Annotated in this window: 101 protein-coding genes and 6 pseudogenes (2 of these 107 only partly in view); 59 read left to right on the forward strand and 48 right to left on the reverse strand. The window is 69.8% G+C overall.

From position 1 onward, the window contains the following. A protein-coding gene (locus tag MJQ72_RS32135) for a PH domain-containing protein (protein WP_026467493.1) crosses the window boundary here: on the forward strand, positions 1–48 show its 3' end. It extends 324 nt beyond the left edge of the window; only the last 48 of its 372 coding nucleotides appear in the window; the start codon falls outside the window, past its left edge; the stop codon is at positions 46–48. A 138-nt stretch (positions 49–186) separates the two neighbouring features. Here the strand turns inward: MJQ72_RS32135 and lpdA are convergent, their stop codons facing one another. From lpdA to pip, 3 genes are all read right to left on the reverse strand, one after another. Then, complete coding sequence (gene lpdA, locus MJQ72_RS32140; protein WP_240594744.1) at positions 187–1572, reverse strand: dihydrolipoyl dehydrogenase; 1386 nt, start codon at positions 1570–1572, stop codon at positions 187–189. 47 nt (positions 1573–1619) lie between these two features. After that, on the reverse strand, positions 1620–2390 hold the full coding sequence (locus MJQ72_RS32145) for a 1-acyl-sn-glycerol-3-phosphate acyltransferase (protein WP_240594745.1): 771 nt from the start codon (positions 2388–2390) through the stop codon (positions 1620–1622). A 63-nt stretch (positions 2391–2453) separates the two neighbouring features. Beyond that, positions 2454–3863, reverse strand: coding sequence for a prolyl aminopeptidase (pip, locus tag MJQ72_RS32150; protein ID WP_240594746.1), 1410 nt, complete (start codon positions 3861–3863; stop codon positions 2454–2456). 38 nt (positions 3864–3901) lie between these two features. On the opposite strand from pip, the gene MJQ72_RS32155 reads away from it, so the two are divergent. From MJQ72_RS32155 to MJQ72_RS32175, 5 genes are all read left to right on the forward strand, one after another. Continuing rightward, entirely contained in the window at positions 3902–4942 is a 1041-nt protein-coding gene (locus MJQ72_RS32155; protein WP_240594747.1) for a LacI family DNA-binding transcriptional regulator, read from the forward strand. Positions 4943–5020: 78 nt separating this feature from the next. After that, entirely contained in the window at positions 5021–6172 is a 1152-nt protein-coding gene (locus tag MJQ72_RS32160; RefSeq protein WP_240594748.1) for a dihydrodipicolinate synthase family protein, read from the forward strand. Next, entirely contained in the window at positions 6172–6978 is an 807-nt protein-coding gene (locus MJQ72_RS32165; protein WP_240594749.1) for a sugar phosphate isomerase/epimerase, read from the forward strand. The genes MJQ72_RS32160 and MJQ72_RS32165 overlap by 1 nt, the downstream gene beginning before the upstream one ends. 69 nt (positions 6979–7047) lie before the next feature. Beyond that, entirely contained in the window at positions 7048–8520 is a 1473-nt protein-coding gene (locus MJQ72_RS32170; protein WP_240594750.1) for a nitrilase-related carbon-nitrogen hydrolase, read from the forward strand. 76 nt (positions 8521–8596) lie between these two features. Then, the gene (locus tag MJQ72_RS32175; RefSeq protein WP_240594751.1) at positions 8597–9301 is read left to right on the forward strand and encodes a response regulator transcription factor; all 705 of its coding nucleotides are present in this window, start codon (positions 8597–8599) and stop codon (positions 9299–9301) included. Between the two features lie 162 nt (positions 9302–9463). Here the strand turns inward: MJQ72_RS32175 and MJQ72_RS32180 are convergent, their stop codons facing one another. The 3 genes from MJQ72_RS32180 to MJQ72_RS32190 are packed head-to-tail and all read right to left on the reverse strand — an operon-like array spanning position 9464 to position 11747. Beyond that, complete coding sequence (locus MJQ72_RS32180; protein ID WP_240594752.1) at positions 9464–10579, reverse strand: ABC transporter permease; 1116 nt, start codon at positions 10577–10579, stop codon at positions 9464–9466. Further along, positions 10576–11235 (reverse strand): ATP-binding cassette domain-containing protein, encoded by a 660-nt coding sequence (locus MJQ72_RS32185; protein ID WP_240594753.1) that lies wholly within the window; start codon positions 11233–11235, stop codon positions 10576–10578. Before MJQ72_RS32185 ends, MJQ72_RS32180 begins: the two co-directional genes overlap by 4 nt. Next, positions 11232–11747, reverse strand: coding sequence for a lipoprotein ABC transporter ATP-binding protein (locus tag MJQ72_RS32190; RefSeq protein WP_240594754.1), 516 nt, complete (start codon positions 11745–11747; stop codon positions 11232–11234). Before MJQ72_RS32190 ends, MJQ72_RS32185 begins: the two co-directional genes overlap by 4 nt. Positions 11748–11824: 77 nt before the next feature. On the opposite strand from MJQ72_RS32190, the gene MJQ72_RS32195 reads away from it, so the two are divergent. Continuing rightward, positions 11825–13189 (forward strand): HAMP domain-containing sensor histidine kinase, encoded by a 1365-nt coding sequence (locus MJQ72_RS32195; RefSeq protein ID WP_240594755.1) that lies wholly within the window; start codon positions 11825–11827, stop codon positions 13187–13189. A gap of 200 nt (positions 13190–13389) precedes the next feature. Next, entirely contained in the window at positions 13390–14010 is a 621-nt protein-coding gene (locus MJQ72_RS32200) for a TetR/AcrR family transcriptional regulator (protein WP_240594756.1), read from the forward strand. Positions 14011–14110: 100 nt separating this feature from the next. Here MJQ72_RS32200 and MJQ72_RS32205 read toward each other — a convergent pair whose 3' ends face one another. Further along, complete coding sequence (locus tag MJQ72_RS32205; protein ID WP_038517628.1) at positions 14111–14848, reverse strand: TetR/AcrR family transcriptional regulator; 738 nt, start codon at positions 14846–14848, stop codon at positions 14111–14113. A gap of 61 nt (positions 14849–14909) precedes the next feature. Here MJQ72_RS32205 and MJQ72_RS32210 point away from each other — a divergent pair, with 61 nt between their 5' ends. Together MJQ72_RS32210 and MJQ72_RS32215 are read left to right on the forward strand one after the other, a co-directional pair. Then, positions 14910–15779 (forward strand): alpha/beta fold hydrolase, encoded by an 870-nt coding sequence (locus MJQ72_RS32210; RefSeq protein ID WP_240594757.1) that lies wholly within the window; start codon positions 14910–14912, stop codon positions 15777–15779. 92 nt (positions 15780–15871) lie between these two features. Further along, on the forward strand, positions 15872–16345 hold the full coding sequence (locus tag MJQ72_RS32215; protein WP_240594758.1) for a hypothetical protein: 474 nt from the start codon (positions 15872–15874) through the stop codon (positions 16343–16345). On the opposite strand, the gene MJQ72_RS32220 is transcribed toward MJQ72_RS32215, so the two are convergent. Continuing rightward, complete coding sequence (locus MJQ72_RS32220; RefSeq protein WP_240594759.1) at positions 16294–17769, reverse strand: carotenoid oxygenase family protein; 1476 nt, start codon at positions 17767–17769, stop codon at positions 16294–16296. The two genes, MJQ72_RS32215 and MJQ72_RS32220, sit on opposite strands and share 52 nt — an antisense overlap. Before the next feature lie 130 nt (positions 17770–17899). On the opposite strand from MJQ72_RS32220, the gene MJQ72_RS32225 reads away from it, so the two are divergent. After that, on the forward strand, positions 17900–18865 hold the full coding sequence (locus MJQ72_RS32225) for a helix-turn-helix domain-containing protein (RefSeq protein WP_240594760.1): 966 nt from the start codon (positions 17900–17902) through the stop codon (positions 18863–18865). 74 nt (positions 18866–18939) lie between these two features. Continuing rightward, complete coding sequence (locus MJQ72_RS32230) at positions 18940–19128, forward strand: DUF5302 domain-containing protein (protein ID WP_016332157.1); 189 nt, start codon at positions 18940–18942, stop codon at positions 19126–19128. A 129-nt stretch (positions 19129–19257) separates the two neighbouring features. Here MJQ72_RS32230 and MJQ72_RS32235 read toward each other — a convergent pair whose 3' ends face one another. The 4 genes from MJQ72_RS32235 to MJQ72_RS32250 all read right to left on the reverse strand — a co-directional run bounded on the left by MJQ72_RS32235 (position 19258) and on the right by MJQ72_RS32250 (position 23451). Beyond that, positions 19258–20328, reverse strand: a complete 1071-nt coding sequence (locus tag MJQ72_RS32235) for a Glu/Leu/Phe/Val dehydrogenase (protein WP_240594761.1) — start codon at positions 20326–20328, stop codon at positions 19258–19260. 159 nt (positions 20329–20487) lie between these two features. Beyond that, on the reverse strand, positions 20488–21681 hold the full coding sequence (locus tag MJQ72_RS32240; RefSeq protein WP_240594762.1) for a kynureninase: 1194 nt from the start codon (positions 21679–21681) through the stop codon (positions 20488–20490). Next, positions 21678–22460, reverse strand: a complete 783-nt coding sequence (locus MJQ72_RS32245; RefSeq protein ID WP_240594763.1) for a tryptophan 2,3-dioxygenase — start codon at positions 22458–22460, stop codon at positions 21678–21680. Before MJQ72_RS32245 ends, MJQ72_RS32240 begins: the two co-directional genes overlap by 4 nt. Before the next feature lie 169 nt (positions 22461–22629). After that, positions 22630–23451, reverse strand: coding sequence for a PaaX family transcriptional regulator C-terminal domain-containing protein (locus tag MJQ72_RS32250; protein ID WP_240594764.1), 822 nt, complete (start codon positions 23449–23451; stop codon positions 22630–22632). 48 nt (positions 23452–23499) lie between these two features. Between MJQ72_RS32250 and MJQ72_RS32255 the strand changes: the two are divergent. From MJQ72_RS32255 to MJQ72_RS32270, 4 genes and pseudogenes are all read left to right on the forward strand, one after another. Next, a pseudogene (locus MJQ72_RS32255) lies at positions 23500–24224 on the forward strand (creatininase family protein). Then, complete coding sequence (locus tag MJQ72_RS32260) at positions 24221–25723, forward strand: benzoate-CoA ligase family protein (protein ID WP_240594765.1); 1503 nt, start codon at positions 24221–24223, stop codon at positions 25721–25723. Before MJQ72_RS32255 ends, MJQ72_RS32260 begins: the two are co-directional and overlap by 4 nt. Then, positions 25720–26412, forward strand: a complete 693-nt coding sequence (locus MJQ72_RS32265; protein ID WP_240594766.1) for an SDR family NAD(P)-dependent oxidoreductase — start codon at positions 25720–25722, stop codon at positions 26410–26412. Before MJQ72_RS32260 ends, MJQ72_RS32265 begins: the two co-directional genes overlap by 4 nt. Beyond that, positions 26409–27236 (forward strand): enoyl-CoA hydratase family protein, encoded by an 828-nt coding sequence (locus MJQ72_RS32270; protein ID WP_240594767.1) that lies wholly within the window; start codon positions 26409–26411, stop codon positions 27234–27236. Before MJQ72_RS32265 ends, MJQ72_RS32270 begins: the two co-directional genes overlap by 4 nt. 48 nt (positions 27237–27284) lie before the next feature. Here MJQ72_RS32270 and MJQ72_RS32275 read toward each other — a convergent pair whose 3' ends face one another. After that, complete coding sequence (locus MJQ72_RS32275) at positions 27285–28229, reverse strand: YafY family protein (protein WP_240594768.1); 945 nt, start codon at positions 28227–28229, stop codon at positions 27285–27287. A gap of 62 nt (positions 28230–28291) precedes the next feature. Here MJQ72_RS32275 and MJQ72_RS32280 point away from each other — a divergent pair, with 62 nt between their 5' ends. Further along, positions 28292–28762 (forward strand): VOC family protein, encoded by a 471-nt coding sequence (locus MJQ72_RS32280; RefSeq protein WP_240594769.1) that lies wholly within the window; start codon positions 28292–28294, stop codon positions 28760–28762. Here the strand turns inward: MJQ72_RS32280 and MJQ72_RS32285 are convergent. The 5 genes from MJQ72_RS32285 to MJQ72_RS32305 all read right to left on the reverse strand — a co-directional run bounded on the left by MJQ72_RS32285 (position 28754) and on the right by MJQ72_RS32305 (position 33666). Beyond that, the gene (locus tag MJQ72_RS32285) at positions 28754–29671 is read right to left on the reverse strand and encodes an SMP-30/gluconolactonase/LRE family protein (RefSeq protein WP_240594770.1); all 918 of its coding nucleotides are present in this window, start codon (positions 29669–29671) and stop codon (positions 28754–28756) included. The genes MJQ72_RS32280 and MJQ72_RS32285 overlap by 9 nt on opposite strands. Positions 29672–29844: 173 nt before the next feature. Next, on the reverse strand, positions 29845–30501 hold the full coding sequence (locus MJQ72_RS32290; RefSeq protein WP_240594771.1) for a histidine phosphatase family protein: 657 nt from the start codon (positions 30499–30501) through the stop codon (positions 29845–29847). Further along, positions 30501–31565 (reverse strand): phosphotransferase family protein, encoded by a 1065-nt coding sequence (locus tag MJQ72_RS32295; protein ID WP_240594772.1) that lies wholly within the window; start codon positions 31563–31565, stop codon positions 30501–30503. Before MJQ72_RS32295 ends, MJQ72_RS32290 begins: the two co-directional genes overlap by 1 nt. Continuing rightward, complete coding sequence (locus tag MJQ72_RS32300; protein ID WP_240594773.1) at positions 31562–32314, reverse strand: SDR family oxidoreductase; 753 nt, start codon at positions 32312–32314, stop codon at positions 31562–31564. The genes MJQ72_RS32295 and MJQ72_RS32300 overlap by 4 nt, the downstream gene beginning before the upstream one ends. 101 nt (positions 32315–32415) lie before the next feature. Beyond that, on the reverse strand, positions 32416–33666 hold the full coding sequence (locus MJQ72_RS32305) for a S8 family peptidase (protein WP_240594774.1): 1251 nt from the start codon (positions 33664–33666) through the stop codon (positions 32416–32418). A 261-nt stretch (positions 33667–33927) separates the two neighbouring features. Between MJQ72_RS32305 and MJQ72_RS32310 the strand changes: the two genes are divergently transcribed. Next, positions 33928–34878: a hypothetical protein gene (locus tag MJQ72_RS32310; protein ID WP_240594775.1), complete on the forward strand. Its 951-nt coding sequence runs from the start codon at positions 33928–33930 to the stop codon at positions 34876–34878. Here the strand turns inward: MJQ72_RS32310 and MJQ72_RS32315 are convergent. Next, complete coding sequence (locus MJQ72_RS32315) at positions 34875–36509, reverse strand: acyl-CoA synthetase (RefSeq protein ID WP_240594776.1); 1635 nt, start codon at positions 36507–36509, stop codon at positions 34875–34877. The genes MJQ72_RS32310 and MJQ72_RS32315 overlap by 4 nt on opposite strands. Positions 36510–36659: 150 nt before the next feature. On the opposite strand from MJQ72_RS32315, the gene MJQ72_RS32320 reads away from it, so the two are divergent. After that, positions 36660–38366, forward strand: a complete 1707-nt coding sequence (locus MJQ72_RS32320) for a bifunctional 3'-5' exonuclease/DNA polymerase (protein ID WP_240594777.1) — start codon at positions 36660–36662, stop codon at positions 38364–38366. A gap of 263 nt (positions 38367–38629) precedes the next feature. On the opposite strand, the pseudogene hrpA reads toward MJQ72_RS32320, so the two are convergent. The 3 genes and pseudogenes from hrpA to MJQ72_RS32335 all read right to left on the reverse strand — a co-directional run bounded on the left by hrpA (position 38630) and on the right by MJQ72_RS32335 (position 44967). Then, positions 38630–42456: pseudogene (gene hrpA, locus MJQ72_RS32325) on the reverse strand (ATP-dependent RNA helicase HrpA). A gap of 123 nt (positions 42457–42579) precedes the next feature. Beyond that, positions 42580–43742: pseudogene (locus tag MJQ72_RS32330) on the reverse strand (lactate 2-monooxygenase). Between the two features lie 13 nt (positions 43743–43755). Next, positions 43756–44967 carry a cation:proton antiporter gene (locus MJQ72_RS32335; RefSeq protein WP_240594778.1) on the reverse strand — a complete coding sequence of 404 codons (1212 nt, stop codon included), beginning with the start codon at positions 44965–44967 and terminating at the stop codon, positions 43756–43758. Between the two features lie 117 nt (positions 44968–45084). Between MJQ72_RS32335 and MJQ72_RS32340 the strand changes: the two genes are divergently transcribed. Then, positions 45085–45435, forward strand: coding sequence for a hypothetical protein (locus MJQ72_RS32340; RefSeq protein ID WP_240594779.1), 351 nt, complete (start codon positions 45085–45087; stop codon positions 45433–45435). On the opposite strand, the gene MJQ72_RS32345 is transcribed toward MJQ72_RS32340, so the two are convergent. Then, complete coding sequence (locus MJQ72_RS32345; RefSeq protein WP_240594780.1) at positions 45413–46885, reverse strand: APC family permease; 1473 nt, start codon at positions 46883–46885, stop codon at positions 45413–45415. The two genes, MJQ72_RS32340 and MJQ72_RS32345, sit on opposite strands and share 23 nt — an antisense overlap. Positions 46886–47073: 188 nt before the next feature. Here MJQ72_RS32345 and MJQ72_RS32350 point away from each other — a divergent pair, with 188 nt between their 5' ends. Continuing rightward, positions 47074–47715: a GPP34 family phosphoprotein gene (locus MJQ72_RS32350; protein WP_240594781.1), complete on the forward strand. Its 642-nt coding sequence runs from the start codon at positions 47074–47076 to the stop codon at positions 47713–47715. 111 nt (positions 47716–47826) lie between these two features. Here the strand turns inward: MJQ72_RS32350 and MJQ72_RS32355 are convergent, their stop codons facing one another. After that, a complete protein-coding gene (locus MJQ72_RS32355; protein ID WP_240594782.1) occupies positions 47827–48207 on the reverse strand; it encodes a hypothetical protein in 381 nt (126 codons plus the stop codon). 154 nt (positions 48208–48361) lie between these two features. Between MJQ72_RS32355 and MJQ72_RS32360 the strand changes: the two genes are divergently transcribed. From MJQ72_RS32360 to MJQ72_RS32370, 3 genes are all read left to right on the forward strand, one after another. Beyond that, positions 48362–49309, forward strand: coding sequence for a helix-turn-helix transcriptional regulator (locus tag MJQ72_RS32360; RefSeq protein WP_240594783.1), 948 nt, complete (start codon positions 48362–48364; stop codon positions 49307–49309). 107 nt (positions 49310–49416) lie between these two features. After that, positions 49417–50268: a chitosanase gene (locus MJQ72_RS32365; RefSeq protein WP_240594784.1), complete on the forward strand. Its 852-nt coding sequence runs from the start codon at positions 49417–49419 to the stop codon at positions 50266–50268. 175 nt (positions 50269–50443) lie between these two features. Then, positions 50444–51595: an IS481 family transposase gene (locus MJQ72_RS32370; RefSeq protein WP_240594785.1), complete on the forward strand. Its 1152-nt coding sequence runs from the start codon at positions 50444–50446 to the stop codon at positions 51593–51595. A gap of 58 nt (positions 51596–51653) precedes the next feature. Here the strand turns inward: MJQ72_RS32370 and MJQ72_RS32375 are convergent, their stop codons facing one another. Genes MJQ72_RS32375 through MJQ72_RS32385 form a run of 3 tightly spaced genes read right to left on the reverse strand, consistent with a single transcriptional unit; the run spans position 51654 to position 53827 of the window. Next, a complete protein-coding gene (locus MJQ72_RS32375; protein ID WP_240594786.1) occupies positions 51654–52646 on the reverse strand; it encodes a PHP domain-containing protein in 993 nt (330 codons plus the stop codon). An 18-nt stretch (positions 52647–52664) separates the two neighbouring features. Further along, positions 52665–53168, reverse strand: coding sequence for a metallophosphoesterase (locus tag MJQ72_RS32380; protein WP_240594787.1), 504 nt, complete (start codon positions 53166–53168; stop codon positions 52665–52667). Then, positions 53168–53827 (reverse strand): GntR family transcriptional regulator, encoded by a 660-nt coding sequence (locus MJQ72_RS32385; RefSeq protein ID WP_240594788.1) that lies wholly within the window; start codon positions 53825–53827, stop codon positions 53168–53170. Before MJQ72_RS32385 ends, MJQ72_RS32380 begins: the two co-directional genes overlap by 1 nt. Before the next feature lie 34 nt (positions 53828–53861). On the opposite strand from MJQ72_RS32385, the gene araD reads away from it, so the two are divergent. From araD to MJQ72_RS32405, 4 genes are all read left to right on the forward strand, one after another. After that, positions 53862–55580 carry an L-arabinonate dehydratase gene (gene araD / locus MJQ72_RS32390; RefSeq protein WP_240594789.1) on the forward strand — a complete coding sequence of 573 codons (1719 nt, stop codon included), beginning with the start codon at positions 53862–53864 and terminating at the stop codon, positions 55578–55580. A 150-nt stretch (positions 55581–55730) separates the two neighbouring features. Further along, positions 55731–57533, forward strand: coding sequence for a VanW family protein (locus MJQ72_RS32395; RefSeq protein ID WP_240594790.1), 1803 nt, complete (start codon positions 55731–55733; stop codon positions 57531–57533). Between the two features lie 161 nt (positions 57534–57694). Then, positions 57695–58906, forward strand: coding sequence for an MFS transporter (locus tag MJQ72_RS32400; RefSeq protein WP_240594791.1), 1212 nt, complete (start codon positions 57695–57697; stop codon positions 58904–58906). A gap of 141 nt (positions 58907–59047) precedes the next feature. Beyond that, complete coding sequence (locus tag MJQ72_RS32405) at positions 59048–60262, forward strand: GGDEF domain-containing protein (protein WP_240594792.1); 1215 nt, start codon at positions 59048–59050, stop codon at positions 60260–60262. A gap of 69 nt (positions 60263–60331) precedes the next feature. Here MJQ72_RS32405 and MJQ72_RS32410 read toward each other — a convergent pair whose 3' ends face one another. After that, positions 60332–61684: a TrpB-like pyridoxal phosphate-dependent enzyme gene (locus MJQ72_RS32410; RefSeq protein ID WP_240594793.1), complete on the reverse strand. Its 1353-nt coding sequence runs from the start codon at positions 61682–61684 to the stop codon at positions 60332–60334. A gap of 76 nt (positions 61685–61760) precedes the next feature. On the opposite strand from MJQ72_RS32410, the gene MJQ72_RS32415 reads away from it, so the two are divergent. From MJQ72_RS32415 to MJQ72_RS32425, 3 genes are read left to right on the forward strand one after another with little or no spacing between them, the layout of a single operon-like run. Next, positions 61761–62645 carry an arginase family protein gene (locus tag MJQ72_RS32415; protein ID WP_240594794.1) on the forward strand — a complete coding sequence of 295 codons (885 nt, stop codon included), beginning with the start codon at positions 61761–61763 and terminating at the stop codon, positions 62643–62645. After that, positions 62642–63331 carry a dienelactone hydrolase family protein gene (locus MJQ72_RS32420; protein ID WP_240594796.1) on the forward strand — a complete coding sequence of 230 codons (690 nt, stop codon included), beginning with the start codon at positions 62642–62644 and terminating at the stop codon, positions 63329–63331. The genes MJQ72_RS32415 and MJQ72_RS32420 overlap by 4 nt, the downstream gene beginning before the upstream one ends. 49 nt (positions 63332–63380) lie before the next feature. After that, positions 63381–64175 (forward strand): PIG-L family deacetylase, encoded by a 795-nt coding sequence (locus tag MJQ72_RS32425; RefSeq protein ID WP_240594797.1) that lies wholly within the window; start codon positions 63381–63383, stop codon positions 64173–64175. A gap of 69 nt (positions 64176–64244) precedes the next feature. Here the strand turns inward: MJQ72_RS32425 and MJQ72_RS32430 are convergent, their stop codons facing one another. After that, complete coding sequence (locus tag MJQ72_RS32430) at positions 64245–64643, reverse strand: RidA family protein (RefSeq protein WP_063272729.1); 399 nt, start codon at positions 64641–64643, stop codon at positions 64245–64247. Between the two features lie 57 nt (positions 64644–64700). On the opposite strand from MJQ72_RS32430, the gene mtnA reads away from it, so the two are divergent. Continuing rightward, entirely contained in the window at positions 64701–65666 is a 966-nt protein-coding gene (gene mtnA / locus MJQ72_RS32435; RefSeq protein ID WP_240594798.1) for an S-methyl-5-thioribose-1-phosphate isomerase, read from the forward strand. Here the strand turns inward: mtnA and MJQ72_RS32440 are convergent. The 3 genes from MJQ72_RS32440 to MJQ72_RS32450 are packed head-to-tail and all read right to left on the reverse strand — an operon-like array spanning position 65663 to position 68346. Next, a complete protein-coding gene (locus MJQ72_RS32440; RefSeq protein ID WP_240594799.1) occupies positions 65663–66883 on the reverse strand; it encodes a GNAT family N-acetyltransferase in 1221 nt (406 codons plus the stop codon). The genes mtnA and MJQ72_RS32440 overlap by 4 nt on opposite strands. 54 nt (positions 66884–66937) lie before the next feature. After that, positions 66938–67153, reverse strand: coding sequence for a ferredoxin (locus MJQ72_RS32445; RefSeq protein WP_240594800.1), 216 nt, complete (start codon positions 67151–67153; stop codon positions 66938–66940). Positions 67154–67155: 2 nt separating this feature from the next. Further along, positions 67156–68346 (reverse strand): cytochrome P450, encoded by a 1191-nt coding sequence (locus MJQ72_RS32450; protein WP_240594801.1) that lies wholly within the window; start codon positions 68344–68346, stop codon positions 67156–67158. Positions 68347–68458: 112 nt separating this feature from the next. Here MJQ72_RS32450 and MJQ72_RS32455 point away from each other — a divergent pair, with 112 nt between their 5' ends. Both MJQ72_RS32455 and MJQ72_RS32460 read left to right on the forward strand, forming a co-directional pair. Continuing rightward, on the forward strand, positions 68459–69025 hold the full coding sequence (locus tag MJQ72_RS32455) for a TetR/AcrR family transcriptional regulator (RefSeq protein ID WP_240594802.1): 567 nt from the start codon (positions 68459–68461) through the stop codon (positions 69023–69025). A gap of 40 nt (positions 69026–69065) precedes the next feature. Next, complete coding sequence (locus tag MJQ72_RS32460) at positions 69066–69968, forward strand: phosphotransferase (protein ID WP_240594803.1); 903 nt, start codon at positions 69066–69068, stop codon at positions 69966–69968. Here the strand turns inward: MJQ72_RS32460 and MJQ72_RS32465 are convergent. Together MJQ72_RS32465 and MJQ72_RS32470 are read right to left on the reverse strand one after the other, a co-directional pair. Beyond that, positions 69949–71151 carry a cytochrome P450 gene (locus MJQ72_RS32465; RefSeq protein WP_240594804.1) on the reverse strand — a complete coding sequence of 401 codons (1203 nt, stop codon included), beginning with the start codon at positions 71149–71151 and terminating at the stop codon, positions 69949–69951. The two genes, MJQ72_RS32460 and MJQ72_RS32465, sit on opposite strands and share 20 nt — an antisense overlap. A 45-nt stretch (positions 71152–71196) precedes the next feature. Beyond that, positions 71197–71751: a TetR/AcrR family transcriptional regulator gene (locus MJQ72_RS32470; RefSeq protein ID WP_240594806.1), complete on the reverse strand. Its 555-nt coding sequence runs from the start codon at positions 71749–71751 to the stop codon at positions 71197–71199. Positions 71752–71803: 52 nt separating this feature from the next. Between MJQ72_RS32470 and MJQ72_RS32475 the strand changes: the two genes are divergently transcribed. Continuing rightward, positions 71804–72349, forward strand: a complete 546-nt coding sequence (locus tag MJQ72_RS32475; protein ID WP_240594808.1) for a hypothetical protein — start codon at positions 71804–71806, stop codon at positions 72347–72349. A gap of 42 nt (positions 72350–72391) precedes the next feature. Here the strand turns inward: MJQ72_RS32475 and MJQ72_RS32480 are convergent, their stop codons facing one another. Continuing rightward, a complete protein-coding gene (locus MJQ72_RS32480) occupies positions 72392–75157 on the reverse strand; it encodes an FAD-binding and (Fe-S)-binding domain-containing protein (protein WP_240601473.1) in 2766 nt (921 codons plus the stop codon). A gap of 95 nt (positions 75158–75252) precedes the next feature. On the opposite strand from MJQ72_RS32480, the gene MJQ72_RS32485 reads away from it, so the two are divergent. The 7 genes and pseudogenes from MJQ72_RS32485 to MJQ72_RS32515 all read left to right on the forward strand — a co-directional run bounded on the left by MJQ72_RS32485 (position 75253) and on the right by MJQ72_RS32515 (position 82097). After that, positions 75253–76431, forward strand: a complete 1179-nt coding sequence (locus MJQ72_RS32485) for a GAF domain-containing protein (RefSeq protein WP_240594810.1) — start codon at positions 75253–75255, stop codon at positions 76429–76431. Next, the gene (locus MJQ72_RS32490) at positions 76386–77042 is read left to right on the forward strand and encodes a response regulator transcription factor (RefSeq protein WP_240594811.1); all 657 of its coding nucleotides are present in this window, start codon (positions 76386–76388) and stop codon (positions 77040–77042) included. The genes MJQ72_RS32485 and MJQ72_RS32490 overlap by 46 nt, the downstream gene beginning before the upstream one ends. Positions 77043–77244: 202 nt before the next feature. Beyond that, entirely contained in the window at positions 77245–78054 is an 810-nt protein-coding gene (locus tag MJQ72_RS32495) for an ABC transporter ATP-binding protein (RefSeq protein ID WP_043848629.1), read from the forward strand. After that, a pseudogene (locus MJQ72_RS32500) lies at positions 78051–78826 on the forward strand (ABC transporter ATP-binding protein). Before MJQ72_RS32495 ends, MJQ72_RS32500 begins: the two are co-directional and overlap by 4 nt. Continuing rightward, positions 78823–79701 carry a branched-chain amino acid ABC transporter permease gene (locus MJQ72_RS32505; RefSeq protein ID WP_240594813.1) on the forward strand — a complete coding sequence of 293 codons (879 nt, stop codon included), beginning with the start codon at positions 78823–78825 and terminating at the stop codon, positions 79699–79701. Before MJQ72_RS32500 ends, MJQ72_RS32505 begins: the two are co-directional and overlap by 4 nt. After that, a pseudogene (locus MJQ72_RS32510) lies at positions 79694–80850 on the forward strand (branched-chain amino acid ABC transporter permease). Before MJQ72_RS32505 ends, MJQ72_RS32510 begins: the two are co-directional and overlap by 8 nt. Further along, a complete protein-coding gene (locus MJQ72_RS32515; RefSeq protein ID WP_240594815.1) occupies positions 80847–82097 on the forward strand; it encodes an ABC transporter substrate-binding protein in 1251 nt (416 codons plus the stop codon). Before MJQ72_RS32510 ends, MJQ72_RS32515 begins: the two are co-directional and overlap by 4 nt. Here the strand turns inward: MJQ72_RS32515 and MJQ72_RS32520 are convergent. Further along, positions 82039–83097, reverse strand: coding sequence for a Glu/Leu/Phe/Val dehydrogenase dimerization domain-containing protein (locus MJQ72_RS32520; protein ID WP_240594817.1), 1059 nt, complete (start codon positions 83095–83097; stop codon positions 82039–82041). The genes MJQ72_RS32515 and MJQ72_RS32520 overlap by 59 nt on opposite strands. 112 nt (positions 83098–83209) lie before the next feature. Between MJQ72_RS32520 and MJQ72_RS32525 the strand changes: the two genes are divergently transcribed. From MJQ72_RS32525 to MJQ72_RS32535, 3 genes are all read left to right on the forward strand, one after another. After that, a complete protein-coding gene (locus tag MJQ72_RS32525; protein ID WP_240594818.1) occupies positions 83210–83689 on the forward strand; it encodes an Lrp/AsnC family transcriptional regulator in 480 nt (159 codons plus the stop codon). A 132-nt stretch (positions 83690–83821) separates the two neighbouring features. Next, a complete protein-coding gene (locus tag MJQ72_RS32530) occupies positions 83822–84091 on the forward strand; it encodes a hypothetical protein (protein ID WP_037346685.1) in 270 nt (89 codons plus the stop codon). A 41-nt stretch (positions 84092–84132) separates the two neighbouring features. Continuing rightward, a complete protein-coding gene (locus MJQ72_RS32535; RefSeq protein WP_240594819.1) occupies positions 84133–84717 on the forward strand; it encodes a GNAT family N-acetyltransferase in 585 nt (194 codons plus the stop codon). Between the two features lie 41 nt (positions 84718–84758). On the opposite strand, the gene MJQ72_RS32540 is transcribed toward MJQ72_RS32535, so the two are convergent. Both MJQ72_RS32540 and MJQ72_RS32545 read right to left on the reverse strand, forming a co-directional pair. Further along, positions 84759–85910: an IS481 family transposase gene (locus MJQ72_RS32540; protein WP_240594785.1), complete on the reverse strand. Its 1152-nt coding sequence runs from the start codon at positions 85908–85910 to the stop codon at positions 84759–84761. 149 nt (positions 85911–86059) lie between these two features. Then, positions 86060–86689: a YigZ family protein gene (locus MJQ72_RS32545; protein ID WP_240594820.1), complete on the reverse strand. Its 630-nt coding sequence runs from the start codon at positions 86687–86689 to the stop codon at positions 86060–86062. Positions 86690–87240: 551 nt separating this feature from the next. On the opposite strand from MJQ72_RS32545, the gene gltB reads away from it, so the two are divergent. From gltB to MJQ72_RS32565, 4 genes are all read left to right on the forward strand, one after another. Next, complete coding sequence (gene gltB, locus MJQ72_RS32550; protein WP_240594822.1) at positions 87241–91779, forward strand: glutamate synthase large subunit; 4539 nt, start codon at positions 87241–87243, stop codon at positions 91777–91779. Beyond that, on the forward strand, positions 91772–93223 hold the full coding sequence (locus MJQ72_RS32555) for a glutamate synthase subunit beta (protein WP_240594823.1): 1452 nt from the start codon (positions 91772–91774) through the stop codon (positions 93221–93223). The genes gltB and MJQ72_RS32555 overlap by 8 nt, the downstream gene beginning before the upstream one ends. 411 nt (positions 93224–93634) lie before the next feature. Next, on the forward strand, positions 93635–95047 hold the full coding sequence (locus tag MJQ72_RS32560; RefSeq protein ID WP_240594825.1) for a Dyp-type peroxidase: 1413 nt from the start codon (positions 93635–93637) through the stop codon (positions 95045–95047). Between the two features lie 128 nt (positions 95048–95175). After that, the gene (locus MJQ72_RS32565) at positions 95176–95961 is read left to right on the forward strand and encodes a DeoR/GlpR family DNA-binding transcription regulator (RefSeq protein WP_240594826.1); all 786 of its coding nucleotides are present in this window, start codon (positions 95176–95178) and stop codon (positions 95959–95961) included. On the opposite strand, the gene MJQ72_RS32570 is transcribed toward MJQ72_RS32565, so the two are convergent. After that, complete coding sequence (locus MJQ72_RS32570; protein WP_240601474.1) at positions 95951–96844, reverse strand: ROK family protein; 894 nt, start codon at positions 96842–96844, stop codon at positions 95951–95953. The genes MJQ72_RS32565 and MJQ72_RS32570 overlap by 11 nt on opposite strands. Positions 96845–96904: 60 nt before the next feature. Continuing rightward, positions 96905–97078, reverse strand: a pseudogene (locus MJQ72_RS45235) (LuxR C-terminal-related transcriptional regulator); the annotation flags it as partial. A gap of 305 nt (positions 97079–97383) precedes the next feature. On the opposite strand from MJQ72_RS45235, the gene MJQ72_RS32575 reads away from it, so the two are divergent. Both MJQ72_RS32575 and MJQ72_RS32580 read left to right on the forward strand, forming a co-directional pair. Then, positions 97384–97590 carry a CbtB-domain containing protein gene (locus MJQ72_RS32575; protein WP_034312940.1) on the forward strand — a complete coding sequence of 69 codons (207 nt, stop codon included), beginning with the start codon at positions 97384–97386 and terminating at the stop codon, positions 97588–97590. Positions 97591–97605: 15 nt separating this feature from the next. After that, positions 97606–98364 (forward strand): CbtA family protein, encoded by a 759-nt coding sequence (locus MJQ72_RS32580; RefSeq protein ID WP_240594827.1) that lies wholly within the window; start codon positions 97606–97608, stop codon positions 98362–98364. Positions 98365–98426: 62 nt separating this feature from the next. On the opposite strand, the gene MJQ72_RS32585 is transcribed toward MJQ72_RS32580, so the two are convergent. Both MJQ72_RS32585 and MJQ72_RS32590 read right to left on the reverse strand, forming a co-directional pair. Continuing rightward, positions 98427–99887 carry a cobyric acid synthase gene (locus MJQ72_RS32585; RefSeq protein WP_240594828.1) on the reverse strand — a complete coding sequence of 487 codons (1461 nt, stop codon included), beginning with the start codon at positions 99885–99887 and terminating at the stop codon, positions 98427–98429. Further along, positions 99884–100816 (reverse strand): cobalamin biosynthesis protein, encoded by a 933-nt coding sequence (locus MJQ72_RS32590; RefSeq protein WP_240594829.1) that lies wholly within the window; start codon positions 100814–100816, stop codon positions 99884–99886. Before MJQ72_RS32590 ends, MJQ72_RS32585 begins: the two co-directional genes overlap by 4 nt. A 36-nt stretch (positions 100817–100852) precedes the next feature. Here MJQ72_RS32590 and MJQ72_RS32595 point away from each other — a divergent pair, with 36 nt between their 5' ends. From MJQ72_RS32595 to MJQ72_RS32605, 3 genes are read left to right on the forward strand one after another with little or no spacing between them, the layout of a single operon-like run. Next, positions 100853–101458 carry a bifunctional adenosylcobinamide kinase/adenosylcobinamide-phosphate guanylyltransferase gene (locus MJQ72_RS32595; protein ID WP_240594830.1) on the forward strand — a complete coding sequence of 202 codons (606 nt, stop codon included), beginning with the start codon at positions 100853–100855 and terminating at the stop codon, positions 101456–101458. Positions 101459–101469: 11 nt separating this feature from the next. Next, positions 101470–102489 (forward strand): nicotinate-nucleotide--dimethylbenzimidazole phosphoribosyltransferase, encoded by a 1020-nt coding sequence (gene cobT, locus MJQ72_RS32600; RefSeq protein WP_240594831.1) that lies wholly within the window; start codon positions 101470–101472, stop codon positions 102487–102489. After that, positions 102486–103232, forward strand: a complete 747-nt coding sequence (locus tag MJQ72_RS32605; RefSeq protein WP_240594832.1) for an adenosylcobinamide-GDP ribazoletransferase — start codon at positions 102486–102488, stop codon at positions 103230–103232. The genes cobT and MJQ72_RS32605 overlap by 4 nt, the downstream gene beginning before the upstream one ends. On the opposite strand, the gene MJQ72_RS32610 is transcribed toward MJQ72_RS32605, so the two are convergent. From MJQ72_RS32610 to MJQ72_RS32635, 6 genes are all read right to left on the reverse strand, one after another. Further along, positions 103145–103840 (reverse strand): hypothetical protein, encoded by a 696-nt coding sequence (locus MJQ72_RS32610; RefSeq protein ID WP_240594833.1) that lies wholly within the window; start codon positions 103838–103840, stop codon positions 103145–103147. The genes MJQ72_RS32605 and MJQ72_RS32610 overlap by 88 nt on opposite strands. 115 nt (positions 103841–103955) lie before the next feature. Continuing rightward, entirely contained in the window at positions 103956–104384 is a 429-nt protein-coding gene (locus tag MJQ72_RS32615; protein WP_240594834.1) for a hypothetical protein, read from the reverse strand. A 42-nt stretch (positions 104385–104426) separates the two neighbouring features. Further along, complete coding sequence (gene cobC, locus MJQ72_RS32620; RefSeq protein ID WP_240594836.1) at positions 104427–105473, reverse strand: Rv2231c family pyridoxal phosphate-dependent protein CobC; 1047 nt, start codon at positions 105471–105473, stop codon at positions 104427–104429. Beyond that, complete coding sequence (locus MJQ72_RS32625) at positions 105466–106800, reverse strand: cobyrinate a,c-diamide synthase (RefSeq protein ID WP_240594837.1); 1335 nt, start codon at positions 106798–106800, stop codon at positions 105466–105468. Before MJQ72_RS32625 ends, cobC begins: the two co-directional genes overlap by 8 nt. Further along, the gene (gene cobO / locus MJQ72_RS32630; protein WP_240594838.1) at positions 106794–107408 is read right to left on the reverse strand and encodes a cob(I)yrinic acid a,c-diamide adenosyltransferase; all 615 of its coding nucleotides are present in this window, start codon (positions 107406–107408) and stop codon (positions 106794–106796) included. The genes MJQ72_RS32625 and cobO overlap by 7 nt, the downstream gene beginning before the upstream one ends. After that, complete coding sequence (locus MJQ72_RS32635) at positions 107408–109375, reverse strand: putative cobaltochelatase (protein ID WP_240594839.1); 1968 nt, start codon at positions 109373–109375, stop codon at positions 107408–107410. Before MJQ72_RS32635 ends, cobO begins: the two co-directional genes overlap by 1 nt. A 61-nt stretch (positions 109376–109436) precedes the next feature. On the opposite strand from MJQ72_RS32635, the gene cbiE reads away from it, so the two are divergent. The 5 genes in view from cbiE to MJQ72_RS32660 are tightly spaced (at most 33 nt apart) and all read left to right on the forward strand, a layout consistent with a single transcriptional unit that may run on beyond the window. Next, positions 109437–110576 (forward strand): precorrin-6y C5,15-methyltransferase (decarboxylating) subunit CbiE, encoded by a 1140-nt coding sequence (gene cbiE / locus MJQ72_RS32640; RefSeq protein ID WP_240594840.1) that lies wholly within the window; start codon positions 109437–109439, stop codon positions 110574–110576. Beyond that, positions 110573–111334 carry a precorrin-4 C(11)-methyltransferase gene (cobM, locus tag MJQ72_RS32645; RefSeq protein WP_240594841.1) on the forward strand — a complete coding sequence of 254 codons (762 nt, stop codon included), beginning with the start codon at positions 110573–110575 and terminating at the stop codon, positions 111332–111334. Before cbiE ends, cobM begins: the two co-directional genes overlap by 4 nt. Beyond that, positions 111331–112326, forward strand: a complete 996-nt coding sequence (locus tag MJQ72_RS32650) for a Gfo/Idh/MocA family protein (RefSeq protein WP_240594843.1) — start codon at positions 111331–111333, stop codon at positions 112324–112326. The genes cobM and MJQ72_RS32650 overlap by 4 nt, the downstream gene beginning before the upstream one ends. Next, positions 112323–113066 (forward strand): cobalt-precorrin-6A reductase, encoded by a 744-nt coding sequence (locus MJQ72_RS32655; protein ID WP_240594844.1) that lies wholly within the window; start codon positions 112323–112325, stop codon positions 113064–113066. Before MJQ72_RS32650 ends, MJQ72_RS32655 begins: the two co-directional genes overlap by 4 nt. A 33-nt stretch (positions 113067–113099) precedes the next feature. Next, positions 113100–114124, forward strand: partial view of an arabinosyltransferase domain-containing protein gene (locus MJQ72_RS32660; protein WP_240594846.1) — the 5' portion only. It continues 2080 nt past the right edge of the window; the window shows 1025 of its 3105 coding nt (coding positions 1–1025); the start codon lies at positions 113100–113102; its stop codon lies off the right edge, out of view.

Below are 114124 nucleotides of genomic sequence, written 5' to 3' on the forward strand. Positions count from 1 at the left end.
TCGGACATCCGGGCCATCGGGCAACTGATCGCCACGCACACGCTTTAGCCAGCCTGCTGCACTGGATCTTGGCGACGATGTAGAAATTGGGACGTTGAGTGTCCAGATTCCTACATCGGCGCCCGCTCTGCCGCTGAGCGTGGAGGATTTGGGACGTTGAACGTCCCAAATCCTCCACGCTCACGCTTACATGTTGATCATGTGGCCCGCGAGCCCGTGCACGGCTTCCTTCACCGCTTCCCCCAAAGTCGGGTGAGCGTGCACGTTCCGCGAGATTTCGTGCACCGTGAGGTCCCACTGCTGCGCCAAAGTCAGCTCCGGCAGCAGTTCGGTGACCTCCGGGCCGATCAGGTGCGCGCCCAAAAGCTCGCCGTGCGTCGCGTCGCTGAGGATCTTCACGAAACCGACGGCCTCGCCGAGGCCGTGCGCCTTTCCGTTGGCGGTGAAGGGGAACTTCGCCACCTGGACGTCGAAGCCCTTTTCGCGGGCCTGTTCTTCGGTCCAGCCGAAGCTGGCGATCTGCGGCTGGCAGTAGGTCGCGCGCGGGATCATGACGAAGTCGAGTTCCATGGTCTCGGCGCCCGCGATGGTTTCGGCGGCGACGACGCCCATGGATTCGGAAGCGTGGGCGAGCATCAGTTTCGCGGTGACGTCGCCGATCGCGAAGATGTGCGGGACGTTGGTGCGGCCCCGCGCGTCGACGGCGATGGCGCCGCGGTCGGTCAGCTCGACACCGGTCTTGTCCAGGCCGTAGCCCTCGACCCGCGGCTGGAAACCGATGGCCTGCAACACCTTGTCCGCTTCCAGCACCCGGGATTCGCCGTTCTTCGACACGGTCACGCGCACGCTGGAGCCGGTGTCGTCGATGGACTCGACCTTGGTGGAGGTCAGCACCTCGATGCCGAGCTTCCGGTAGCGGCGCGCGAGCTCCGCGGAGACCTCGGCGTCTTCGAGCGGGACCATCCGGTCGAGGTATTCGACGATGGTCACCTTCACGCCGTAGTTGTGCAGCACGTAGGCGAATTCGACGCCGATCGCGCCCGCGCCGGCGATGACGATGCTCTCCGGCAGCTCGTTTTCCATGATCTGCTGTTCGTAGGTGACCACGCGGTCGCTGCGCGTGGTGCCCGGCAGCAGGCGCGCGGTCGCGCCGGTGGCGATCACGCAGTGGTCGAAGGTGATCCGCTCGCCGTTGACCTCGATGGTGTTCGCGTCGAGGAAGGTGCCGTGCCCGTCGTATTCGGTGATCTTGTTCTTCTTCATCAGGAAGTGCACGCCCTTGACGCGCCCGTCCGCGACCTTGCGGCTGCGGTCGAAGGCGGCCTGGTAGTCGAAGCTGACCTTCCCTTCGACCTGGATCCCGAACGACTTCGCCTCTTTGGTCACGATGTGCGCGAGTTCGGCGTTGCGCAGCAGTGCCTTCGACGGGATGCAGCCGACGTTGAGGCAGACACCGCCCCAGTATTTCTCCTCCACGACCGCCGCGGTCAGCCCCAGTTGCGACGCCCGGATCGCCGCCACGTAACCGCCGACTCCGGCCCCCAGGACAACGACGTCATAGTGTGCACTCATACCCCGAAACCTACCCCTCACCGGGACGGTCCGAAGGGTGAGACTGCCTACTCGGGACGGGAGCCGCGGATCTCGATCAGCAGCTCGGTCACCGCGGTCATGATGCGCTTCGTGGCCTCCTCCAGCACCTCGCGAGACGGCGACGGCGTCATGAGGTCCGAGAGGTCCACCGGCGGGCCGGCGATCAGGTTCACCGTCTTGCGCGGGAAGGCACGCGGCAGCACGGCGTCCGACGGCAGCAGGTGGTGCGTGCCCCAGTTCGCCAGCGGGATCACCGGGACACCGGTCTCCAGCGCGATCCGCGCGATCCCGGTCTTGCCGCGCATGGGCCACCCGTCCGGGTGATCCGTGAAGGTGGCTTCCGGGAAGATCACGACGCATTCACCCTCACGGACGGCGCTGACGGCGTCGCGGTACGCGTCCGACGCCGTGGCCGCCCCGCGGTAGACCGGGATGTGCCTGCCGGAGCGCATCACCGAGCCGATGACGGGCGCATCCCACAGGCTCGCCTTCGCCAGGTAACGCGGCACGCGCCCATGGGCAAGGCAGTACGCCGTCACCGTCGTCGGATCGGCGAACGACAGGTGGTTCGACGCGACCAGGAAGCCGCCGGACGAGGGCAGGTGCTCCCCGCCGCGCACCCGGAACCGGGTGAACAGCACCAGGAACGGCCACACGACGTTGATCGCGAAGGCGAACCAGGCGCCCCGGCCGGCGCGGGCGAAGCGCCGGCCGAAGGCGATCATCTGGCGGAACGTCAGCAAGTCCCCCGAAGCGGGGCTCAGCGCGGTCCAGCGTTCACGGGGTCTCAGCACCATGGACGTAATTCGTAGCCGAACCCGCTCCGGTTCGGCTACGACCACGCGCGAACGCGGCGCGGATCACACGCGTTCGAGCACCACCACGGGGATCTCGCGGTCGGTCTTCTTCGCGTACTCGTTGTAGTCCGGCCACACCGCGGCGAGCTTCTCCCACAGCTTCGCGCGCTCCTCGCCTTCGAGGGTCCGGGCGCGCGCGGTGAACTTGTCCGCCTTCACCTGGGCCTTGACCTCGGGGTTGGCCTGCAGGTTCTTGTACCAGCCCGGGTCCTCCGGCGCGCCGCCCTTCGAGGCCACGATCACCGGGTTGTTCTGCTCGTCGAACTGGTAGATCAGCGCGAACTTGCGGTCCTCGCCGGTCTTGCGGCCCTTGGTGGTGAGGATGAGGCAAGGCGCGCCCTTCTCCCAGTCGTGGCCCACCTCGCCGTCGGTCTCTTCGTAGCGACGGACGTGCTCGTCACCGAAAAGCATGTCTGTGTTCCTCTCGTCCTGGCGTGTACCGGCGCCCACCCAGTCTGACGCGAACCGGTCGGTCGCGCTGATCAACTCGTGCAGGGTGCCGGGTTCGTCGAACGCGTGACCCGAGTCGCCGACCATCACCAGTTCGGCGGAGGGCAGCACCTGGCTGAGCTCCCACGCGGTGATGGCCGGGGTGACCACGTCGTAGCGTCCCTGGACGAGAACACACGGGATGTCGCGGATCTTCCCGGCGTCGCGCAGCAGCTGATCTTCGGCCAGCCAGCCGCCGTGCCGGAAGTAGTGGTTCTCGATCCTCGCGATCGCGAGGGCGAACGCGGGATCGCTGAACGCGTCGATCACTTCGGCCCGCGGACGCAGCTTGACCGTCTCCCCCTCCCACCGGCTCCACGCGATCGCGGCGGGGCCGTGCACGCTGGGATCCGGATGGCTCAGCAGTTCGTGATAGACCTCGATCAGGTTCTCCTGGCGGCGCGAGAACGGCACCGGGGCCAGGAACCGCGACCACGCTTCGGGGAAGAGGAAGGCCGCTCCCCCGCCGTAGAGCCATTGCAGTTCCTTCACCCGCAAGGTGGCCACGCCGCGGAGGACGAGTTCGGTGACCCGGTCCGGATGCGTTTCCGCGTAGGTCAGCCCGAGCACACTCCCCCACGAGCCGCCGAAGACCATCCAGTGTTCGATGTCCAGATGCTCGCGCAAGCGCTCGATGTCGGCGACGAGGTGCCACGTCGTGTTGACGGAAAGATCCGCCTCCGGGGTGGCGCAGTTCGGCGTGCTGCGCCCGCAGCCGCGCTGATCGAAAAGGACGATCCGGTATCGCTCCGGATCGAACAGTCTGCGATGTCTCGGACTCGACCCGCCCCCGGGGCCGCCGTGCAGGAAAATCACCGGCTTGCCCTCGGGATCGCCGCATTCCTCCCAATAGATCTCGTTGCCGTCACCGACGGGCAACATCCCTTGGACGTAAGGTTCGATTTCCGGATAAAGGCCGAGCATGTCCGCCACTATGCCCCAAACGCCAGCTTGGAGGATCGATGAAGGCCCGCCCCCACGTGACGCTGGAAGATGTGGCGCGCACCGCGGACGTGTCGCTCGCGACCGCGTCCCGCGTTCTCAACGGCACCGCCACCGTCCGGGGGGATCTCCGCGAACGAGTGATCGCCGCGGCGGCCGAGCTCTCGTATACCCCCAATGCTCACGCTCAGGCATTGGCCGGTGGCTCACAGCCGACCGTCGGAGTGATCTGCCACGACGTCGGCGACCCGTATTTCGCCGCGATCGCCGGCGGGATCATGCGCGCGGCGAGTGAAAACGATCTTCTGGTGATGCTCGCGAGCACGTTCCGCGATCCGGCCAAGGAGGTCGCCTACGTTTCGACGCTGCGCGCCCAGCGCGCCTCGGCCATTCTGCTGATCGGTTCCGCGTTCGAGGACAAGGCGTGGGAAAAGGCGATGGCCGCCGAACTCGAGCCGTACCGCCGCGGCGGCGGGCATGTCGCCGCGGTCAGCAGGCACCGGGGGCTCAAAGTGGACACCGTCCAGCCCGACAACCGGGGTGGCGGCGCCGCGCTGGCGAAGGCCCTGCTGGACTTGGGGCACCGGCGTTTCGCCGTGCTCGCCGGGCCGAAGAGCCTGACCACCGTCGTCGACCGCCTCGACGGGTTCGCCGCGGAACTGCTGGAGCACGGCGTCGAACTGGCCGAGGACGACGTCTCCGAGGCGGCGTTCACCCGCGACGGCGGCTACGAGGCGATGGAGAAGGTCCTCGCGCGGCCGCGGAAGCAGTGGCCGACGTGTGTGTTCGCGGTGACCGACGTGATGGCGATCGGCGCGATGTCCGCGCTCCGTGACGCGGGTGTCTCCGTGCCCGGCGAGATGTCGATCGCCGGTTTCGACGACATCCCGGTAGTGCGCGATCTCACGCCCGCCCTGACCACGGTCGCGCTGCCGCTGGAGAAGCTGGGCGAACGGGCCATGGACCTGGCACTCAAGGCCTCACCCGGCACCCGGCCGCGTGTGGTGCGGATGTCCGGCGAGGTCGTCCTGCGCCGCAGCACCGCCGCCCCCGCTCGCTGAAACCCTTGTGTGCGGCCCGCCGGGTGACTTAACGTGGTCCGAGAAAGCGCTTTCTCGCACCCGTGCCACGGAGACCCGATGACCTTGATCGACCTTCCCACCGTCGACGGCGGACTGGTGGAGTGGACGCCGCGAGGGGCGGCGACGCCCGCGAAACCGGCCTCGCCGCCGACCTCCCGGATCGCCTACGCGGCCGCGCACGTGGTCGCCGACCCGCTCGCCGCCGCGGACCCCGAAGAGGGCGCCGTGCTGGACTGGGACACCACACTCGCCTTCCGTGAGCACCTGTGGTCCTGCGGCCTCGGCGTCGCCGAAGCCATGGACACCGCGCAGCGCGGGATGGGCCTGGACTGGGCCACCACCAAGGACCTGATCCGCCGCACCGGGGCGCTCGCCGCCGGGCGGCCGTGGGTGGCGGGCGTCGGCACCGATCAGCTCCCCGCCGGCGCGGCCACCGCCGAGTCCATTGTGGACGCTTGGCGCGAACAGCTGGAGCTGGTCGGCGAGGCGGGCGCGATCCCGGTCGTGATGGCCAGCCGCGCGCTCGCCGCGTCGGCCTCCGGGCCCGAGGATTACCATGCCGCGTACGGAAAACTGCTCTCGGTCGCGGACCGTCCGGTCCTGCTGCACTGGCTGGGCGAGCAGTTCGACCCGGCGCTGGCCGGCTACTGGGGCCACGGTGACGTCCGCAAGGCGGCCGAGGAACTGGGCAGGCTCTGCGCCGAGCACGCGGGCGTGATCGCCGGGGTCAAGGTTTCCGTGCTCGACGCGTCGATCGAGACCGAATTCCGCCGGGCACTGCCCGAAGGCGTCAGGTGCTACACCGGCGACGACTTCAACTATCCGGAGCTCATCGCCGGGGACGACCAGGGCCACAGCGAAGCCCTGCTGGGCATTTTCGACGCCGTCGCGCAGGTCGCCGGTGCCGCGCTCGCCCGGCTCGACGAAGGCGACAAGGCCGGTTTCCACGGCTTGCTCGACCCGACGGTCGCGCTGAGCCGGGCCATCTTCCGGGCACCGACCAGGAACTACAAAACCGGCGTCGTCTTCCTCGCCTACCTCAACGGGCATCAGGACCATTTCCGCATGGTCGCCGGCCGCGAGTCGGCCAGGTCCATCACACATCTGGCCGAACTGCTGCGCCTGGCCGACGCCGCGGGCGCGCTCGCCGACCCGGATCTCGCCGTCGCGCGGATGCGGCCGCTGCTGGCCGCGGCGGGGGTGGCCTGATGGACCGGTTGAGCCTGAACCAGATCACCACAAAGGCGTGGTCGCTGCCGGAGGCCGTCGCGGGCTGCGCCGAGGCGGGCGTCCGCTGGATCGGCCTGTGGCGGGACAAGGTCGCCGAGACCGGCGTCGAGGAGACCGCGCGGCTGCTCAAGGAGTACGACGTCGGTGTGTCGTCGTTGTGCCGTGGCGGTTTCTTCACCGGGGTCACCCCGGAAGGATCCCCTGTGGACGGTGTCGCGCAGACCAGGGAGGCGATCGACGAAGCCGCTGCGCTCGGTGCGGACGTCCTCGTACTGGTCGTCGGCGGGGTGAACGGCGACCTCGCCTCGTCGCGGCAGCGCGTCGCGGACGCGGTCGGCGAGCTGGCGCCGTACGCCGGTGAGCGCGGGGTCCGGCTCGGCCTGGAACCGTTGCACCCCATGCAGTGCGCCGAACGCTCGGTCCTGTCCACTGTGGACCAGGCGCTGGCGATCGCGCGGGAGCATCCGGCGGACCAGGTCGGCGTGATCGTCGACGAGTTCCACGTGTGGTGGGACCCGCGGATCGAGGAGTCGATCGCCGCGGCGGCGGGCCGCATCGCCGGATTCCACGTCTGCGACCAGAAAGTGCCCCTGACCGACACCTTGCTGGGCCGCGCGCTGCCCGGCGACGGCCCGATCGACCACCGGCACCTGAAGGCGTGCGTCGAGGCCGCCGGCTACACCGGCCCGATCGAGGTCGAGGTGTTCGACGCCGACCTCTGGCGCGCCCCCGGCGGCGAGGTGCTCGCGGAAACCATCCAGGCCTACCGCGACCACGTTTCCTGACGAAAGTAAGGGTCGCCCGCTGCCCTAGGTCCGCTGTCCGGGCGGCCGTGGTTCCCTACCGTTCGCGGCATGAAACCACGGCTGCTCTGGTGGCTGGGCACAGCGTTGCTGTTGCTCGCCGTCCACACCGACTGGAACGTGCCGCTCGCGGCCTGGGTGTTCCCGGTCTTCCTCCTCCGCTACGCCCGCCTGGTACCCACGCGCCGCGCGATCCTGTTCGTGGGCCTGTCCCTGCTGATCGGGCAGCTGTTCTGGCTCGGTGTCACGAGTCTGCTCTTCGTGCTGTCCGCTCTGCTCGCCTTCACCTTGCTCGCGGTTCTGCAGACGACGGCCTTCCTGGCCGATCGCCTGTTCGCCGACCGCGCCGGTCCGGTGAGGACACTGGTGTTCCCGGTGACGCTCGTCGCCGGTGAATACCTCTTCACGGTGATCACCGGGTTCGGCGACTTCGGCGCGCTCGGCAGCACCCAGTCCACGAACCTGCCGCTGCTCCAGACGGCGTCCGTGACCGGCGTGTACGGCCTCACGTTCGTCCTGGCGTGGTTCGCCTCGGTGGCGAACACCGTTTGGGCGGAAGGGTGGCGGCCGGTCAAGCGCACGGTCGTCGTCCACCTTTGCCTGCTCGGCGTGGTGTTCGCGGCGGGAGGCGCGCGGTTGCTGTTCGACGCCCCCACGACGAAGACGGTGCGGGTCGCGGGGATCAGCCCGTCGGCCGAGGCGGACCGGTCGAGCTCCGAGGCGCTGGAGCGGATCGGCGTGAAGTATTGGCGTGCCGGGGAAGTCGCCTCCGCCGACCCGGTCGCGGTCGGCGCGGCGTTCGCGCCGGTCACCGACGATCTCGTGACGAGGACCCGGCAGCAGGCGTCCGCTGGGGCGAAGATCGTGCTCTGGCCGGAAACACACGCGAGTGTGCTGGAACGCGACCAGGCGGCACTGCTCGCCCGCGTCGGCACCGAAGCGAAGCAGGCGGGGATCCACGTCGGTCTCGCGTACGCGCTCTACACCGCACAGGCTCCGTACATCCGCAACGTGGCCGTGCTCGTCGGGCCGTCCGGCGAGGTGCTGTGGACCTACGACAAGACGCATCCGACCCCGATGGAGCCGATGACACCCGGCCCGGGCGTCGTCCCGACCGCGGATTCGCCGTACGGCCGGATCGCGTCGGTCATCTGCTACGACGCGGATTTCCCCGGCCTGATGCGCCAAGCCGCGGACAAGGGGACCTCGCTGATGCTCGTGCCTGCCAACGACTGGCCGGGATTCGGCTCGTTGCACGCGGAAAAGGCCGTCTTCCGCGCGGTGGAGAACGGATACTCGCTCTTCCGGCACTCCACCCACGGGAATTCCACAGCTGTGGACGGTCAAGGCCGGGTGCTCGGGCACGCCGGCTACTACCGCACCGATCAGCAGACGCTCGTCGCCGATCTGCCGGTGCAGCCGAGAACACAGACCGTGTACGGCCGTGTCGGTGACGTGTTCGCCTGGCTGTGCCTCGCCGCGGCCGCGCTCTGTCCTTTATGGACATACCGAAGGAAACGTTAGCGCCCCGTTACGTCAGGCGTGGTGTTCCTAACGTCTCAGCCGAAAAGAACAGTGTTCAACGGTTAAGCTGCCCCGCATGCCGAAACTGCTGGTGGTGGAAGACGACGACGCGATCGGCGGCGTCCTCGAATCGACCCTCCGTCTGCACGGCTACGAGGTTTCCTGGCAGCGCGACGGCCGCACCGCGCTCGCGGCCGCGGCGGACGGCGACATCGACTTCGTCCTGCTCGACCTCGGGCTGCCGGATCTGGACGGGGTCGAGGTCTGCCGTCGGCTGCGGGCGGAGCTGCCCGGCGCCGTCCTGGTCATCCTCACCGCGCGGCAGGAGGAGATGGACGTCGTCGTGGGCCTGGAGGCCGGCGCCGACGACTACCTCACCAAACCCATCCGGCTCGGCGAACTGCTCGCCAGGGTGCGGGCGCATCTGCGGCGCGGGACCGCTCCGCCGGAGAGCAGGCCCGCGATCGCCATCGGCTACCTGCGGGTGGACACCGCCGGCCGCCGGGTCAGCGTCGGCGGACGGGAGATCGCGTTGCGGGCCAAGGAGTTCGACCTGCTCGCCCGGCTGGCCGAGCAGCCGGGCGTCGCGGTCAGCCGCGACACCCTGATGTCCGAGGTGTGGGACGCGCACTGGTACGGCTCCACGAAGACGCTCGACGTCCACATCGCGGCGCTGCGCCGGAAGCTGACCGAATCGGCGCCCACGCCCGAGCAGGCACCCAGGATCTCGACCCTGCGGGGCCACGGCTACCGCCTCGAACAACCCTTCGAGAGTCAGTAGTCGCGCGATACGCGTGACTGGATGAACGACACTCGTGATCAGACGGACGACACGCGTGACTGAAGGGACGACACGCGAGCGGCCGGTTCCCCGTCCGTCCAGTCACGCGTGTCGTCCTGCTGGACACGCGTGTCGTCCATCTGATCACGCGGATCACCGTCGCTAGTAGTCGCGCAGGTCGGACACCTCGTCGCGGGCGGCGAGCTGCGCGATCCGCGCCGACGCCGCCACGCACGACACGATCACCACCACCGCCAGCAGCCCGAAGTAGCCGTGCGGCGAAGGCACCCTTTCCACCTTCGAGACGAAGACGAACAGCACGCCCAGCAGATGCCCGGCGATCAGGCCGCCGCCGCCGACCACCAGCGCGTCGCCCGCGATGAACGCCGCCACCTGCCGCCGTTTCCCGCCGAGCGTGCTCACGATCAGCAGATCGCGGCGACGTTCGTTGAGCGCCGCCCCGAACGACGGCCCGGCCGCGGCGGCCGCGAGGATCAGCGAGGCGATCAGGTCCACCTCGGCCTCGCCGCAGCCGTCCCTGGTGAGGGCGGTCGCCATGGCGAACGCCACCGCCAGCGCGACCAGCACCACCGACCGCGCCAGTAGCGCGCTCCGCCACGAAATGGACAGCGCGATCACGCCCGCCAGCCCCGAAACGAGCGGCCGGAGTATCCCGCCGATCGCCCGCTTCCCCTTCCGCAGCCCCAGCTCCACCAGCCGCCACAGCAGCATCGTGCCGCCCGCCCAGCCGAACAGCGGCCAGACGAAGGCGAGCGCGAGCAGGATGACGTCGAGGCCGTAGGGCGACCACCAGGGCGGCCCGCCGTCGGCCGGGACGAAATACCACTCACGCAGCACCGGGGGCAGGATGGCGAGTGCCGCGACGAGCAGCCCCGCGAGCAGCAAGAGAACGATTTCCCGGACGATCGCCAAACCCGTGCCGGTCGAGTAACCACAGACCAGGGACAGGGTCACCCCGGCCACGCCGCCGGCCAGCCCGGCCGCCGCGGCCTCGGCGGCGGCCAGGCCGAACACCTGCCCGCCGGTGGCGCCGCGGGCACGCAGCAGGTCCTGATCCGCCCGCAGCACCCTCGCCGAGGGGGTGGCCAGCAGCACCACGAGCACCATCGCGGGGATCCAGCGCGGTGCCGGGGCCCAGGTCCAGTCGTGCACCGCGAGCAGCGTGGTGACGATCGCGACCCCGGCCGCGGGCACGCCGAGCCTGGCGGGGCGCACCCGCGCGATCCCGCCGACCCACAAGGTCATCGCCGCGATCACGGGTCCAGCACCAGCTTCCCGTCGACCATGGCCCAATGTTCGCCGAAGAGTCCGGCGGGGGCAGGCTCGGCCGTGGCCACCAGCAGCCCGGCGGCCAGCTGGTCCGCGGCGCGTACCAGCCTGCCGAGGAGCCGCTCGCCCTCGCGCCGGTCGAGCCAGCCCGCCGGGTCGTCGGCGAGGATCAGTTTCGGCGCGGGCGCGAGCGCCCTGGCCAGGACGGCGAGCCGGATCTGCTCGCCGGTCAGGTCGCGGGGCGCCTTCTTGGCGAAGCCGTCGAGGCCGACGAGCTCCAGAGCGCCGTCGACGGCGTCACGGACCGCCGTGCCGGTCCGCCCGGCGAGCACGAGCGGCAGCGCGACGTTGAGCCGGACGTCGAGGTCGCGCAGCAGCCCGCCGTCCTGCAGCACCAGGCCGATCAGGTCGGGCCCCGGCGGCGACGGCTCGAAGGCGGGCCAGTCGACGGTGCCCGCGGTCGGCTTCTTCATCCCGGCGAGCAGATGCAGCAGCGTGGTCTTCCCGGCGCCCGCCCTGCCGGTCACCACCGCGCGGGTCTCCGCGGCGATCACGCAGGTGACGCCGTGCACGGCGACCACGGCGGTCAGCCCGGAACCGTAGGTGTGCGCCAGCTCGTCGGCGCGGACGAGTGGCGCCGTCACGCCACTCTCACGATCCGCTGCGCGGCCGCCGCGATCTCGGGGTCGCGGGTCGCCACGACGACGGCCGTCCCGCGGGCCGCGACGGCGCACAGCAGATCCATGAGTTCGAGCGCGGCGAGCCCGTCGAGTTCACCGGTCGGTTCGTCGGCCAGTACCACCTCGGGCGCCCCGGCCAGTGCGACGGCGACGCCGGCCCGCGCGCTCTCCAGCGCCGACAGCGTGTCCGGGTAGTCGCCTCCCCGCCCGGCCAAGCCGACCAGTTCGAGCAGGTCGTCGGCCGTGCGGAGGGCACGGCGACCGGCGAGCCTGCCCGCCAAGACGACGTTCCGCCCGACGGTGAGGTGATCGAAGAGGTTCCCGCGCCGGAGCAGCACGCCGACCCCGGGAACGCCGATGGAGGCCTCGCCACCTCCGGCGGGCAGCACGGCCACACACTCGCCCGGGACGGCGAACCGGACGAGGGGGACGGATCCGGGCCCCGGGCCTGCCATGACGGCGGCACGTCGGCGCATGGCCCCAAGGTAGAGCGAAGGGGGTCAACATCGCCTTGATCTCAGGTCAACGGACGGCAAAATATCGCGTCGGGCGGGTGATCCTCGCGCTCTTCGGCCACACTCTGAGCGTGCGCCGCCGGATCGTCACCCTCACCGTGCTGGCCGCGGTGCTGGCGATCACCCTGTTCGGGGCGCCGCTGGCCGTCGCGGTCGCCCGGTTCCACGAGGGCAACTCGACCCACGACCTCGAACGGGTCGCCGACACCGTCGTCCTCGGCGTGGCCGGCGACCTGGCCAACGGCCGGATCCCGGAGGTGAGACCGGTCAAGGCGGAGGAAGGCCGGATCCGCGGGATCAGGGTCGCGGTCTACACCCCGACCGGCAGACTCCTGGCGGGCAACGGCCCGGCCAGCGAAGACCGGTTCGTCCGCGAAGCGCACTACACCGACATGGCGACCGGAACCCGCGAGGACGAGGTCGTCCTGGCCGTTCCGGTGCTCAGCGGACCGTCGCTGGTCGGGGTGGTCCGCGCCGCCCATCCCCGGGCGGAACTGGATGCCAAGATCCGCCTGACCTGGCTGAAGATGATCGCGCTCGGCGGGATCGCGATCGGCGCGAGCTGGTTGATCGGGCGCCGGATCGCCACCCGGCTGGCGCGGCCGCTGGAGGATCTGGCCGCCACCGCCGAGCGGCTCGGCGAGGGCGACTTCACCGTCCGCGCCGCCCGGACCGGGGTCCGCGAGATCGATCAGGTCGCCGAAGCCCTCGACGTGACGTCCGAGCGGATCGGCGAGACGCTGGACCGCGAGCGGACCTTCTCCGCCGACGCCTCCCACCAGCTGCGGACGCCCTTGACCGGGCTGCGCCTGCAACTGGAGGCGGCGCTGGAAAGCCCTGACCGCGACCCCTACGCGACGATCCGCGACGGCATCGCCTCGGCCGACCGGCTCGAACGCACCATCGACGATCTGCTGACCCTTGCCAAGCAGACGAGGGCGCCGCGCGCCCGGCTCGACCTGGGCAAACTCTTCGAGGAGATCCGCCAGACCTGGCACGGCCTGCTCGCCGGACGCGGCCGCGCGCTGCGGATCAGCGGCCGTGACGCGCTGCCGGCTCGGGCGGCGGACGCGGCCGTACGGCAGGTGCTCGCCGTGCTGCTGGACAACGCGGCGACCCACGGACGCGGCACGGTGTCCGTGCTGGCGCGCGACGCCGGGGACGCGCTGGCCATCGACGTGAGCGACGAGGGCGCCATCGCGGACGGGCACGATCCGTTCGTGACCGGGGAGCGGTCCGAGGACCACGAAGGCAACGGGATCGGGCTGCGGCTGGCGCGGAGCCTGGCCGAGGCGGAAGGCGGACGGCTGCGGCTGACCAGCCCGGCGCCGACGACGTTCACGCTGCTCCTGCCCGCCGAACGCCCCTCGCCGAAAGAAGAAGGCCCGGGCCTGGCGAGCTAGGGGGGTTACTCGCCAGGCCGGGCCGGTAGGAGACAAACGCGCCCCGACAGCGCGCACGGCATGCCACCTGACTGAAGACGGTAAAGACCAGCGGGCCAACAGACGGTACACGCCGGATTAACTGACACTTTGCTTTTGCGTGTCACAGTGATTCGGCCATCGTCCGGCCGGGCTGAATCGATCGTGGGAAGATTGACCGCATGACCACCGAGCCGGCGCCGAGATGGCGGAGACTGGAACCGGACGAACGCAAGGAGCAGATCTTCGCCTGCGCGGCCCGCCTTTTCGCCGACCGCCCGTACTCGGAAGTGTCCACTTCGGACATCGCGGCGGAGGCCGGGGTCGCCAGGGGGCTGATCAACCATTACTTCGGCACCAAACGCGAGCTCTATCTGGAGATCATCCGGCGGGCGCTGACCGTGCCGCGGCTCGCCGTCGAAATCCTGCCGGAGGGGCCGCTCGAACTGCGTGCCGACGTCGCCATCGACTGGTTCCTCGACATGGTCACCAGCCAGGAGAAGATGTGGCTGGCCGCGATCGCGCCGGAGGGTATCGGCCGCGACCTCGAGGTCGAGCGGATCCTGGAAGAAGCCGATCGCGAATCGGCGGACCGGGTGCTCGAAGCCGTCGGCCTCTCCCGCGAAAGCGAGCACGGGCCGGAGCTGAACGCGCTGGTCCGCGCGTTCGGCGGGATGGTCAAGGCGGCGGGCCGCGAATGGCTCGTGCGCGGTTCGCTCGATCGCGCGCAGGTGCACACCTTGCTCAGCAAATCGCTGGTCACCCTGGTCGGCGACGTCTTCCCCGAGATTCAGCGAGGCTGAACGGGGAGAAGCCCCCGGCACCTCGAGGGGGAGGTTGGTGCCAGGGGCTTCGGGACCGGTGACGAGCACCGGTATTCCTCCACACTACGCCGATTCGCTGTCACGGCTCTGTCAAACGTCCGATTGCGTTCAGCTGGGTGAGCCGGAGTTCGAGTCCGTCCAGGCAGCGCTGCACGGCGTAATGGTAAAGCCGCTCGTAGTAACCGGCCGCGAGGTCGGGGTCCGCGACCAGCTCGGAGATCGACTCGCCCAGCGCCGCCATCCCGGGCAGGTCCTCGCGCGTGCGGTACGCCGCGTAGCCCTCGCATCGGTCGAGCTGGAGCGCCATCGCGCTCTCGCGGTCGTCCTCCATCGCGACGAACTGGCAGGCGGTGGCGAGCAGCAGGTTGTAGGCGAACGGCGCCTCGCCGCCGAAACCCGCCGCGAGCAGGCGGCCGATCCCGGTGTTCATGGTCGGCACGGCGGCGGCGACCGACGGACCGAACAGGGCCAGGCGTCGCGCCGAACCGGGATAGCGGCGCAGCACGGTCCGCACGGTCGGCAGGAATTCGTCGAACCAGTCCCGCCACGACAAGGTCTCGTCGGGCAGCGTCAGTTCGCCGACCACCCGGTCCAGCACCGCGACGACGACCGTGTCCCGGTCGCCGACGTGGTGGTAGACCACCGCGGGATAGGCGTCGACAGCGGCCGCGAGCTGCCGCAGCGTCCAGTTCTCCAGGCCCGACTCGGCCGACAGCTCCAGCGCGGCGTCGACGATCCGGTCCCTGGTGACGGCCGGCCGTCCGGAAGCCGCGCGGGACCTCGGCCGGGAACCCGCGTCTTCGGAGAAAGTCGGCATGCGGGCTACCGTATCCGCATTCGGCTGGTCGGACGGCGGGGGCTTCCGGCAGGATCAGGCCATGCCCCGCGCGCGTGTGAACGGTCTCGAACTCGAGTACGACACCTTCGGCTCCCCCGCGGATCCGCCACTGGTCCTGGTGATGGGACTCGGCGCCCAGATGGTGACGTGGGAGGCCGGCTTCTGCGAACTGCTCGCCGAGGGCGGGTTCCACGTCGTCCGCTTCGACAACCGCGACATCGGTCTCTCGTCCTATCTGGACGATCTGCCCGCGCCCGATCTGGCCGCGCTCGCCGCGGGCGACCTCGCCTCCGCACCGTATCTGCTGTCCGATCTCGCCGCCGACATCACCGGGCTGTTCGACGCGCTCGGATTCGAGCGCGCACACGTCGTCGGCGCGTCGATGGGCGGGATGATCGTGCAGCAGCTCGCGATCGACTCGCCCGAGCGGCTGCTCAGCCTCACGTCGATCATGTCGACCACCGGGGATCCCTCGGTCGGGCATCCGGAGCCCGCCGCGCTCGCCGGACTGACGCGGCCGCCCGCCGCCACCCGGGAGCAGGCGATCGAAGACGGGATCGCGTGGTTCAGGCTCGTGGGTTCGCCCGGTCACCCGTCCGACGAAGAGTTCCTGCGTATGAAGGCCACTCGCAATTACGACCGCGCGAATCACCCCGAGGGCGCGCTGCGGCAGGCCGCCGCCGTCGTCGCTTCGGGTGACCGCACGGCGAAGCTGCGCGACGTCCACGTCCCCACGCTCGTCATCCACGGCGAAAGCGATCCGCTGATCAACGTCAGCGGCGGGAAAGCGACCGCGGAAGCGATCCCGGACGCGGAACTGCTGCTGTTCCCCGGAATGGGGCACGAACTGCCGCGGCAGTTGTGGCCCGCGATCGCCGACGCGATCATCGCGCACGCCCGAAAAGCCTGAGCGGGTCAGGATTCCGTCAAGGTTCCCGGTGGAGGCGTAGGGAACGCGTTCACGCGCGCGGCACGGCCCGTGACGCGGAGTTGACTGGGCGGATGAGGAAACCCGAGTGCTTCGGCTTCCCGTTCGGTTGTGTCGCCGTCGTCGCCGCCGCGTCGGTGGCCGGCCTGCTCGGCTCGGCGCGACATCACGTCTTTTCCTTACTGGCCTTGGGTTTCGTAGTACTCGTCACCGGCGTCGTGACGAGCTTGACCGCGACCGCCGGGACGGCGCTGATCGCCTGGGGTGTCCATTCGGGATTCACCGCCGGGACACTGGGCGCGCTCCAGTTCACCACCGAAACGGGCGTCGCCGCCCTCGTGTTCACCGCCGCGACCGCGTTCGGCGCGCTCGCACGGCGGTTCGTCCGCGACGCCGGGTCCGAGTCGCCCCACCCCCTGGAAGGGGCGACTCGGACACGGCTTTCCGGCCCGGACACACCTGCCCACACCCCTCCGGTGGGCGAATGCGACGGGGATCATCGATCACGGGAAGGTTCCAGCTGGTCCGCCCGGACCCAGGTCGCGTGAAAACCGAGCGGGACACGCTGGGGCAACAGGACCCTGGCCACGGGTCCGGCAGCGAGATCGGCGGCGTCGAAGACGTCCAGCTCCGAGCGCCCCTCACGCTCGTCCTGGACGAAGGTCACCAGATAGCCGTCGGCGGAACCGGCGGCCGCGCCGTCGCGGGGTGCGAACGGCGCCTCACTGCCCCACCGGCCCGGACCGAAACGGTGTTCGGTCTTGACGCCGGCACGATTGTCGTAGCACACCAGGCCGTCGAACTTGAGCGTCGACTCCGGCGAGATGTGCACCGCGTAGGAGAAGCGATTCCGGCCGCCGACCACCCTCGAATCGACGGACGGAAATTCGGTGTTGTCGTCGTCGAGCTGGTTCTCCAGGCACTGGCCGGTCCGGAGGTTGAACCGGTACCGGTGCAGTGAGGCGTCCAGCCGCAGATACGACAGCATCTTGGCGAGCGGGGTGCGCGCGTCTGCCCGCGGTTGCGGGCGCTGGACGCGGCAGACGTCGAGGACGATTTCCTCGCCCTGCTCCCAGGAATTGACGACGTGGTAGATGTAGCACGGGCTGGCTTCGAACCAGCGGATCTGGCTACCGTTACCGTAGCGAGGCAGCACCCCGAAACGGCTCGGCAGCGACCGGTCGAACGACAACCTGTGACGGCCGTTCCGGGCCGCCTCCCTGTCTTGGACCAGCGGTAAGTCCATCAAGACGGCGTGGTTCTCGGTGATCGCCATGTCGTGCGGCAGGCGCGGGCCGGGGAGTTCGATGTCGGTCGTGCTCGCGACCCTGCCGTCCGCGCTGATCACGCCGTAGCGCAGGTACGGCGGCCGCGGCCCGTAGTCGAACCAGAACATCTCGCCGGTGCGCTCGTCGACCTTCGGATGGGCCATCATGTCGCCGACCAGTGTGCCGAGGAAGTCTTCGGCGCCCAGCGTCTCCAGCGAAAGCGGGTCGACCGCGTACGGCGTGCCGCACAGGTACCAGGTGGAGAGCACCTTGCCGCGATGGAAGATCAGGTCGGTATTGGCGCTGTCCTTGATGTTCAGGCCGTGCGTGTTGCCGGACGGGTTGCCCTTGGGCGACTCCATGACGCCCTTCCACAGCGCCTTGCCCGCTTCGGATTCGGCCTCGAAGGCCTTGGTGCGGATCCAGCGGTTGCGGTAACGGGCCTTGCCGTTCTCCAGGTGGACGGCGTGGATCATGCCGTCGCCGTCGAACCAGTGGTAGCGGCCCTCCGGCTCGAACCGGGGGTTCGGCCCGTTGCGCAGGTACACGCCGTTGAGGTCTGCGGGGATCTTGCCGACGACTTCGAGATCGCTCGCGTCGATCTCTTCGCCGACCGGGGCGTACACGCCCATCAGGTACGGGTTGACCTCGGGTTCGCCGGTGGCGGCCGCCACCAGGACCGGTTGCTCGGAGGTGCTCGTCATCGGTACTCCCCGGCTGGTTCGTGTTGACCGATGGCTGAGACACTACGATTGCTGTAGTCAGGTGTCAATAGGCTTCTACTGCTGTAGTCAGTAGTACGCTGACAGCGACACCACCCGCGGAAGGAACCACGTGACAGAGGCGACGGCGCACCGCGTCCGGCCGGCGGGCGATCCGCTGCGCCGGGCGCTCGAACTGCTCGGCGATCAGTGGACCTTGCTGATCCTGCAGAGCCTTTTCCTGCGCTTCCGCCGTTACGAGGAGCTCCGGCTGCGGCTCGGCATCTCCCCCACCGCGTTGTCCGGGCGGCTGCGCGACATGGTCGACGCGGGCGTGCTCGTCCGCACGCCGTACCGGGACGCGCGCCGCACCCGGCACGAGTACCGGCTCACCGGACGAGGCCTCGATCTGTGGCCGCTGCTGATCTCGATCTGGGCGTGGGAACGGGAATGGGTCGAGGGACGGCGTGCCGTACTGCCGACGCTGATCCATCTCGACTGCGAACTGGCCACCTCGGCGCCGCTCGGCTGCGCCTCCTGTGAACGCCGGGTCGACGCCCGCGACGTCCGCGCGCGGCGGCTCGACGACACCGGCGTCGTCGAAGCGACGGCCTCGAAACGCTTCCGCCGCAAGGACGCCGAGTCGCTGGCGGGCGATCCGCTGATGTTCTTCCCGGACACCATGGAACTCCTCGGCGACCGGTGGTCGACCGGGGTCGTGGTGAGCGCCCTGCTCGGGGCACGGCATTTCTCGGAGTTCGAACGCGAACTGGGCATCGGGCCGAGCGTGCTTTCGGGGCGGCTGACGAGACTCGTGGACGCCGGCGTGCTGCGGACCGGGATCGCGAAGACCCGCACCGACGCGCACGACTACCGGCTGACGGCGAAAGGGCTCGCGTTCTTCCCCGCGCTGGCCTTCATCGCCGAATGGTCGCGGGGCTTCGAAGTCCCCGGACAGGAGCCGGACATCACGCTGGAGCACGTGGACTGCGGCCACCGGCTGAAGCCGATCCTGCTGTGCGATCACTGCTGGCGCCCGCTGCTGCGGGACCGGGTCCGGTTCGGCGGCACGGTCCAGCTGCCCGCCCCGCCCAGGTGACGTAAATCGACTCGCCAAGCCGGTCGGTTCCTGACAGGCTGGCGTGGTCACACGTCGTCACCTCGGAGGTAAGAATGACTGAACCCGCACCGTCCCCGGCGGATGGCGAAGAGGACGACACGAAGCGCAAGTTCCGCGAGGCCCTGGAGCGCAAGCAGGCTCAGGCCCGCTCCGGCTCGTCGCACGAGAACGGCGGCGGGAAGAACCTGCACGCGCACGGTCCGGCCGCGAACAAGCGCACCTTCCGTCGCAAGAGCGGCTGAGTCCCCGGCACTGCCCGCTTGTCCGTCCCTCTGGACGAACATGACGCGAAAGCCACTTTCGAGACATCTGGTGTCCCGAAAGTGGCTTTCGCGTCATGTGGGGGCCCGCCGTGCCGAGGGGCGCCCCGGTTACACCGTCAGGATCGACCGCAGCCCGCCGACCTCGGCCATCCGCCGCTCGGCCAGCCGGTCCGCCGCCGTCGCCGGCGGGACCCCGTCGGCCTTCGCCAGCGCGAACACCGCCTTCGTGGTGTCGAAGATGGCCGTCGTCTTGCGCTTGGCGCGCGCGAAGTCGAAGCCGTGCCGCTCGTCGTCGACCTGGATCACGCCACCGGCGTTGACCAGGTAGTCCGGCGCGAAGAGGATGCCGCGGTCGTCGAGCTGCTTGCCGACGCCCGGGTGCGCGAGCTGGTTGTTGGCCGCGCCGCAGACGATCTTGGACCGGAGCTCGCCGACGGTCGCGTCGGTGAGCACCCCGCCCAGCGCGCACGGCGCGAAGACGTCGAGTTCGGTGCGGATCAGCGCGTCGATGTCGTCGACGACCTCGACGCCGGGGTATGCCGCGCGGGTGCGCTCGATCGCCGCGGGCGAGACGTCGGTGATGACCACCTGCGCGCCCGCCTCGATCAGATGTCCGACCAGGATGTGCCCGACCTTGCCGACCCCGGCGACGCCGACCTTGCGGCCCGCGAGTTCCGGGACTCCCCAGACGGCGTCCGCGGAGGCGCGCATGCCCTGGTAGGTGCCGAAAGCGGTGAGCACCGAGGAGTCGCCGGCGCCGCCGTTCTCCGGCGAGCGGCCCGTGACGAACTCCGATTCGCGGGCGACGATGTCCATGTCCTGCACGTAGGTGCCCACGTCGCAGGCGGTGATGTAGCGGCCGCCCAGCGTCTGGACGAACCGGCCGAAGGCGCGAAGCAGCGCTTCGGTCTTGTGCTTCCGGGGGTCGCCGATGATGACGGCCTTGCCGCCGCCGAGGTCGAGCCCGGCGAGCGCGTTCTTGTACGCCATCCCCTTCGACAGCGCGAGGACGTCCGCGAGGGCGGCGTCTTCGGATTCGTAGGGGTAGAACCGGGTCCCGCCCAGTGACGGCCCGAGCGCCGTCGAGTAGATCCCGATGATGGCCTTCAGGCCGGTGGCCTGGTCTTGACAGAAGACGACCTGTTCATGGCCGGTACCTTGGCCGAACACTTCGGTCACTGTGGTGACTCCTTGTCCTGGAGTGCACGCTGCTTGTGGCTCACGTGCGAAGTTCCTGCAACAAGGCACAGTCCCCGACGAAGGTCGTCCGGCGGCGACGGTGCCACATCGCAAACCTAGATCGCCCCGGTCCGTTCGCCAAGCCGGGGGCGAGCAGTCTCAGCCGGTGACGACCTCTCGAAGGACGCGGAGCGCGGAATCGAGCTGACGGTCGGACAGATACGGCGCCGGCCCGAACCTCAGGTACGCGCCGCGGCTGTCGGTCCGGACGCCGCGTTCGGCGAGGGCGGCCTGCAGCGCGCCGGCGTCGGCGCACTTCAGCGACAGGAAACCGCCGACACGGTCCAGCGGCGTCTCCCGGTCACGGGTGACGACGTCCTCGGGCAGCCCGAGCTGGTCGAAGCCCTCGGCGAGGAAACCCACCTGGTGCCGCGACACCTCCCGCAGGAACTCGGGCGTGAGCCCGTGCTCGGCGAAGAACCGGAAGACGCGAGCGCCCCGGTAGTGGCTCGTCGGGTCGTAGGTCGCTCCGGCGAACCTGTCCGATCCGGCGGCGTAGGCGGTCTGGCCGGGACGGCGCTCGTCCGCGAGCGCGCCGAACTCGGCGTACCAGCCGGTGACGACCGGCCGCAGTTCCTGCGCGTGCGCGGGCATCCGCAGGAAGCAGTTGCCCTCGCCGAGCTGGAGGTACTTGTACCCGCCGCCGAGCACCCAGGCGTTGGTGAGCCCGAGGTCGTGCAGCGAGAACGGGACGACGCCGAGCGCGTGGTAGGCGTCGACGACGAGGTTCACCGACTTCGAAAGGCAGACGTCGGCGAGGTGCGCGAGGCCCGGCACGAGCCGGGAGGTCTCGAACAGCACGGCCGAGACGAGCACGGCGCCGGTGTCTTCGGTGACCTCGGCCGCGACGCGTTCGGCCAGCGTGGCGACCGGCGCCGCGGGGACGCGGACCACCTCGACGCCTTCCTCCGCCAGCCTGCCCAGCTGACGGCGCAGGGTGTGGAACTCGCCGTCGGTGGTGACCAGGCGCGGACGGCGAGGCAGGTCCATCGCCGAAAGGAACCGGATCACCAGATCGTGGGTGCTGGCGCCGAGCGCGATGGCGCCGTGCGGGTCGCCGAGCAGGGCCCGGAACCCGGCCCGCATCTCGTCGGCCTTCGCGAAGGCACGGTCCCACTTCGTGTCGACCTCTTCGGCCGCATCGGCGAAGGCTTCGAGAAGGCCTTCCCGCGCGACGTCCGGCCAGGCCTGATGCGAGTGGCCGGTCAGCAGGATCCGGTCCGCCACACCGAACGCCTTGTAGTGCTCCGCGAGCGCGTTGGGATCGCGGCGGAGTTCGTCGAGGTTCGTCAAAGCCTGCTCCGCACGGCCCAGAGATCCGGGAACATCGGGGAGAAAAGCGTCGTACGCAGATAGTGCGCGCCCGACGAACCCCCCGTCCCGGTCTTGTCTCCGATGGTGCGCTCGACCATCTTCACGTGCCGATACCGCCACTCCTGCATCCCTTCGTCCAGATCGACCAGGTGCTCCGCCACGACGGACGGCCCGGTGTCGTCGCGGTAGACCCGCAACAGAACCTCTTGGAGCGCCGGAGAGGGTTCGAGTGGCTTGGTGACATCGCGCCCGGTCGGGACGTCGTACTCCTTCACCGCGAGGTAGGTGACGAAGGAGTCGAAGAGCGACGGCCGTGACATCGCGTCCGCGATTTGGGCACGTTGTTCACCGCCTTCGGGGTAATGCGCGAACACCCGCTCGTCCCGGCGGCCGAGGACGGCCTCCAGGACACGGAACTGAGCAGACTGGAACCCGCTCGACGCGTCGAGTCGCGCACGGAAACTGGTGAACTGGCTCGGAGTCATCGTCTCGAGCACATCGATCTGCGCGACCACCACCTTGAAGATAGTCAGGATTCGCCGCAAAGTGCGGATGGCGTGAGCGGTGTTACCCGCCTCGAGTTGCTCCTGCAGGTAAAGCGCCTCGTGAAGAACTTGTTTGAACCAAAGTTCATACACTTGGTGGATCACGATGAAGAGCAATTCGTCGTGCTCGTCGGACCGCGGATGCTGTGCGTCCAGCAATTCGTCCAGTGAAAGGTAGGATGTGTAACTCAATGCGGCCTGAGTGTCGTTCATTTTTCTGTCACTCCATCGATATCGCGCCGACCGTGATCGCGCTGCCAGGGCGCACCCTTCCCGATCAGCGCACGTTGCCCGCGACGGCGCCCTGCCATCGCGATCACGAGGCCTGCCGGCCGAAAACGGCGCGACCCCGAAAAGATCAAGAGCCCCTCCCGGTCGCCAGTCATTTTTCTGTCACCTCGTCGAAATGGCGTTGCGCCGCCGTGGCCAGCGCCTGATAGAGATCGTGGAACAACTCGACCGCGGCCGCCCGGCTCGGCGGAGCGGGCACCAGCCCGACCGGGAGCTCCGGATCGAGGGACGGGAAGGCGCGGAACGTGTGCGTCAGCCAGGTTCGGACCCGGAACGCCTCGGCGTCGGGCAGGTCGGCTGAATAGCCCCCGAAATCCCGGACGAACGCGTCGTAACGCGCGGCGAGACCGTCGAGGTTCCAGGCCCGCGCGGCGAAGCGCCGGACGTCGAGGCCGGCCGAGGGTTTTCCGAGCATCAGCCCGGCGTGTTCGGCGACGTCCAGGTCGGCCAGCAGGGCGAGCACCTCGGCCTCGCGGTCGTGCGGGGCGATCCAGGTGCCGTCCTGGACCGGGCCGAACCCGAGGAAGCGCAGCCGCCGCACCAACCGCTCCCTGGCCTGGCGGCGGCTCTCCGGGATGCTCTGCCACAGCACGGTCCACTCCCCCACCTCGCGTTCACGCCTGCCGAGGGAGAAGATCCGGCGGTCGCCGTCCTCCAGCAGCGCGATCGTGCGGCGGGTCAGCGAGTAGTGGACGAGCCTGCCCGCCTTGTGCCTCGCGAGCAGGTCGCGGCGGGCGAGCCTGGCCAGCGCGATCCGCGCGGCGCCGTCGGAGAAGCCGAGCCCGGCGAGCACGCCGACCAGGCCGCCGGACCAGACACGGCGGGTCTCGCGCGGCGACACGTAGGTGCCGAGCAGGGTCATCACCAGCTCCTGGGGACCTGGGTCGCCGTGGGGCGTGGCCGATTCGGGCATGCGCGCAACTCTATACACCTCAGGCCGCTGCGGTGTAGCTTGATTCGAGTGACGTACTTCGCGGAGTTGAGCTCGCGTCAGGTGGCCGCGCTCGCGTCCGACGCGCGCGTTCCCGTGCTGCTGCTCCCGGTGGGCGCCGTCGAGCCGCACGGACCGCACGCGCCGCTGGGCACCGATCCCCTGATCTCCCGGGGATGTGCGAGCGGGCCGCCGCGCGGCTGGCAGGCGATCCCGGCCTGCGCGTGCTGATCCTGCCCGAGGTGCCGTACGGGGTGACGCGGTTCGCCGCCGGGTTCGCGGGCGGCGTCTCGATCGGCGAGGAGACCCTGTACGCGCTGCTGACCGAGATCTGCGGCGCGCTCACCGAGCAGGGGCTCACCAGGATCCTGCTGGTCAACAACCATTTCGAACCGGCGCATCTCGCCGTGCTGCGGCGGGTTGCGGAGACGGCGGGCGTCGGTTTCGTCGACCTCGTCCGCCGCCGGTACGCCGCGCGCCTCACCGACGAGTTCCGCTCGGGCGAATGCCATGCCGGGCAGTACGAGACGTCGCTGGTGCTCGCCGACCGGCCGGATCTCGTCGACGCCGCCGTCCAGCGCGCGCTGCCCGCGGTCCACGTCGACCTGGCGCGCGGCGGGGTCACGGACTTCGCCTCGGCCGGGATGACCGAGGCCTACTGCGGAACCCCCGCCCAGGCGACCGCCGAGGAAGGCGAGAAGACCTTCTCGGTACTCACCGACATCCTGATCGAAGCGATCCGGGAGCTCGTATGACCTTCAATCTGGCGACCCATTTCGTGGACCGCCTCCCCGGCGAGCGGACGGCGTTGCTGTGCGGCGACGAGGAAGTCACGTACGCGGAGCTCGCGGCGCTGGTGAACCGGGCCGGGAACGTGCTGCGCGAGCTCGGTGTCCGAAGTGGACAGCGGGTCCTGCTGGCGCTGAACGACGGCGTCGAGTTCGTGGCCGTGTGGTACGCGGCGCAGAAGATCGGCGCGGTCACCGCCGAGGTCTATTCCTTCCTGCAGCCCAAGGATTACGCGTACTACCTCGGCTACACCGAGGCCGCGGTCGTCATCGCGGACGCCTCGACGTTGCCGGCGCTGCGCGAAGCCGGCGCGCGGAACCTGCTGGTCGTCGGCGATGTGGAGTTGCTCCCCGGCGAGCATTCGTTCTCCACGCTGATCGCCTCGGCATCGGCCGAGCTGGAGGCCGCGCCGACCACGCTGGACGACGTCGCGATCTGGAAGTTCACCACCGGCAGCACCGGTGCGCCCAAGGCGTGCGTGCACCCGGCGCGCAGTGCGCTGGAAAGCTTCGACCGGTACGCGCTCGGCGTGCTGGGACTCCGCGAGGACGACCGCGTGCTCGCCGTGCCGAAGCTGTTCTTCGGCTACGCACGGGATCTGACCGCGCTGTTCCCGTTCGGCGTGGGGGCCTCCGGGATCGTGTTCCCCCAGCGCAGCACCGCCGACCTCCTGTTCTCGCTGATCGAGCGCTACCGGCCGACGATCCTGGTCAACGTGCCGACCATGATGAGCGCGATGATCGCCCATCCAGCCGCGTCTACTGTGGACATGAGTTCGCTTCGGCTCGCGACGTCGGCGGGCGAGGCGTTGCCGTCGGAGCTGCATCGCAAGTGGGACAACCTGTTCGGGGTTCCGGTGATCGACGGGATCGGCTCGTCGGAGGCGTACCACATCTATCTGTCCAATGTGCCCGGAGCGCAGCGGGTCGGCAGCCTCGGCCGCGAGGTCCCCGGCTACATCGCTCGCGTGCTGGACGAAAGCGGCGATCCCTTGCCGGACGGGGAGATCGGCACCCTGGAGGTGACCGGGCCGACCATCGCCCGCGAGTACCACGGCGACACGGAGAAGACCGCGCGGACGTTCCACGGCGACACCCTGCGCACCGGCGATCTGTTCAGCCGCGACGCCGACGGGTACTTCCACCACCACGGCCGCGCCGACGACCTGCTGAAGGTGTCCGGTGTCTTCGTCGCGCCGAGCGAGATCGAAGACTGTCTCATCGGTCATCCCGCCGTCGTCGACTGCGCAGTGCTGGGCGTGACCGTCGACGGCCTGGTCGTCCCGCGGGCGTGCGTCGTCCTGGCCGAGGGCGCTTCCGTCACGCCCGAGGAACTCAAGGATCACGCGCGGGCCCAGCTGGCGAAGCACAAATACCCGCGCGAGGTGGTGTTCGTGACCGAACTCCCCCGCACCGCCAACGGAAAACTCGATCGGCGCGCGTTGCGCCGGGTGGAGGCAGAGTGAGCAGGATCGTCGTCGTCACCGGCGGGACCCGCGGGATCGGCGCGGCCATCGCCGCCCGCTTCCAGGCCGCCGGCGACAAGGTGCACGCCCCCGGCCGGGCCGACTGCGACGTCACCGACGAAGACGCCGTCGCCCGGTACTTCGACGGCCTCGGGCCGGTGGACGTGCTGGTGAACAACGCCGGGATCTCGGCGAGCGCCCCGCTGGCGAAGACCTCGCTGGAGCAGTGGCGCACGCAGATCGAGGTCAACGCGACCGGCGCTTTCCTCTGCACCCGGGCGGTCCTGCCCGGCATGCGTTCGCGCGACACCGGGCGGATCGTCACCGTCGCCTCGACGGCGTCGCATATCGGCTACCGCTACACGGCCGGGTACACCGCGTCGAAGCACGCCGCCGTCGGCCTGATGCGGGCGACCGCCGCGGAACTGGCGGGCACCGGCGTCACCGCGAACGCCGTCTGCCCGGCCTTCGTCCGCACGGACATGACGGCCGCGTCGGTGGCCCGCATCCAGGAACGGACCGGCCGCGGCGAAGCCGACGCGGAAGCCGCCCTCGCCGCCGCGTCGCCGCTCGGCCGCCTGCTCGAACCCGACGAGGTCGCCCACGCGGTGACCTTCTTCGCGGCGCCCGAAGCCGCCGCGATCAACGGACAGACACTCGTCCTCGATGGAGGTGGGATCCAGTCATGAGCCCGTTCCGCGCCACGCCGCCGATCACGACGGACTGGGAGCACTTCGACTTCACCGTGGACGACGGCGTCGCCACGGTCACCTTGAACCGCCCCGACAAACTGAACGCGCTCACCTTCGACAGCTACGCCGACCTGCGCGATCTGCTTGCCGAGCTGCCGCACCGCGGCGACGTCAGGGTGCTGATCATCACCGGCGAGGGACGCGGTTTCTGCTCCGGCGGCGACGTCGAAGAGATCATCGGCGAACTGCAGAAAATGGAGTCCGCGGAACTGCTGGAGTTCACGCGCATGACCGGCGCGGTGGTGAAGGCGCTGCGGGAATGCCCCATCCCGGTGATCGCCGCGGTGAACGGTGTCGCCGCGGGCGCGGGCTCGGTGATCGCGCTGGCGAGTGACTTCCGGCTTTTGGCGTCGTCGGCGAAGTTCGCCTTCCTGTTCACGAAGGTCGGCCTGGCAGGCGCGGACATGGGCTCGGCGTACCTGCTGCCGCGGCTGGTCGGACTCGGCCGCGCGACGGAACTGCTGATGCTGGGCGACAAGATCGACGCCGCCCGGGCCGAGGCCATCGGGCTGGCTTCTCAGGTCGTCCCCGACTCCGACCTGGCTTCTGCCGCCTCTGCTTTGGCGCGGCGTTTGGCCGACGGGCCGGCTTTGGCGTACAGCACGACGAAGGTGCTGCTGACGCGTGAACTCGACATGGATTTGGGGAGTTCCATCGAGCTGGAGGCGATCACGCAGGCCCTGCTGATGACGGCGAAGGACCATGGGGAGTTCTATGCGGCCTGGACGGCCGGGCGTTCGCCTCAGTGGACCGGCCGGTGAGCCTCACGTCTCGTGAGTGGTAAGGACGGTTAGAACCGTCCTTACCACTCACGAGACGTGACCGGCCGCACCGAGCAACCGCTCGGCCAGCACCCGGCACCGCTCCCCCAATTCCGCCGGCTCGATCACCTTGAAAGCATGACCCAGCACCACCACGTGCATCAGCAGGAAATCGAGGTCCCCCGCCCCGCTCAACACCTCGCACCGCGAACGCCCGAGATCCCGCACTACCGCCGCCGACGCCGGGATCTGCGAACGCACCACCGGAGCGGGCGCGTGCACGAGGAAACGCGCCTGGTGCCGGTAGACCCGGCTGGCGATGTTCTCCTGCACATACGCCGCCGCGTCGGGCGCCGGGCGCGGGCGGAAACGCCACGAACGCGCGGAAACCTCGGTCATCTTGTCGACGCGGAAGGTGCGCCAGTCGTCGCGGTCGAGGTCGTAGGCGAGCAGGTACCAGCGCCGTCCCGAGGCCACCAAGCGGTACGGCTCGACCCGCCGCGGCGCGGAACCCGAAGACGGATACTCGAAGCCCACCTCGACCTCGTCGCGGCACGCACGGGCGAGGGTCATGAGCACGTCGGGGTCGATCGGCGCGCGGCTTCCGTCGAAGGCGACCACCGAGCCGGACAGCGCGCTCACCTCGTGCCGCAGCCTGGTCGGCAGCACCCGGTCGAGTTTCGTCAGCGCCCGCAGCGCGGCTTCCCCGTTGCCCGCGCCGGCGAGCAGCGACACCGCGGTGGCGATCGCCTCCTCGTCGTCCAGCAGCAACGGCGGCATGTCGTGGCCTGGCCCCAGCTGGTAGCCGCCGCCGACGCCGTTGCTGGCCTGCACCGGATACCCGAGCGCGCGCAGGCGCTCGACGTCGCGCCGGATCGTGCGAGGGGTGACGCCGAGCCGTTCGCCGAGCTCCGGGCCGGTCCACACCGCGCGCTGCTGCAACAGCCCGAGCAGCGTGAGCACCCGCTCGGTGGTCCCGCGCTCGTCCTCCATGTCACCCACTCTGCCAGAGATAGCGGACCGATCCTGTCCGCTAGGCATGTCAGAGTGATCCCATGAACCGCAAGAGCCGCGAATTCCAGGTCAGCTTCGACGCCCTCGACCCGAAGGCCCTGTCCACCTTCTGGCGTGACGCCCTGGGCTACGTCCACCCCGGCCCTCCTGGGGTCGAGGTGCCCGAGGGCACCGACCCGCTGGACGCGTGGGACGAGTTCCTCGAACGGGTCGGCGTGCCCGTGGATCAGCGCAACACCCGCTCGGCCCTCGAAGACCCGGACGGCGAAGGGCCCAGGATCTTCTTCCAGCAGGTCCCGGAGGACAAGATCGCGAAGAACCGCGTACACCTCGACATCCGCGCCGCTCCCGGCCTGCAGGGCGACGAGCGCATGGCGGCGCTCGAAGCCGAATGCGACCGTCTCGTCGCCCTCGGGGCGAAGCGGGTTCAGCGCTTCGAGCCCGAGCAGCCGTTGAGCCTCGGCTTCATCGTGATGAACGACCCGGAGGGCAACGAATTCTGCCTAGACTGAGGTGACGGCGATCGCGTTGTCCTCCAGGGAGCCGAAGTAGAGCTTCCCGGCCCGCTCGCGAACGCCGACGAGCACATGGAACCCGTCGATCGCCCCGCGTAGTTCGTGGACCTGCTTCCCGTCCGGAGCCACCGCGCGCACCCCGCATTCCCGCGCGGGAGCGGGCTGCAGCGCGGTCGGCAACGCCCGGACACCGGCCCGCAGCGGCGCGGGGAGCTTCTGCACCAAGGAAAGCGCGGGCACCTTCGGGCTCGCCACGGTGATCCAGATCAGCCCGTCGCTGCCGGTCGAGATGTTGTCGGGATAGCCCCACAGATCGTCGACGAGGTAGTCCCGCGTGCCCGCCTTGTCGCCCGTGAGCCACACGCGCGCGACCCGGCAGGCACCGGTCTCGGCGACGGCCACAAAGGACTCGTCGGGCGGGAGCGCGACGCCGTTGGCGAACTGGAAACCGTCCGCGAGCTGCTCGATCTTCCCGTCCGGCGTCCGCCGCAGCAGCCGTCCGCCGCCGGTCTGCTCGATCAGGTCGTCCCGCCATTTCTCGATGCCGAAGCGGCGCGACGAGTCGGTGAAGTACACCGTGCCGTCGGAGGCGACGGCGGCGTTGTTGCAGAACACGAAGTCGAGGCCCACCGCCGAAGTCGCCAAGGTGGTCACGGGGCCGCCCGCGAGCGGCATGGTGAGCAGACCGGCCTTGGCGTCGCAGATCAGGAGGTCTTCGCCGTAGAACTCCAGTCCCAGGGGGCGGCCGCCGGTGTCGCCGAGGACGTCGATCCGCTTGCCGTCCGGCGTGACGCGCAGGATCCGCCCGTCGTCGACGCCGGTGTAGATCCGCCCCTGGTCGTCGACCACGACGTCCTCGGGACCGTGCCCGTTGACCGGGATGACCGTGACCTCGCCGAACGCCATCGCGTGTCTCCTAGTGTCGCGCACCGGAATGCGGTGCATGAGTCGGTGGATTCAGGTTTCCGCTGGCGGTGTTGCCGGTTCGTCCTCGTACCGGGTTGTACTCGGGCGGACCGGCAACGCCGCCAGCGGGAAGCTGGGCCGCCGAATCATGTGCCGCATTCCGGTGCGGGACACTAGCGATAAGTGAGTAGTTCCGCGGCTTCCGCCTCGAAATGCGGATGTTCGTTGAACGACAACAAGGTCACCCCGCCGCGGCCGGACACCAGTTTGGTGATGCCCGCGTTCACGGTGACCCGGTTCAATTTCAGCAGCCCCGCCTCCGGCGTGCCCATGAGCGCGCCGCAGACCGTCGCGATCACGCCACCGGAGCTGAAGACGACGGCGTGTTCGCCCTTGGCCAGCGACGCCACGACATCGGCCAGCGCGCCCTTGACCCGGTCCAGGAACTGCGGCCAGGTCTCGGCGCACGGACCCGAAGCACCCGCCGTGACCCAAGCGTTGAGCGCACCGTCCAGCGCGGCCTGATACGCCCGCGAATCGGTCTGCTGGACACCGGCGGCGTGATGCTTCGCGATGTCGACGTGGTCGTACTCGTTCCAGCGCTCGTCCTCGACGACGGCTATCCCGGAGCCGAGCACCTTCAACGCCGTCGCGGCCGTGTCCCGTTGGCGGGCAAGGGAACCCGCCCGCGCCTGGGTGAACTCGACGCCCCGCCGGAGCAGTTCCTCACCGACCACAGTGGACTGTTCGAAGCCGCGCGGCGAGAGCTGGTCGTAGTTCTCCGCGCCGAACGACGCCTGCCCGTGCCGGACCAGGTAGATCGCGCCCATCACGCGTGCCCTTTCGCGATGATCCGGCGGCAGCGGCCGTCGAGGTACCCGACGAACTGCCAGAGGTCCTTCAGCGCCGGATTGGCCGTCTGCCCCGCGTGGTAGCGGTAGTAGATCTGCTGGATCACCACCGCGAGCCGGAACAGGCCGTACACCTCGTAGAACGTCCAGTCCCCGATTTCGAGACCGGACCGCTCCGCGTACCGCCGCACGAATTCCTCGCGCGTGTACATCCCCGGCAGGTGCGTCGGCTGACGGCGGCTGAGCTTCATGACGTCGTCATCGTCGTCCTGCACCCAGTACGCCAGGGTGCTGCCCAGTTCCATCAGCGGATCGCCGAGGGTGGCCATCTCCCAGTCGAGGACTCCGACGATCCGCAGCTCGTCGTCGAGCACCAGGTTGTCGAGCCGGTAGTCGTTGTGGATCAGGCAGATCTTGACCTCGGACGGCTGATTGTCCTTCAGCCACGCCATCACCTCGGCGCAGTCCGGGACGTTCTCCGTACGCGCCTTGAGGAATCGCTCCGACCAGCCGCGCACCTGGCGTTCGACGTAGCCGGCGCCCTTGCCGAGATCGGCCAGCCCGGCGGCCTCGACGTCGACGGCGTGCAGCTCGACCAGCCGGTCGACGACCTTGCCGCACAGTTCGCGCGCGCCCGCCGGCGACAGGTCGAAACCGGCGGGCAGATCTCCGCGCAGGATCAGGCCTTCGAGCCGCTCCATCACGTAGAAGTCGCCGCCGAGCACGCCTTCGTCGTCGCAGAAGGCGAGAACCTCGGGTACGTAAGGGAAGACCGGCCGTAACCCTTGCTGCACCCGGAACTCGCGGCGCATGTCGTGCGCGGACGCGGCCTTGTGCCCCAGCGGCGGGCGCCGCAGGATCAGCTCGCGATCCGGATAGGTCAGCAGATACGTGAGATTCGAGGCGCCGCCGGGGAACTGGCGGACCCCGGGCGGCGCGTCGCCGAGCCCGGGCACCCGTGCGGCCAGCCAGGCGTGCACCGCGGCGGGGTCGAACGAGTCCTCACCGCGTACCTCGACGGTCTTGTCCGCGGCGACCGTCATCCGAACTTCTTCAGCAACGGCGCCGGGACGAACGGGAAGAGCTTCGAAAGCACGCTCCACGGCCACGTCGGCACGAACGCCTTCGCCGTCTCGGATTCGATCGCCTTCACCAGCGCCTGCGCGCCGGGCTCCGCCCTGACCGCGCCCGGGAGCTTCGAGATGTCTTCGTTCATCTCCGATTCGATGAACCCGGGGTGCAGCGTGGTGACCTTGATCGGGGTCTTCAGCAGCTCGATCCGGGTGCCCTCGGCGAACGACGAGATACCCGCCTTCGAGGCGGCGTACGCGGTGGCGTTGCCGGGCACACCGCGAAGCGCGAGGAACGAGGACACGACCACGAGGTGGCCGTCCTTCTGCTTGCGGAAGATGCCGACGGCGGCCTCGATCTGGGCGGCCGCGGCGAGGAAGTTCGTCTGGAGGGTCTCGCGGTTGGCGTCGAAGCGGCCGGTGCCGATCTTCTGGCCTTTGCCGAGCCCCGCGTTCACGATCACACGATCGAGGGAGCCCAGCTCCTCGCGGAACTCCTCGAAGACGGCGAAGACCTGGTCGTGGTCGTTCACGTCGAGCTTCCGGGTGACCACGGTGATGCCGGGGTACGCCTTCTTGAGCTCCGCGGCGAGGGCTTCGAGCCGGTCGACACGGCGGGCGGCCAACGCCAGGTTGCGGCCTCTCGCGGCGTACTGCCTGGCCATTCCTTCGCCGAGTCCGGAGCTCGCCCCGGTGATCAGGATGTTCTTCCGCAGGACCATGGGCAGGAGCTTACCCGTTGGTAACAAGTCTGGGATCCCCTTGGACACGGCGCTGCCCCCGGCGCCTGGAGTTCGCCGGGGGCAGCTTGTCCGCAAGGGTCTTACTTGACCTGGAGCAGCTTGTTCGCCGTTCCACCGGTCGGGTTGCTGATCTTGCCGTCCGCGGCGGCACCGACCAGGCCTTCGGCGACCTGGGCCGGGGTGGCGTCAGGGTGCGCCGAGAGGTACAGCGCGGCGGCACCGGCGACGTGCGGCGCGGCCATCGAGGTACCGCTGATGGTGTTGGTGGCGTCGTCACCGGTCGCCCACGACGAGGTGATGTCGACACCCGGCGCGTACAGGTCGACCACCGAACCGTAGTTCGAGAAGCTGGCCTGCTTGTCGGTCTTGTCGCTGGCGGCCACCGTGATGGCCTCCTTCACCCGGGCGGGCGAAGTGGTGCCGGCGTCGGAGGACTCGTTGCCCGCCGCGAGCGCGAAGGTCACGCCCTTGTCGATGGCGCCCTTGACCGCCGCGTCCAGCGCGTCGTCCGCGCCGCCGCCCAGGCTCATGTTGGCGACCGACGGGCCCTTGGCGTTTGCCGCGACCCAGTCGACACCGGCGACGACACCCTCGGTGGTGCCGCTGCCGTTGGCGTCCAGCACGCGGACGCCGACGATCTTGACGCCCTTGGCCAGGCCGTGGTCCGTGCCGCCGATGGTGCCGGCGACGTGCGTGCCGTGGCCGTGCTCGTCGTTGGGGGTGTCGTCGTTGTCGACGAAGTCCTTGCCGCCGGCCGCGCGGTCACCGAAGTCCTTGTGCGAGCCGCGGACACCGGTGTCGATGACGTAGGCGGTGACGTTGTCGGCCTTCGTCGGGTAGGTGTACTTGTTGTCGAGCGGAAGGTCCGCCTGGTCGACCCGGTCCAGGCCCCACGACGGCGGGTTGTCCTGGGTCTCGCTGATCTTGAACGTCTTGTTCTGGACGACGTACGCGACCTGCGGGTCGGCGGCGAGACGCTTCGCGGCGGCCTCGTCGGCCTTGATCGAGAAGCCGTTCAGCGCCGAGCCGAAGGTGCGGGACAGCGTGGTGCCGTACTGACCGGTGAGGCCCTGCGCCTTGGCGGCCACGTTCGCGGTGATCTCGCTCGCCGCGGCGACGCCCTGGCCGACCGCGGTGGGCTTGAGGACGACGATGTAGCTGCCGCCGACCGCGTTGGCCGCACCGGCGCCGCGGATCTCGCCCTGCTGCTCGGCGTTGGCCGCACCCGCGCCGAACGTGGCGACCGCCGCGGTCACACCGGCGAGGGCGACTCCCGCCACGAGGCCGCTACGGGTCTTTCGGGACTTCAGGTTCTTCCGGGACTTGCTCACTGGTTCCCTTCCTGCCGCGCCGTGCGGATCACCCGGGAGGATGATCGTTGTTAAGGGCCATGCAAGCCGGTGCGCAGGTGGCCGGGCAATGATTCACAGTTACCAGTACTAGGCCATCCGGAGTAACGACGCTCGTCCGGAAAGTCGTTTTCGCCTGGCAGAAGGCGCCCCTGAAGCGTTACCTCAGACTGTTAAAGTTATTCGTGTTGTTATCAACCGGGCGGTGTCAGGGAACGGCAGACGGGGGCGGTCGGGCAGCATATGGTGGCGGGGAGCGCGGCGGACCGAGTGACCACGGACGATGAGGATCAACCGCGTACCGCGTTCGCCACCGCGTTGCGATCGGCCATCGCCACGAGCGGCCTGAGTCTCGACCGTATCCAAGCCCGGCTGCTCGCGCGCGGCGCGTCGGTGAGCGTGACCGCGCTGAGTTACTGGCAATCGGGCAAACGTCAGCCGGAACGGCAGAGTTCGCTGTCCGCGGTCCGCGTGCTCGAAGAGGTGCTGGCGATCCCCGCCGGTTCCCTGCTCGGCCTGCTGCCGCCGCCACGGCCGCGCGGGGCGTCGTCACGCCGCAGCCGGGCCACCACCGAGCAGCCGCTGACCTTCCCGCTCGAAGCGCTCCAGGCGCTGCTGGAGAAGGTCGGCGCGCCCAACGCGCTCGAACAACACCATCAGCTGAAACTCGTCGGCCTGCACGACCTGTGCGAGATCGCCGAGGACGGCGGGCAACGCGCGGTGACCGCGCGGGCGGTGTTCCAGGCCGGCGCGGACGGACAGGACCGCTGGCTGCTGGTCTACGCCCAGGGCGACCCGGAGGCCGGGCCGCCGGTGCTGAACACACTGCGCAACTGCCACGTCGGCCGCGCCGAGGTCGACGACGAACACGGGCTCACGGTGGCCGAACTGCTCTTCGACCGGCCCATCGACCGCGGCGAGACCCACCTGATCGAGTACTCGCTGACCAACCCCGGGCCGCCGTATCCGGAATGCCGGAACACGCATTACCGCGAGTTCCGGCGTCCCGTGCGCGAGTACCTGCTGGAGGTCCGGTTCGACCCGGAGTCCAGCCCGGCGAAGTGCTGGCAATATTCGCGCCAAGGCACCTCGCCGATGGACCGCAAGGAACTCAAACCGGACCAGGGCAACGGCGTCCACGCCGTCGCGCTCGACTTCGGCCCCGGCGTGTTCGGCATCGACTGGGAGTACTAGTGCAACTTGTTGCGCAGCACCTTCCCGGTCGCGTTGCGCGGTAGCTCGTCGAGGAACTCCACATCGCGCGGCACCTTGTACCGGGCGAGGTTCGCCTTGACGTACTCGCGTACGCCGTCGACGTCCAGCTCCGATTTCTCGGCCCGCACCACGAACGCCTTCAGCCGCTGCCCGAACTCGGGATCCTCGACCCCGACGACCGCGGCCTCGATCACGTCCTCGCGTTCGACCAGGAGGTTCTCCACCTCGATCGGGAAGACGTTCTCGCCGCCCGAGACGATCATCTCGTCGTCGCGGCCGTCGATGAACAGCAGACCGTCTTCGTCGAAATGGCCGACGTCGCCGCTGGAGAGGAGACCGTCGATGATCTCCTTGTTCCGCCCGTCGGTGTAGCCCTGGAAGCTCAGCCCGCTGCCGACGAACACCCGGCCGGTGACATGCGGCTCGGTGATCTTGCCGCCCTTTTCGTCGTACAGCGCCACCTTGCAGCCCACCGGCGCGCGGCCGACGGTGCCCGGCGCCTTGCGCCAGTCCTCGGGCGTCGCGACCGTCGCGACCGCGACCTCGGTGGAGCCGTAGAGGTTGTGCACGACGTCGCCGAACGCGGCGGTCGCCCGGTTCCCCAGATCCGGTGACAGCGCGGAGCCGGCGACGAAGATGATCCGCAGGGACGAGGTGTCGTACTTGGCGCGGATCTCCTCGGGCAGGTCGACGATGCGCTGCAGCATCGTCGGCACGAGGACCAGCGTGGTGCAGCGGTTCTCCGCGACCCCGCGCAACGTCTCCTCCGGCACGAACTTGCGCCGCATGACGACCTTCGAGCCGAGCGCGAAGGACAGGATGAACTGCGACAACCCGGTGCCGTGGAACAGCGGCGCGCCCATGTAGGTCGCCTCGCCGGTGCGCAGCGGGATGCGGTCGAGGAACTGCGCCGAGGCGAGCGCGGAGGTGTGCGGCCGTGGCGCGCCCTTTGGCGTCCCGGTGGTGCCGCTGGTCAGCAGGATGAACCCGCCGGGTTTGGCCGGCGCGGGCCACGGTCGGTCGTCGGTGCTGGCGACCAGTTCGGCGACGACCGGGATATCGGCCGGGCGAGCCGTGTCCGAATCGACCCACGCGAGATAGTGCTCGACGTCGCCTTCGACGGCGTCCAGCAGGTCGGTGAACTCCTGGTCGTACACGAGCGCCGTGACGCCTTCACGCTTCGCGACGTCCGCGAGCTGGGGTTTGGCGAACCCGGTGTTCATCAGCAGCAGTTTGGCGCCGAGTTTGCCCGAGGCGAGCATCGTCAGCACGAGACCACGGTGGTCGCGGCAGAGCGCGGCGATCACCGAACCCGGGCCGAGGCCGCGTTCGGACCATGCCCTGGCCAGCGCGTTCGACTGGGTGTCGAGCTGTTTGAAGGTCAGCGGCCCCAGCTCGTCGATGATGCCGGTCGCGGTCGGGTCCCGGCGGGCGGCGATCATGTTCGCGCCGGCGAACGGGCCCCACTTCCGCACCATGACCAGCGAACGCAGGCCCTCGTCCACCCGCGGGATGGGGAGCAGGCCCGCTTGGCGCATCACGTCGATGCTGCGCACGGTCTCGGTCACCTTGCCCGCCACCAGGGTGGCGAGGCCGGTGGGGTTTCTCATCCGGGCACCTCCGTTGCTGCTGCGGCGAGACACCATGCCCCCGGCGGTTCGCGTACCGGCGGTATGGGGTTGCTACTCGACAGTAGCCGACCGATAGCGCAGGCGCACTAGCCGTCTGGTGACAGAAATGTCGGGGGGAACCACCACAATGTGAGTGTGCAGGCGATCGCAGGTCAAGAGGAAGATGGCGACTTCGCGATCGCTCTTTCCGGGCAGCCGCCGCTGCGGGGCCTGAAGCTCCCGGAGTTCGTCGGCGAAGTGCGGCGTTTGGAGGCGGAGCACTCACCCCGTTGGGTGTTCCCGTCGGTCGAAGGGACGTATCCGGCGCTGATCAAGGCGGGCGTCCGGGTGCGGCGCTGCCACGATCTGACGCTGATCGAGGGCTTGCTCCTCGCCCACGAAGGCCGCCCACAGGAGTCGCGAAGCCTGCGCGCGGCGTTGGCCAGGGCGAACGGCCAGGAGGCACCCGCCGACGAGCCGCCGCTCTGGGCCGAGGACGACCAGCCGACGCTGTTCGAGACGCGCGGCCCTCGGCTGCCCGCCGGCGTCACGGTGATCGACGCGGCGCGCCGGGTGCTGGCCGAGCAGGAGAAACGAGTCGCGCCGACCGATCATCCGGAACGGCTGCGGCTGCTCTTCGCGGCGGAGTCGGCGAGCGCGCTGGCGGCGGCCGAGATGTCGGCCGACGGTTTGCCCTGGCGGGCGGACCTGCACTCGGCGTTGCTCGCCGAACAGCTCGGTCCCCGTGTCCCGGCAGGGCAGCGGCCGAAACGCCTGGTCGAGCTGGCGGCGAAGATCAGCGACGCGTTCGGCGGGCGCCCGGTCAATCCGGACGCCCCGGCCAGCGTCGTGCGGGCGCTCGGGCGGGAGGGCATCGAGGTCTCGTCGGCCAGGAAGTACCTGCTGCGCGACATCGACCATCCCGCCGTCCCGCCGCTGCTGGAGTACAAGGAGCTCGCGCGGCTGCATTCGGCCAACGGCTGGACCTGGCTCGACGAGTGGGTGCGCGACGGCCGGTTCCGCCCGCATTACGTCGTCGGCGGGGTCGTCTCGGGCCGGTGGGCGAGCCGGGGCGGGGGCGCGCTGCAGATCCCGAAGGTCCTGCGGACCTGCGTCCGGGCCGATCCGGGCTGGAAGCTGGTCGTCGCCGACGCCGCGCAGCTGGAGCCGCGAGTGCTGACTGCGTTGTCCGGAGACCGCAAGCTGGCCGACGTCGCCGCGGCCACGGATCTGTACGCGAGCCTCGCCGAGGCGATGTTCTCCGGCGTGCGCCGCGTGCCGGTGCCCGCGTGGGACGACAGGGACGATCGGGACCGCGCGAAGATCGCGATGCTGTCGGCGATGTACGGCGGCACGTCCGGCGAGGCCGGGCCGCTGCTGGCGTTGCTGCGCACCAGGTTCCCGGACGCGGTGTCCTATGTGGAGCGTGCCGCGCAGGCCGGGGAACGCGGCGAGCGCGTCCGCTCCCGGCTGGGCCGGACGTCGCCCGCGCCGTCGGAGGCGTGGCGCGCGCTGACCGGCGGGGTCGCGGCGGACGAGGCCGGCGAGCTGAAGGCGCGGCAGGCGTCCCGCAACTGGGGCCGGTTCACCCGCAACTTCGTCGTGCAGGCGAGTGCGGCGGATATGACCGCGGTCCTGCTGGCGACCCTGCGGAGCAGGCTCCCCTCCCCCGCGCACCTGGTGTTCTTCCAGCACGACGAGGTCCTGGTGCACACCCCGGCCGAGTTCGCCGACGAGGTCTCGCAGTCCATTGTGGACAGCATGTCCGAAGCGGCGCGGCTGCTGTTCGGGGCCGCTTGCCCGGTCCGGTTCCCGTTGCACATCGCCGCCGTGGACACCTACGCCGACGCGAAATGAGTCCCGCCCCCAGTCACGCGTGTCGTCCATCTGATCACGCGAGTTCGCCCTCCAATCACGTGAGTTACGCCTTCAAGCACGTGAGTTCCGTCTTCGAGCACGCGAGTTCCGCGTTCCATCCCGCGGCTCGCGCGTGCTCAGGCGGCGAACTCGCGTGACCGGACGGACGACACACGTGATCAGATGGACGACACACGTGATTGGGGGCGTAACTCGCGTGCTTGGGGACGTAACTCGCGTGTTTGGGGGCGTAACTCGCGGGATCAGGTGGCGGCGTCGTCCAGGGCCTTGATGACTCGCTTGAGGGAGACGGGGTGGGCGGTACCGAGGGTCTGGGCGAAGAAGCTCACTCGCAGCTCCTCGATCATCCACCGGATCTCCCGCAGCGCGGGGACGAAGTCCCCGGCGGAAGCGCGTCCAGTGCGGCCTGGTACTCGTTGCGGAGCCAGGCGATGTCGCCGGTGCGCTGGATGTCCCGGGTCGGCTCGGTCGGGAGCTTCTCCAGCCGCCGTTCGATGCCCCGCAGGTACCGGACGACGTGCTTCAGCCGGTCCTGCCCGGTCTCGGTGACGAAACCCTTGTGCACCAGCCCGTCCAGCTGCGCGCGGATGTCGGCGAGCGAATCCTTCGGGCCGCGCGTGTCGGCCAGCCGGGTTTCGACGTCGTTGGCCGCGCGCAGGATCTTCTCGACGTTGGTCAGCACGTCGAGCACCCCCGCGTTCAGGCCCGCGCGCACCTTTTCCAGCAGGACGGCGAAACCGGCCTCGTCCCAGCGCGGTCCGCCGTTGTCGGCCACGAGCTTGTCGACCGCGCAATCCACACAGTCTTCGAGCAGCGCCGCCACCGAGCCGTGCGGATTCCGGTTCAGCACGAGTTTCGACGAGTTGCCGAGGCTGCGGGTGATGAACTTCATCGGCGACGGGATGTTCAGCCGCAGCATCCGCCGCGTGCCCGCCCACATCGACTGCTCCTGCTGGCCCGGCGTGTCCAGCAGCCGCACCGCCACGGAACCGCCTTCGTCGACCAGCGCCGGATACGCCTTGACGTCGTGCCCGCGCTGCTTGCTGGCGAACACCTTCGGCAGTTCGCCGAACGCGGGCGTCGTCAGGCCCTCGCGCTCGATGCTGTCGGCGGCCTTGGAGATCGTCGCGCGCACCTGGCCGCTCAGGTCCCGTTTGAGCGCCTCGATGTCCTTGCCTTCGGACACCTTCTTGCCGCGGACGTCGACGACGCGGAAGGTCATCTTCAGATGTTCGGGGACCGCCGGCAGCTGCCAGGCGTCGTCGGGGATCACCACCCCGCGCAACGCTTCCAGCTCGTCGGCGACGGCGTGCAGCAGCGGCCCGTCGGCCGGGCCGACCCGCGACAACACCAGCTTCGCGTGGTCGGGCGCCGGCACGAAGTTCCGCCGAAGAGCCTTCGGCAGCGACTTGATCAGCTGCGTCACCAGTTCTTCGCGCAGGCCGGGGACCTGCCAGTCGAAGCCGTCCGGGGTCACCTGGTTCAGCACGGGCAGCGGGATGTGCACGGTGACACCGTCCGCGTCGGCGCCCGGCTCGAACTGGTACGTGAGCTTGAAGGTCTGCGTGCCCTGCGTCCAGAAGTCGGGGTAGTCGGCCTCGCGCACGCCGCCCGCGGTCTCGTTGATGAGCATCGTCTTCTCGAAGCTCAGCAGGTCGGGCTGGGTGTGCCGCGCCTTCTTCCACCAGCTGTCGAAATGCCGCGCGGAGACGACATCGGCCGGGACACGCTGGTCGTAGAACTCGAACAGCGTCTCGTCGTCGACCAGGATGTCGCGACGGCGGGCCCGGTTCTCCAGGTCTTCGACCTCGTCGAGCAGCGCGCGGTTCTCGCGGAAGAAGTGGTGCCTGGTCTCCCAGTCGCCCTCGACCAGCGCGTGCCGGATGAACAGCTCGCGACTGACCTCCGGATCGATGCGGCCGTAGTTGACGCGGCGGTCGGCGACGAGCGGGACGCCGTACAGCGTCACCTTCTCCTTCGCCATCACCGCGCCCTGCTTGCGTTCCCAGTGTGGCTCGGAATAGTTCCGCTTCACCACGTGCCCGGCGAGCGGCTCGACCCATTCCGGCTCGATCCGCGCGTTGACCCGCCCCCACAGGCGCGAGGTCTCGACGAGTTCGGCCGACATGACGAATCGCGGCTGCTTCTTGAACAACGCCGAACCCGGGAACACCGAGAACCGTGCCCCGCGCGCGCCGAGATAGTCGCCCTTGGCCGGATCCTTGAGGCCCACGTGCGACAACAGCCCGGCGATCAGCGACGTGTGCACCCGTTGCGGATCGGCCGGGCCGTCCGTGTTGAGGGTGATGCCGAGCGGTTTGGCCAGCTGGCGCAGCTGGCTGAAGATGTCCTGCCATTCGCGGATGCGCAGGTAGTTCAGGTATTCGTTGCGGCACATCCGGCGGAACTGGTTGCTGGACAACGCCTTCTGCTGCTCGGTGACGTACTCCCACAGGTTCAGGTACGCCAGGAAGTCCGACGTCTTGTCCGCGAACCGCGCGTGCTGCTCGTCCGCCGCCTGCTGCTTCTCCGCCGGCCGCTCGCGCGGGTCCTGAATGGACAGTGCGGCGGCGATGATCATCACTTCGCGGACGCAGCCGTTGCGGGAGGCCTCCAGCACCATCCGCGCCATCCGCGGGTCGACCGGGAGCTGCGCGAGTTTGCGGCCGGTCTCGGTGAGCTTCTTGCCGTCCGACATCTCGAACGCGCCGAGTTCCTGCAGCAGCTGGACACCGTCGGTGACCTGACGGCGATCCGGCGGCTCGACGAAGGGGAACGCCGCGATGTCGCCGAGGCCGAGCGAGGTCATCTGCAGGATGACCGACGCGAGGTTGGTCCGCAGGATCTCCGGATCGGTGAACTCGGGGCGGGCGTCGAAGTCGTCCTCGGAGTACAGCCGGATGCAGATACCGTCCGACGTCCGGCCGCAGCGGCCCTTGCGCTGGTTCGCTGACGCCTGCGAGACCGGCTCGATCGGCAGCCGCTGCACCTTGGTGCGGTGGCTGTACCGCGAGATCCGCGCGGTGCCGGGGTCGACGACGTACTTGATGCCGGGCACGGTCAGCGACGTCTCGGCGACGTTGGTGGCGAGCACCACGCGGCGCCCGGTGTGGCGCTGGAACACCCGATGCTGGTCCGACGACGAGAGCCGGGCGTACAGCGGCAGGATTTCGGTGTTCCTCAGGTCCTGTTTGGACAGTGCGTCGGCGGCGTCGCGGATCTCCCGCTCACCGGAGAGGAACACCAGGATGTCGCCGGGGCCCTCGTGCTGCAGTTCGTCGACGGCGTCGCAGATGGCCTGCGTCTGGTCCCGATCCTGATCGGCGTCCGGATCGTCCGGGTCGATGATCGGCCGGTAGCGGACCTCGACCGGATACGTCCGGCCCGAGACCTCCACGATCGGCGCGTCGTCGAAATGCTTGGAGAACCGCTCCGGGTCGATCGTCGCCGACGTGATGATCACCTTGAGATCGGGGCGGCGCGGCAGGAGCTGCTTGACGTAACCGAGGATGAAGTCGATGTTGAGGCTGCGCTCGTGTGCCTCGTCGATGATCAGCGTGTCGTACTGGCGCAGCATCCGGTCGGTCTGGATCTCGGCGAGCAGGATGCCGTCGGTCATCAGCTTGACCAGCGTGTCCTGCCCGGAGTGGTCGGTGAACCGGACCTTGTAGCCGACGGCCTCGCCGAGCTCGGTGTTCAGCTCGGAGGCGATGCGATCGGCGACCGTGCGCGCGGCCAGCCGCCGCGGCTGTGTGTGCCCGATCTGGCCCCGGATGCCCCGGCCGAGTTCGAGGCAGATCTTGGGCAGCTGCGTCGTCTTCCCCGACCCGGTCTCCCCGGCGACGATCACGACCTGGTGGTCGCGGATGGCCTCGGCGATCTCGTCCTTGCGCTGGCTGACGGGCAGCTCTTCGGGGAACGAGATCTTCGGGACGCCGTCGCGCCTGCGGGTGACCCGTAGCTCGGCGGCCTCGATGTCGGCCTCGATCTGGGCGGCGATCGACTCGGCGTTACGCGCTTTGCGGGCACCGTCGAGCCGGCGCCGGAGGCGGTGCTCGTCGCGCGACATCAATTCGGGCAGGCGAGCGCGCAGGGCGCCGAGCGGGGAAGGTTGAGAAGCCATGACCGGCACCAGGATAGCCGTGCGTGACGATCCGGGCCTCCGAATATGCCGGAGGCGACACCGCGCTGGTCAGGAGCGGGTGAGCGACCCGGGCGTGAGATCGGCGAGGGTGCGGTGCCCGGACAGGCCCATGGTCAGGTCGAGGTCGGCGAGCAGGCTCCGCAGCACGTGCCGCACGCCCTCCTCTCCCGCGTGCGCCAGCCCGTACACCCAGGGCCGCCCCACCAGCACGGCCTTGGCCCGAGCGCGAGCGCCTTGGCGATGTCGGCGCCGGTGCGGATCCCGGAGTCGAACAGGATCTCGAGCCGGTCGCCGACCGCGGCCACGATCTCCGGGAGCGCGTCGAGCGACGCGACCGCGCCGTCGACCTGGCGGCCGCCGTGGTTGGACACGACGATCCCGTCCATCCCGGCCTCGACGGCACGGCGCGCGTCGTCGGGGTGCTGGATGCCCTTGAGCACGATCGGCCCGTCCCAGTGCTCGCGCAGGAACGGCAGCCGGTCCCAGGTGCTGTCGGTGCCGGTGATCATCGAGATCCAGCGCAGGATCGCCGTCGGCGCGTCCTCTTCGGGCGTCTTCTCCAGGAGACCGCGGAACACCGGGTCGCTCAGCGGGACACCGAGCCCGACGCCCTTGATGAACGGCAGGTACGCGTGGTCGAGGTCGTTCGGGCGCCACGCGAGGGTCCAGGTGTCGAGCGTGACGACGAGCGTCGTGAAGCCCGCCGCCTTCGCCCGCGCCAGGATGCTCGCGCAGACGTCGTTGTCGGTCGGCCAGTACAGCTGGAACCAGCGCGGCCCCTCGCCACTGGCCTCGGCGACGTCTTCGATGCTCGTGGACGACGCCGTCGACATGACGTAGGGCAGGCCGACCGACGCCGCGGCACGCGCGGCCGCCGGTTCGGCGCCCTCGTGCACGATCGACTGGACGCCGACCGGCGCCAGCAGCACCGGCGCCGGAACGGGCGTGCCCAGGACGGTCGTGGACAGGTCGCGCTCGGTGGCGCCGGTGAGCATCCGGGGCACCAGGCGCCAGCGGTCGAACGCCTCGCGGTTCGCCCGGGCGGTGGCGCCGGACCCGGCCGAGCCGGCGACGTACCAGAACGGTCCGGGCTCCAGGATCTCCCGCGCCGACTCCTCCAGCTTCGTGGCGTCGGTGGAGCACGGCGGGAAGACACCGCCGAGTCCTTGCAGGTAGATCTCGTTCTGGTAGCCGCCGAACCGCTCCGTCACCCGGGCCTCCTAGTCACGTCGCCCTGGCCGGCTCGTCGCGGCGGGTCGAAGTCCCCCGGACAATACTCGCCGGTAGCAACCAGGTGAGTTTCTCGGAACGGATGACCGCGACTGGACCGATCACGGCCAGCAGGAGAACGTAGCCCGCGACGAACGGCGCGACCCGCGAGTCGAGCCCGGCCGCGGTCGCCATCGCCGCGAGCACCAGCGAGAACTCGCCCCTGGTGAGCACGGTCAGCCCGATGTTCACCCCGGCCTGGCGATCGAAGCCGTTCACCCGCGCGGCCAGCGCGCCCGCGCCCAGGTTCAGCACGATCGTCAGCGCCACCGCGATCAGCACCGGCACGACCACCGAACCGACCGCGTTCGGGTCGATGCTGAGCCCGAAGATGAAGAAGAACAGCGCGCCGAACGCGTCCCGCAGCGGAAGCACCAGCTTGTGGATACGCGGCGCGACCTTCGAGCCGCCGAGCATCATGCCGACCATGAACGCGCCGATGGCGTCGGACACCCCGACCTCCTCGGCGACGGCGGCACCCATGACCGCGACACCGACGAAGCAGACGGTCAGCAGTTCGTCGTCCGCCGAGCCGAACAGCTTCGACACGACCCGGCCACCCCAGCGGGCGAGCGCGGCCATGACGATCAGGAACGCGAAGGCCTTGCCGAAGTCGGCGAGCGCCGAGCCGAAGCTCCCGGCGCCGGACAGCACCGGCTGCAGCAACGCCAGGTACAGCGCGAGGAAGATGTCCTCGATCACGATGATGCCCATGATCAGCCGGGATTCGGGGTTGTCCATCCGGCGGGATTCGAGCAGGAGTTTGGTGACGATCGCCGACGACGAGATCCCGATGGCACCGGCGATGACCAGCGCTTCCCTGGTCCCCCAGCCCAGCAGGAAGCCGAAGGCGAGCCCGCCGCCGATGTTCAGGATCAGGTAGATCAGGCCGGACCAGACGAGTTTGCGCCCGCCCTTGGCCAGATCGTCGAGGGAGAACTCGAGACCGAGGTAGAACAGGAGGAAGACGAGGCCGAGCCCGGCGAGCACACCGAGTTCGGCCGGATCGTCCACAAGGGACAGTCCGGGGGTGTTGGGGCCGAAGACGAAACCGGCCAGCATGAACAGGGGGATGGTGGGCAGCCCGATCCGGGCGCCGGCTCTGGCGATGACACCGGCGGCGAGGAACGCCCCGCCGACGGCCAGCAAAGCATGACCGGAACTCATGGAGACCTCCGATGGATGGCTGATGCGGGAAGAAGACGCCGATCAGCGCGGAGGTGCCCGCGCGGGCGCCTGGGGCACCGCACGGGTGATGACGACGGGTTCGCCCTGCTCAGGGACGTGACCCGCGTCGGGGAGGTCGACGGTCTCCGCTTCGGCGGGAGCGTCGGCGAGGGGAACGGCCTGTCCGCCGTGGAAGGCGGGCAGCGGATGGGTCGCGAAGACGGCGACGGGATCTTCCTTCGCGGCCCGGCCGTGCCCATGGGGACGGTCGGCGTGACGAAGGCGAAGACGAGCAAGATCAGCAGGAAGAAGACGGAACGGTGCCGTGTCGCGGGGGCACGGTTCGTCGTCATCTGCCCACCACTTTACCAGTCCTTTATAGAGTCACGGCTCGCGCCGCCGAAGTGGCATCCGGATCACACTGTCCTCTTCGGACGGACGGTGATCATCGCCCCGCCCGCAGCTTGACCGGTTCGTCGTCCTCTTCGAGCGGCCCGCCGATGGCGGCATACGTCTCCGGATCCTTCGTCCGCAACACTTCCGCGCGCAGAAAACCCGCAAGGGCGGCGACGAGCACGAGACCGGGCAGCCCCCAGCGCAACAGGAACGTCCCGGCCGGGCCGAGCAGCAGATCGAAGTTGAGCAGGATCAGCGCGAGCACGGCCGACAGCGCGAGAATCGCCAGCGAGGGCGCGATCCAGCGGCGCCAGGCGTTTTCGGCTTGGCGGCGCCGTTTGAAGAAGCCGATCACCGAAAGCGAGACCGCGATCATGATCACCACGACGCCGGTGGACGCAGTCGTGCCGAGCCAGGTGAACAGTTCGGTCACCGGGTCGCGGCCCGCGATCGCGAACAGCGACACGACCACCAGCGCGAGCGCGGTCTGCGTGAGCGAACCGGCCACCGGCGCGCCGGTGCGTTTGCTGGTCTTGGCCAGCGAGCGCGGCAGCAGCCCTTCCCTGCCGAGGGCGAAGAAATACCGCGCGACGGCGTTGTGGAAGCTCAGCAGCGCCGCGCATTGGCCGGTCACGAACAGCGTGTACGCCACATCGGAGAACGTGTCGCCGAGATGTTCGCCCGCCAGGTTGAACAGCAGATCCGGCCCCTGGGCGGCCGCGGTCGTCACGATGACGTCCGGCCCGGCGCCCACGGCCAGCGCGAGCGACGAGACGACGTAGAGCACCGCGGTGAGCACGATCGCGGCGAACGTCGCCCGGCCGACCGTGCGGCTGGGTTCCCTGGTCTCCTCGCCGTAGGTCGCCGCGCCCTCGAAACCGATGAACGCGGCCGCGGAGAACGCGAACACCGCGCCCACACCCGTGGTGAACAGGCTCGACGGCTCCAGCGGGGCCCAGGAAACGCTGCCGCCGGCCGGATTCGAGAACAACGCGATGTCGACGACCGCGACCACGGCCACTTCGAGGCACAGCGCCACCCCGAGCACCTTGGCGTTGAGATCCACCCGCAGGACGCCGAGCGCGCCGACGAGAAGCACCATCACCAGCGCGCACAACCACCACGGCGGCGGGGAACCGGTGAGCGTGCCCAGCCAGGTCGACACCGACCAGCCGAACAGGCCGTAGATGCTGATCTGGATGGCGTTGTAGGAGACCAGCGTGACGAACGCGATCCCGGCGCCGGTGGATTTGCCGACCCCGTTGGCGACGTACGGGTAGAAGGCGCCCGCGTTGGTGATGTAACGGCTCATCGCCGCGTACCCGACGGCGAACAGCCCCAGGATCGGGGCGAGCAGGAGGAACGACAGCGGCACCCCGATACTGCCGGTGACCGCGTAGTTCGTCGGGACCCCGCCCGCGATGGCGAAGAGCGGGCCTGCCGCGGCCACCACGAAGAACACGATCTGGGCGGCCCCGAGCCGCCGATGACCGAGGCCGCGCCGCGGTCTTTGCGTACCCATGAACCCGTTCCCCCGGACGCCGGTTCGGCGATAGACGGTCTTGATCTTGCGAAGCCATCCCACCCTAGGGCCGGGCACCCCGGGCAGGTACGTCCGTTCAGGCTAAAAACGGACCTCGGGTCGCAGTGGTCCGCGCGCTACCGCTACTTTGGCCGTCCCGCACTACAACGCCGGAGGGCGTGCCATTCATGCGTCGGCTGACCTTGGTCGATTCCCTGTTCTTTCTCGCCCACGACGAGTTCACCGGAAAACCCGCGCTGCGCCGCACGGGACTCGGCATCGGAATGGCCGGTTCCGCCCTCTGCGATCTCCTCCTCGCCGAGCGGATCACCGTGGAACGCAAGCGAATCCGCCCGCTGTCACGACGCGGCCTCGCCCATCCCCCGCTCGACGCGGTGTTCTCGGAAATCCTCCGCGAACGCGAACGGCACACCGTCCGGGAATGGGTCACCCATCTGCGGCACGACCTCAGGGAAACGGTCGCGGACAATCTGCTCGCCGCCGGGGTGATCGACCGCGAGACCGACCGGATGCTCATGCGGAAGAATCACCGGTACCCGCCACGGGATCTGCTGATGTCGACGGCCGCGCGCAGCAAGGTGCGGGCGGCCGTCCTCGGCACCGAACAGCCGGATCCGCATTCGGTCTGCCTGGCCCTGCTGGCCTGGACCATCGGGCTCGACGACTTCTGCGAACCGGAACTCGACCGGGCGGGCCTGCGCGCCTGGGCCGAGTCCACCCATCGGGAACTTCCGAAGGCGCTCGCCGAGCTGATCTCGGGGGTCGACGCGGTATGCGCCGCCGTCGTCTACACCGGCGACAGGCGGTAACCTCGCCGGTTTCCCCTCCCTCGCAAGGAAAACCGAGCAGTCCGCCCGGTGCCTCCTGCCGGCGACCGCGATGGGGCGTTTCGCGACTCCGCCCCACCGCGCGACCGAGGACTAGCCCGCCGGCACCGAGGACAGGTGCGCCCACGGGTTCGCGGCCTTGAGCCCGGTGAAGGTGAAACTCTGATTCGTGTTCTTGGGGCAGGCCTTGCGGCTGGTGTCCCAGCGCTTCTCGCTCGGCCAGTAGATCTTGAGCACGATGCAGCGGTTGTCGGCCGCGCTGTCGTAGACCTTGCCCTTGATCGTGACGGTGTTACCACTGCAGGACGCCCAGAACTCGGTCCACCCGCCAGAGACGACCTCGTTGAACTGGAACTGCCTGCACTTCACTTCCCAGCTGTTGGTCGTCGCCGCCTGGGCGGGTGCGGCCGCGAACAACGTCCCGAACGCCATCGCCGCACCCACGGCGGCGATGCCGAGCTTCCTGATGTTCATTCTTCATCCCCTCAGTAGTGGATCTGACCCGGCGAACCGTGTCAGGCGCCCCCGGCCGCCCGGCGCCGTTTTAGTTCTGGCTGAAACATCGCCAAGACGGACGTTTCGTGCGTTAATTCCTGCGGGGACCTGGGGAGGGGGAGCTGTGCTGCGCGTGCATTTTTCCGGGGAGGACCTTGGCCGCGTCAGGGTCGCGACGAGGCCGGATCCGCTGTGGGAGACGACGCTGAGCCTGCACCGGCTGCAGCGGGGGGACGGTGGCCTGGCGGTGCGGAAGTGGCGCGGCACCGTCCGTAGCCGCCTCCCGAAGGCGGCCGGGCCGCTGCTGACGCTTGTCCCGCCCAGCGGGTACTTCCCGGACTTCCTCACCCCGTCCGGCGAAGACCTCGAAGAGCAGCTGGACCTGTTGTGCGGCACCAAACGCTGCGAGCTGCGCCGGGATCTGGCGATACTGGCGCGCTCCCGGCGGCCGACGCCGTGGGCACGGGATCTGGGTGACGCCAACCCGGCGGCGCTCGGGGCGCTGACCCGCGCGATCCGGTCCTACCACCATGCGGCGATCGAGCCCGTCTGGAACGACATCCTCGCGTGCTTCGACCGTCAGCGCGCGAGACAAGCGCGGATTCTGCTCGCGGACGGTGTCGAAGGACTGCTGCGCGGGCTTTCCCCGGCGATGCGGTGGAAAGCACCGGTGCTCGAAGCCGACTACCCGGTGCACCAGGACCTCCACCTCGACGGGCGGGGGCTGTTGCTCGTCCCGTCGTACTTCTGCTGGCGGACCGGGGTGACGCTGGTCGAGAACGACCAGGTGCCGGTGCTCGTCCACCCCATCGAAGGGCACGTTCCCGCGACCGTGCACCCCGACCACGCAACCGCCTTGTCCGTGCTGCTGGGACACACCCGTGCCGCCGTACTGGAGACGATCGAAGGCGGCGGCCGGACCAGCGATGTCGCTCGCCGCGCGGGGATCTCCATCTCGTCGGCGAGCCAGCACGCCACGGTGCTGCGTGAAGCGGGTCTCGTGCTCAGCACGCGTGAGGGCAACACCGTGCGACATCACCTCACGCAACTGGGGTCGGCCCTGCTGCGCAAGAATCTTTAACCGGATCTCCCCCTTGCCGGAAACTGTCACCCGTGGTTATCGTATGCGCACGCCGCAGCACCACCCTGACAGAAAATGACAATTTCCTGTGGAAAGGGACACCTTTCATGAGTGACACCCTGCGGCCCGCGATGCGTCGTGCTCTCGGCGCGGTCTCCGTTCTCGCCCTCGCCGTTTCCGGCCCCGTCGCGATCTCCTCGCTCGCGTCCGCGGCGCCCGTCCCGGCGTCGGCGTCGATCTTCGCTTCCGGTGGCGATCTCGCCTCGCCGGAGAAGAAGGAGATCGCGATGCAGATCGTCTCCAGTGCGGAAAACTCTTCCCTGGACTGGAAAGCGCAGTACTCCTACATCGAGGACATCGGCGACGGGCGCGGGTACACCGCCGGCATCATCGGGTTCTGCTCCGGTACCGGGGACATGCTGGAGCTCGTCGAGCGCTATACGAACTCGGTCCCGGACAACCCGCTCGCGGAATACCTCCCGGCGCTGCGCAAGGTCGACGGCACCGATTCGCACGAAGGGCTCGGCAGCGGTTTCGAAAACGCGTGGCGGGAGGCCGCCGGTCGCGAGGACTTCCAGGCCGCGCAGAACAGCGAACGCGATCGCGTCTATTTCGACCCGTCGGTGAATCAGGCGAAATCGGACGGTTTGGGCGCACTGGGACAATTCATCTACTACGACGCCATCGTGATGCACGGCCCGGGCACCAGCCAGGACAGCTTCGGCGGGATCCGCTCGGCCGCGCTCCAGCAGGCGAAGCCGCCCGCGCAGGGTGGCGACGAGACGGCGTACCTCAAGGCGTTCCTCGACGCGCGGCGCGTGGTCATGAAGCAGGAAGAGGCGCACGCGGACACCTCGCGGATCGACACCGCCCAGCTGGTGTGGCTCAACGACGGCAATCTCGACCTGCACACCCCGCTGAAGTGGGCGGTCTACGGGGACCCGTACGAGATCGGCTAGCGCACCACACGCTTCCGGCCTCGTGAGTGGCAAGGACGGTTCTAACCGTCTGTCTGAGTTCAGGACATGTCGGACAGTTGATGTTTCAGGACCTCACGGACACTGACCGGCCTGTCGGTGTGGTGACCAGGGCTTTCGTGGTGATCATGCGACGATGGGCAGTACAGGGTTTTCGATGGATCCTGAGTTCGTCGCCGCGGTCGCTCGGGCGGCCGCGGGCGAGAAGGTCAACGTGGCGCAGTTCTGCCGCGAGCACGGGGTGTCCCGGGACACGTTCTATCGGTATGTGACCCGGGTCCGGAACGAGGCGGCGAACGGGTTCATCCGCCGCAGCACCGCCCCGCACCACCGTCCCACCGCGTTCGGGGCGGAGGTGGTCGAGGCGGTGCTGCGGGCCCGCAAGGAACTCGCGGACGAGGGCTGGGACAACGGGCCGATCTCGATCCGCTGGCGGCTGGAGAAGGCCGGGTTCATACCGTTGCCGTCGAAGTCGGCGATCTACCGGATCCTGCGCGAGCACGGCCAGATCGAACCGGAGCCCCGCAAGAGACCCCGCACGAGACGCCGGTTCGAGTACTCCGACCCGAACGGGTGCTGGCAGATCGACGGCATGGAGTACTACCTGGCCGACGGCCAGAAGGTCTGCATCATCCAGATCCTCGACGACCACTCCCGCCTCGACGTCGGCTCCTACGCCGCGAGCAGTGAGAACGGCACCGACACCTGGGCCGCGCTGCAACAGGCCTTCGCCGGCCACGGTCTACCGGTCAAAGTGTTGTCCGACAACGGATTGGCTTTCTCCGGAAAACACCGTGGGCAGATGGTCGAACTCGAACGCCACCTCGCCGAACACGGCGTCACCGCCATCGCCTCCAGGCCCTATCGCCCGCAAACCTGCGGCAAGAACGAACGCGTCCACCGAACCCTGCGGAAATGGCTCGCCGCCCGCCCACCGGCCGAGAACCTTGCCGTCCTGCAACAGCTTCTCGAGGACTACCGCCACATCTACAACAACCACCGGCGCCACCAAAGCCTCGACGGCCACACCCCACGGCAACGCTACGACGCCAGCCCCAAAGCCACCCCCGCCACCGGCCGCGAAGCCCCCAGCGGCCGCACTCAACGCACCGTCTCAGCCACCGGCGTCATCGCCTTCTCTGGCTGCTCCATCGTCCTGGGCCGAAACTGGACCGGACACACAGCCACCGTGTTCTGGCAAGGCGACCGCGTCACCATCATGATCGGCGACACCATCGCCCGCCAGCTCACCCTCAACCGAGCAGTACGCTACCAACCACTCAACAACAAACTGTCCGACAAGTCCTGAAACACATCTGTCCGTGAGGTCCTGAAACAGCACAGACGGTTCTAACCGTCCTCACCACTCACGAGGCCAGCAGCTCCTTGGCGGTCCGCGTGTTGATCACCCGGTCCGGCCCGATCCCCAGCTCGTTGGCCCGCGCGCAGCCGAAGACCAGCCAGTCCAGCTGGCCGGGGGCGTGCGCGTCGCTGTCGATCGCGAAGTCGCAGCCCAGGTCCACGGCCAGGTTCAGCAGCCGCGTCGGCGGATCCCGGCGCTCGGGGCGCGAGTTGATCTCGACGGCGACGCCGTTGTCGCGGCACGCGGTGAACACCGCCTCCGCGTCGAACTCCGACTCGGGCCGCTTCCCTCGGCCGCCCATCACCAGCCGCCCGGTGCAATGTCCGAGCACGCGGACCAGCGGATGCTGCACGGCGGCGATCATCCGCGGCGTCATCTCCTTCGCGGGCATCCGCAGTTTCGAGTGGACGCTCGCGACGACGAAGTCCAGCCGCTCCAGCAGCTCTTCCTCTTGGTCGAGCGTGCCGTCCAGGTGGATGTCGACCTCGATACCGTGCAGGATCCGGAACGGCGCCATGGTCTCGTTCAGTTCCGCGACGACGTCCATCTGACGGCGCAGCCGCTCGGGTGAGAGTCCGTTCGCGACGGTCAGCCGCGGCGAGTGGTCGGTCAGCACCATCCATTCGTGGCCGAGCGCACGGGCGGCCTCGGCCATCTCCTCGATCGGGCTCCCGCCGTCGGACCAGTCCGAATGGGTGTGGCAGTCGCCGCGCAGGGCCGCCCGCATCGCGCCGCCGTCGGGCAGCTTCGGCTCACCGATCTTCTCGAAGTACGCGGGGCGACGGCCGGCGAGGACGTCTTCGACGACGGCCGCGGTCGCCTTGCCGATATTCGGCAACGCGGTCAAGGTGCCCGCCGCGGCGCGTTTGCGCAGGTCGTCCGGCTCGACCTTGGCGATCACCGAGGCCGCCTGCCGGAACGCCCGCACCCGGTAGGTCGGCTCGCCCGCGCGCTCCAGCCGGAACGCGATCTCCCTCAACGCCTGCGCCGGTTCCATGCCTACCTGTCTACCCCGTCAGCGGCGAAGAGGCAGCTCATGCAGCGTGACGTCGCGCAACTCGCCGTCGCGGATCTCGGCGGTCTGATAGGTGCAGAACGGCTGCCGCCGCCGGTCGGTCGGCGAGCCGGGGTTCAGCAGCCGCAGCCCGTTCGGCGTGACGGTGTCCCAGGGGATGTGGCTGTGCCCGAACACGAGGACGTCGAGGTCCGGGAACTGTTCGTCGCAGCGCCGCTCGCGTCCTTGTTTGCCGCCGGTTTCGTGGATGACCGCCAGGCGGACGCCGTCGAGGTCCGCCCGCGCGATCTCGGGGAGCCGCGCCCGCAGGTCCGCGTCGTCGTTGTTGCCGTAGACCCCGATGAGCCGCCCGCTCCGAGCCTCGAGTTCGTCCAGCAGGGCCACCTCGACCCAGTCGCCGGCGTGGACGACGACGTCCGCCTCGCCGACCTCGCGCCAGACCTGATCCGGCAGCGCCTTCGCGCGCAGCGGCAGATGGGTGTCGGCGATCAGCAGAAGCCGCATCAAGCGTCTCCGATGGTCTCGAGCGTCCGCTCCAGGAAGTCACCGATGTGGGCGCGCAGCAACCCGGCCGCACCGTCGGCGTCGCCCTTCTTCGCCGCCGCCAGCACCGCCTTGTGCTCGGTCCATTCCTTGCGCCAGCTGGGATTCGCCTCCCAGCCGACCACGCTGATCAGCGCGGCGCGGTCCCTCAGGTCGTCCAGTATCGACACCATCAGCGGATTGCCGCAGCCGCTGTACAGCGCGCGGTGGAACCGGCGGTTGAGCAGGCTGAGCGCGGCGTGATCCTTGTCCGAGAGCGCCGCCGACGCCTCTTTCAACGCTTCCGCGGCGTCTTCGAGCAGGTCCGGGGAGCGGCGTTCGACCGAGCGGCGCACGGCCTCGGGCTCCAGCACCATGCGGACGTCGTACACGGACTTCGCCAGTTCCGCGTCCACCACGCACACCGAAGCACCCTTGTACGGGCTGAACGTGACGAGTCCCGTGTTCGACAGCACCTTGAGCGCCTCGCGGACCGGCGTCTTCGAGACGCCGAGCCTGGCCGCGAGCTCGGCTTCGACCAGCGGCTGGCCGGGCTTCAACTCCCGGGTGAGGATGCCGCGGCGGATCTCGTCGAGCACCACTTCGGTCCGGGAAGCGGGCAGGCTGAAGGTCGAAGACATGGGCCGATCATATATGAGATGCCATACTCGCCCCATGAGGAACCCTGAGGAACTCCGGAGCCATCGCTGGTTCGGCGGCGACGAACTGCGCGGCTTCAGCCATCGGGCCAGGAGCAGGCAACTCGGCTACAACCCGGAGGAACACCTCGGGAAACCCGTCATCGCGATCCTCAACACCTGGAGCGACATCAACCCCTGCCACATGCATCTGCGCGAGCGGGCCCAACAGGTCAAACGCGGGGTGTGGCAGGCGGGCGGATTCCCGCTGGAGTTCCCGGTCGCCACTCTGTCGGAGACGTTCCAGAAGCCGACGCCGATGCTCTACCGCAACCTGCTTTCCCTGGAGACCGAAGAGATCCTGCGGTCCTATCCGATCGACGGCACGGTGCTCATGGGCGGCTGCGACAAGACGACACCGGCGTTGCTGATGGGCGCGGCGAGCGCGGGGCTGCCCGCCATCTTCGTCCCCGCGGGGCCGATGCTGCGCGGGCATTGGCGGAACGAGGTGCTCGGCAGCGGCACCGACATGTGGAAGTACTGGGACGACAAGCGGGCCGGGCTGATCGGCGACGAGGAACTGTCCGAATTGGAGCGTGGGCTGGCCCGCTCCCCCGGAACCTGTATGACGATGGGCACCGCGTCCACGATGATGTCGGTCGCCGAAGTGCTTGGGCTGACCTTGCCCGGCGCCGCGTCGATCCCCGCCGTCGACTCGGCGCACCACCGGATGGCCTCGGCGAGCGGCGCCCGTGCCGTCGAGATGGTGTGGGAAGACCTCACGATCACGAAGATCCTCGACGAGCGCGCGTACGCCGACGCGATCACCACCGTGCTGGCGCTGGGCGGCTCCACCAACGCCGTCATCCACCTGATCGCGATGGCCGGGCGCGGACGGATCCCGTTGTCCGTCGGCGATTTCGACGCGATCGCCCGCCGGGTTCCCGTACTGGCGAACATCAGGCCGGGCGGCGACTGGCTGATGGAGGACTTCTACTACGCCGGCGGGCTCCCCGGCCTGCTCTCCCGGCTGACCGACCTGCTGCATACCGATCGCGTCACGGTCACCGGCCGGACCCTCGGTGAGAACCTGGCTTCGGCGCGGGTGCACGACGACGACGTCATCCGCACGCGTGACGACCCGGTCGCCGCGGAAGGCGGAGTCGCGGTGCTGCGCGGCAATCTCGCGCCGTCCGGCGCGGTGATCAAGCACCTCGCCGCCGAGCCCCGGCTCCTCGTCCACACTGGACCCGCGGTGGTCTTCGACGACTACCGGGACTTGAAGAAGCGCATCAACGACCCCGCGCTCGGCATCACCGAGGACTCCGTGCTGGTACTGCGGGGATCCGGCCCGCTCGGCGGCCCCGGCATGCCCGAATACGGGATGCTGCCGCTGCCGGATCACCTGCTGGCCAAGGGGGTCCGCGACATGGTCCGCGTTTCCGACGCCCGGATGAGCGGCACCAGCTACGGGGCCTGCGTGCTGCACGTCGCGCCGGAGTCCCATGTGGGCGGTCCGCTGGCGCTGGTCCGCGATGGCGACCCGATCACCTTGGACGTCCCTTCGCGACGGCTGAGCCTCGACGTCGATGATGCGGAATTGCAACGCCGCCGGGCGGCCTGGAACCCGCCCGCGCCGCGGTACGAACGTGGTTACGGCGCGTTGTACTCCGAACACATCACGCAAGCCGATGAAGGCTGTGACTTCGATTTTCTCGCGCGGGTGGGCGAAAACCCGGAACCTGACGCCCAGTGACCACCCGACGGAGTGACCCGCTCACCCAACCGGGCGAGTTGCAGGCCCACAAAACGCGCCCCGTATCTTGAAGCCACGTCCGGAACGTGTGGAAGGCCCGGATGTTCGATCACGAAGCCCGGCTGTCGCCGGACCGTGGAGGGTGGAGAGTTGCCGCAGGAACCGCGCTGGCCCGAGTCCCACGCTGAGCAGACGGACATTCTCCCGGTCGTCACGCCCGGGTTCGCGGAGTCTGCCACGCCGCAGGAGCCCGCGCCACCGAAGCGCCGTCGCAGCTACCGCAAGGCCGCCTTCATCGGCGGCGGCGTGTTCGGCCTCCTGGTCGTCGCGTACGCCCTCGACGTGCTGGTCTCCCAGGGCAGCGTCCCCCGCGGCGTCACCGTCGCCGGGGTCGACGTCGGCGGGATGGACCGCATCGCGGCCGAGAAGGAGCTCCGGGGCGGCATCGAACCGCGGCTGACCCGGCCGGTGAAGATCGTCGCGGGCGACGCCGAGGAGTCGCTGGCGCCGAACAACGCGGGCCTGCGCCTCGACTGGCCCGCCACCCTGGACCAGGCCGGCGACCAGCCGCTGAACCCGTTCACGCGGATCGCGTCGTTCTTCTCGACCACCGAGGTCGGCGTCGTCACCCAGACCGACGACGCCAAGCTCACCGGCGCGCTGGAGAACCTGCGCGACAAGGTCGACCGCGACCCCGTCGAAGGCACCGTGCGCTTCGAAGAGGCCAAGCCGATCGCCGTCGAGCCGAAGACCGGGCAGAAGCTCGACCTCGAAGCCGCCAAGAAGACCATCCTGGAGCGCTGGGCCAGTGGCGAGCCGCTGAACCTCGCGGTCACCCAGACCCCGGTCAAGGTCTCGCCGGAGGCCGTCCACGCCGCCCTCGAGCAGATCGCGAAGCCCGCCGTGGGGGCGCCGATGGTCATCAAGGGCGAGGGCAAGGACGCCGTCGTCAAACCCGAGCAGATCGCGGGCGCGCTGACCTTCGAGCCCGTCGACGGCGGCGTGCTGAACCCGAAGGTGGACAACAACAAGATCATCGAGGCCGCGGGCCCGCAGCTGAAGTCCACCGAGAAGGAGGGCAAGGACGCGCAGATCGTCTTCGAAGGCGGCAAGCCGACCGTCCAGCCTTCCGAGGACGCCAACGTCGTCGACTGGGAGCCGAGCCTCAAGCCGGTGCTCGACGTGCTCAAACGCGCAGCGCCGCGCGAGCTGCCGGTGACCTACAAGAAGACCCCGGCCAAGGTGACCACCGAGCAGGCGAACCAGCTCGGCATCAAGGAGGTCGTCAGCGAGTTCAAGACCGGCGGGTTCGCCCCGGACTCGGGGACGAACATCCGCGTCGTCGCGCAGAAGGTGAACGGCGCCATCGTGAAGCCGAACGAGACGTTCAGCCTCAACGGGTTCACCGGGCCGCGGGGTGCCGCACAGGGTTACGTCGAAGCCGGTGTCATCAAGGACGGCGCACCCGGCCGCGAGGTCGGCGGCGGGATCTCGCAGTTCGCGACCACGCTGTACAACGCCTCGTACTTCGCCGGTATGAAGGACACCGAGCACAAGGAACACAGCTACTACATCAGCCGCTACCCGGCCGCGCGCGAGGCGACCGTGTTCCAGAACCACAACGGCGGCAGCGTGATCGACCTGAAGTTCACCAACGACGGGGACACCGGTGTCGCGATCCAGACCATCTGGACGCCGTCGGACATCACGATCCGGCTGTGGGGCACCAAGAAGTACACCGTCGAGTCGATCCCGGGCGGCCGCACCAACCCGTCCGAGCCGCCGACGAAGCCCGGCCCCGCCGAGAACTGCAAGCCCAGCAACGGCGCGCCCGGTTTCACCACGTCGGACACCCGGGTCATCAAGGACGCCGCGACCGGCCGCGAGATCCGGCGCCACACCCGGAACGTGCACTACAACCCGCAGCCGAAGATCACCTGCGGCACGGAGTAGCCCGGGGGCTGAAGGGGACTTTCCCCGCATCTCACGCGACGAAGGGCGCTTTCCCCGCATCACATGCGGGGAAAGCGCCCTTCAGCCTCTAGACGGTTCACCACCCGCGCCCGGAGCGGTACGCTCAGTGACTCACTCGATCGGGCGGGGGTGGTCACCTCGTGGAATCCCAGGCGACCTTCCGGCAGATCCTCGCGGTCGGTGAACTGCGGGCGATCTGGTTCGCGGAACTCCAGTCCATCCTCGGTGACCAGGTGGCCAGGGTCGCCCTGTCGGTGCTGGTGTTCCAGCGCACCGGTTCGGCGACGTGGCCCGCGCTGACGTACGCGCTCACCTACCTCCCCGATCTGGTCGGCGGACCGTTGCTCGGCGGTCTGGCCGACCGGTACCCGCGCCGCGCGGTGATGGTCTGCTCCGACGTCGTCCGCGCGCTCCTGGTCGCAGTGCTCGCCGTCCCCGGCATCCCGTTGCCCGTGCTCGCCGCCGTGCTGGTGGTGGTGCAGCTGGCCAACGCGCCGTTCACCGCCGCGCAGGCCGCGGTCCTCCCGTCGGTGCTCAGCGGGGACTCCTACGTGCTCGGCCAGTCCCTGCTGAAGATCACCAACCAGATCGGCCAGCTCGCCGGGTTCGCGCTGGGCGGCGCGGTGATCGCCGCGATCGGGCCGGGCCGCGGGCTGACGCTGGACGCGGTGACGTTCGCCGTCTCGGCGATCGTCCTGCGGCTGGGTGTCCGCGCGAGGCCCGCGACGGGGGCGGAAGGCCCCGCGAAGTCGACCCTGCGGCGGCTTTCGGCCGGCGCCAGGACGATCTGGCGTGACCGCCGATTGCGCGCGCTGGTCGGCCTGGCCTGGCTGGCGGGTTTCGTGATCGTGCCGGAAGGGCTCGCCGTGCCGTACGCCGCGGAGATCGGCGGCGGGCCGGTGACCGCGGGGCTGCTGCTCGCGGCGCATCCCGCGGGGATCGTGCTCGGGGCGTTCGCGCTGGGCCGCCTGGTGCGGCCCGAGGTCCGGTTGCGCCTGGTCGGCGCGCTGGCGCTCGGCGCGATCGTGCCGCTCGCGGCGTTCTGGTTCCGGCCATCGCTCCCCTACGCCGCCGGACTGCTCGTGCTGTCCGGGATGTGCGCGGCCTACCAGGTCACCGCGAGCACCACGTTCATGCGGTTGGTACCCGACACCGAACGAGGCCAGGCCTTCGGCCTCGCCGGGTCGGGACTCATCGCCGTGCAGGGAATCGGGCTGATCGCCGGCGGCCTGCTCGTCGGCGTGCTCGGTTCACCGGCGACGACGGTCTCGGTCATCGCACTCGCCGGTCTCGTAGTGGCTGTTCCGGCCACCCGGGCTTGGCGCCACGTGGCCCCACCGCACCCCCTTTAGACCGGAACCCGGTACTCACCAGTTCTGCCCGCGCATAGGGCTCACCCCCTCCGCATTCCCGCTCCCGGTCACGCGTGGTGCACCCACGCCTACCCATACAGCGTAGTGACACCTAGTATCCAACCGATTACGTTCGTCTCCGTGGCGCTAACGAATTGGGCGCTGTGGCGGCTACCCAACCGTGGTTTGATCGGCTTCGTCCTCCTGGTGGACGTCGCGGCGATCGCCGGATCCGCCTGGTCTTTTGTCCGGGTGCCGTTCACCGAGGGCGACGCCCTCCCCTTCGCGATCCTGATCCTCAGCGCCGTGCTGTACACGGAATTGTCGCGTCCGGTGGAGCGAGTCCGCGAACGGTTCGCCGGGACGCCGCACATCTCGCTCGACAGCGTGTGGACCTTCGCCGCCGTGCTGCTGGTGCATCCGGCGCTCGCCGCGCTGGTCATCGCCGTGTCGTTCTTCTACCGCTGGTTCCGCGGGCAGCCGAACCCGTTGTTCCGGCGGATGTTCTCCACCTCGGCGACCGTGCTCTCGGGGTTCGCGGCGGCCGCCTACCTTTCCCGCTACGCGGTCCCGTTCGACGTGCTCCCCCGCGACGCCTCGTCGTTCGGTGCGGTGGTCGCGGCGGGCGGGGTGTTCCTGCTGGTCAACACCGCGCTGATGACCGTCGCGGTGTACTACGGCACCCCGCACGAACGCCTGCGCGACGCGCTGGCGAAGCCGTTCGAGTACGCGCTCGAAGCGGCGACGATCGCGCTCGGCGTCATCGTCGCGTGGGCGCTGCGGGACTGGCCGGTGGTGCTGCTGCTGGTCGTCGGGATCACGCTGGTGCTGCATCGCGGTGTCCTGCTGCGGCAACTGAAACGGCAGGCGCGCAGCGACGCCAAGACCGGGCTGCTCAACGCCAAGGCGTGGCGTGAGGCCGCGGCCGACGAACTCGACCGCGCGCGGCGCGCGGGGCGGCACACGAGCCTGCTGATGGTCGACGTCGACCGGTTCAAACTGATCAACGACCGGCACGGGCATCTGGTCGGCGACCGGTATCTGGCGGCGATCGCGGAAACGCTGCGCACCGAGGTGCGGGGCACGGATCTGGTCGGGCGTTTCGGCGGCGAGGAGTTCGTCGTCCTGCTGCCCGGCACACCCGCCGTGCACGCCCACGCGATCGCGGAACGGATCCGGTCGAGTGTGGCTTCGCGCGCCGGCGACCTGCCCGAACACGTCACCGTGTCGATCGGCCTCGCCGACCGGCCGGGCGTCGCCGATCTGGACACGGTGCTCGCCGTCGCGGACCGGGCGCTGTACGAGGCCAAGAACACCGGGCGGAACCGGACTTCGGGCTACCAGGTCACCGGCTGACCCCCGCGTTTCGTCCTCTGAATGCGGTCCTTGCGCGTGCAACTACCGCGTTCAGAGGACGAAACGCGCTCAGGGGAGGCCGGCGAGGGACTTCTCCAGGACTTCGTCCGGCAGCGCGTGGTCGGAGATGTCGCCCGCCAAGTACGCCCCGTACGCCGGGAGATCGAGGTGCGCGTGCCCGCACAGCGCGGTCAGGATCACCTTCTCCTCCCCGGTTTCCTTGCACCGCAACGCTTCCTGGATGCACGCCGCGAGCGCGTGGGTCGGCTCGGGCGCGGGGATGATGCCCTCCGTCCTGGCGAACCGCACGCCCGCGGCGAAGCAGTCCTCCTGCCCGATGGCGACCGCGTCGATCAGCCCGAGTTCGTAGATATGCGAGATCAGCGGTGACATCCCGTGATAGCGCAGGCCACCGGCGTGGATGGGGTCGGGGATGAAGTCGTGACCGAGCGTATGCATCTTCAGCAGCGGTGTCAGCCCCGCGGTGTCCCCGAAGTCGTACGCGTACTTCCCTCGGGTGAGCGTTGGGCAGGCGGCCGGTTCGACCGCGCGGATCACCGGATCCATCCGCCCGGCGAGCTTCTCGCGCAGGAACGGGAAGGCGAGCCCGCCGAAGTTCGACCCGCCGCCGGTGCAGCCGACGAGGACGTCGGGCGTGTCCCCGGCCAGCTCGAACTGCTTGAGCGCCTCTTCGCCGATGATCGTCTGGTGCAGCAGCACATGGTTGAGCACGCTGCCGAGCGCGTAGCGCGTGTTCTCCGCCTGCGCCGCCTGCTCGACCGCCTCGCTGATCGCGATACCGAGGCTGCCGGTCGATCCCGGGTCGGCGGCCAGGATCGCGCGGCCGGATTCGGTCAGCTCGGACGGGCTCGGGTGCACCGTCGCGCCGAAGGTCTCCATCATCAGCTTGCGATACGGCTTCTGGTCGTAGGAAGCGCGGACCTGCCACACCTCGCACTCGAGCCCGAAGACGGCGGAAGCGAACGCGAGCGCGCTCCCCCACTGCCCGGCGCCGGTCTCGGTGGTCAGCCTGGTGACGCCCTCGGCCGCGTTGTAGAACGCCTGCGGCACGGCGGTGTTGGGCTTGTGCGAGCCGACCGGGCTGACGCCCTCGTACTTGTAGTAGATGCGGGCGGGGGTGCCGAGCGCCTTCTCCAGCCGCCTCGCCCGGAACAGCGGCGACGGACGCCACAGCCGGTAGACGTCCAGTACCTCTTCCGGGATGTCGATGTACCGCTCGGTGCTGACCTCTTGGGCGATGAGCGCCTGCGGGAACAGCGGCGCGAGGTCGTCCGGGCCGACCGGTTCACGGGTGCCGGGATGCAACGGCGGTGGCGGCGGCTCCGGGAGATCCGGGACGACGTTGTACCACCTGGTCGGCATATCGGCTTCGTCGAGGATGTATTTGGTCCGCTCCGCCATTGAGCCTCCTCCGTCCGTCCCTTCAACCTAAAGGGACGGACGGCGTGACACCAGAGGTCGCTACTACGGTGTGCACATGGGGAATTTCGTACTGCTCGACGCACCGTCCAATCTCGGACTGCGCCCGCCGGCCGAAGGGGCGGTCCCCGGCTGCCACAAGGCACCGGGCGCGCTGCGTGACCACGGCCTGCTCACCCGTTTGGGGGCAACCGACGGCGGCGTCGTCACCCCGCCGCGGTACCTGCCCGACTGGTCACCCGGGAGCGGCGTGCGGAACGCGGCCGGGATCGCGGCCTACACCGCGGCCCTCGCCGGACGCCTCGCGAAGATCCGCGCGGACGGCGGCTTCCCGGTGGTGCTCGGCGGCGACTGCTCGATCGCGCTCGCCGCGATGCTGACGCTGCGTCGCGAAGGCCGCTACGGCATCGTCTACTTCGACGGGCACGACGACTTCCGCCATCTCGGCAATTCCGAGCACGTCGCCAACGTGGGCGGCGAGGCCCTCGCCGTCGTCACCGGCCGGGGCCAACCGGAACTGGCCGATGTGGACGGTCTGAATCCCTATGTCCGCGACGAAGACGTCCTCGTGCTCGGCGTTCGCGCGGAGGAATCCGCCGAGGCGCGGGAAGCCGGGCTTCGGATCGTGACCAGCCAGGAGATCATGGCGTCCGGCACCGACGGCGCGCTCGCCGCCGCCCGGGAGATTTTCGCGCCACTGGACGGTTTCTGGATCCACATCGACATCGACACGCTCGATCCGGAGTTCGTGTCCGCTGTGGACAGTCCCGATCCCGGCGGGCTCAGCCCGGACAAGCTCGTCGAACTGCTCCGCGGCCTGCTCGCGATCCCCGGTGCCGCCGGGCTGGAGCTGACCATCTTCGATCCCGACCTCGACCCCGACGGCACGCAGGCCGCCCTCGTGACGGACTGCCTCGTGCGCGCACTGGAAGGAACCCGATGACCGAGGTGACCGTCGCCGACGGCTCGTTCGACGCCCCGCTCTGGCTGCCCGAATCCGGCTCCGGCCCGGGCCTGGTGCTGATCCAGGAGATCTTCGGCCTCGACGACTACCTCAAGTCGGTCGCCGCCGACCTGGCCGCCCTCGGCTACGTCGTCGCGGTGCCCGAACTGTTCTGGCGGATCTCCCCGGGCTGGTCGGCCACGCACGACGAGGCAGGCGTCTCGGCGTCGATGGCCGTCGCCGGCCAACTGGACCCGGCGAGCGCCGTCACCGACGTGCTCGCCACTCTGGCGACGCTGCGGGCGCTGCCCGAAACCGACGGCCGCGCGGGCGTCTTCGGCTTCTGCCTCGGCGGCTCGATGGCCTACGCGGCCGCCGCCGAAGGCGACCCGGACGTCGCGGTCTCGTACTACGGCTCGCGCGTTCCCGAGCAGCTTCCGTTGCTGGACGAGATCACCTGCCCGATCCAGTTCCAGTTCGGCGGCGCGGATCCCTACATCCCCGTCGAGGGGGTGCGCCGCCTGGCCGACGCGGTCGCCGCTCACGACGGGGCGGAGATCCACATCCACGAGGGCGCGGGGCACGCGTTCCACAACCACGTGGCGCCGATGTTCCATCAGCCGGAGCCCGCCGCGGCGGCCTGGGCGCTGACGCTGGAGTTCCTGGGGCGGACCTTCCCGGCTTGAGGTGGCCGGACACCGGAATATGTCGGTGCCTCCCGGTAGTTTCCCCACCATGGCCACATTGGTGAGTTTTCACGCCCACCCCGACGACGAGTGCATCGTCGCGGGTGGCGTCATGCGCAAGGCCTTCGAGGAAGGTCACCGTGTCGTGCTCGTCGTCGCGACCAGGGGGGAGGTCGGCGAGGTGCCGGACGGTTTCCTCGACGACGGAGAGGAGTTGTGGCAGCGCCGCGTGCAGGAGACGCACGCATCCGCCGAGGTCCTGGGGGCCAAACGCGTGGAGTTCCTGGGGTACACCGATTCCGGCATGATGGGCGAGCCGCGCAACGAAGTGCCCGGCACGTTCTGGCAGGCCGACGTCGAGGAGGCCGCGCAGCGGCTGGCCGCGATCCTGCGCGAGGAGGAGGCCGACGTCCTGACCGTCTACGACGACAACGGCGGCTACGGGCATCCGGACCACATCCAGGTGCATCGCGTCGGGATGCGCGCGGCCGAGCTGGCGGGCACGCCGCGGGTCTACGAGGCGACCAGCAACAGCGACGAGATGCGCCGCGGCATGGAGGAGGCGGTGCGGACCGGGCAGATGAAGGCCGAGGACCTTCCCGATTTCGAGGACGGGTCCGAATTCGGCAAGCCGGAGGCGATCCTGACGGCGAGGGTCGACGTCACCGCGTACCTGCCGGCCAAGCGGGCCGCGATGCGCGCGCACGCCAGTCAGATCAGCGAGGATTCGTTCTTCCTCGCGATGCCCGACGAGGCCTTCGCGCAGGCGTTCGGCGTCGAGTGGTTCATCCGTGCCGGGCAGGGTCCGGGCATCACGGAGACCGACCTCATGGCGGGTCTCTGAGTTCCTCGTGAGTGGCTAGGACGGCTCTAACCGTCCTAGCCACTCACGAGGCGCAAGGCGGCAGCGGGGTCAGGCCGTGGCGGCGGTGACGTCGAGTTCGACGAGCTGCCCGGGGTAGCCGAGCTGCGCGACGCCGAGCAGGGTGCTCGCGGTGGTGAAGGCCTCCCCGATCGCCGACTCGACGAACCGGTCCCACACCGCCGAAAGCACGTCCGCGTCCGGCGTCACCACGTAGATCACCGTGCGCACCACGTCCGCCGGGGTCGCCTTGGCGAAGGCGAGCGCGGCGGCGGTGTTCGCGACCACCTGGTCGACCTGGGCGAGCACATCGCCTTCGACGACCTTGCCGTCTTCGGTGAGCGGGCACTGGCCGGCGAGGTGGACGTCCCTCCGGCCTTCGACGATGGTCACGTGGTGGTAGGTCGGTGTGGGGTGCAGACCGGGCGGATGGTGGCGTTCAATGGTCACGAACCGCATCCTCACCGAGGCGGTCGCGACGGGACAACCGGATTTCACGGGGGAGCCATGCGCAGGACGATCGACTGGACCGGGGACGCGGTCACGATCATCGACCAGACCCTCCTTCCCGCCGAGTATCGCGTGCTCGAACTGCGCACGGTCGGCGAACTCGTCGCCGCCATCCAGCGGCTCGCGGTGCGCGGGGCACCGGCGCTCGGCGCGGCGGGGGCGCTCGGCGTCGTGCTCGCCACCCGCGCGCAAGGCGACGTCGAGGCCGAGGCGCGCCGCGTCGCCCAGGCCCGGCCGACCGCGGTCAACCTGAGCTGGGGCGTCTCCCGCGCCCTCGCGAAGCTGCCGGAGGGGCCGGAAGCCGTCCTCGCCGAAGCCCTCGCGATCCTCGACGAGGACGAACGGATCAACCACGAAGCCTCCCGGCTGGCGGCGGACGTGGTGATCGAACACTGCGGGCGGCGGCCGTTGCGGCTGCTGAGCCACTGCAACGCCGGTCACCTCGCGACAGTCGCCTGGGGCAGCGCGCTCGGCGTCGTCTGGCATCTGCAGGCCCGCGGCCTGGTCGAGTCCGTGCTCGTCGACGAGACCCGGCCCCTGCTGCAGGGCGCCCGCCTGACCGCCTGGGAACTGGCCGAAGCCGGTGTCCCGTACCGGATCCAGCCCGACGGAGCGGCCGCCGCGGCGATGAGCCGCGGCCTGGTCGACTGCGTGCTCGTCGGCGCCGACCGGATCGCCGCCAACGGCGACGTCGCCAACAAGATCGGCACCTACGGCCTGGCGATCGCGGCGAAGCACCACGGAATTCCCTTCGTGGTCGTCGCCCCTTCGTCCACTGTGGACACCGCGATGTCGGACGGCGCCGGGATCGTGATCGAGGAACGCGATCCCGGCGAGGTCCTGGCCTTCGGCGGTACGAAGGTCGCGCCCGAAGGCGCGGAGGTGTTCAACCCGGCCTTCGACGTGACGCCGCACGAGCTGATCACCGCGGTGGTGACCGAACAAGGAATCCTGAAGGCCTAGAAGGATTCCAGGCAGGAGGGCTCACGGTCGCCGGCGAACGCCGCCGTCGCCCGCGAAACCGCGCCGGCGGTCCGCTCCTTGATCCGGCCCGCCGCGGACAGGGTGCTCGGCCTGGTGCCGCCGAGGAAGATCGCGCCGAGGTCGGTGACGTCCAGTTCGAGATCCGGCGCGTCCTCCACCCGCGTCACCTCCGCGTGGCCGTCCGCGCCGGCGACGAGCCGCCAGTTCCCGGTGTTCCACGGGCAGAAGGCGTCGCGGACGCCGAACACCAGGTCCACCGGGGCGTTGTAGTGCCGAGTGACCAGGGCCCGATCGACGTCGACGAGCCGCAGCCACAGGGAGTCGCCACCGGACCGGGTCATGGCGCGCGGGTTGGCGAGCAGATGGACGAGCGGTTCGTCGAGGGCGGCCAGCACCTCCACCGTGACGACGAGGTCGTAGTCGAGCAGGAAGCGGTACAGCGTCGCGTACGCCTCCGGCGTGGTCGCGACCAGCTCCTGCACGCTCAGGATCCCTCGCGGGCCTTCCTCGTTCCAGTCGTTCTTCACCCGGTAGATCACGTAGCCGTCGGGCAGGACGGCGAACCGCAGCGCGGTCGCGCCGTTCCTCCGCCGCTCCGGGTCGTCGAGGTTGAACTCCCACGTCGCCCCGGGCCGGTCCAGCGCGCCGACCCGTTGGGGCGCTTCCTTTTCGTAGATCGCCTTGATCAGCGGGATCGCCTGCTCGCGGCCGACTTCGCGTACTCGCTCGGCTTCGAGTTCGACACCGGGCCGGAACGCGGACTTCGCGCGGATCTTCGCGCGGTAGAACTGCGCCGCGAGCCCGTAGCCGAAGCGGGGGTAGATCACGGCTTCCGACGCCCACAACGCGGCGATCGGTTCGGCGCCGTCGTCGTGCAGGCCGTGCAGCTGCGCCCGCATGACCCGGGTGAGCGCGCCCCGCCGCCGATGCCCCGGGGCGACGCCGACCGACGTGATCCCCGCGAACGGTGTCGGCCCCGCACCGGGAACGGTGATCTTCCTGGTGAGGATCTCCCCCATCCCGATCAGCTCGTCGCCGTCGAAGACGCCGTGTGAACGCTCGGGTTCGAACACCAGCCCTTCGCGGTATTGGAACCCTTCCGAGGGATCGGCGAGGAAGGCACGCGCCAGCATGTCCGAAAGTGCGGGCAGGTCGTCGGTGGTCAGGGTGCGGAGGGTCAAGCCGTCGTCGCTCACCCTGTTCGTCCTACGCCCCTTCACCGGCGACCGCCACGCATTAAAGAGCGGTCATCAGGGCCGCGGCCCGATCACCTCACCCTTTTCGGTCACCTCGATGGCCATCGCCGGGCAGGAATCCGCCGCGTCGAGCACCGTCTCGTCCGGATCCACCTCCCCTTTGACCACCGTCGCCACGGCGCCTTCGAGTTCGAAGACCTCCGGCATCAGCGCCGCGCACATCCCCGAGCCGATGCACGTGTTGCCATCGACGTCGACTTTCCAGCTCATGCTCACCATCCGATCGGCATGGAGCGGGGGCCCCGCACCAGCATCTGGGTCTTCCACACGATATCGCCGTCGAGGTGCAGTCCGGGGAGATCACGCAGCAGCGCCTTCAGCGCCTCCTGCAGTTCGAGCCTGGCCAGCGGGGCGCCGAGGCAGTGGTGCACGCCGTGCCCGAAACCGAGGTGGGGATTGGCCTCCCGGCCGAATTCGAGGGTTTCCGCCGAGGTGAACTGGAGCCCGTCCCGGTTGGCGGCGCCGATCGCGACCATCACCGGCTCGCCCTCCTTCACCAGCACGTCACCCACTTGGATGTCTTCGGTGGCGTAGCGGGCGAACCCGGCTCCCGCACCCAGGGGGACGAACCGCAGCAGTTCCTCCACCGCGGCCGGGATCAGATCCAGGTCCGCGCGAAGGCGGGCGAGCTGCTCCGGCTGTTCGAGCAGGGCGTAGACGAAGTTGGGGATCTGGCTGGCGGTGGTCTCGTGCCCGGCGATCAGGATGCCGATGCACATGTCGACCAGTTCCAGCTCGCTCAGCCGGTCGCGGACGTCGCGCGCCTCGATCAGCGCGGTCATCAGGTCGTCCTGCGGCTCGGCGCGGTGCTGCTCGACGAGCACGTGCATGTACGCCCGCAGCTCGTCCTGGTTGGCCATCATCTCTTCGGTGGTCAGCGGGCTGGTCGACAACGCGGCGTCGCTCCACACACGGAACTTCGGCCGGTCCTCGACCGGGACGCCGAGCAGTTCGCAGATCACCGCGACCGGGATCGGCAGCGCGTAGTCCTCGACCAGGTCCGCGGGCTGTCCCTTGGCCTTCATTTCCTCGATCAGGCCCGCCGCCAGCTCGGCGACGCGCGGTCGCAGCAGTTCGACGCGGCGCATGGTGAACGCCTTCGCGACCAGCGTGCGCAATCGGGTGTGATCCGGCGGGTCCATGCTCAGGATCCCACCGGGACGCCTGCCCGGTGCCATCCGCGGCTCGTCCTTCTCCGCCGCCATCGCACGGGAGAACCGCCGGTCGCCCAGGACGAAGCGCGCGTCGGCGTAGCGGGTGGCGAGCCACGCGGGCTCACCGTGCGGGAGCCGGACGCGGAGCATGCCCTTGGTGGCGCGGGCCGCGGCGTACGCCTCGTTGAGTTCGAGGCCGGCGTCCTCGTTGAAGGGATAGGCGACGAATTCGGTGTCTGTGGTGGTCATTTGTCCGGAAACCCCCCGGCTCGGCGGTTTGTAAGCAACTGCTTACAACGCTAACCATGATCACGGTGAGCGTCAATGCGCCTACCGTGCGACGCCCGGCTAGCCTTTGCCGATGACGGAAGAACCGCAGGTGCGCAAGCGCGACGCGGCCGCGACCAGGGCGGCCCTGCTCGACGCGGCGGCGGCTCTCTTCGCCGAACGCGGTTTCGACCGGACGACCGTGCGCGACATCGCGAAACTCGCCGGGGCCAACCAGGCCCTGCTGTTCCGCTACTTCGGATCGAAGGACGCGCTGTTCGAGGAGGTCCTGGCGCGCGGCGGACGCGAGCAGATCGCCACCACCCCACCGGACGAACTGCTCGGAACGGCGTTGCGCAGCATGCTGGAGTCCGAGCCCGGCCGCGACCGCACCCTCGACGCGTACCTGCGCTCGACGGGGCACGACAGCGCCGCGGCCGCGGTCCGGCGGCAGCTCGGCGAGGAGTACGCCAAGGTGCTCGCCACGCTGACCGACGCCGAAGACGCGGAGCTGCGGGCCGACCTGATCCTCGCCTGGCTGCTCGGGATCGGCCTGGTCCGCGACATCACCGGCAAGGAACCGCTGGCCAGCGCGGATCCCGACGACGTCTGCCGCCTGGTGCTCGGCGCGGCGCGGACCCTGCTGGAGCGCAGCGGGTAATTGCGTCGCCCTCCACGGCACGCTGTTCTACGGTCGTGCCGTGACCTCGTTCCCGCCCGCCGGCACCGAAGCCGAATTCGCCGCGCTGACCAGGCAAGACCTGCTCCCGGCCGTGATGTCGCTCGGCTTCGGCGAAGCCGTCCCGTTCACCGAGGGCTCCTTGCCGGTCTACGCCGTCGGCGACGATCTGGTGCTCAAGCTGTTCCCTCCGGTGCATCTCGACGAACTCCCCACCGAGCGGACGATGCTCGAGGTCCTGCACGGGAAACTGCCGATCCCGACCCCCGCCGTGCGCGACGTCGGCGAGCGGGACGGCTGGGGTTACGTGCTCATGGAACGCCTGCGCGGCGAAACGCTGAAGGACGCCTGGCCGAAACTGTCCACAGAGGACAAAGCCCGGCTCGCGCCCGAACTCGGCGAGGCGCTGGCCGCCCTGCATTCGCTGCACGACCCCCGGCTCGACGTCCTGGACCCGCCGGATTGGGCCGCGTTCGTCGCCGAGCAGCGCGCGAACGTCGTCGAGCATCACCGGCGGACCGGGCTCGGCGAAAGCTGGCTCGCCCAGATCCCGGCGTTCCTCGATTCCGTCGAGCTGGGCAGCCCGCCGGTCGTCCCGCTGCACACCGAATTCATGCGTGACCACCTCATGGTCGCCTTCGACGGCGGACGTCCGCGGCTGACCGGGCTCTTCGATTTCGAACCCGCCATGCGGGGCGCGGCCGAGTACGACTTCGTCGCCGTCGGCCTGTTCGTTTCCGGCGGGGACAAGGACTTCCTGCGACGGCTGCTGGCCGGATACGGCGTCGAGCCGGACGACGGATTCTCCCGGCGTTGCCTGGCGTACGCGCTTTTGCACGTGTACAGCAACTTCACCTGGTACCTCGGGGTCCTCCCCGCGCCGGAGGAACCGACGCTGGAGAGCCTCAGCCGCGCTTGGTGGTAGCCCAGGTCACCGGCACCGCCTCCGGGCCGCGGATCGAAAGCGGCGGACGCCAGGCGATGGCGGAGGCGGGAACCGCGAGATCCAGTCCCGGGAGCCCGTCGAGCAGGGTCCGGAACGCGATCTCCCCTTCGAGCCGGGCCAAGGCCGCGCCGAGGCAGAAATGAAGACCGTGCCCGAAGCCGAGTTGCGGCGCGTTCCGGCGCCGGATGTCGAACCGTGACGCGCCGGGGAAGGCGGCTTCGTCGCGATTCGCCGCGCCGGTGTGCGCCAGCACCGCCTCACCGCGCCGGACCCGGCCGGCGCTCAGCTCGACGTCGTCCAGCGCGACCCGGAGCAGCGACGCGTCGGCCGGTCCGTCGAACCGCATGATCTCCTCGACGGCCCCCTCGGTCAGGCTCGGATCCGAGCGTAGCGCGGCGAGCTGATCCGGATGTCCCGCCAGCAGCACGATCCCGGTCGCGATCAGGCTGACCGTGGTCTCGTGCCCGGCGAGCAGCAGCTGGGTGGCCAGATCGATCAGCTCGGCCTCGGTGAGCCGGTCGCCGTCCTCGTCGCGAGCGTGCACGAGGACGCTCAGCAGGTCCTCCCCCGGCGTCTCCCGCTTGACGGCGACGAGCTCCGCCATGTCGTCCGCCCCGTCACGCCGGGCCTGCGCCACTTCCGCCGGGCTGTACGCCATCGGCGTGACGATCACGCGCGACCACTGGCGGAACCGTTCCCTGCCTTCGAAAGGGACGCCGAGGATCTCGCACATGACCGCGGTGGGCAGCGGGAAGGCGAACATCTCCACGAGATCCACCGGCGGACCGTGTCCGGCCATCGCCCGCAGCAGCGTGTCGGCGATCTCCTGGATCCGCGGCCGGAGCCCGGCGATCCGGCGGACGGTGAAGGCCTGCGCCGTCAGCTTCCGCAGGCGCGTGTGATCCGGCGGGTCCATGTTCAGGATGCTGTGCTCGCCGGTGGAGAAGTCGCCCGGTTCGATGAGGCACGGCGCGCCCGGGGCGAGCAGGTTCCGGGAGAACCGCGTGTCCGAGAAGATCAGGCGGACGTCTTCGTACCGCGTCACCAGCCAGCCTTCGCAGCCGCTGGGGAAGACGACCCGGGACATCGGCGGATATTCGGCGTAGATCGCGCCCATCGGGGTCGCGGGGTCGTCCTTCGCCGCGGGATAGGTGGCTGTCATGGAGCATGATGATGAGCGGCGCGGCGGGCCACCGGAAGGCCCTTCTCACCGGGTGATAATCCCGCGCAGGAACTCCAGATAGCCCGGTCGTTCCGTGGCGGACAGCAGGGTCCCGCCGCTCGCCCGCTGCGCCTGGATCAACCCGATGAAGGCCGTGTAGGCCAGCAGACCCCGATGCCGGGCTTCGGTTTCCGGGCGGCCCATCTCCCGGAAGCACCGGACGATGAAGTCGACCCGCCGCGCGGTGACGTCCGCGAGCAGCGGGCCGATCACCGGGTCGCCGGCATGGGCGAGCAGGGCCAGCTCGGCCCGTTCGTCGTCCTTGCCGCCGAAGACGAGTTCGAAGAGCTCGCGCAGCCTTCGTTCCGGATCCGAGATCCCGTCCAGCAGGGTGATCAGCGCCTCGGTGTCGTGTTCGACCCACCGGCGCACGGCGGCCTCGACCAGCGCGTCCCGGTTCGCGAAATGCCAGTAGAAACTGCCTTTCGTCGTCCCGAGTTTCGCGGCGAGGGGCTCGACGGCGATCGCGCCGACGCCACCTTCGCACAGCGCTTCGAGCGCCGCGTCGGCCCAATCTTCCCGTGCGAGCTTCCGTTTCACCCGGCGTACGCTACCGTATGGAAAACCATACGGCACCGTACGGGAGGCGGACATGCCCTTCGGATCCCCCGCGAACTGGGGCGCGACCACGGAAGAACGCCGCCGCGCACAGCCGGCGGACACCCTGCTCGACGGCCCGGTCGCACGCTTCGACCGCGCGGTCACCGTGCGGGCGCCGGCCGCGCTCGCGTACCGCTGGCTCTGTCAGATCTCGGTCGCGCCCTACAGCTACGACCTGCTCGACAACTGGGGACGCCGCAGCCCGCGCACGCTCACCCCCGGCGCCGACGAACTCGCTCCCGGCGACAAGCTGATCGTGTTCGAACTGACCGAGGTCGAACGGGGGCACCAGCTCACCGGCCGCACCTTCGCCGAGTCCGAGAAGGTGTTCGGTCCGGTGGCCGCCACGTACTCGGTCGAGCCGATCGACGAGCGGTCGTGTCGCATGCTGTGCCGCGTCGTCGTGACCTCCGCGGGGTTCGGCGGACGCCTCAAGGAGTTCCTGCTCGGCTGGGGCGACCTGGTCATGATGCGGAAACAGCTGCTGACGTTGAAGAAGTACGCCGAACGGGACGCGCTGCTCGGTCACGTCTCGTGAGTGGCGAGGACGGTTCTAACCGTCCTCGCCACTCACGAGCGGCTAGGGCAGCGCGCGCCTCAACAGTTCCGCCAGGTGCACGGCCCGCCGCCCGTCGAGCTGCTCGATCTGCGTCCGGCAGCTGAAGCCGTCCGCGACCACCTCGGTGCCCTCGGCGGCGGCGCGGATCGCGGGCAGCATGCGGTCTTCGGCGCAGGCGACGGAAACGTCGTAGTGCCCGCGTTCGAAGCCGAAGTTGCCCGCCAGTCCACAGCACCCCGAGTCCATTGTGGAATTGTGGATACCCGCGGCGCGCATGGCGGCCTCGTCGGCGTCGAAGCCGAGCACGGCGTGCTGGTGGCAATGCACCTGGCTGAGCGTCTCGACGTCCAGCGAACGGAATTCGAGCGGCGAATCCTCGACGAGTTCGGCGAACGTCCTGGTGCGTTCGGCGAGCAGTTCCGCGACCGGGTCGCCGGGCAGGAGCGCCGGGAGGTCGCCGCGGAAGAGGGCGGTGCAGCTCGGCTCCAGCCCGGCGACCAGATACCCCGAGCGCAGATACGGTTCGAGCACGGAAAGCGTGCGGCGCAACACCTTCTTCGCCATGTCGAGCTGTCCGGTCGAAACCCAGGTGAGCCCGCAGCAGACACCGCGATCGGGCAGGACGACGTCGTAGCCCGCGGCGGTAAGCACCTCGGCGGCGGCGTCGAGGACGTCGGGCGTGAGGTAGTTGTTGAAGGAGTCGGGCCACAGCACCACGGGCCGGGAGCCGGTCGCCCAGCGCTTGAGGTCGGCGCGGCTTCGGGTGAACGGCGCCTTCGCGAAGGTCGGCAGCTCCCGTTCCGGCGCGATCCCGCCGAACTTCTTCAGCAGTCCGGAGAACCGGCGCGACATCGTGTTCGCCAGCCGGGGCGCGAGCGACGCCGCGCGCAGCCACACCGGCAGCCAGCCCATCGAATAATGCGACGCCGGGCGGATCCGCCCCTTGTGGTGCTGGTGCAGGAATTCCGCCTTGTACGTCGCCATGTCGACGTCGACCGGGCAATCGGACAGACAGCCCTTGCACGACAGGCACAGATCCAGTGCCTCGGCGACCTCCTCCGAACGCCAGCCGTCGGTGATCAGTTCGCCGTTCACCATTTCGGCGAGCAGATGCGCGCGCCCCCGCGTCGAATGCTTCTCCTCGCGTGTGGCGCGGTAGCTCGGGCACATCACGCCCGCTCCGGTGGTGTTGCGGCATTTCCCGACGCCGACACAACGCCGCATCGCCTGCCCGAAGCTCCCCTGGTCCTCCGGGTACGCGAGCGCGGTGACGTCTTCGAGCTCCAGTGGCGCGCGACGGACGCGGAGATCGGCGTCGACCGGCCTGGGGTTCACCAGGATGCCGGGGTTCATCATGCCCGCCGGATCGAAGATCCCCTTGAACCGCGCGAAAAGCGCGAGGATCTCGGGACTGTACATCCGGGACAGCAGTTCCGAACGCGCCTGGCCGTCACCGTGCTCCCCGGACAGCGAGCCGCCGTGCGCGGCGACCAGGTCCGCCGCCTCTTCCAGGAACGACCGGAATCCGGCGATCCCTCGCGGCGACAGCAGATCGAAGTCCAGCCGCAGATGCAGGCAGCCTTCGCCGTAGTGGCCGTAGACGACGCTCTTGCGCCCGTGCCGGCGCATGAGCTGCTTGAACTCCCGCAAGTAGGCACCCAGACGCTCGGGCGGCACGGCGGCGTCCTCCCAGCCCGGCCAGGCCTCCTCGCCCCCGGCCAGCCGGGTCGCGAGACCGGCGCCCTCCTCCCGGATCCGCCACAGCCGCTTCTGCGCCGCCGCGTCGTCCAGCAGCGCGGATCCGGTCAACGCGCCGCGCAGTCCGGCGATCAGCCCGCGTGCCTTGTCCGGATCCGCCATCTCGACGAACAACCAGGCGCCACCGGGCGGCAGGCCGTCGGCGCGACCGGGCTCCAGCAGGGCGACGAGATCCGCGTCGACGCCCTCGACGGTCAGCGGCGACCACGGCAGGATCGCCGGAACCGCGTCGGCCGCGGCGATGTCGGACTCGAAGCCGAGCACCGCGAGCACCTTGCGTTGCGGCACCTCGGCGAGCGAGACCGTCGCCTCCAGCACGGTGACGCAGGTGCCCTCGCTGCCGACCAGTGCCTTGGCGACGTCGAAACCGTTCTCCGGCAACAGGTGTTCCAGCCCGTACCCGGAGACCCGCCTGCTGAAGGAGGACAGTTCGGTGCGCAGCAACGCCAGGTTGTCCCGGACCAGTGCGCGCAGCTCGGAGAAGACCCGGCCTTCGGTGCCGGGCTTGGCCGCCCTGGCGTCCACTTCGGACGGTGAGGCCGGCCCGACGGTCAGCCGGGTGCCGTCGTAGAGCAGCACGTCCAGCTCCCGGACGACGTCGACCGTGCGGCCCCAGGCCACCGAATGCGAACCGCAGGCGTTGTTGCCGATCATCCCGCCGATCGTGCAGCGCGAATGCGTCGACGGGTCGGGGCCGAACCGGAGCCCGTGCGGCGCGGCGAGCCGCTGGAGGTCGTCGAGGACGGTTCCCGGGGCGACCCTCGCCGTGCGCGCCGCCGGATCGAGGTCGAGGACCCCGCCGAGGTGACGCGAGGTGTCGAGCACGACGCCCGGCCCACACGAGTTGCCCGCGACGCTGGTGCCGCCGCCACGGGCGATCACCGGCAGCCCGGCCCGGCGGCAGGCGGCGACGGCCTCGATCACCTCGTCGACGCTCCGCGGCAGCGCCACCCCCTTCGGCACGTGCCGGTAATTGGAGGCGTCGGTCGTGTACAGCGCCAGCGTCGCGGCGTCGGCCAGGATCTCCACGGGGTCCATTCAAGACAACCGCGGCCGGAAACGCATCGGTGAACCTCTCCGGACGGGTGTGTCGGAAACCACGTCCGATATGCGATCGTGAGCGCGTGACGGCGAGACGGCACGCCGCTGAAGACCTCGCCGCCGAGCACAGCGCGGTGCTCGGCGGGCTTCTTCGCGAGCGCGAGGAGCTGCTCGCGACCCTCGACCGGGTCGCGGCCCTCAACGGCACCGCGCGGCTGATCCGCGAGTCGATCGGCACGCATTCCGGCTTCGTGGCCGAGCTGGCCGGGCCCGAGCAGGCGGTGATCCGCTGGATGTCGGGCACCCGGACGGACGCCCTGCAGGATCTCGCCGTGCCGATCGGCCAGGGCATCGGCGGTCGGGTGCTCGCGCTGGGCAAGCCGGTGCGGGTGAACGACTACGTCAACTCGCCGAGTATCACCCACCAGTTCGACGCGCAGGTCCGCGGCGAGGGCCTCGCCGCGATGATCGCCGTCCCGATCTTCAGCGGGACCGAGACGGTCGCCATCGCGTACGCCGCCATGCGCGAGCGGCGCGACTTCGGCGACGACGCGGTCCAGTCCCTCGAAGAGATCGCCACCGAGGCCGGCCGGGCGCTGAAACTGGCGTCGGTCGCCGAAGCCGACCGCGAGACCGCGCTGTCCGCCGAACGGCTCCGCATGCAGAGCGCGCTGCACGATTCGGTCGGCGCGCTCCTATTCTCCATCGGCGTGCAGGTCCGGAACCTGCACGAGGACATCAGCGACAACCCGGCACTCGAATCGCGGCTGCGGCGGCTGGAGGGCGACGTGTCGGCCGCGTCGAGGGCGCTGCGCGAGTCGCTGCTGGCGTTGTCCGAGTCGAGCCCGGAACGCGCGCTGCCGGTGGAGCTGGCCGAGCACTGCCGTTCGTTCCAGGCGCGCTGCGGCGTCCCGGCGCGGTTCGTGCAGCTCGCGCCCGTCCCCCGGCTGGACGCCGAACGCACCGGCCTGCTGGTCGCGGCCGTCCGGGAGGGCCTGCTCAACGTGGAGAAACACGCCGAAGCGCTGTCCGTCGTGGTCAGTCTGCTGCCCAGTGAAGACGGCGTGCAGGTGGTCGTCGCCGACGACGGGACCGGTCATCGCGGCGACGACGCCGAGGAGCCCGAACCCGGCACCGGCATGGGGCTGCGCGCGCTGGCCGAACGCGCCGCACGGCTCGGCGGCCGGGTCAGCCTGGTCCGCGACGAGGACGACGGATGCACGCTGCGCGCCTGGGTGCCGGAACCGTGCCGTCGCCGGTGACGGTCCTCGTCGTGGACGACCATCCGGTGGTCCGCGACGGGGTGAGCCTGCTGCTGCGTTACGACCCGGCGATGACCGTGGTCGGCTCGGCCGAGACCGGCCGGTCCGCGATCCGGCGGGCCGGTGAGCTGAAGCCGGTGCTGATCCTGCTGGACCTGCGGTTGCCGGACATGCTCGCGCCCGAGGTCATCGCCGAGCTCCGCCGCGTGCACCCGGCCGGGCGGATCGTGGTGTTCACCGCGCACGGCGACCATCAGGGCGTGCGGGCCGCGCTGGACTCCGGGGCGCACGGCTGTCTGCTCAAGGACGTCGCCGGGACGGATCTGGTGGCGGCGTTGCGGCAGGTGCTCAAGGGTGAGCGCGTCGTCGATCCGCGGATCTTCCCCGACGACGGCCAGCGGTCCGTCGCGCTGGCCCGCAGCGGACTGACGCGGCGCGAGTACGAGGTTCTACGACTCGCCGCACAGGGGCAGACGAATCCGGAGATCGCGGAATCGACCGGGCTGGCGCGGAACACCGTCAAGACCTACCTTCAGTCCGCGCTGCACAAACTCGGCGCCCGGAACCGCGTCGAGGCCATCGGCAAGGCCTCCGAAGCCGGCCTCCTCTGAGCGGGGGCTGAAGGGCCCTTTCCCCGCATGCGACGTGGCGAAAGCTCCCTTCACCGCGTGAGATGCGGCGATGGGCCCCTTCAGCCCCCGTGTCCGTTTTGTAGCCGGGTGGGTCTCCAAGTGGGGGTAACGCGGCGGAGGGTGCCCACGCAGGATGACCGCCACCGATCGTGACTCGCGTCACACGAACGGAGGAGGCGGCTTGCTGAGTGTTCGTGATCTCCAGGTGCGGTACGGCCGATCGGTGGCCGCACTGCACGGGGTCGACCTCGACGTTTCACCTGACGGGGTGCTGGCCGTCCTCGGCAGCAACGGGGCCGGGAAATCGACCCTGCTGCGTACGGTTTCCGGCACGCTGCGTATGCACCGCGGCTCGGTTTCCGCCGGCGAGGTGCGCTACGACGGCAAACCACTGACCAAATTGGACCCCGCCCGCATCGTCGGTCTCGGCGTGGTCGGCGTCCCCGAAGGCCGCCAGGTCTTCGCGCGGATGACGGTCGAGGAGAACCTGCGCGCGGGCGGGATCGGCGCCCGCTCCCCCGAACAGCGCGCCGCCGCCCGCAAACGCGTCGACGAGCTCTTCCCTGTCCTGTCCGAACGGGCCAAACAGCGCGCGGGCCTGCTCTCCGGCGGCGAGCAGCAGATGCTCGCCATCGGGCGCGCGCTGATGTCCGGCCCGCGGCTCCTGCTGCTCGACGAACCTTCGCTCGGCCTCGCGCCGAAGATCGTCGAGCGGATCGGCGACATCATCCGCGAGATCCACGAGCAGGGCACCGCCGTGGTGCTGGTCGAGCAGAACGCCGTGATGGCGTTGCGCGTCGCCGATCACGCGATCGTCCTGGAGGTCGGCAGGGTCGCGCTGGCCGGGACGACGGCCGAGCTCGCGGCGAGCGAAGAAGTCCAGCGCCTCTACCTCGGCGGCCACGCCGAATCGCAGGCCACCGCCGAGGCCGAAGCCGCCGACGCCCGCAAGCACCTCGCGGGCCGGAGCCTGTCGAGGTGGGCCGGATGACCCCACCCGAGCTGAATGTCGAGAACGTGACCTTGCGCTTCGGCGGGATCCGGGCGCTGGACGACGTCTCGTTCACCGTCGCTTCCGGTTCGCTGCACGCGCTCATCGGCCCGAACGGCGCCGGGAAGTCCAGCTGCTTCAACGTGATCAGCGGCCTCTACCGGGCGAACAGCGGCCGGGTCCGGCTCGGCGACACCGTCCTTTCCGGACTCCCGCCGCATCGGCTGGCGCGGCTCGGGGTCGGCCGGTCGTTCCAGAACGCCGCCCTCTCCCCGGCTCGACGGTGCTCGACAACGTCATGCTCGGCCGCCACGCGCTGACCAAGGGCGGTTTCCTCGCCTGCGGGCTCCGTCTGCCGTGGACGGTCCGGGCCGAACGCCGCCATTCCGCGCGGGTGCGGGAGATCTGCGACTTCCTCGGCATCGGCGCGCTGGTGGACCTCCCGGTCGGCGCGCTGCCCTACGGCGCGGTGAAACGCGTCGACCTCGCCCGCGCGCTCGCCGTCGAACCGGTCCTGCTGCTGCTCGACGAACCCGCGGCAGGCATGAACGCGACCGAGACCGCCGAGCTGGCCGGCACGATCCGCGAAGTCCGTGACGAGCTCGGCATCTCGATCCTGCTGGTGGAACACGACATGGGGCTGGTGATGGGCATCGCGGACCGCGTCACCGTCCTGGACTTCGGCAAGCGCATCGCCGACGGCACCCCGGCCGAGGTCCAGTCGGATCCGGACGTGATCAAGGCATATCTCGGCACGGAGGCCACGGCGTGAACACATTCCTGCAACTCGTGGTGAACGGACTCGGCAAGGGCGCGGTGTTCGCGTTGCTGGCGCTGGGTTTCGTGATCATCTTCAAGGCCACCGAAGTGGTCAACTTCGCGCACGGCTCGCTCGTGCTCTTCGGCGGCTACCTGGTCGTCGTGACCCGCGACGCGCTCGGCTGGGCGGGTGCCTCGCTGGTCGGCATCGTCTCGGCGGGCCTGCTCGCCCTCCTGCTGGAACGGTTCCTGCTGTCCCGCTCGCGGCACGCGGACGCGAACAGCCTGGCGTTGCTGACCATCGGCGTCGACGTGATCGTCACCGAGGAGATCGTGCGGCGGCTCGGCGTCACGCTGCCGTTCCTCGGCGACGCCTGGGACGCGCAGCCCTTCCAGCTCGGCGGGATCACGCTGTTCCGCACCCATCTGGTCGCGCTGGTCGTCGCCGCCGTGCTGATCACCGCGTTCACGCTGGCGTTCAAGTACTCGAACTGGGGCGTCGCGATGCGCGCCCAGGCCGAGAACCGCGAAGCCGCCGCGCTGATGGGCATCCGCAGTTCCCGGGTGACGGCGACCGCCTGGGTGGTCGCGGGTGTGCTCGCCGGGGTCGCGGTGCTCTTCATCGCCACGCAGGACTTCTCCGGCGCGGGGCTGTCCCGCGGCACGCACTCCATCGCGCTCGCGGCGTTCCCCGCGGCCATCCTCGGCGGGCTGGACTCGACGGCGGGCGCGGTGGTGGGCGGCCTGGTCGTCGGGCTGGTCGAGGCGCTTTCCGCGCAGTACGTGTCGTTCGACTTCTCCAAGAGCGCGGTCTTCCTGGTGATGCTCGTGGTCCTGGTGGTGCGGCCGTCGGGGTTGTTCGGGACGAGGGAGAGCACCCGTGTCTGACACCGCCGTGAAAACCCCCGCCGCCGCCCCGACGGCCCCGCCCCGAAACGCGATCGGGGCCGCCTCCTCAAGGCGCTGGCCTGGGCCGCGCTGCTGGTCGTCCTGCTCGCGATCCCGCTCTACCTCGACGCCGCCTGGCTGAAGGCCGGGCAGTACATGATGATCGGCGGCGTCGGCGCGATCGGGCTGACCCTGCTGGTCGGGCAGGCCGGGCAGTTGTCGCTGGCGCACGCGTTCTTCCTGCTCGCGGGCGCGACCGGGTACACCGTCCTTTCCGGACCGGCCGACGACGAGCGTGTGTTCGGGCTCGGGCTCGATCCCGGTCTGTCACTGGTCGGCGCGGTGGTCATCGCCGCGCTGCTGGGGCTGGCGTTCGCGCCGGTCTCCGGACGGCTGCGCGGGATCTACCTCGGGGTCGCGTCGCTTTCGCTGGTGTTCCTCGGGCTCTACTTCGGACAGTCGGCCGAGACGCTGACCGGCGGGACGTCGACCGGGCGCACCCCGGAACCGTTCTCGCTGTTCGGCTTCCCGTTCACCAACGGCGGCCCGGAGATCGAGCTGATGGGCGTGCCGATCCGGCAGGCGGAACGGCTCTGGTACCTGTTCCTGCTCCTGACCGTGCTCGCGTTCGTGGTCGCCAAGGCGGCGGTGCGCAGCCGGGTCGGCCGGTCGTGGCGCGCGGTGCGGGACAACGAGGCCGCCGCGTCCGTGATGGGCGTCAGCGTCACGCGGGCCAAGGCGGGCGCTTTCGCGGTCTCCTCGGCGTACGCGGGGCTCGCGGGCGCGATGACCGTGCTGTGGTTCGACATCCTCAAACCCGACGAGAGCGAATTCGGCACGTACGGCATCAACATCTCCATCGCCTTCCTGGCCATGGTGATCATCGGGGGACTCGGCTCGGTGCCCGGCGCGCTGGTGGGCGCGCTGATCGTCAACGGGCTGCCGCAGGTGCTTTCGCTGTACTCCGCCGATCTCGGCTGGTTCTCCGGAACCGGGGACGGCGCCTTGACCCCGATCCTGGTCAGTTCGTTCGTCTACGGCGCCGCGATCATCCTCGTGGTGCTCTTCGAACCGGGCGGACTCGCCGCGATCGGTCGACGGATCACACCCGCCAGGAAACCTCATCTCCCGGAGGAGCAAGACAAATGAAGCGCATCTATCCGGCCGTCGCGCTGGCGGCGGTCCTCGCCCTTTCGGCGTGCAGCACGAAGGCGGGCGACTCGGGGTCCTCGGGGGCGGACGGTTCGGGCGTCAAAACCGACAAGGGGGCCACGGCCTCCGAGATCACCCTCGGCGTGATGACCGACAAGACCGGGGTGTTCAAGAACCTCGGGCTCGGCATCACGCAGGGGAACGAGTTGTGGGCCAAGGACTTCAACGCCGCGGGCGGGGTGTGCGGCCGTCAGGTCAAACTCGAGACCGTCGACCACGGCTACAAGGCGGACACGGCGAAGACGCTGTATCCGCAGATCGAGCCGAAGGTCCTCGGCTTCGTGCAGCTGCTCGGCTCCCCGGTGGTGGCCGCGCTGAAACAGAACATCGCCTCGGACAAGACCGTCGCGGCGCCCGCGTCGTGGTCTTCGGAACTGCTCGACAACCAGTACGTGATGATCGTCGGGACGACGTACGACCTGGAGATCATCGACGGGCTGTCGTACTTCCAGGAAAAGGGCCTGGTGAAGGACGGCGACACGATCGGGCACGTCTACATCGACGGCGAGTACGGCAAGAACGGCCTGCGCGGCTCGCAGTACTACGCGAAGAAGCACAACCTGACGGTGAAGGAGGTCAAGATCACCTCCACCGACAACGACCTCACCAATATCGTCACCGGGCTCAAGGGTGACGGCGTCAAGGCCATCGTCCTGACCACTTCCCCGGCGCAGACCGGTTCCGCGCTCGCGGCGAACAAGGCGCTCGGGCTCGACGTGCCCGTGCTCGGCAACAACCCGGTGTTCGACCCCGTGCTGCTGAAGAGCCCGGCGGCGAACGCGCTCGACAAACTGACGATCGTCGCCAGCAGTGTCCCGTTCTCCGCCGACATCCCCAAGGCCAAGGAAGTCGCCACGAAGTACAAGGCGGCGTACAAGGAGACCCCGAACGGCGGGATCCCCTACGGCTACGCGGTCGGCGAGGTGTGGGGCGCGGTGCTCAAGAAGGCCTGCGAGAACAAGGACCTCACCCGCGACGGCATCGCGGCGGCGCTGAAGCAGACGACGTCGGCGAGCACGGGTGACCTCGTGGCGGCGCTGGACTTCTCGAAGCCGGGCACCCCGGCGACACGTCAGGTGTACGCGGCGACTCCGGACGCGTCGGCCGAGGGCGGGGTCCGCTACGTCAAGCCGCTGTTCGAGGCTCCCGAGGCGAAGGAGTACGTAGCTCCGCACCAGAAGTGAGTCTTGCTTCGGCGAGTGCGTCCGCTTCGGCCAACGGCGTGGTGCCGTTGGCCGAAGCGGCGTCGAGGATCTCTCGCGTGGTCTTCTCCAGTGCCTCGACGCGGGTGAGCGCCTCGGCGTGCGTGAGGTTCTCCTTCTCGCGGCCGAGGGTGTAGACGACTCCCCCGGCGCTCGCGACGAAGTCCGGGATCCACAGGACTCCCCGGGCGGCGAGATCGTCGGCCACGGTGTCGTCGGTGAGCTGGTTGTTGGCCGGGCCGACGACGAGCGGCGCGGCGACCTCGGTCCCTGGTCCGAAGACCCCGCCCACGGCCGCGGGGATCAGGACGTCGGCCTCGGTACCGAGCACCTTCTCCGGCTGGACCACGGACAGGCCTTGTCGCCGGGCGGCGGCGAGGCGTCGTTCGTCCACATCGGACACGACGACTTCAGCGCCTTGTGCGGCCAGCGCGCCGGCCACGTGGGCGCCGACCGAGCCGTAGCCGCTGATGACCACCTTGCGGCCCTCCATCCCGTCGTCGCCGAAGACGGCCCGCGCGCCCGCTCGCAGGGCGGCGAGCACGCCGACGGCGGTCGGCCCGCTCGACGAACCGGTGCCGCCGTGCTCCTCGGGCAGGCAGAACACGTGCGGGGTCCGCTCGCGCAGCACGAGCATGTCCGCCGGACCGGTTCCGACGTCGGGACCGGCGAGATACGCACCGTCGAGTGACGCGATGAGGTCGGCGTGGTCGAGCAGGATCTCGCGCCTCAGCTCGGCGGACGGCACGCCGTCTAGCGCGACGACGCTCTTGCCGCCACCGAAGTCCAAGCCCGCGACCGCGCATTTGCGGGTCATCGCCGCGGACAGCCGCAGGACGTCGTCGATCGCGTCGTGGACGCGCGGATAGACCTTGAACCGGCAGCCGCCGACGGCCGGGCCGAGCGTGCTCGAATGCACGGCCACCATCGTCGTCACCCCGGACCGGCGGCCCCGCCGGACGACCAGCTCCTGTACGGACATCTGGCTTCCCTTCCACGCGTTTAGTCGACTGATGGCGCCGAAGTTAGGCTGATTCCCAGATCGATCGAGTGTTTGCCGAACGATATTCGGCAGACCGGACGAAGGGACGGGCGTGGACGAACTTGATTCGGCGATCATCCGGGAACTCCAGGCGGATGCGCGGCAGTCGAACCGCGACATCGCCCGCAAGGTCGGCGTCGCGCCGTCGACCTGCCTGGAACGGACCCGGCTGCTGCGGGAGCGCGGCGTCATCCGCGGGTATCACGCCGACATCGACCTGCGCAGCCTCAACCGCGGCGTGCAGGCGATGGTCTCGGCGCAGGTGCGGCCGCTGAGCCGGGAGGTGATCGATTCGTTCCAGCGTTCGGTCGCGGAACTGCCGGAGGTCCTTTCGGTCTTCGTCACCGCCGGCAGCGACGATTTCCTGATCCACGTCGCCGCGCAGGACGTCGATCAGCTCCACGCATTCCTGGTGGATCGATTGGCGAAACGGAAAGAGATCATCGGCTTCCGCAGTTCGATCATTTTCCGGCACCTTCGCAAGACCGAGCTGGAACCCCTTCCGAACCGAATACCGGGTGACACCCCCTAGGTCCTTACCCCGGAATACCCGACACACCACCCCTAAGTACGCCCGAAATCCAAGACTTCGCATCGGAGGAGACGGAAACTGTCGGGGGTATGGGTTTCACTGTGTACAGCGGAAACGGAAAGGAGGCGCGCCATGGACGTTCGGACAGGCCTGAACCATCGTGAGCGGGCCACCCTGAGAGCCGTGGCCGAGGGCCACGCCGAGATCAGCTGCAGCTGCGAGCCGGACCTGTTCGTCGACGGTCTCGCCTGCTGCGACCAGCACACCGCGCATCGCCTCGCCCACCTCGGCCTGGTGATGCCCGCACGGGGCGGCCGATGGGGCGAGCGTGTTCCCGCCCTGCTCACCGAGGCCGGAGCGGTGGCGCTGGAAGGCGCGTTCCCGCCGCTGGCCGCGGCCTAAAACCGTTTGCGGGGGCGCGCGGGGAGCGCCACGATCGCGTGATGCGTGTCTTTCTGGAGACCGAACGGCTCGTGCTGCGGCAGTTCACCGGCGCCGACGCCGACGATCTGTTCGCGCTCTACGACGATCCCGAAGTGATGCGGTACCTCAATGGGGGCGAACCCGCCGACCGGGCGGAGATCGAAAATCTGGACCTTCCCGCCTTTCTCGGTTACTACGAGCGTTTCCCCGGTTACGGGTTCTGGGCGGCGATCGAGAAATCGAGCGGGGATTTCCTGGGGTGGTTCCATTTCCGCCCGCTGCGCGGGCACCACACGGACGATCCCGAGCTGGGTTACCGGCTGAACCGGTCGTCCTGGGGCAAGGGCTACGCGACCGAAGGGTCGCTCGCGCTGCTGGAGAAGGGGTTCACCGAATTCGGGGCCCAGCGGATCTGGGCGGCGACCATGGCGGTGAACCTGGGGTCCCGCCGGGTCATGGAGAAGATCGGGATGCGCCACGTCCGGACCTATCACGAACAGTTCGACAACCCGATCCCCGGCACGGAGGAGGGCGAGGTCGAGTACGCCATCACCCTGGAGGAGTGGCGGTCCCGCGCCGGGCTCGTGAGTGGCAAGGACGGTTAGAACCGTCTGTGCTGTTTCAGGACCTCACGGACAGATGTGTTTCAGGACTTGTCGGACAGTTTGTTGTTGAGTGGTTGGTAGCGTACTGCTCGGTTGAGGGTGAGCTGGCGGGCGATGGTGTCGCCGATCATGATGGTGACGCGGTCGCCTTGCCAGAACACGGTGGCTGTGTGTCCGGTCCAGTTTCGGCCCAGGACGATGGAGCAGCCAGAGAAGGCGATGACGCCGGTGGCTGAGACGGTGCGTTGAGTGCGGCCGCTGGGGGCTTCGCGGCCGGTGGCGGGGGTGGCTTTGGGGCTGGCGTCGTAGCGTTGCCGTGGGGTGTGGCCGTCGAGGCTTTGGTGGCGCCGGTGGTTGTTGTAGATGTGGCGGTAGTCCTCGAGAAGCTGTTGCAGGACGGCAAGGTTCTCGGCCGGTGGGCGGGCGGCGAGCCATTTCCGCAGGGTTCGGTGGACGCGTTCGTTCTTGCCGCAGGTTTGCGGGCGATAGGGCCTGGAGGCGATGGCGGTGACGCCGTGTTCGGCGAGGTGGCGTTCGAGTTCGACCATCTGCCCACGGTGTTTTCCGGAGAAAGCCAATCCGTTGTCGGACAACACTTTGACCGGTAGACCGTGGCCGGCGAAGGCCTGTTGCAGCGCGGCCCAGGTGTCGGTGCCGTTCTCACTGCTCGCGGCGTAGGAGCCGACGTCGAGGCGGGAGTGGTCGTCGAGGATCTGGATGATGCAGACCTTCTGGCCGTCGGCCAGGTAGTACTCCATGCCGTCGATCTGCCAGCACCCGTTCGGGTCGGAGTACTCGAACCGGCGTCTCGTGCGGGGTCTCTTGCGGGGCTCCGGTTCGATCTGGCCGTGCTCGCGCAGGATCCGGTAGATCGCCGACTTCGACGGCAACGGTATGAACCCGGCCTTCTCCAGCCGCCAGCGGATCGAGATCGGCCCGTTGTCCCAGCCCTCGTCCGCGAGTTCCTTGCGGGCCCGCAGCACCGCCTCGACCACCTCCGCCCCGAACGCGGTGGGACGGTGGTGCGGGGCGGTGCTGCGGCGGATGAACCCGTTCGCCGCCTCGTTCCGGACCCGGGTCACATACCGATAGAACGTGTCCCGGGACACCCCGTGCTCGCGGCAGAACTGCGCCACGTTGACCTTCTCGCCCGCGGCCGCCCGAGCGACCGCGGCGACGAACTCAGGATCCATCGAAAACCCTGTACTGCCCATCGTCGCATGATCACCACGAAAGCCCTGGTCACCACACCGACAGGCCGGTCAGTGTCCGTGAGGTCCTGAAACATCAACTGTCCGACATGTCCTGAACTCAGACAGACGGTTAGAACCGTCCTTGCCACTCACGAGGTGGGGAGCCAGGTCTCGCCGATCTCCTCGGCCAGGGCCTCCCCGCCGGTGAGGTCGGCGAGCCAGGCGTGGAACGCGCCCCCCTGGTCCGGCGCGAGCCCGACGTCGAAGTGCGCGACGTCCTCGAAGCGCGTCGCGTGCAGCAGGTACGGCGACGAGCGGATGACGTTCTCCAGGCGGCCTGCCCGGTCGTAGTCGACGACGACCTCCACCAGCCGCAGCCGCCGGTACTCCCGCACGCCGACGACGTCGACGGCCTCCGAAACGGCCTGCCCGTACGCCCGGATCAGCCCGCCGGCGCCGAGCAGCACCCCGCCGAAGTAGCGGGTCACCACCGCGACGGTGTCGGTCAGCTCGCGGCGGCGGAGCACCTCGAGCATGGGAGTGCCCGCCGTGCCCGCGGGCTCGCCGTCGTCACTCGAACGCTGGGTGCGCCCGTCGGCGCCCAACACGAACGCGTGACAGTGGTGCCGGGCCGCCGGATCGGCCTTCTTCCTGGCGGCGATCACCTCACGGGCGGCGTCCTCCGAGGTGACCGGCGCGAGCGCGCAGAGGAAGCGCGACCGCCGGATTTCGATCTCGTGGACCCCGGTACCCGCCACGGTGAGATAACGATCCGCCATCGGCCAAGCCTCTCAAACCAGGCAGGCGACTCTGCCGTTCGGGCGATTCGGCGGTCACCCGGGGTCATCGCAACCTCGGCGAAACCCACTCGACCGCGCGACCCAGGTCACACTTTCAGACTAGCCGAGCAGTGATAAACGCAGGTCAGAGCGCTAATGCTCCACTCAGTGGACATGTCGTTCCAGCCAGTGGGCAGATGATGTTTGAAGTCAACGCCCGCGTGGCATTTCCCACCCCGACCAAGCGACGTATGTCGATAACAGCGATTTCACACTATCGTCATAAGACCGGCGAACCCGGGAGTAACACGTGTACCCGCCAGCCACCCACCACAGCGGCCAGGCGGCACCCACGTGCACAGCAGTACCGATATGCGCATCGGCCGCCCAGTGCAGTGCGGCTCTACGAGGCCTGCCCCCGTTTCCGCGGGCGGGATCGTTCCCTCTCGACTGACCATCGCGGTCCCGGACCACTCCGTTAACTGGTTCACGTCCGAACCACCCGAACGGAGTGTTACCGGTCGCGCCGACGCCTTGGGAGGCGGCCAGCCGTGACCCACCATGCCAGCTACAAGGGCAGCAAGGCCCCCGAAGGCCTGTACGACCCGGAGTTCGAACACGACGCCTGCGGTGTCGCGTTCGTCGCCGATCTCTCCGGTAAACGCGATCACGGCATCGTCGCCAAAGCGCTGATCGCGCTGCGGAACCTGGAACATCGCGGGGCCCGCGGCGCCGACCCGGAGACCGGCGACGGCGCCGGGATCCTCATCCAGGTCCCCGACGAGTTCTATCGCGAGGTCGTCGGCTTCGACCTTCCCGCGCCGGGCGCCTACGCCGTCGGCACGGCTTTCCTTCCGCAGGACGAAAAGGCCCGCGGCCGGGCGATGACGACCATCCAGCGCGTCGCCGCCGAAGAGGGCATGCGCGTGCTCGGCTGGCGTGACCTCCCGGTCCACACCGAACACGTCGGCACCGGCGCGGCCGAGACCATGCCGTATTTCAGCCAGTTGTTCCTGGCCGGAAACGACGCACTGGAGGGCCTGGCGCTGGAACGCGCCGCCTTCGTGGTGCGCAAACGCGCCGAGCACGAGCTGGTCGAGGACGACGTCTATTTCCCGAGCCTGTCCTCGCGCACGATCGTCTACAAAGGAATGCTCACCGAGCCGCAGGTCGAGAAGTTCTTCGCCGACCTCACCGACGAGCGCGTCACCAGCGCCATCGGCCTGGTGCACTCCCGCTTCTCCACCAACACCTTCCCGTCGTGGCCGCTGGCGCACCCGTACCGGTACGTCGCCCACAACGGCGAGATCAACACGTTGCGCGGCAACCGGAACTGGATGGACGCGCGTGAGGCGCTCCTCGAATCCGACCTGATCCCCGGCGACCTCAAGCGGATCTACCCGATCATCACCCGCGGCGCGAGCGACTCGGCGTCCTTCGACGAGGTGCTGGAGCTGCTCCACCTCGGCGGCCGCTCGCTGCCCCACGCGGTGCTGATGATGATCCCGGAGGCCTGGGAGAACCATCAGGAGATGGACCCCGCGCGCCGCGCGTTCTACGAGTTCCACTCGACGCTGATGGAGCCGTGGGACGGCCCCGCGCTGGTCTCCTTCACCGACGGCACCCAGATCGGCGCGGTCCTCGACCGCAACGGCCTGCGCCCCGCCCGGTACTGGGTCACCGAAGACGGCCTCGTCGTCCTCGCCAGCGAGGTCGGCGTGCTGGAGCTGGAGCAGTCCACGATCGTCCGCAAAGGACGGTTGGAGCCGGGCCGCATGTTCCTCGTCGACACGGCCGCCGGCCGGATCGTCGAGGACGAGGAGATCAAGAACGAGCTCGCCACCGAGCACCCGTACGACGAATGGGTCGAGGACGGCCTGCTCCCGCTCGACGGGCTTCCCGAGCGTGAGCGCGAGATCCCGCCGCACGCCGCGCTCGTGCGGCGTCAGCAAGCCTTCGGCTACACGGAGGAAGAGCTCGACGTCCTGCTCGAACCGATGGCCCGCACCGGCGCGGAGCCGATCGGCTCGATGGGCAACGACTCCCCCATCGCCTCGCTCTCCAGCCGCCCGCGGCTGCTCTTCGACTACTTCATCCAGCTCTTCGCCCAGGTGACCAACCCGCCGCTGGACGCGATCCGCGAGGAACTGGTCACCTCGCTGGGCACCCAGCTGGGCGCGGAACCGAACCTGCTGCAGGCCGACGCGAAGTCGTGCCGCCGGATCGTGCTGCCGTTCCCGGTACTGGACAACGACGAGTTCGCGAAGCTGGTGCACGTCAACGACGACGGCGACCTGCCGGAGTTCCAGGCGGTCACCGTGCAGGGCACCTACGACGTCCACGGCGGCGGCGAGGCGCTCGTGCGCCGGCTCGACGAGATCCGCGCCGAGGTGTCCGCGGCCATCGCCGAGGGCGCGCGGCTGATCGTGCTGTCCGACCGCGGGATCGACGAAGACCACGCGGGCATCCCGTCGCTGCTGCTCACCGGCGCGGTACATCACCACCTGGTGCGCGAAAAGACCCGTACGCAGGTCGGCCTCATCGTCGAGGCGGGCGACGCGCGCGAGGTGCACCACATCGCGCTGCTGATCGGCTACGGCGTCGCGGCGGTGAACCCGTACCTGGCGATGGCGACCGTCGAGGAGATGGCCGATCAGGGCCTGATCGCCGGTGCCACCGCCAAGCAGGCGACCGCGAACCTGATCAAGGCGCTGGGCAAGGGCGTCCGCAAGACGATGTCGAAGATGGGAGTGTCCACAGTGGCCTCCTACACCGGCGCGCAGATCTTCGAAGCGGTCGGGCTCGGCGACGAGGTCATCCAGAACTGCTTCACCGGCACCACTTCCCGGCTCGGCGGCGTCGGCTTCGACACGCTCGCGCTGGAGGTCGCCGAGCGGCACCGCCGCGCGTTCCCGCGCGACGGGTTCCGCGCGAACCACCGCGAGCTGGAGACCGGCTCGGACTACCAGTGGCGCCGCGAGGGCGAACCGCATCTGTTCAACCCGCAGACGGTGTTCAAGCTGCAGCACTCCACCCGTGCCGGGAAGTACGAGGTCTTCAAGGAGTACACGAAGGCCGTCGACGACCAGGCGCAGAAGCTGTACACGCTGCGCGGGCTGTTCGACTTCAAGATCGGGCAGCGGCCCGCCGTGCCGATCGAGGAGGTCGAACCGGTCTCCGAGATCGTCAAGCGGTTCGCCACCGGCGCCATCTCCTACGGGTCGATCTCGGCGGAGATGCACGAAACCCTGGCCATCGCGATGAACCGCCTCGGCGGCAAGTCGAACACCGGTGAGGGCGGCGAGGATCCGGAACGGCTCTACGACCCCGAGCGCCGCAGCGCGGTCAAGCAGGTCGCGAGCGGCCGGTTCGGTGTCACCAGCGAATACCTGGTCAACGCCGACGACATCCAGATCAAGATGGCGCAGGGCGCGAAGCCCGGCGAGGGCGGCCAGCTGCCCGGCGCGAAGGTGTACCCGTGGATCGCGAAGACGCGGCACTCCACGGCGGGTGTCGGGCTGATCTCCCCGCCGCCGCACCACGACATCTACTCGATCGAGGACCTCGCGCAGCTGATCCACGACCTCAAGAACGCCAACCCGGCCGCGCGCATCCACGTGAAGCTCGTGTCCGAGGTCGGCGTCGGCACGGTCGCGGCCGGTGTTTCCAAGGCGCACGCGGACGTCGTGCTCATCTCCGGGCACGACGGCGGCACGGGTGCTTCGCCGCTGTCGTCGATCAAGCACGCGGGCGGCCCGTGGGAACTCGGGCTCGCCGAGACGCAGCAGACGTTGCTGGCCAACCGGTTGCGCGACCGGATCGTCGTGCAGACCGACGGTCAGCTCAAGACCGGCCGTGACGTCGTCATCGCCGCGCTGCTCGGGGCCGAGGAGTTCGGCTTCGCGACCGCGCCGCTGGTGGTCTCCGGCTGCATCATGATGCGGGTCTGTCACCTCGACACCTGCCCCGTGGGCGTCGCGACGCAGAACCCCAAGCTGCGCGAGAAGTTCAGCGGCAAGGCCGAGTACGTGGTGAACTTCTTCGAGTTCATCGCCCAGGAGGTCCGGGAGTACCTGGCGGAGCTGGGTTTCCGGTCCATCGCCGAGGCCGTCGGCCACGCGGAGATGCTCGACAAGCGCAAGGCGATCGACCACTGGAAGGCCGCCGGTCTCGACCTGACGCCGATCTTCCACGTGCCCGACATGGCTCCGGCCGGACTGCGTCACCAGCAGACCGTGCAGGACCACGGGCTGGAGAAGGCGCTCGACAACACGCTGATCCAGCTGGCCGAGGGCGCGCTGTCGTCCGGCGACAAGGTGCGGCTGGAACTGCCGGTCCGCAACGTGAACCGGACCGTGGGCACCATGCTCGGCCACGAGCTCACCAAGCGGTGGGGCGGCGAAGGCTTGCCGGACAACACGATCGACGTCACCTTCACCGGTACCGCCGGTCAGTCGTTCGGGGCGTTCGTGCCCAAGGGCATCACGCTGCGGCTCTACGGCGACGGCAACGACTACGTCGGCAAGGGCCTGTCCGGCGGGCGGCTCATCGTGCGGCCGCCGAAGGTGGCGCGGTACAACGCCGAAGAGCACATCATCGCGGGCAACGTGATCGGCTACGGCGCGACCAGCGGCGAGATCTTCATCCGCGGCAAGGTCGGCGAGCGGTTCTGCGTGCGCAACTCGGGCGCGCTGGCCGTCGTCGAAGGCGTCGGCGACCACGGCTGCGAATACATGACCGGTGGCCGGGTCGTGGTGCTCGGCGGCGTGGGCCGCAACTTCGCGGCCGGCATGTCGGGCGGCGTCGCCTACGTGCTGGACCTGCCCGCGCACCGGATCAACCCGGAGATGGTCGACATCGACCCGCTGGATTCGTCCGATGTGGACTTCCTGCGCGAGGCGCTCGAAAAGCATTACGACGAAACGGAGTCCGCCGTCGCGCGTGCGCTGCTCGCCGACTGGGACGCCGCCGTCGACCGGTTCGGCAAGGTCATGCCGAAGGACTACAAGCGCGTGCTCGCGGCGCAGGCCAAGGCCGAGCGCGACGGGCGTGACGTGAACGAGGCGATCATGGAGGCCGCACATGGCTGACCCCAAGGGCTTTCTGACCACCACTCGCGAGACGCCCAAGAGCCGTCCCGTCGACCTGCGCCTGATGGATTGGCGCGAGGTGTACGAGGACTTCGCGACGTCGAAGCTGCAGAAGCAGGCCGGGCGCTGCATGGACTGCGGTATCCCGTTCTGTCACCAGGGCTGCCCGCTCGGGAACCTCATCCCCGAGTGGAACACGCTGACCTGGCGCGACGATTGGCGCGACGCGGCCGAGCGGCTGCACGCGACCAACAATTTCCCGGAGTTCACCGGGACCCTCTGCCCGGCGCCGTGCGAGACGGCGTGTGTGCTCGGGATCAACGACGATCCCGTCACCATCAAGCGGGTCGAGATCTCGATCATCGACCGGGCCTTCGAAGAGGGCTGGGTCACGCCGCAGAAGCCGGTGGCGCTCACCGGCAAGAAGGTGGCGGTGGTCGGATCCGGCCCGTCGGGACTCGCCGCGGCGCAGCAGCTCACGCGCGCGGGCCACAGTGTCGTGGTCTTCGAGCGGGCCGACAAGATCGGCGGGCTGCTGCGCTACGGCATCCCCGAATTCAAGATGGAGAAGCACCGGCTCGACCGCCGTCTCGACCAGATGCGCGCCGAAGGCACGGAATTCCGGACCTCGGTGAACGTCGGCGTCGACCTCACCGTCGAGGAACTGAAGTCGTCCTACGACGCCGTGGTCCTCGCGGGCGGCGCGACCGCGTGGCGGGATCTGCCGATCCCCGGCCGCGAGCACGCCGGAATCCACCAGGCGATGGAGTTCCTTCCGCACGCCAACCGCGTCGCCGCCGGCGAGCTGGACGTGTCGCCGATCAGCGCCGAGGGCCTCGACGTCGTGGTCATCGGCGGCGGTGACACCGGCGCGGACTGCGTCGGGACCTCGCACCGCCAGGGCGCGAAATCGGTGACGCAGCTGGAGATCATGCCGAAGCCGCCGCTTTCGCGGTCGGACGCGCACCCGTGGCCGACGTACCCGATGATCTACCGCGTCTCGTCCGCGCACGAGGAGGGCGGCGAGCGGCTGTACTCGGTCAACACCCAGAAGTTCGCCGCCGACGCCGACGGCCGGGTGCGCGCGCTGAAGCTGGTCGAGGTGCGTAACGAGGGCGGCAAGTTCGTCCCCGTGGAAGGCACGGAACGCGAACTGCCCGCGCAGCTGGTGCTGCTCGCGATGGGCTTCGTCGGCCCGGAGCGGGAGGGCCTGCTGGAGTCGCTCGACGTCGAGCTGGACCAGCGCGGCAACGTCGCCCGCGACAAGGCGTTCAAGACCAGCGTCGACAACGTGTTCGTGGCGGGTGACATGGGCCGGGGCCAGTCGCTCATCGTGTGGGCGATCGCCGAGGGCCGCTCGGCCGCGGCCGGGGTGGACGCGTTCCTCACCGGACGGGACGTGCTGCCCGCCCCGATCGCTCCGACCGATCGGCCGCTCACCTAGACGTCTTGAAGAATTCCGGCGGCGTACCAAGGCCGGGGTGAAGGGGACTTTACCCGCATCTGATGCGGGTAAAGTCCCCTTCGCTTCGGGTGTGGCAGTCTTCCTGAAACGGCACTTCTGCGATACGCGTCGGCCTTCGCGTCACTCCCCGGCAGCGCCGGCGTCTCTCGCGATCAGGCGCCTTCCTACGTCGTCAGCGCGTGCAACCACCGCAAGCAGAGGACTGAACGCGGGGCGTGATCGGCGCATTGGTTCTTTTGAGTGAAAGAACCGCCGAAAGAGTGTACTTGCGGGTGATGACAGCAAGGTTTCGGTATCGGTTGTATCAAGGGTGTAAGTCCCGTCGGCGGCGGGGACCGGCAAGACCTGCCGGGGCCGCCGGACGGGTTCCCAAGGAGGGGGTTCCTTGATATGTCCGTCGATCTGACCGTGCCCTTGGAATGGAAGACCGCCACCGGCGATGCCGCGAAGATGCTCGAAGAACTACAGCCGAACATCCTGAAAGCGCACGCCCGTGACCATTTTTCCGCGCTTTTCCTGCGTTTTTCGGAGACCACGAGCGCGATGAGGTTCCTCGCGTCGCTCGTCCCGCTGATGAAGTCCGCGAAGACCCACCTGACCGAGGTCGAGCGCTTCAAGACCGAAGGCGTGAAGGGGACGCCCTACGTCGGCACCGGCCTCACCTCGGCGGGCTACCGGTTCCTGAAAATCGAGGCACCGCAAGATGATTCCTTCCGGCTGGGCATGCGCGCGCAGGAGACCCGCGAGAAGCTGAACGACCCGCCCCGCTCCACGTTCGACAGCGGATACCACGACGAGATCCACGCCGTCGTCATCATCGGCGACGGCGCCGACGCCCCGATGGCCGCACGCCGGAACGCGGTTCTCGCACTGATTCCGCCGACCGTTTCCGTCGTCGCCGAGGAAACCGGATTCGGCCGGGTGAACGCCGACGGAGAGGGTATCGAGCATTTCGGCTACGTCGACGGCCGGAGCCAGCCGCTCTTCCTGGTCGAGGACATCCACGCGGAAAAGACGGGAACGGACGGGATCAGCGTCTGGGATCCGGCCGCCCCGCTGAACCAGGTGCTCGTTCCGGATCACGCGGCACCCGATCCCGGAGTCCACTTCGGCAGCTACTTCGTTTTCCGCAAATTGGAGCAGAACGTACGGCGATTCAAGCAGTCGGAAGCGGCGCTGGCCGATCAATTGGGGCTCGTCGGCGAAGACCGGGAACGGGCGGGCGCGATGATCGTCGGCCGGTTCGAGGACGGCACCCCGTTGACCGCGCAACGCGAGGAGGGCGCGGAAAGCCCGGTACCGAACAACTTCGATTACGGAAACGACATCGCCGGCGCCAAATGTCCCTTCCAGGCGCATATCCGGAAAACGAATCCGCGCGGCAGCGGCGGCGCGGAACCACCGCCGCAGGAACGGCTGCACCTGATGGCGCGACGAGGCGTGCCGTACGGCGAACGGGCCGACGACCCGAACGCCGACCTGCCACCGTCCGCCCGGCCCAGCGGCGGGGTCGGCCTGCTGTTCATGGCGTTCAATTCGGCGCTGGGCAACCAGTTCGAGTTCACGCAGGCGACCTGGTCGAACAATCCGGGCTTCCCGATCCCGGCCGACGGGGTCAAACCGCCGGGCCTCGATCCGGTCATCGGCCAGGGCCCGCGTCCGGAATCGGTCTACACCACGGAATGGGCCGGTACGCGGACGGTGACCGCGGATCCGATCCCGCAGGCGGTGACACTGAAGGGTGGTGACTACTTCTTCATGCCGTCACTCGCGTTCCTGCGCGGGCTCGGCGGGAAGAACTGATCTGGCGGGCGCCGGTCATACTGGGGGTGGCCGGCGCCCGCTTTCTCCCTTCTTTACGGCCGAATCGCGACGCGTAGTACTTTGTCCGATGCGGTAAGCGACATCGCGCTTCGGGGAGGGAGCTGGTGATGAATCGGCATGAACGGCTGACGGCTTTATTGGACATGGTGGGAGAGCGGGAAAAAGTCGACGTCGAGGTTTCGGCGGGCGAACTCGGTGTCTCCCCCGCGACGATCCGCCGGGATCTCGATCACCTGGCGGGCCGCAATCTCGTGGTCCGCACCCGCGGCGGCGCCGTCGCGAGCAACGTCGCCTACGACCTTCCGTTACGGCACAAGGCCGCGCGCAACGCACCGGAACAGCAACGGATCTCCGCCGCCGCGGCGAGGATGGTCGACCCGGGCATGGTGGTCGGGCTCAACGGCGGCACGACGAGCACCGAGGTGGGCCGCGCGCTCGCGACCCGGCCGGATATGGGCGAGCCGACCGGCGGGCCGTCACTCACCGTGGTGACGAACGCGCTCAACATCGCCCACGAACTCGCCGTGCGGCCCAATATCAAGATCGTGGTGACCGGCGGGGTCGCGCGGCAGCAGTCGTTCGACCTGTCCGGGCCGCTGTCGCAGCTGTTCCTCGACCAGATCTCGCTGGATCTGGTGTTCCTCGGCGTGGACGCCTTCGACCCGGTGCACGGCGCGCAGGCGCACCACGAGGGCGACGCGAGCACGAACCGGCTGATGGCGGCCCGCGCCCGGCAGGTCGTCGTCCTCGCCGACAGCGGGAAACTCGGCGGTCACGCGTTCGCGAAGATCTGCGCGACCGCCGACGTCGACGTGCTCGTCACCGACGGCCGCGCCGATCCCGAGCGGGTGCACGCCTTCGAGGAGGAAGGCGTGCGGGTGGTCAAGGCTTGAGCCGGTCCAGCGCCAGCAAGGCCGCACCGAGCCTGCCCGCCTCGTCGCCGAGCCGAGCGATCCGCAGTTCGGGCATCCGCTGGAACTGCAGGTTCGCCGCCAGCCAGGCCCGCACCGGTTCGAGGACGTAGTCGCCCGCGGTGAACAGGCCGCCGCCGAGGACGACGACTTCGGGCGCGAGCAGGGTGACCAGGGTCTTGATGCCGTGGCCGAGCCCCTCCAGCGCGTCGTTGACCACGGAGATCGCGGCCTCGTCACCGTGGCGGGCGGCGTCGACCACCTGCTCGGCGCCTTCGGCCGGCCTGCCGGTGTGCTCGCTGTAGCGGCGGGCGATGGCCGACGCGGAGGAGATCGCCTCCAGGCAGCCGGTCGCCCCGCAGCCGCACGGCAGCCGGTGGCCGACGTCGATGTGCCCGATCTCGCCGCCTTGCCCGCCCGCGGCGTACAGCTTCCCGTCGAGCTGGAGCGCGGCGGCGATCCCGGTGCCGACCGGGATGAAGGCGGCGTCGGTGCAGCCCTTGCCCGCGCCGACGCGGAACTCCGCGAGCCCGCCGGCACGGACGTCGTGCCCGAACGCGAACGGCAGCCCGAGCCTGCTGTCGAGCATCTCGCCGAACGGCACGTCGCGGAAGTCGAGGTTCGCCGAGAACCGGGCCACCCGCTCGACGTCGTCGACGATGCCGGGGATGACCACGCCGACGGCGTCCGGCGTACCGGTCCCCGCCTGCTTGCCCAGGGTCTCCACGATCCGGGCGACCTGATCCGCGAGGGCCTCGCCGTCCGCTCCGCGCGCCGTCGGCTCGCGCAAGCTGGCCAGGTCCTTCAGATCCGCGTCGTACAGGGCCGCCTTGATGGACGTTCCGCCGACATCGAGTGCCGCCACCGCAGGTGTCATAGCTGGATTTTGACATGCGCCCCGTTGGGGAGCAGGTGTGTCTTCGCTGATGAACAGCCGCTTCGCCGTCTCGCGGTTCGTCGAACCTTGGGCGATCAGCTCCAAGACCTCCGGTTCCCGCTGCGAGAGCGGTCCCGAGGCAGGCTGCCGCGTCCACCGCGGTGTGGTCGCCGTAGCGCTTGACCAGGCCGTTCGCCTCGATGATTGCCATACGAAGACCATCCCGCGCGGTGGGGGTCCGCCGAATCAACCGCGTGGCCATGATCGCGGCTGACTTCGGGGGAGCCGCCATCAACCGATCGGCGGATGCCCGCTGCCCGGTAACGGGCCTGCGCCGATCGGGTTCCGTCACATTGACCGGACGCTTCACCGCGACCTACGCTCGACCGGCCAGACGACGGCACCCGGAACGCGGTGAGAATCCGCGCGGTCGCGCCACTGTGACTCCGAGCCATCGGGGAAGCCAGACCCGGAGCCGTCGTGACACCCCTGAAGAGGCCGCGCTAGCCCGAGGAGGTCCCACCGCCATGTCCGAAGCGGTAGCCGCAGTACCCGTCCCCGTCCGGATCCCCGTCCGCGAGATCCTGCCCTGGGCGGTGCTCGTCATCCTCCTTTCGTTGATCACGCTGTATTTCGTCAGCGCCGAGCAGGGCGCGGTGTCGGTGTTCGCGAATTCGTACGTCCACGAGTTCGTCCACGACGGCCGGCACCTGCTGGCCTTCCCCTGCCACTAGGGCGGCACGCGCCCCATGATGAGGACCTTGCTGGTCCGCGGCATGCTCGCGGGCCTGGTCGCCGGTGTCCTGGCGACCCTTTTCGCCTATTTCTTCGGTGAGCCTTCGGTCGACACCGCCATCGGTCTCGAAGGCACCGCCGCGCATTCGCACAGCGCGCCCGGTGCCCACGAGCACGCTCCCGCGGAGGCCGAGGAAGAAGAGCTCGTCACCCGTGGCGTGCAGAGCACCGTCGGCCTGTTGACGGGTGTCGGCCTGTACGGCGTGGCCGTCGGCGGGCTGTTCTCGCTCGCGTTCGCCTTCACCTACGGCCGCCTCGGCACGCTGCGGCCCCGGGTGACCGCGGCGCTGCTCGCGGGTGGCTCGTTCGTGGTCGTGTTCCTGGTGCCGTTCCTGAAGTACCCGGGGAATCCGCCCGCGGTCGGCCAGGCGGGCACGATCGGGAGCCGGACTTCGCTGTACTTCGGTTTCGTCGCGCTTTCGCTGCTGGTCGGCATCCTCGCCGCGGCGTTCGGGCGGAAGCTGGCCGACCGGCTCGGCGCCTGGCGCGGCGGTCTGATCGCCGCCGGCGGGTACGTCGTGCTGATCGCGGTGGCGGCGGCGCTGCTGCCGTCGATCGACGAGGTTCCCGACGGGTTCCCCGGTTCCACGCTGTGGACCTTCCGGCTCGCGTCGGTCGGCACGCAGGTGGTGCTCTGGACGGCGCTCGGCCTGACCTTCGGCGCGTTGGCCGAGAAGGCGTTGAAGCACAAGGCGGTCGTTCAGGCCGCCTAGCGTTTCGTCCTCTGAATGCGGTAGTTGCACGCGCAAGGACCGCGTTCAGAGGACGAAACGCGTCAGGGGACGCCGGGCGGCACGAACGGCAGAGAGCCGTCGGGACCGTTCTCGATGAGACGCAGGAGCCGGGCGGTGTCGACGTGCTCTTCGACGGCGTCGGCGAGCCTGTCGAGCATGGCCTCCCGCAGCGCGCCGAACCCTGGCGCCCCGGCGGCCGGTGACCAGTCCGCCACCTCGCCGAGCCAGGCGCGCCGGAAGCCGTCGTTCTCGAAGGCCCCGTGCCACATCGTGCCCCACACCGCGCCCCGCCGATATCCGTCCAAAAAGGACTCGGCGGGGCCGGTGGCGGTCACGGTGCCGTGGTGGATCTCGTACGCCTCCACGGCCTGTCCGCGCCACGAACCCGTCGGCCGGGCCAGCACCTTGTCGGCACTGAACGAGACGCGGGTCGGCAGCAGCCCGAGACCGGGCACCGTTCCGGCGCCGGATTCGACGTCGTCCTCGATCTCGGCGGCCAGCATCTGATAGCCGCCGCAGATCCCCAGCACCGGACGTCCCGCCTCGGCCCGCGCGCGCACGGCGTCCGCCAGGCCACGCGCCCGCAGCCACGCCAGATCGTCCACGGTCGCGCGGGAACCGGGCAGGATCACCACATCGGCGGAACGGACCGTGTCTGGATCGGCGGTCAGCGCGACCGAGACCCCGGGTTCGGCGGCGAGCGCGTCGACGTCGGTCGCGTTGGAGGCGCGCGGGAAACGCACGACGGCGATCCGCAAGGACCCTCCGGAAGCGCCCCAGCCCGCGGCGGCCAGCGCGTCCTCCGAGTCGATCCACACCTGGTCGAGCCAGGGCAGCACACCGAAGACCTCGCGACCGGTGAGCTTCTCCAGCGTCTCCAGCCCCGGCCGCAGCAGGCCCACGTCACCGCGGAACTTGTTGACCAGCCAACCCGAGACCAGCGCCTGGTCTTCGCCGGACAGCAGGGCGAGGGTGCCGAACATCGCGGCCATGACGCCGCCGCGGTCGATGTCGCCGACGACGACCACGGGCAAGCCGAAGCGCCGAGCCAGCCCCATGTTGACGTAGTCGCCTCCGCGCAGGTTGATCTCGGCCGGGCTGCCCGCGCCTTCGCACAGCACGACGTCGAAACGCTTTCGCAGCGAAGAGAACGTGTCGAAGGCGATCTCCGCGAGCCCGGCCCGTCCCGTCGCGTACTCCCCCGCTTCCAGCGTGCCGAACGGTTTCCCGAGCGCGACGACATGGCTGCGCCGATCGCTCCCCGGTTTCAGCAGCACCGGGTTCATCGCGGCTTCGGGTTCGACGCGGGCCGCCCGCGCCTGAAGCCATTGCGCGCGGCCGATCTCGGCGCCGTCCGCGCACACCATCGAGTTGTTCGACATGTTCTGGGACTTGAACGGCGCGACCCGCACGCCCCGGCGCGCGAGCCAGCGGCACAACGCGGCGGTGACCAGGCTCTTGCCCGCGTCCGACGTCGTCCCCGCGACGAGCAGGCCGCTCACCGCGCGACCGCCACCGCGACGGCGAGCGCGGCGAGCCCGACCGCCCTCGACAGCCGGACCGCGCGGCGCACGTCCACCGGTTCCGGCTCGCGGCCGTCGCCGAGGACGCCGCGGCGTTCGGTGCGGCCGCCGTAGCTGTTCGTCCCGCCCAGCCTGATTCCGAGCGCGCCCGCGAAGGCGGCCTCGACCTGACCCGCGTTGGGACTCGGATGGTGCTTCCCGTCGCGGCGCCAGATCCGGAACGCGGGTTTGGCGAAGCCGCCCGCCAGCGGCGCCGACGCCACGGTGAGCGCCGCGCCGACCCGGGACGGCACCAGATTCGCCAGGTCGTCCGTCCGCGCCGACGCCCAGCCGAAGTTGGCGTACTTCGGCGATCGGTAGCCGACCATCGCGTCGAGCGTGTTGAGCGCGCGGTAACCCAGCAGCCCGGGTATCCCGGCGACCGCGCCCCACAGCAGCGGCGCGACGACCGCGTCGGAGGTGTTCTCGGCGATGGACTCGGTGGTCGCGCGGGCGAGCTGTTCGGTGTCGAGGCCGGTGGCGTCGCGGGCGCACAGATGCGAAAGCCGCTTCCGGGCGCCGGGCAGGTCGCCGTCGTCGAGCAGATGGGCCATGCGCGTGCCCTCGGCCGCGAGCCCCTTGCCGCCCAGGACCACCCAGGTGGACGCCGCGGTGAGCGCGAACCGCGCGAACGGGCGCTTCCTGGTGATGAACTGGGCCGCGACCCCCAATCCGGTGACGGTGCCCGCGCAGACCGCGGTGTACGCGGCGCCCCGCACCTTCGAATCGGCGTAAATCCGCTGTTCGAGGGCTTGCGCGGCGCGGCCGAAGCCCGCGACAGGATGCCTCTTCCGTGGATCTCCGAACACGGCGTCGGCGACGTAACCGGTCACGAGCCCGGCTGCGGTGGCGGCTTGTCGGAGTGGCACGTGGCGAACGGTAGCGCGTGCACGAGAATGCGGGGTATGACCAAGCTGACGCATCGCCTCGCGAGGGTTCTGGAGACCCTCGCGCGGGCACTTCGCCGCTATTCGCGCGACGACGGCAAGGTGCTGATACTGGGCGGCGTCCGCTCTGGGAAGTCACACCACGCCGAGCGGCTCGCGTCCCGTCACCCGCACCTGACCTACGTCGCGCCCGGGCTGCCGCCGAGCGCCGAAGATCCCGAATGGGCCGCCAGGGTGGCCGCGCACCGCGCGCGGCGGCCGGGCCACTGGAAGACGGTCGAGACCACCGACCTGGCCACGGTGCTGCGCACGGCGACGCATCCGCTGCTCATCGACTGCCTCGGCACGTGGATCAGCCGGGTGCTCGACGAGGTCGGCGCCTGGGAGCAGCGCACCGGCTGGGAGCGGCGGCTCGACGACCGGCTGGAGGATTTCCTGGCGGCGTGGGCGCAGGCCGACGTGCCGGTGATCGCGGTCAGCAACGAGGTCGGCAGCGGTGTGGTGCCCGCGACGGTGTCCGGACGCGTGTTCCGTGATGTGCTGGGCGCGCTGAACAACCGGGTGTCCGCGGTGTCCGACCGGACCGTGCTGGTCGTCGCCGGACGGATGCTCGACCTGCCTTAGGGAGCCTGCCCATGCCTTTCGCCATCCCCGCCCCGGACGCCGCCGCCGAAGCCGCCGCACGCGCCAGACTGGACGGACTGGTCAAGCCGCTCGGTTCCCTCGGACGGCTCGAAGATCTGGCCGCCTGGCTGAGCGCGGCGCACGGAGCCGTCCCGCCGCGGCCGCTCGACGACGTCCGGGTGGTCGTCTTCGCCGGGGACCACGGGGTCTCCGGGATGTCGGCGTATCCGCGCGAGGTCACCGCGGCGATGGTCCGGGTGTTCCTCGCCGGGAAGAGCGGCGTCAGCGTGCTGGCCGGGCTGGCCGGGGCGAAGGTGCGGGTGCTGGACATCGCCGTGGACTGGGACGGAGCGGACGTGCCCGCCGAGGTCACCGCGCACAAGGTCCGGCGGGGGTCCGGCGCGATCGACGTCGAGGACGCGCTGTCCGAGGGCGAGGCGCGGACGGCGTTCGAGCACGGGCTGGCGATCGCGGACGAGGAGATCGACGGCGGCGCGGATCTGCTCATCCCGGGTGACATGGGGATCGGCAACACGACGGTCTGCGCGGCCGTGGTCGCCTCGCTGCTCGGCCTTTTCCCGGAAGACGTCGTCGGTACGGGCACCGGGATCGACGAGGAGCGGCGGGAACGGAAGCTCGCGGTCGTCGAAGCCGCGTTGATCAGGTCCGGTGCGGTGAAGGACCCCTTCACGTTGCTGACCGCGCTCGGCAGCGCTTGTCTCGCCGCGACGGCGGGCTTTCTCGTGCAGGCGGCGGTTCGCGGGGTTCCGGTGCTGCTCGACGGCGTGTTCTCCGGGGCCGCGGCGGTGGTCGCCCGCGAGATCGCGCCGGGCGCCGAGCGGTGGTGGCTGGCCGGGCACCGGTCGACCGAGCCGTCGCAGGCGTACGCGTTGAAGGCGCTCGACCTGGAGCCGATCCTCGACCTCGGGCTGCGGCTCGGCGAAGGCAGTGGCGCCGTGCAGGCGGTGCCGACGCTGAGGGCGGCACGGGCGATCCTCGCGGACATGGGCCTGCTGGCGGATCTGGCTTGATCGCCGACGCGCTGAAGATGGCCGTCGGCACCCTGACCACCGTCCGGGTGCCGGCACCGGGAGTGATCGACCGGCGGGTGGCGGGCGGCGCGATGGTGCTCGGCCCGCCGGCCGCCGTGCCGCTCGCGGCCGTCGCCGCGGTGATCGTCTTCGTGGGCGAGCTGATCGGCCTGCCCGCGTTCGCGTCGGCGGCGCTCGCGTTGGGCGCGGTGGCGCTCGGCAGCCGCGGGCTGCATCTGGACGGGCTCGCCGACACCGCCGACGGGCTCGGCGCGTCGTACGACCGGGCTCGGGCGCTGGAGGTCATGCGGCGCGGCGATTCCGGGCCGACCGGGATCGCGACCCTGGTGCTGGTGCTGCTCGTCCAGGCCGGCGCGCTGGCCGGGGCGATCTCGGCCGGGCACGGGATCGCGGCGGCCGCCGTCGCGGTCGTCGCCGGACGCGGGGTGCTCTCGCTGTGCTGTGCGCGCGGTGTCCCGTCGGCCCGGCCGGAAGGGCTGGGCGCGACCGTCGCCGGTTCGGTGCCGGTGTGGGCGGCGGCCGCGGTTTTCGCCGTACTGGCGGGCGCGGCGGCGCTGGTGTTGCCGTGGTGGCAAGGGCCGGTCGCGGTGGCGCTGGGCTATCTGGCCGCGTCGGCGCTGCTGGCGCGGTGCGTTCAGCGGCTGGGCGGGATCACCGGGGACGTGCTCGGGGGCTGCGTGGAGGTCGCCGTCGCGGGGATCTTGCTGGCTTTGTCGTTCTGAGGAACCGCGAGTTTCTCGTCGATCTCCGGCAGCCAGAAGCACAGTTCGAAGGTCTTCATCCCGGCCCAGAGGCCGAGCTTCCGGCCCTGTGAGACCAAAGTGAGCGACGAGAACAGCAGCAGCACCGCGACGACGGCGGCGACGAACGGGTGCTTGCCCGCGAAGATGTCCACGATCGCGGCGATGGCGCCGAACAGCAGTGGCGGCGCGCAGTTGCGCACCATGAGCCCGGACGCGCGCAGCCGCGTGACATCGGCCGCGACCTCCTTGTCGTGCAGTTGCAGCGCGCACAGCAGGAGATGCGGGTTCTCCTTCAGGAACGGGCGGTCCTTCGCGGCGGGCATCCGGCGGACGAAATCCTGGGCCGCGTCCCGGTTCCGCCTGCGCGGCACGATCCGCTCCAGCGCCTCCCCGAGCGGATAGGCCAGATAACCCAGCAGGAAGCTCAGCACCACGATCACGACGACCAGCACCACCGTCGGCACACCGCCGACGCTCGCCGCCGTCAGGATGTGGAGCTTCGCCCCGAGGTAGCCGAAGAACGCGACGTACAGCGCGCCGGGGATGGTGTAGGCGAAGAGATCGAAGACGCCGATCACGAAGTTCACTCGCCCATCCAACCATCCGGAGCGGGCCGGGCCGGACACTTTGTGTCGCGAAAGCCGCTTCGGGGACGTCTTGTGTCCCGAAAGTGGCTTTCGCGACCTGAGCCGAAGCTCCGGGCTACTCCTGGAACGAGTACTTCGAGGAGCAGCCGATCTCCTGGTTGTTGTTCCAGCCGCACGCCCGCCAGTAGACCTTCTCGTTGTTCGGGACGTTCCCGATGTCGATCTTCTTGGTCTCGCCGCCGTAGGCGTGGGCCGTGTAGGTCTTGCCCTTCCAGTAGACGCGCAGTTCGATCGACAGCCCGTCGCCCCAGTTGTCCTGGACGTAGAAGTTGTCGATGTCGTCGCCGTGGTCGCTGTCGCGGTAGTCGTTCCATTCGACCCAGCCGTACGTGGCCACCGGACTCGAGATCTTCGTCCGGTATCCGTCGGGTGTGTCCCCGGCGCGTTCGTCCGCGACGGCGGTGCCCGGAACGGCGAGCCCCACCGCGGCGATGACGCCCGCTCCGGTGACGACGCGTTTCATCATCTTCCCCATGGCACGCATAAGTTTCCCCTCCTGCTTCGAATCGGGATGCAGTGCCTGGGACTATTCGCCCTCGCGGTCCTCCGGGCCACGCCTTTGCGCTGGAGCGAAAACAGCCAGCGCGGCCAGGAACCGATCCACCGTCTCCCGGTCCCGCACCGCGATCCGCAGGTACCGGGCGTCCAGACCCGGGAAGGTGTCCCCTCGCCGGACGGCGAAACCGTTCTCCCGCAACCGTTCCCGGACGCCGTCGGCACCCGGGAGCCGTACGAGCACGAAAGGCCCCCGAGGCTCCCCGAGCACCTCGACACCCAGCGCGGTCAGGCCGGAAACCAGGTACTCCCGGTCCGCTTCCGCCGCCACGGCCAGCTTCTCGGCTTCCTCCAGCGCCGCCGGGCGGCAACACGCCTCCACGGCGACGGCGGCCAGTGACGACACCGACCACGGGGGCTGCACCGCGCGCAGACTGTCCACAACGGACTCGTCCGCCAGCACGTATCCCGCGCGCAGCCCGGCGATCCCCCACGTCTTCGTCAGGCTGCGGAGAACGGCGAAACCCGGTCGCCCCGCGAGGCTTTCGGTCTCGCCGGGGACGGCGTCGAGGAAGGCCTCGTCGACGACGACCAGCCGATCCGGGCGGCCCAGCGCGAGCAGGTCCGCGGCCGGATGCAGCACGGAGGTCGGATTCGTGGGGTTCCCGACGAAGACCAGATCGGCTTCTTCCGGCACGTCGCGCAGCCGGAAGCCGTCGTCCGGCGACAACACCACCCGGTGCACGGCGTGGCCTGCCGCGCGCAGGGCGGCTTCGGGTTCGGTGAACTGCGGGTGCACGACCACCGCATACGACGGGCGCAACGCCGTGGCCAGCAACGTGAAGGCCTCGGCGGCGCCGGAGGTCACCAAGACCCGGGACTCGGGCAGTGAGTGCCGGGCGGCGACCGCGGCCGTGGCGGCGGTGACGTCCGGGTAGGCGGCGAGGTCGTCGAGGGCCGCCGCCAGTTCGGCGCGCAGCCACGCGGGCGGCGCAGGCAGGCGGACGTTGACCGCCAGATCGACGAGACCTTCGCCGACCTCGCGATCGCCGTGGTGCCAGAGATCGTAGTCAGCCATGGGCGTGCACCGCGGCGGCGAACCGCTCGGCGAGTTCGGGATAGCCCGCCCAGTGGACGTGCAGATACGACGCGTGCAGTGACGCCGAAGCGAACCCGTCGGGAGTGCGGTCCCAGCCCCAGGCCGGGGTCGGGCCGCTGCCGGGTTCGACGATCGTACGGTGGAATTCGTGCCCGGTGACCCGTTGCCCGGCGACCGCGAGCACACTGTCGGCGGGCGAGAAAGCCTTGCGGTACCCGAGTTTTCCGCGTTTCGTCATGGTGGCCGACGCGTCGAGGACGCCGGTCATCGGCAGCCCGTCGATGTCCTGGCACAGGTACAGCAGCCCCGCGCATTCGGCCACGACGGGCATTCCGTCGCCGACGGCCCGCGCGATCGCCGTCCGCAGCGGGAGATTCGCCGACAGCTCCTCGGCGTGCACCTCGGGGAACCCGCCGCCGAAGTACAGCCCGGCGCAGCCTTCGGGAAGTTCCTTGTCCTGCAACGGATCCACGTCGACGACGTCGACACCGGCGGCGGCGAGCAGTTCGACGGCCTCGGTGTAGCGGAAGGTGAACGCCGGACCGGCCGCGGCGGCGACGACCGACCGCCGCCCCTCATACGAGAACGGAGGCCGCCAGGGCTCCCCCGAAAGCCGCGAAGCCGACCGCGCGACCTGCACGATCGCGCCGAGGTCCACCCCTTCGCTGATCCACGCGGCCAACTCAGGCAGCAGGCGTTCGGACTCGCTCGCCCGTTCCGCCGCCGGGACCAGGCCGAGGTGACGGCTGGGCGCGTGGATCTCTTCGTTGCGGTACAACGTGCCCAGCAGCGGGACGCCGGTCGCTTCCAGCGCGGTGACGATCTCGTCCGCGTGCCGTTGCGAGCCCAGCTTGTTGAGGATGACCCCGGCGAGCCGCACGCGGGTGTCGTACTGCGCGAACCCGAGCACGGTCGCGGCGACACTGCGCGACGCGGCCGACGCGTCCACGACGAGCACCACCGGCGCGTCCAGCAATCGGGCGACGTGCGCGGTCGACGCGTAGCCCTCGGTGCCGAGCGCCCCGTCGAACAGGCCCATCACGCCTTCGATCACCGCGATGTCGGCACCGGCGGAACCGTGCCGCAGCAACGGGATCAGCCGGTCCTCGCCCTGGAGGAACGGGTCGAGGTTGCGCGGGGGACGCCCGGTGGCGAGCGCGTGGTAGCTCGGGTCGATGAAGTCGGGACCGACCTTGTGCCCGGAGACCTTCAGCCCCCGCGCGCGCAACGCCGCCATCAGGCCCGCGGCGATCGTGGTCTTGCCGTGCCCGGAGCCGGGCGCGGCGATGACCACGCGGTTCACCATTCGATCCCTCGCTGGCCCTTTTGCCCGGCGTCCATCGGATGCTTCACCTTCGTCATCTCGGTGACCAGGTCCGCCGCCTCGATCAGCTCCGGCGGCGCGTACCGGCCGGTGATCACCACGTGCTGATGGCCGGGGCGTTCACTCAGGGTCGAGACGACGTCGTCGACTTCGAGCCAGCCCCATTTGAGCAGGTAGCTGAACTCGTCGAGGACGTAGAAGTCGTGGGTTTCGGCGGCGAGACGGCGTTTGATCTCGGCCCAGCCCTCACGGGCGTTGGCGGCGTGATCCTCTTCGGAACCGGATTTGCGCGCCCAGCTCCAGCCTTCGCCCATCTTGTGCCACTCGACGGCGCCGCCCTGGCCGGTGTCCTCGTGCAGCTTGCCCAGCGCGCGGAACGCGGCTTCCTCGCCGACGCGCCACTTCGCCGATTTGACGAACTGGAACACGCCGATCGACCAGCCCTGGTTCCACGCGCGCAGCGCCATCCCGAACGCGGCCGTGGACTTGCCCTTCATCTCGCCGGTGTGCACGGCGAGCAGCGGGCGGTTGCGCCGCTGGCGGGTGGTGAGGCCGTCGTTCGGCACGGTTTCCGGTTTGCCCTGTGGCATTACGCCGCCTTTCCGGAGATATGCGCGCGGACGGCGCCCGCGAGGGTGTCGGCGGCGACCTCGGCGACCGGAACGTGTTCCGCGCCAAGGTGTTCCGCCAGTTCGGCGGCGAGCCCGAGCCGCATCTTCCCGCTCTCGCAGTCCATCACGATCGAGGTGACGTTCCCGGCCAGCAGCCCGGCCGCCTGCCGTGCGCGCTGGACGGCGTCGGCACCGCTGGTCGCGCGACCGTCGGTGACGACGACGAGCAGCGGGCGCCGCAACGGATCACGGACCGCTTCGATCCGCAGCACCCTTGCCGCTTCGAGGAGTCCTTCGGCCAGCGGCGTGCGGCCGCCGGTCGCGAGACCGTCCAAACGGGACGCCGCGGCGTCGACGCTGATCGTCGGCGGGAGCGCGAGTTCGGCGCCCGAGGCGCGGAAGGTCACCAGGCCCACCTTGTCCCGGCGCTGGTACGCGTCGAGCAGCAGCGACAGCACGGCGGTCTTGACCTCGCGCATCCGCTGGCGCGCGCCCATCGAGCCGGACGCGTCGACGCAGAACAGCACCAGGTTGCCCTCGCGCCCTTCCCGCCGCGCGAACCGGAGATCCTGGGGCCGCACCACGAGCCCGGCGCCGCTGCGGCCGCGCGAACGCTGATGCGGCGCGGCCGCCCGCACGGTCGCGAGCAGATGCGGATGCCCGTCCTTGGTCCCGGCGGGCTGGACGCCGATGGTCCGGCCGTTGTCGGTGATCGCCCGCGACCGCCGTCCGGCCGCGCCCTCGCCGGTGCCCTTCACCTCGAAACGCCTGGCGCGGAAGGCTTCCCCTGCGCCGACCGGCTTCTGGTCGCCGCCGCTCTTGCCGCCGCCCGACGGCTCCTGCGCGCCGTCCTCCGACGGCGGCGGGCCTGAGGTTTCGCCGCCCTCCGGCGGAGTCCCCGAGCCGGGGCCGTCGTCGTCGGGACCGGGGCCTTCGGGTTCGGCGTCCTGCAACGCCTGTTCCAGCTGCTCCTCGGAGATCCCGGGCGCGTCGAAGGGATTGCGGCGACGGCGGTGCGGCAGCGCGAGCCGGGCCGCGACCCGGACGTCGTCGGTGGTCACCTCGGTGCGCCCGGCCCAGGCGGCGTGCGCGACCGCGGTCCGCGCGGTCACGATGTCCGCGCGCATCCCGTCGACCTCGAAGGACGCGCAGACCTCGGCGATCTGCCGCAGCGCGTCGTCCGGCAGTTTCACCGACGGCAGAAGTCGTTGTGCCGCCTCGATGTCCGCGGCGAGTGCGGCGTCGGCCGCGGCGTACTGGCCGGCGAATCCGTCCGGATCCGCCTCGTAGGCGAGCCGCCGCCGGACGACCTCGACCCGCAGTTCGGGATCCCGGCTGGACGCGACCTCGACGGTGAGCCCGAAGCGATCCAGCAGCTGCGGCCGCAGCTCGCCTTCCTCGGGGTTCATCGTGCCGATCAGGACGAACCGGGCCGCGTGCGACACCGAAACACCCTCGCGCTCGACGGTCGCGCGGCCCATGGCGGCGGCGTCGAGCAGCGTGTCGACCAGGTGGTCGTGCAGGAGGTTGACCTCGTCCACGTACAGCAGCCCGCGATGCGCGGCCGCGAGCAGACCGGGCTGGAAATCGGTGACGCCGTCCGCGAGCGCGCGTTCCAGGTTCAGCGAGCCGATCACGCGGTCTTCGGCCGCGCCGACCGGCAGCTCCACCAGACGCGCGGGACGGCGGTGCGCGGGCGGGCCTTCGGCGTGCGGCCCGTCGGGGCAGGCCGGATCGGGCTCGACGGGGTCGCAGGAGAACCGGCACGCGTCCACGACGTCGACGCCGGGCAGCAGACCGGCCAGCGCGCGCACCATCGTCGACTTCGCCGTGCCCTTCTCCCCGCGCACCAGCACCCCGCCGACGGCGGGCGAGATGGAGGAAAGCACCAGCGCCAGGCGCAGATCCGGCATCCCCACAACGGCGGTGAACGGGTACGGCTTCACAGCACTCCCTCATCCTCGGCGACCTCCGGCCGATCATCGCATAGGAAAAGCGTCGTCTAGCGTGACCGAGGTGCGCGAAAAATCACCCCTGACCGTGGTCGGCATCGGGGCCGACGGCTGGCCCGGCCTGTCCTCGCAGGCCAGGGAGGCGTTGCTCGGCGCGGACGTGGTCGTGGGCTCGCCACGTCAGCTCGCGTACCTGCCTGCCGGGATGAAATCCGAGCCCTGGCCGAGCCCGCTGCTGCCCGCGCTGGACGGCTTCCTCGCCGAACGGGAGGGCCGCGTCTGCGTGCTGGCCAGCGGCGATCCCCTGCTGTCCGGCATCGGCACGACCCTGATCCAGCGCGGCTACGACGTCGAGGTCCTGCCCGCCCTCTCCTCGGTGACGCTCGCCCGCGCGCGGCTCGGCTGGCCGGCGGAGGAGACCGAGGTGGTCACCGTCGTCGGCCGCGCGATCGGCAGGGTGAGCCGCGTACTGGCGCCCGGAAGGAAGATCCTCGTCCTCGGCGCGAACGCCGAAGACCTGCTCGACCTGCTCAAAACCCGCGGTTACGGCAAAAGCCGCGTCACCGCGCTGTCCGACCTCGGCGGCCCCGACGAGCGAGTGGGCCCCGGCTCGCTGACCGTGTTCGCCATCGAGGCCGACGGGCCCGCGCTGCCGCTGACCGGGCTGCCGGACGACGCCTTCGAGCACGACGGCCAGCTCACCAAACGCGACCTCCGCGCGTCCGCGCTGGCCAGGCTCGCGCCGTCGCCCGGCGAACTGCTGTGGGACGTCGGCGCGGGCGCGGGCAGCGTCGGGATCGAGTGGTCCCGCGCGCATCCGCTGAACCGGGCGATCGCGATCGAGCGGTCGCCGGAGCGGGCCGCCCGGATCACCCGGAACGCGCACGCGCTCGGCGTCCCGGAACTCGATGTGGTGATCGGTCCCGCGCCGGAAGCACTCGAAGGGCTGGCCACCCCACAAGCGATCTTCCTCGGCGGCGGGCTGACCGTGCCGGGTGTCCTGGACGCCTGCCTGGCGACCGGTGCGCGGATCGTCGCGCACGGCGTGACCCTCGAATCCGAACAGGCACTGGCCCGCGCGTACGGCGAACACGGCGGGGAGCTGATCCGCGTCGCCGTCGAACAGGCGGCGCCGCTCGGCGGATTCACCGGCTGGACCCCGGCGCGGGCCGTGACACAGTGGAGCAAACCTTGACAGTGCACTTCATCGGCGCCGGTCCCGGCGCGGCCGACCTCATCACCGTACGAGGCCGGGACCTGCTCGGCCGCTGCCAAACCTGCCTGTACCCCGGCAGCATGACGCCGACAGCGCTTTTGGAGTACTGCCCTCCGGAGGCGGTGCTCGTCGACACCGCGAACCTCGACCTGCCCGCGATCGTCGAGCGCATGGTCGAAGCCGACGGGAAGGGCCACGAGATCGCGCGGCTGTGCTCGGGCGATCCGTCGATCTACAGCGCGGTCGCCGAGCAGATGCGCCGCCTTGACGCGGCAGCCGTTCCGTACGACGTCACGCCGGGCGTGCCCGCGTTCGCCGCCGCTGCCGCGCTGCTCAACCGCGAACTGACCGTGCCCGAAGTCGGCCAAAGCCTGGTCATCACCCGCGCTCAAGCCCGGTCCACGGCCATGCCGCCGGGGGAAACGCTGGCGAACTTCGCGCGCACCGGCACCACGCTCGCGCTGCATCTCGCGATCAACCGCATCGAGCAAGTGGTCGACGAATTGCGGCCGTTCTATCGCGAAGACTGCCCGGCGGCGGTGGTGGCGCTGGCCAGTCAGCCCGGTGAGCAGGTGCTGCGCGGCACGCTCGGCACCATCGCCGCTCAGTCCCGCGAGGCTGGGATCAGCCGCGCGGCGATGATCTTCGTCGGGGAAGTCCTTGCCGCGGAAGGGTTTCCCGACAGCTTCCTGTATTCGGCCACCCGTGATCGCGCGAGCCAACCGGAGTCGCTGTGAAAAACCTACGCTGGGGCCTGCTGGCCGCCGGGACCATCGCCGCCGAGTTCGCCGCGGGCGTCGAGGAGAGCAAACACGGCGTGCTCGAAGCCGTCGCCGCACGCTCCGGTGACCGGGCGGCCGAGTTCGCGAGCCGCTTCGAGATCCCGAAATGCTACGGCGCCTACGAGGATCTGCTCGCCGATCCGGACGTCGACGCGATCTACATCTCGACGCCGCATCCGCTGCACGGCGAATGGGCGATCCGCGCGGCCGAAGCGGGCAAGCACATCCTGTGCGAGAAACCGTTGACGATGTCCGCCGCCGAAGCCGAGAAGGTCATCGACGCCGCCCGCGCGAACGACGTCTTCCTCATGGAGGCGTTCATGTACCGGCTGCATCCGCAGATCCGGCGGCTGGCCGAGCTGATCTCGTGCGGCGCCATCGGCGAGGTCCGCGCGGTGGACGTCGCCTTCAGCTACAACTTCGCCGTCCCCCGGCTCACCGATCCCGCGCTGGGCGGCGGCGGGATCTTCGACGTCGGCTGCTACTGCACGTCGCTCGCGCGGCTGGTCTCGCAGGCGGCGACCGGGCAGGACGTCGTCGAGCCCGAAGAGGTGCTCGGGATGGCGAGGCTCGACGAGAACGGCGTCGACGAGGTCGCGTTCGGGCTGCTGCGGCTCCCCGGCGGGATCCTCGCGCAGCTGGCCTGCGGTTTCCAGCTGACGCAGGACGACCACATCCGCGTGTACGGCTCGGAAGGGCAGCTGTACGTGCCGAAACCGGCGTGGATCCACGAAATGCGCAAGCCCAAGACGTCGCAAATCGTGCTCACACCGGAAGGCGGCGAGCCCGAGGTGATCGAAGTCGAAGCGACACAAGGCCTTTTCGCCCGCGAAGCCGACCACGTCGCCGCGCATCTCGACGACCGGCAGGCACCCGAGCTCACCTGGGCGGAAACCCTCGCGAACCTGCGCACGCTGGAACGGTGGCGCGAGGCCGTGACTCGATGACCCTGCTGATCCTGGGCGGCACCGGCGAAGCACGCGAGCTCGCGAAGGAACTGGTGGCGCGCGGTGAGCACGTCGTGTCGTCGCTCGCGGGACGCGTCGCGCGGCCGAAGCTGCCCGAGGGCGAAGTCCGCGTCGGCGGCTTCGGTGGCCCGGAAGGGCTCGCGCGCTGGCTCACCGAGAACGACGTCGACGCGGTGATCGACGCCACGCATCCCTTCGCCGAACGCATCGGTGCCAACGCGGCCATCGCGGCTCGGGAAACGGGAACGCCGCTGCTCAGGCTCGCCAGGCCTGGCTGGACCGCACAGCCCGGCGACATCTGGCACTGGGCCGACGACCTCGGCCACGCCGCGCGGCTCCTTCCGGCGCTCGGCGAACGCGTGTTCCTCACCAGCGGACGGCAAGGGCTCGCCGCCTTCGCCGGGCTGGATCTCTGGTTCCTGATCCGGTGCGTCGACCCGCCCGAGGCGCCGCTCCCCCGCCGTCACGAGATCCTCCTGGACCGGGGGCCGTACACGGCGGAGAAGGAACGCGCGCTCATGGAGCGGCACGGCGTCGAGGTCCTCGTCACCAAGGACAGCGGTGGCGCGATGACCGCGGCGAAGCTCACCGCGGCGCGCGGGCTCGGCCTCCCGGTGGTCGTCGTCCGGCGGCCGGCGCGGCCGGAAACGGCCAGCGTAACGACAGTTCAGGACGCCATAACCTGGTTGAGCGGCACGGCGAAGGGCAGCCCTGCGTAAGCCGTTCGGACCAGACCCGTTAGCGTTGCGCCGATGCGTTTGATCGCTGTCACGCTGGGGTTGCTGTCCGCCTTGTGCGCATTGGCTTTCCCCTTCCTGCCGGTGGTGCAGGACACAGCGGAGGTCGTCTGGCCAACGGGCGGCGACACCCGCTCCGTCAACGCGCCCTTGACCGGGTACTGGGCGCAGGACCTGCGCGTCGACCTGCCGTGCACGACCGTCCGCTCGCTGGACGCGCGTTCGCAGGGCCAGGCGCTGCTGTTCTCCACCGTGCCCGACGGCCGCACCGACCCGCGCGCGGGCAAGGGCGTCGGCCTGCAGCTGCGCATCGACAACGGCGTGCTGCTGGCCTCCAGCCAGGGGCAGCAGATCGTGCAGCAGCCGCTGCCGGAAAAGAACTGCGACGTCAAGCTCCGCGCGGACGCGAACCAGATGACGCTGACCGTCGCCGAGACCGTGGTATTCCACGCCGAGGGCGACGTCCGGCCGCGGCTGGTCGGAATCTACTCGTCGATCAACGCGGGCAAGGACCCGATCGCCGGCCTGCACGTCTCGGTCGTCCCGGACACCCGCTACCAGACCTCGCCGACGGTGTGGAAGTGGATCATCGGCGTCATCGCGGCGCTGTCGTTCATCGGCTGCCTGATCGCGGTGTGGCGGATGGACTCCGGGTTCGCCCGCCGCGCGCCACGCTGGGCGCCGGTCGGCTGGTGGCGGCTGACCGCCCGCGACGCGACGGTGATCGTCGCGCTCGGCGCGTGGGTGTTCATCGGCCCGGTCACCTCGGACGACGGCTACATCCTCACGATGTCGAGAGTGGCCGAAGAGACCGGCTACCTCACGAACTACCACCGCTGGTTCGGCGTCGCCGAAGCGCCGTTCGGCTGGTTCTACCACGTGTATCAGCTGATGGCGCACGTCAGCACAGTGCCGCCGTGGATCCGGCTCCCGTCGTTCGTGCTCGGCGTGCTGAGCTGGCTGCTGATCAGCCGCGAAGTCATGCCGCGCCTGGGCACCCAGGTCCGCACGAGCCGCGCCGCCGGCTGGGCCGCCGCCGC

The organism is Amycolatopsis sp. EV170708-02-1, from assembly GCF_022479115.1.
Classification (GTDB): Bacteria; Actinomycetota; Actinomycetes; order Mycobacteriales; family Pseudonocardiaceae; genus Amycolatopsis.

Coding starts and splice junctions, on each gene's coding strand:
- MJQ72_RS32445 (WP_240594800.1), bottom strand. CDS start 67,153: ATGAGCTGGAAAGTCGACGTCGATGGCAACACGTGCATCGGCTCGGGG.
- MJQ72_RS32490 (WP_240594811.1), top strand. CDS start 76,386: ATGCACGCTGCGCGCCTGGGTGCCGGAACCGTGCCGTCGCCGGTGACG.
- MJQ72_RS32465 (WP_240594804.1), bottom strand. CDS start 71,151: ATGACAGCCACCTATCCCGCGGCGAAGGACGACCCCGCGACCCCGATG.
- MJQ72_RS32380 (WP_240594787.1), bottom strand. CDS start 53,168: ATGCGGCTTCTGCTGATCGCCGACACCCATCTGCCGCTGCGCGCGAAG.
- MJQ72_RS32165 (WP_240594749.1), top strand. CDS start 6,172: ATGGACCGGTTGAGCCTGAACCAGATCACCACAAAGGCGTGGTCGCTG.
- MJQ72_RS32540 (WP_240594785.1), bottom strand. CDS start 85,910: ATGGATCCTGAGTTCGTCGCCGCGGTCGCTCGGGCGGCCGCGGGCGAG.
- MJQ72_RS32560 (WP_240594825.1), top strand. CDS start 93,635: ATGTCCGTCGATCTGACCGTGCCCTTGGAATGGAAGACCGCCACCGGC.
- MJQ72_RS32575 (WP_034312940.1), top strand. CDS start 97,384: ATGTCCGAAGCGGTAGCCGCAGTACCCGTCCCCGTCCGGATCCCCGTC.
- MJQ72_RS32230 (WP_016332157.1), top strand. CDS start 18,940: ATGACTGAACCCGCACCGTCCCCGGCGGATGGCGAAGAGGACGACACG.
- MJQ72_RS32580 (WP_240594827.1), top strand. CDS start 97,606: ATGATGAGGACCTTGCTGGTCCGCGGCATGCTCGCGGGCCTGGTCGCC.
- MJQ72_RS32315 (WP_240594776.1), bottom strand. CDS start 36,509: ATGAGAAACCCCACCGGCCTCGCCACCCTGGTGGCGGGCAAGGTGACC.
- MJQ72_RS32275 (WP_240594768.1), bottom strand. CDS start 28,229: ATGGAGGACGAGCGCGGGACCACCGAGCGGGTGCTCACGCTGCTCGGG.
- MJQ72_RS32300 (WP_240594773.1), bottom strand. CDS start 32,314: ATGGTCCTGCGGAAGAACATCCTGATCACCGGGGCGAGCTCCGGACTC.
- MJQ72_RS32515 (WP_240594815.1), top strand. CDS start 80,847: ATGAAGCGCATCTATCCGGCCGTCGCGCTGGCGGCGGTCCTCGCCCTT.
- MJQ72_RS32535 (WP_240594819.1), top strand. CDS start 84,133: ATGCGTGTCTTTCTGGAGACCGAACGGCTCGTGCTGCGGCAGTTCACC.
- MJQ72_RS32655 (WP_240594844.1), top strand. CDS start 112,323: ATGACCCTGCTGATCCTGGGCGGCACCGGCGAAGCACGCGAGCTCGCG.
- MJQ72_RS32615 (WP_240594834.1), bottom strand. CDS start 104,384: ATGCGTGCCATGGGGAAGATGATGAAACGCGTCGTCACCGGAGCGGGC.
- MJQ72_RS32565 (WP_240594826.1), top strand. CDS start 95,176: ATGAATCGGCATGAACGGCTGACGGCTTTATTGGACATGGTGGGAGAG.
- cobC (WP_240594836.1), bottom strand. CDS start 105,473: ATGGCTGACTACGATCTCTGGCACCACGGCGATCGCGAGGTCGGCGAA.
- MJQ72_RS32385 (WP_240594788.1), bottom strand. CDS start 53,827: ATGTCTTCGACCTTCAGCCTGCCCGCTTCCCGGACCGAAGTGGTGCTC.
- MJQ72_RS32205 (WP_038517628.1), bottom strand. CDS start 14,848: ATGCCGACTTTCTCCGAAGACGCGGGTTCCCGGCCGAGGTCCCGCGCG.
- MJQ72_RS32475 (WP_240594808.1), top strand. CDS start 71,804: ATGCCCTTCGGATCCCCCGCGAACTGGGGCGCGACCACGGAAGAACGC.
- MJQ72_RS32210 (WP_240594757.1), top strand. CDS start 14,910: ATGCCCCGCGCGCGTGTGAACGGTCTCGAACTCGAGTACGACACCTTC.
- MJQ72_RS32170 (WP_240594750.1), top strand. CDS start 7,048: ATGAAACCACGGCTGCTCTGGTGGCTGGGCACAGCGTTGCTGTTGCTC.
- MJQ72_RS32200 (WP_240594756.1), top strand. CDS start 13,390: ATGACCACCGAGCCGGCGCCGAGATGGCGGAGACTGGAACCGGACGAA.
- MJQ72_RS32285 (WP_240594770.1), bottom strand. CDS start 29,671: ATGGCGTTCGGCGAGGTCACGGTCATCCCGGTCAACGGGCACGGTCCC.
- MJQ72_RS32245 (WP_240594763.1), bottom strand. CDS start 22,460: ATGAACGACACTCAGGCCGCATTGAGTTACACATCCTACCTTTCACTG.
- MJQ72_RS32280 (WP_240594769.1), top strand. CDS start 28,292: ATGAACCGCAAGAGCCGCGAATTCCAGGTCAGCTTCGACGCCCTCGAC.
- MJQ72_RS32175 (WP_240594751.1), top strand. CDS start 8,597: ATGCCGAAACTGCTGGTGGTGGAAGACGACGACGCGATCGGCGGCGTC.
- MJQ72_RS32415 (WP_240594794.1), top strand. CDS start 61,761: ATGGGGAATTTCGTACTGCTCGACGCACCGTCCAATCTCGGACTGCGC.
- MJQ72_RS32420 (WP_240594796.1), top strand. CDS start 62,642: ATGACCGAGGTGACCGTCGCCGACGGCTCGTTCGACGCCCCGCTCTGG.
- MJQ72_RS32270 (WP_240594767.1), top strand. CDS start 26,409: ATGAGCCCGTTCCGCGCCACGCCGCCGATCACGACGGACTGGGAGCAC.
- MJQ72_RS32450 (WP_240594801.1), bottom strand. CDS start 68,346: ATGACCACCACAGACACCGAATTCGTCGCCTATCCCTTCAACGAGGAC.
- MJQ72_RS32595 (WP_240594830.1), top strand. CDS start 100,853: ATGACCAAGCTGACGCATCGCCTCGCGAGGGTTCTGGAGACCCTCGCG.
- araD (WP_240594789.1), top strand. CDS start 53,862: ATGAGGAACCCTGAGGAACTCCGGAGCCATCGCTGGTTCGGCGGCGAC.
- MJQ72_RS32375 (WP_240594786.1), bottom strand. CDS start 52,646: ATGGAACCGGCGCAGGCGTTGAGGGAGATCGCGTTCCGGCTGGAGCGC.
- MJQ72_RS32370 (WP_240594785.1), top strand. CDS start 50,444: ATGGATCCTGAGTTCGTCGCCGCGGTCGCTCGGGCGGCCGCGGGCGAG.
- mtnA (WP_240594798.1), top strand. CDS start 64,701: ATGCGCAGGACGATCGACTGGACCGGGGACGCGGTCACGATCATCGAC.
- MJQ72_RS32520 (WP_240594817.1), bottom strand. CDS start 83,097: ATGTCCGTACAGGAGCTGGTCGTCCGGCGGGGCCGCCGGTCCGGGGTG.
- MJQ72_RS32190 (WP_240594754.1), bottom strand. CDS start 11,747: ATGCGCCGACGTGCCGCCGTCATGGCAGGCCCGGGGCCCGGATCCGTC.
- MJQ72_RS32425 (WP_240594797.1), top strand. CDS start 63,381: ATGGCCACATTGGTGAGTTTTCACGCCCACCCCGACGACGAGTGCATC.
- MJQ72_RS32555 (WP_240594823.1), top strand. CDS start 91,772: ATGGCTGACCCCAAGGGCTTTCTGACCACCACTCGCGAGACGCCCAAG.
- MJQ72_RS32365 (WP_240594784.1), top strand. CDS start 49,417: ATGAGTGACACCCTGCGGCCCGCGATGCGTCGTGCTCTCGGCGCGGTC.
- cobO (WP_240594838.1), bottom strand. CDS start 107,408: ATGCCACAGGGCAAACCGGAAACCGTGCCGAACGACGGCCTCACCACC.
- MJQ72_RS32250 (WP_240594764.1), bottom strand. CDS start 23,451: ATGCCCGAATCGGCCACGCCCCACGGCGACCCAGGTCCCCAGGAGCTG.
- MJQ72_RS32155 (WP_240594747.1), top strand. CDS start 3,902: ATGAAGGCCCGCCCCCACGTGACGCTGGAAGATGTGGCGCGCACCGCG.
- MJQ72_RS32215 (WP_240594758.1), top strand. CDS start 15,872: ATGAGGAAACCCGAGTGCTTCGGCTTCCCGTTCGGTTGTGTCGCCGTC.
- MJQ72_RS32355 (WP_240594782.1), bottom strand. CDS start 48,207: ATGAACATCAGGAAGCTCGGCATCGCCGCCGTGGGTGCGGCGATGGCG.
- MJQ72_RS32310 (WP_240594775.1), top strand. CDS start 33,928: ATGGTGGCGGGGAGCGCGGCGGACCGAGTGACCACGGACGATGAGGAT.
- MJQ72_RS32290 (WP_240594771.1), bottom strand. CDS start 30,501: ATGGGCGCGATCTACCTGGTCCGGCACGGGCAGGCGTCGTTCGGCGCG.
- MJQ72_RS32295 (WP_240594772.1), bottom strand. CDS start 31,565: ATGACGGTCGCCGCGGACAAGACCGTCGAGGTACGCGGTGAGGACTCG.
- MJQ72_RS32530 (WP_037346685.1), top strand. CDS start 83,822: ATGGACGTTCGGACAGGCCTGAACCATCGTGAGCGGGCCACCCTGAGA.
- pip (WP_240594746.1), bottom strand. CDS start 3,863: ATGCTCGGCCTTTATCCGGAAATCGAACCTTACGTCCAAGGGATGTTG.
- MJQ72_RS32350 (WP_240594781.1), top strand. CDS start 47,074: ATGCGTCGGCTGACCTTGGTCGATTCCCTGTTCTTTCTCGCCCACGAC.
- MJQ72_RS32455 (WP_240594802.1), top strand. CDS start 68,459: ATGACGGAAGAACCGCAGGTGCGCAAGCGCGACGCGGCCGCGACCAGG.
- MJQ72_RS32220 (WP_240594759.1), bottom strand. CDS start 17,769: ATGACGAGCACCTCCGAGCAACCGGTCCTGGTGGCGGCCGCCACCGGC.
- MJQ72_RS32410 (WP_240594793.1), bottom strand. CDS start 61,684: ATGGCGGAGCGGACCAAATACATCCTCGACGAAGCCGATATGCCGACC.
- MJQ72_RS32335 (WP_240594778.1), bottom strand. CDS start 44,967: ATGAGTTCCGGTCATGCTTTGCTGGCCGTCGGCGGGGCGTTCCTCGCC.
- MJQ72_RS32145 (WP_240594745.1), bottom strand. CDS start 2,390: ATGGTGCTGAGACCCCGTGAACGCTGGACCGCGCTGAGCCCCGCTTCG.
- lpdA (WP_240594744.1), bottom strand. CDS start 1,572: ATGAGTGCACACTATGACGTCGTTGTCCTGGGGGCCGGAGTCGGCGGT.
- MJQ72_RS32345 (WP_240594780.1), bottom strand. CDS start 46,885: ATGGGTACGCAAAGACCGCGGCGCGGCCTCGGTCATCGGCGGCTCGGG.
- MJQ72_RS32625 (WP_240594837.1), bottom strand. CDS start 106,800: ATGGTGAACCGCGTGGTCATCGCCGCGCCCGGCTCCGGGCACGGCAAG.
- MJQ72_RS32160 (WP_240594748.1), top strand. CDS start 5,021: ATGACCTTGATCGACCTTCCCACCGTCGACGGCGGACTGGTGGAGTGG.
- MJQ72_RS32260 (WP_240594765.1), top strand. CDS start 24,221: ATGACCTTCAATCTGGCGACCCATTTCGTGGACCGCCTCCCCGGCGAG.
- cobT (WP_240594831.1), top strand. CDS start 101,470: ATGCCTTTCGCCATCCCCGCCCCGGACGCCGCCGCCGAAGCCGCCGCA.
- MJQ72_RS32545 (WP_240594820.1), bottom strand. CDS start 86,689: ATGGCGGATCGTTATCTCACCGTGGCGGGTACCGGGGTCCACGAGATC.